Consider the following 115,343-nt stretch of genomic DNA (forward strand, 5'->3'; position numbering starts at 1 on the left):
ACAGGAGCAAGCCTCGTTCACCTGCCAGTTTTACAATTTTACCAACAGCAGCTTTATTTGGGGTTAGATCATTAGCCCCCATTACGATTTCCATTGCCCACATCGCGCCTAAGCCACGGACATCACCAATCTGCCCAAACCGCTTAGCAAGCCCAATCATGCTACTACGGATCCGCTCTCCCAAGACCAAAGCGCGTTCGTTTAATTTTTCTTCCTCAATAATATCAAGAACGGCTAAGGCAGCCCGACAACCAAGCGGACTTCCACAATACGTTCCACCGATTTCGCCGACATCCGCTGAATCCATTATTTCGGTCCGACCGATGACGCCGCTAATAGGCACGCCTGCTCCCATCGATTTTGAAACAGTAATCAAATCAGGCACGACGCCGAAATGGTCAATCGCAAAATATTTCCCTGTCCGGGCGAAGCCAGTTTGAATCTCGTCCGCGATAAACAAAATTCCATATTCATTACAAATCTCGCGGACTCTCTGAACAAATTCGACGCTCGGAACGATAAACCCTCCCTCACCTTGAATCGGTTCCATCACAACTGCCGCAATCGTTTCCGGTGCCACTTCGGAAAGAAGAAATTGTTCAAATTGGGCAATGACCAACTTGCTGTATTGTTGCTCCGTCAGCCGCTCTGGACGACGAAACATATACGGATAGGGCGCCTTGTAGATCTCCGGCGCGAACGGACCAAACCCTAATTTATACGGTTTGACCTTACTTGTCATCGTCATCGCCAACAACGTCCGACCGTGAAAGCCACGGCTAAAAGCAACGATGCCTTGGCGCTTCGTATATTTGCGAGCTAGCTTCACAGCATTTTCAACAGCTTCCGCACCACTGTTAAAAAATGCAGCCTGCTTTGGAAAATTACCAGGAGCTAGCTTGCACAATTTTTCAGCCAAATCGATATAGGATTCATACATCATCACATTAAAACCGGTATGAATAAAATCATTCACCTGCTCTTCTAGCGCCTTCACCACTCGAGGATGAGCATGCCCAACATTCAACGTACCAATCGCACCTGCAAAGTCAATGTACGTGTTTCCATCAACATCGCAAACGAGCGCCCCTTTGGCTTTTTTTACAAAAGCAGCACTATTATTGCTGATGCCTTTAGGAACGAATTGCTTCCGACGCGCTAATATTTCCAATGATTTGGGTCCTGGAACGGAGGTTTGCCGCTTAACAAATTTCTTTTCCAATTAAATCACCTCCAAGAAATTTACAGCTTTCATGCAAAAAAACCTATTTTTCTATGAAAAATAAACATTGATAGCTTATGAAAAACTTGGATTAACTGACCAATGACGAGAAAAATAACGATTGTGCCTGGACCCACTCCAACGGAACCGCCAATGATGAAGCTTAGGAGGACCGCACTTCCCTCCAATAGAGTTCGTGAAACGGTAAAGCTAATATTGTATTTTTGACTAATAGCGACCATTGTCCCGTCATACGGCATTTTTGGGAGATTGGAGGTTAAATATGTGCCAACTCCTGCACCAATCAACACCACACCAATTAAGAAAATGCTCCAGCGAAACATTGGTTCTGCAAATGATAAATCTAAATCTCTAAAAATAATTTCCATCCAAAAGTCGATGAGTAAGCCCCAAAGAGTGAGTGTCACAATCGCTGCAAATTCTGGTCGCTTTTTCAGTAGTGCAGCATTTACAAACAAAAAGAAGGCTTGAAACAAGGCCATCCAAATCCCGAGAGTTAATCCTAGCTTTTCAGTCAAACCAATATTCACAATATCCCATGGACCCGCCCCGACCTGCGAATGAATGATCAAACTCACTCCTAAGCAGGCAATTGTCAGTCCCAGCAAATAATAAACAATCCGTTTCAGCATCTAGTCCATTCCTTTATTTAATTGATAATACAATCTATGTTCCTGAAAACTAACTTCATGCTTGTTTTGTACTTATTTTAAAAATAGGAACATGATTGGTATAATGAACCAAAAACGGCTGGAGGATCACAAATGAACCAAACACACTTTCTTGGATACATTGGCACCTACACTAAGGGTGATAGTGAGGGCATATATTCATTTTCATTAGACACAAATTCCGGGAAAATCACGTCAGTAAAGCCGGCTGCCCAGCTTGAAAATCCAACCTATGTCAATTTGTCAGACGATGAGAAATTTTTATTTTCTGTAGCAAAAGAAGGCGGTTTAGGTGGTGTCGCATCCTTTTCAATTAATAAACAAACAGGTGGGCTAACTAAAATCAACCAACAGCTAACTGAAGGAGCTGCGCCATGTCATGTTAGCATTAACAAGGAAAATCAAACGGTACTCACTGCCAATTATCATAAAGGAACACTTGAGGCTTACACATTAAATCAAGAAACTGGTGTAATAAACGCCACAACCGCGGTTGCCCAGCACGAGGGGACAGGACCAGACCCACGCCAGGAGAAGGCTCACACCCACTTCGCCAGCTTTACACCTGATGAGAAGTTTATTGTTGCAGTTGAATTGGGGATTGATCAAATATTTACATACATGTTAACTCAAGAAGGCTTTACTAAAGTTGGAAGTTTAGCTGTTAAGCCTGGCAGCGGTCCGCGACATCTTGCTTTTCATCCTAATCAGCGCTTCGCTTATGTGATGACCGAGTTTAGTTCAGAGGTACTTGTTCTGCAATATGACGCCAATACTGGACAATTCATGCAAATTCAAGCCCTATCGACACTGCCAGCTGACTTTACCGAGAATAATCAGGGCAGTGCGATTCATGTCTCTAATGACGGAAAATTTGTTTATGCTGGAAATCGCGGTCATAACAGTATTGCTGTCTTTGAAATCGATGAGGAGACAAATTTGTTAAGCAGAGTTGAGCTTGTGTCAACTGAGGGCGATTGGCCGCGCGATTTTGCTCTTGATCCAAGTGAAAGCTTCATTGTTGCTGCTAATCAAGAATCCAGTAATCTTACCGTCTTTTCAAGAGATCACCAAACCGGAAAGCTAAGCTTACTGCAAGCAAACGTAAAAGTCCCACACCCTGTTTGCGTAAAATTTCTTAGGAAATAGTTGTGATGATGATTAAAGTGGAATCTTCACAACTTCCACATAAGTTCCACATAATATCTACACAGGTATTGAGTAATATAAAGACAAGGTAAGACAAGGAGTTGCAAACGCAGCTTCGACCCAATGAAAATAACGCAACTAACATATCGAAGGTTCGGAAAGCCTTCTTTCTAAAAATCGTAATAATAAGGACCCCGATTTTTAGGTAATGTACTGATGTAACAAATCTTTCTGTTTTAAAGTTATTTTGAAAACCTCTCTATTATGTTTAAGCTGACCCCGATGGTCAGCTTCTTTTTTTGTCATTTAAGATTAGCTCGTATACAACTAGTTTGGAAATTTGAAATAATTTCACACTAAAAACTATCATTATTTTTATATAATAAAGAAGTGATATATTTATGATGGGAATGATGATTATGACAAAATTACTTTATATTACTGCAAATCCCAAAGGCTTAAACAAATCTAAAGGCCTGCAAATTGGTGAGGCGTTTCTAGAAGCTTTCCTAGAAGCCAATCCTAATGCTGAAATAAAACGACTTGATCTGTTTGAGGCAAACATTCCAAAAATGGATGCCGATTTAGTATCAGCACGCGGAAAGGTCGGCGGCTATGGCTATAAAGTTGATGAGCTTCCGGAAATCGAACGTGAAAAATACATAGCGATGCATACTGTTGCTGATGAGTTTGTAGCTTATGATTATTATGTATTCGTCTCACCTGTTTGGAATTTGAGCTCTCCTCCCGTAATTAAGCAGTACTTAGATAATCTGTTTGTGTCAGGTAAGACCTTCAACTATACACCTGAAGGAGCGAAGGGGGCTTTGGTCGGCAAGAAGGCACTTCACATTCAAACCCGTGGAGGCCTGTATATTAATACACCAATGGCTGAGCTAGAATCCGGTGACCGCTACTTAAAAATTGCGTTGCGTTTCTTAGGCATCGACGTGATGGACACAGTTGTTGCAGAAGGATTCGATTATTTTCCGAAAAAGGTTAACGAAATCGTTGAGGCTGCGAAAGTTAACGCTAGATTAGCAGCAAAACAAATGGCTGCGGTAGAAAATTAATTGCTTAAGGGTCTCAAGCGTTGAGGCCCTTTCATAATGGCTTGTTTTTCTGATATAATGATATTTTACTAATATAACAATTTGTGATTTTGACAAACTCCTATTAAAAATTACTTACGGAGGAGAGTCATTTGGCTAAAGTAGGAAGACTCAGTATCGGGATGCTAATTATTGCAATAAGTGTTTATTTTAGTATCGGAACTTATCAGAGTGAGAACATATATTTTAATAAGCCCGATGAAAATACTGAATTTGAGGAAGAAACGAAGGTTGTTCAGGAAGCTATGCTGAATGTTCCTCTAGTGAATCAAATGGATCCGCCACAGCTTAAGAGTGGCTGTGAGGTAACGAGCTTAGCGATGATTCTCCAATATAAAGGGCTTGAGGTTAGCAAAAATCAATTGGCAGAGGAAATACCTAAGGTGCCGTTTCAGTATCCAACCGGACAATATGGTAATCCCAATTTTGGATTTGTCGGTGATATGGCAAATGGAGCTGGACTTGGAGTGTACCATCGCCCAATCGCAGAGCTGGCTAAGAAATACGTCGGCAATCGTGTAAGCAACTTAACTAATCAACCTTTTGTAGTGCTGCTAAATGAAGTCGCAGCTGGAAATCCCGTTTGGATTGTGACGACGAAATCGTTCGCACCCGTATCCGATTTCAAAGAGTGGGAAACTCCGCAAGGGATTGTGAATATTACCTATAGCATGCACAGCGTTGTGATTACAGGTTATGATCCAGAGAATGTTATCATCAATAATCCTTACGGTGAGAAAAATCAAAAATGGCCACGCGACAGCTTTATTCAAGCGTGGCAGCAAATGGGCAGCCAGGCGGTCGTCATTCGCTGATCGAAGAGTGTTGAGTTTGAACTTAACCGGACATAGATGACCTTAAATTGGTGAATTCACATTATCGATAGACATAAAAGGACACAGGAGACCCTATTTATAAAAAAAACACCGAATCAGGTCAGCAAACAGTCAAATAGCGCATCTGTTGTCCGTAAAACCTATTCAAACAACCTTTTTTATTAAAATAACGGAACCAATGTCCGTTAAAATAAAAAATGGCAGGGGTACCGCCCGTTTAATGGTACCCCCGAAACTACTATTTTATTGATAGCGCAACGCTTCGAGTGGGCTGAGATTGGCTGCTTTGTTAGCTGGGAAGATGCCAAAGGCGACTCCGATGAAGACAGAAAAGCTGACGGCGATGCCAACGGACCACCATGAAATTGCTACAGCGTAATCCATTGCTGCCGACAGTATTTGTGCCGTTCCGATTCCTATTAACACGCCCATAATCCCCCCAATTCCACTCAGAACGATTGCTTCAATCAAAAATTGACCAAGAATATCCTTCTTTTTCGCGCCAATCGCTTTGCGAATCCCGATTTCCCTCGTTCTTTCTGTTACAGACACTAACATAATATTCATGATGCCAATGCCGCCAACGATTAATGAAATCCCAGCAATTCCTGCTAATAGCATCGTCATCGTATCCGTCACAGATGTTAGTGCTTCGGCAATATCAGCTTGATTTCTAACGCTATAGCTTGAATCATCACCACCAAAGGCAATATTTAAATTCCGTTTTATGATTGCCATGCCACGATCAACGGTATCCTCAGAAGTCATCATCACCGTTGCCGATGTTACTACTGTTTGTCCTAAAAAGCGTTGGGCTGTTGTAAACGGAATAAGGACCTTATCATCCACAGAGCCCTGTAATTCGTCACCTACTTCAGTAAGGACGCCGATTACCTTAAATGTCGAACCATCAATTTTGACTTCCTTGTCAACTGGGTCAGTGAAGCCAAAAATTTCGGTAGCAATATTTGCGCCAAGCACGGCAACCTTACTGCGATTATCCTGATCAATCGGAAACACAAAACGTCCAGAACGGACAGCGGTGTCCTCAACCTTTTCGTATGATGGAGTCACCCCTTGGATTGTAACGCTATCCATACTGTTTGTGCCCTGCTTTATGGTTGCACTTCCTGAAACGGTTGGTGCAACTGCATCAACTTCAGACAGTTCTTCGAATGCCATGACATCATCATAGGTGACCATCTCCTCTTCGGAATTTCCCGACAGATTGATAGAAACCTTTGTCGTCCCTAAGCCAGAGATATCATCTGATACGGACTTCGATGCCCCTTGTCCAAGCGCTACGAGCGCAATTACCGCGGATATACCGATAATGATTCCGAGCATCGTTAATATCGAGCGGAGCTTATTAGCTAATATGTTATTAAAAGCAATTTTCAAGGCTTGGCCAAATTTCACAGAAACACAACCCCCTTCTCTGCTAAAATTTTACCGTCATGGATTCGGATAATCCGCTTTGCTTGTTTGGCAATGTCCATATCGTGAGTGATTAATATAATGGTGTGCCCCTGCTTATTTAGCTCCTTCATTAATTTCAATACCTCTTTACCGGTTTTGCTGTCCAGTGCTCCGGTTGGTTCATCGGCTAACAGGATTGGTGGGTTTCCAGCCAACGCACGAGCTATTGCGACACGCTGCTGTTGACCTCCCGATAATTCTGTCGGGCGATGATCTGCTCGATCAGCCAGACCCACTTTGTTCAATGCGCTCATTGCGATTTCCTTCCGCTCTGCAGCACTTAATCCCCGATAAATCAATGGTAATTCAACATTTTCATAAGCTGTTTGCTTAGGTAAAAGATTAAAGGATTGAAAAATGAACCCGATTTTCTGATTGCGAACATCTGCCAAATCATTATTTTTCAAGGAAAAAACGTCTTTACCATCAAGATGATATTCGCCTTGATCTGGTAAATCGAGACAACCAATCATATTCATTAGCGTTGATTTTCCGGAACCACTCGGTCCAATAATCGCTACGAAATCACCCTTTTTGACAGAGAAGCTAACATCATCAAGCGCTTTAAGCGTTTCTCCACCCATCTTGTAAAACTTAGACAAATTTTTGATCTCGACAATTGGACGTTCCTCGATCATTGTCCAAATCCTCCTTGATTTCGACCCGTGTTACGATCGCTTGGTGGCATACCGCCCTGCATCATGTTAGCGCCTGGGAAACCACTCTGCATCATTTTCCCATCTCTTTGATTATTACTAGAATTAGAGTTTAATGACGGCAGTACGACTTCTTCACCTTCAGCAATTCCACTCACAATCTCAACAGAAGTATCGTTTTGGAGTCCAATTTCGACGTTTTGCTGCTTTGTTTGGATGGTTTGCGTCGAACTATTGCTTGCAGATTCTTGTGTTTGTTCTTCTGCAACTACAGTTTGCTCCTCTGTTGGGATTAACACATAGTACATGTCATCCTGCTTTTGAATGGCCGCAACTGGAACGGTTAATACATTTTCCTTTTTCTCAATTGTAATTGTCGCTTCAGCTGTCATTCCTACTTTCATTTCGGTTGGTTCATTTATAGTAATCTTCACCTCATACTTAGCTACTGAACTGCTTGCATCGCTGTTTGCTTCCTTGGCGACGCTTGTAACGGTACCTGTGAATTCTTTATCCAATAGAGCACTCACCTCAATTTTGGCTGCTTGGCCAACCTGAACCTTGGCAATGTCTAATTCATCAACATTTACAATCATTTGTAAATTGCTATAGTCCGTTACTACGATAAGCTCTGTTCCCATTTGTACACTATCATCTGCAGTGACATTTAAAGCTGTGATTTCACCAGAAAACGGAGCAACAATTGGCTCTAAACGATCATCTTCAAATGTGATTAATTCCTGGCCTTCCGTCACACTATCTCCAACTGCCACATTTACTACATCAACAGTTCCGTTTCCAGTCGATGATATCGTTTGTTTATTAATTGCAGAAATATTTCCGGTTCCACTTACAGCTACTTCAACATCGCCCAATTCTGCTGCAACAGTTTGTGTTTGTGCTGTAGCAGTCGTTGTTGCTCCTTCCTTATTTAAGAATACTTGATAAACTGCTACGCCACCGCCGACCAAAATGATAACGAGTGCTGTACTAATAATCCACTTTTTCATTGTCAACTTCCTTTCATCTTCATTTGCTCATAACACCTAAACAACTGCATTTTTCTGACGCTTATACAGTTTGAGTTTTCCTAAATAATGAGTAATCATCACGAACACTGCCATAATACCGAAGTAAGTCGCAATGACACCTAATGCATTAGGACTTTGCCCTTTTCCGCTATACATGCCTCTCTGAAAACCATTAGGCATTTCAGCATTTGTTGGGAAGTCTCTGTTTTCACGGGAGAAATCACCATTATCCAAAGAATCTTCATCTCCAAATGATGTACCTGTATCGGGAGTTTGTCCTTTTGACACGTTATCATTACGCTCGAACCCTCCAGAACGACTTGATGGTATTTCACCATTCGCCGGGAAACCGCCATCTGGAGGAGCTGGCCGTTCACCATTTAGACCTCCTAGTATTTCACCACCATCGCTAAATTGACCTCTGACGAAACCCTTACCATCCATTTCTCCAAATGAGCCTTGTTCTGAGCCCGTGAAAATTGTCGCGAGTGAAACTAGTCTCATTCCGAATCCAGTCGCTACTATTTCATAGGTTCCGAACAAGAATAATCCCACAACTGCCATTTTTATGGCATAATCCATCCAGCTTGGTGTTCTCGAAATCTTAAAGATTTTTTTAGTAAGATTGATTGCCCATTGCCAATGGAGACCAACATGGACGGCAACTAACACTAGCGTGAAGTATGAAACAGATAAGTGAAGCATTTGCAGCCAGCGTTCATTTCCTAATGTTAGATTCGGAAACACAACTTTAGAAATAATGACACCAGTCAAAATAATGGTCATCATCATAATCAATAACAGCAAATTTAATAAATAAGAAAAACGGGTTTTACCTGGCAGACTTCGATCAAACAATTTTCGGGTAACCTTCTTAACCCAATTGATATTAAGGATTACATGAACAATAATGGCTGCCCCGAATCCTAATCCAACGATTTCATGGAAGGTTAACCCACCAAGAACACGATCATTGAAAAATAGCGCAAACGCCACGCCTAACAACAAATCTAAGCCAAATTTTATATAGGTTACCTTTTTCAAAAACATCATTCCTTATCTTTAATAGTTGATTACCCTACGGCAATTTCCCCACAAGCCTTACTAAATTTATAGTAGCCATAGAATATGTACAAACTATTACCAAGCTTTTAAGGGGAGATTAAAGTTATCGAACGATTCCGTAACCCCAACTCAAGGTCGCTGTATGTAATAAAAAAAGCCTTCATTCCAATAAAAAGAATGAAGGCTTTAAGTGATTAAATTTAATAATTAAAAATTATTGCCAGTGTGGTGATTTTCCAAGCTCTACTAACGCCCAAATAACATTAAACATAAAGACTCCAACACCAATTGGAATTGCAATTAACACCGTTCTGCCAATTTTGTGTTTAATCTCCGAAAGATAATACCCACAGTAGAATAATGTTACACAAGCAAGAACCAGCATGGCCACCAATACGATATACATTTTGCTTAAACTCTCCCCTTATAATACATAGATTTGTCATACTAATGCATAATCCCCAAACACAAAATCAATCTATACCCCTAATCCTATTATAATGCTATTATATGCAAAATTTAAAGAATTTTGTCTATTATTTTATATTTAATATTTTCCATTGTTGCTAACTTAGTTGATTATGCTTTTCTTCTTTTTATAAAAATCATTACCCCAGCTAGTAAGACAATCGCACCGGCAGCAATATAGATATTAGTGCTCATTCCTGAGTTCTTCTCTGCTTTCGTGTCCGTTGAGTCCTCCTCAGGCATTACGGTTTGAGCCGCCTCTTCTGAAGTTTTGCTCAAGGTGGTCGCTTGCTGGCCTTCGACAATCGTCACTTGGTCAACGCCAATAAGCTCCTTTATGTAGTTTGCATTTTCATCATTAAAGGGAGTAATCCCAATTTCGACCGATTGCTCCAATGGCGCTGTGTGGGTTACCATAATTCCTTTTTCAGCAAGTTCTTGAACATATTCTTCAAATAGGAATTGATCAATCTCAGCTTGCTTAGCAATAATTTCTTGACTTGGTTCTGAAGCACTAAACTCTGCAGCAGCAAAAGTCGTATACATTGTTACGAAGCACAAAGTTATGAAAATCATCATCCATGCCTTTTTATTTTTCATCATATTGATCTCCTTTTGTTAAGAAAAATTTAAGATTATTGAGATTCAATATATTAGACTGCCTATCGATTAATTCGTTACACTAAATAAGGACAAACTTTTAGTAAAAACAACACAGATTTCCCGGGCTAATTTCGTTAAATAAAAGGAGAAACTCACATAATGGAAAAACAACAGCGGACCAGTCTCAAACCGTTTATATCCTTAATTTTATCAACAAAAATCCCTAAGCTAGCACTCATCATCGGTTTATCAGCAAGTGTGCTGACCACCTTAGCTGGACTAATCGTCCCATTAATGACGAAAAATTTAATCGATGACTTTTCGATGGAATCATTGAGTGTTCCGCTTATTATCGGAATTGGGGCTGCTTTCCTTATTCAAGCGGTGATTAGCGGAATATCGATTTATTTGCTTAGCATGGTTGGCCAAAAGATTGTTGCTGGACTTCGTGAACGAATGTGGGTAAAGCTGATCCGTTTGCCGGTCAGTTATTTTGACCAACAATCTAGTGGAGCTACAGTCAGCCGGATTGTCAGTGATACGAGCGTTGTTAGAGATTTAATTTCCAACCACTTTCCGCAATTCATTACCGGAATTATTTCCATCATCGGTGCGATTGTTATTTTATTAATAATGGATTGGAAAATGACCCTCATGATGTTGATTTCGGTTCCTGTTACGATTGCGATTATGTTTCCGCTTGGTCGGAAAATGGCTAAAATCGCTCGGGGCCTTCAGGATGAAACGGCGACTTTCTCAGGGCATGTCCAACAAACCTTAAGCGAAATTCGCTTAATGAAATCATCTACTGCCGAGCAAAACGAAGAATTGAATGGCTTAAACGGCATCCAAAAGCTATTAAATTATGGCTTAAAGGAAGCACGTGTCACGGCCTTAATTGGGCCTATCATGTACCTTGTGATTATGGTTGTGATCGTAATGATTATTGGCTACGGCGGCATTCGGGTTGCCAATGGAACGATGTCAACAGGGTCATTAATCGCCTTTTTGCTATATCTATTTCAAATTATTATGCCGATTACCTCGTTTGCGATGTTTTTTACGCAGCTCCAAAAGGCTAAAGGAGCAACCGAGCGGATTATCGATATTCTTGAGCTATCTTTGGAGGATGGTCAAAGCGGAATCGAAATGGATATTACGAATCAACCACTCGTGGTCCAAAATGTGTCCTTTGCCTATACCGAAGATGAACCGTTAATTCAGCAAGTATCATTTGCAGCTCAGCCTGGACAAATGATTGCTTTCGCCGGACCGAGTGGCGGTGGGAAGACGACGATGTTCGGATTGCTTGAACGATTTTATGAACCGTCATCAGGGGAGATATTGATTGGCAATACTCCGATTAAGGAATTATCGCTCCGGTCGTGGCGCGGGCAGATTGGCTATGTTTCCCAGGAAAGTGCAATGATGGCTGGGACAATTCGAGAAAATCTTTGCTATGGATTAGAGAATGTGGAGCAGATTTCTGATGAACGTTTGTGGGAAGTGGCTCGTATGGCGTATGCGGAGGATTTCATTAAATCGTTCCCTGAAGGCTTGGATACGGAGGTTGGCGAACGTGGCGTAAGACTATCTGGCGGTCAACGGCAGCGAATTGCGATTGCACGGGCGTTTTTGCGTGATCCAAAAATCCTTATGATGGACGAGGCCACCGCAAGTTTAGATAGTCAATCAGAGGGCATTGTTCAACAAGCCCTAGCAAGACTAATGGAAGGGCGGACCACGTTTGTGATTGCCCACCGCTTATCGACGATTGTCGATGCTGACAAAATAATTTTTATTGAAAAAGGACGAGTCACCGGAATGGGAACGCATCAGGAGTTAATTCAAACGCATGCTCTGTATCGCGAATTTGCGGAGCAGCAATTAGCTTAAAGGGAAGATGGATTGCATTGAATTTGAAAACTGAAACATGGATGGAATGTTATAATTAACACAACATATAAAGTGAAACTTCCATCATTGGGGGTTTTCATCATCCCCCACTGATGGATAGTTGAACCAATCGGACCTATATGGGCAGTTGATTCCCCAACTATCATCCTTGTTAACTTATAAGCTAGATGGGGGATATTACTGCCGGTTAAGGCGGAATAGTAAGTCGTATTTGGGTTTACGGTTGTATTTGATATACGAGGAGGAAGGTACGATGTTAATCGTGACTACAGATTCAATTGCGAACAAAACAATTACTGATGTATTGGGTACCGTATCGGCTAGTGTCGTTCAGTCACGTCACGTTGGTAAAGATATTATGGCTGGATTAAAATCAATCGTTGGCGGTGAATTGACAAGCTATACTGAAATGCTTGAGGATTCAACGGATATGGTTAAAGAAAGACTAATTAAGGAAGCACGGGCACTTGGAGCAACAGCGATTGTCGGCGTCCGTTTTGCACTTACGGCAGGGCAAGGTACATCGGAATTAATCGGGTATGGGACAGCGGTCGTAGCAGAGTAGGGTGTTTGGGGGCATCTCGTAAATAAGGATGTCCCCAAATTTTTTCGGGAATATTAGTCATTAGTCATAGAAACGGCTCATAGGCCTATCAGCCGCGCCACACACAACGCATCATTAACTCTCCATCAGTCAGTTGTGCTGTAAGCTCTCCACCCATCTTCTGCATTAAACTCTTAGAAATCGCTAAACCTAATCCAGTCCCCTTCTTCGACCTCGTTTTATCTGCTTTATAAAATCGATTAAATAAATGAGCCAAATCCTGTTGATTCAGTTGGCCTGCCGGATTACTAATGAATAACATCACTTTTGAGTCTCGTCTTTCCAAGGAAATCGTGACAGCGCCACTCGAATGTCTAATCGCATTTAAGATTAAATTCTCTAACACCCGTTTAACTGCAGATGAATCTGCATGAATTCTTATTTCCTCAGTTGGAATCTCGATAATGGGTTCTATGTCACGTGTATTAAATTCCTCATAAAAGCCTACAAGTACCTCCTGAACTAATTGGTTCAACCTGATTTGTTCAAGCACAATCGGATAATCTGCAGACTCGATAATCGAAAGCTCGAAGAAATCGCCTAATAAATCCTTTAACCGCAAAGCGCCGCTCTTCACTACCTCCACGTATTCCTCGCGTTTTTCTACAGGTAAATCCTTCGACTCCAGCAATTGAACATAGCCTAATATCGAAGTCATTGGGGTGCGGATATCATGTGAAATATCAGCAATCGCCTGCTTCAACTCATTTTCCGTGCGCCGTTTTTCAGCATGAGCCCGCTTCGTTAAATCAATTTGCGCGTTGATTTCAACGGCAAGTGCTTCAATATCCTTATCATAAAAAGATAGATCGATTTTTTTCTCCGTTTCCTGATGGTTAACTTCACGAAGCTGCTGGGTCGCCCGTTTGATTTCTCTTTTTAAAAAATAGTTACGAGTGAGAGAAACTAATCCAATGACGACAGCCAATATCGTAAAATAAATCAATCTCTCTCACTCTCCCATCTGTTACTTTATTTCTTTTCGTTGAAAAATCATGCTGCCTAGGTAACCAAACGCTAGAATTGTGGTTAACGGGACAACAATCATTTTAAGTAAGACGGTATTTTCAAGATTCATTTGGCCGATTTCTAAAAATAACTTAAAGACCGAATGGTTAAACAAAAATTCTACGAAGGACAGTTTTTGGCTTAACATATATAAAATGCTGTCAAACAAAATAAAAAATAGAATGGAAAAACCGATCATCTTGCCACTGTCTGTTAAAACAATCGCGAAAAGAGACATGATTGAAGCAAACGCAGTCGCATATATGATTGTAAAGCCTAATGTGCGTACCAGATAATCTATTTCCGGCATTTCGTTAAAACCTGATAATAGGGAACTTATCACCATCATCACAACAGGAAATACTAAGGATATAATAATCGTTCCGATTGAAAATGCGAATAGTTTAGAAAAATATATTCGGCTTCTACTATTCCCAGAAGCACCAATACTCTTCATCGTCCCAATTGAGAACTCACTAGAAATAAAGAAGCCTGCTAAAATACATGGAACAAGCCGTACAATATAATTATTTCCACCGAGAGCTGTATTCACAAATAGGTCTTTAACTGAAATATCCTGTGAACCTACTGAGCCATCACCGAAAAGCATAAGCATGGGATAAATGATTGCAGCAACAGTTAATCCCAATACCAATGTCCAAAGCGACCGATCCTTTCGAAGCTTAAATAACTCTGCCTTGATTAGATTATCCATGCTGCACACCGCCAATCCGTTTCATAAAATATCCTTCAAGTTCTTCCCCCATTGGCATGAATTGTTCAAGGACTAAACCTTCGTTTACAAGAAGTGTTGATACTTTCCCTGGTTCATCAAGGAATTGGAACAACTGAATTGCACCATCTGGCTTTACTTCATAAGCCTCCGTACCCAGCTTATTTTCAAGAACTGTTGCTGCTTTATTTGGATTATCTACTTTAATGTGAAGATATTGCTGACATTTATGATTGATTTCATCTGCCGTTAGCTCCTCCAGCAATTCCCCCTTATGGATAATGCCATAGTGGGTTGCAAGAAGATGAAGCTCGCTCAAAATATGGCTGGAAATTAAAATCGTAATTCCATATTCACGATTCAACCTCATTAACAACTCACGAATCTCAACGACCCCCATCGGATCCAGACCGTTAATTGGCTCATCAAGAATCAGAAATTCTGGCTCACCTAACAGCGCAATCCCAATGCCAAGTCGCTGCTTCATGCCTAGTGAGAAGTTTTTGGCCTTCTTTTTACCTGTATCTTGGAGACCGACTAGCTTCAGGATTTTCCCGACAGAATCCTGTCCAGGAATTCCCTTTAGTAAGCGATTAGCCTCTAGATTTTCCATTGCCGTCATGTGCGGATAAAGAGCAGGGCCTTCAATGATTGTCCCGATTCTCTTTCTTGCTTGGATCAACTCCGCTGAATTACTTTTTCCAAATAACTCAATGTGTCCCGTTGTTGGATATGCAAGGCCTGTAACCAATTTGATTAGCGTGGATTTTCCCGCGCCATTTTGACCGATAAATCCATAAATAGAACCCTTTTTTATCGAAAGATTCACTTTGTTTAAAGCGAATTGTTTTTTATATTGCTTCGATAGTTGGTGGGTTCGGAGAATGTATTCACTCATTCTTTCTACCTCCCTCATGTATTACTTTTAATATAAAAATGAAAACATAAGAAAGGCTTAAATGATTTCTTAAGAAAACCTTAAGTTTTGAGGCGATAGCCCATTCCCCAAATTGTTTCTATGTATTCTTCATGTGGATTTGCTTTTGCAAGCTTACTGCGAAGATTGCTCAGATGGACGTTAATCGTATTATCATCATTATGATATTCTTCATTCCAAACGCTCTCAAACAAATTGGCTTTTGTAAAAACCTTCTTTGGCGAAGTCAATAGCAGGACCAAAATAGCATATTCCCTCGCAGTAACAGTGATTTCTGTTCCATTTACAAGGACTGTCTTCGCCTCGGTATCTATCATAATATCCTTATGGGCCAACTCTCGAATCCTTGGTGCTTCTGTAATCATTCTTGTTCTTCGTAAATGGGAATCAATTCGCGCTGAAACCTCCTCGATATCAAAGGGCTTTGTAATATAATCATCCGCCCCTGTCCGCAACGCTTCAACCTTGGTTTGCTGCTCCAGCTTGGCAGAAATGATGATGACCGGAACCTCCGGATTTTGTTCGCTCAGCTTAGCAAGTATTTCTTCTCCAGTTTTCCCAGGCAGCATTAAATCAAGCAACACCATGTCCCAAGCTTGTCCATTTAAATACAGCATCGCTTCAGTTCCGGAAAAGGCAGGTTGTGCGTGGTAGCCATTCCTATTTACAATGTTACATAATAACTGATTAATATCATTATCGTCTTCGACAACTAGAATTTTGATTTGTTTGTGCATAGGTACATTAACTCCTATTTCATTCATAATGATAAATCATTTCAATAAAAGTAAAGGTAGCCAAACATGTGGATGGCTACCTTCTTTGACACCTACATATTTACAATGGGATTGAAATCCTCAATTTTACCAATTAAGAATCTTGAGTATCACTTAATCCTTCGTTAATTCTTCTTCAAAGAAAAAGGTTTTAGGATATTCATTGACGATGTAAGAGTACCTTTTCATGTTTTTTACGTACTGAGATTTGCCAATGGTAACAGACTCACCGGACTCTCTAATCAAAACTTCTTCCCCGTCTGAAAAAAGATTTTTCTTCACCATCTCACCCTTTCTACTTCCTATATTGATTATAACAGTTGTTATGGTTGGCAACTGCACAAATTTTTATCCTGATAATATCTTGAAGTCAACGGCAACCTTTTCGAAACAAATAATACTCTGCTTTCAAGAAATTATTATTTTCTACATTGATAAAATCTATAGGTTGTTTTCCCTTCTGGTTTAGCGTCAATTAATTAACAAAAAAAACGCCAAACAATATCCCTTGTTGGGATATCGCTTGACACCTTGTTTTTTAAACATATATTTATTTTTCCATTTCATAATCGAGTTTTGTTAATCTTTCTTTATCGATTGGTCCGGTAAACTTTTGTTTAATTTTCCCATCCTTAGCTATTACATATGTTGTGGGAATGGTAATGGCTTGATAAATTTCTGCGACCTCCCCCTTTTCGTCTAATAGCACAGGGAATGTAATACCATATTTCTTTATAAATTGATTAATTTGATTTAGATTTTTTTCTGATGCAGTTAAATTTACTGCAAGGATTTCGACGTTTCCAGTCTTTTCCTCCTCATAAAAATCAACCATATGGGGCATTTCAGCTTTACATGGTGGGCACCAAGTAGCCCAGAAATTCACAATAACAGTCTTGCCTCTTAAGTCTGAAAGCTTTACTACTTCACCATTAACAGTAGATAGCTCAAAATCCGGAGCAAGCTCTCCAATTCCAATTCCGCCGTTGACTGCTTGGGTGCTATCATTGTTGTTGTTTATGAACAATAGAGTGATAAGTTGGTATGAAATGGTCAATATCAAAATAAACATGATGACAGTTTGAATCGCTAACTTTTTTGGAACACTTTGCAATTTTGCTTTTATAAAAAAGAATGTCAGCGCAAGTATAATGGCTAAAATAAGACCCTTCGTACCTCCGGTAAAATACAAAATGGATAGTGGGCTTTTCAATACGATGCTTGGCTCAAATACAATTAGACTAAGCTTCCAAGTGATAAAACCCCAGAATAGGCTGTCCGTAACTAAAGTAAAAATGTTGTTGTGGAGTTGTCTTGTTTGTGTTTTCTTAAGCCAAAGTTTTATTATCAGTAAACCTATAAGGAATGCTGCTGCAAGAAAAACCCACTTTTGTAAAATCGAAATCGAACCGATTTGAATATATTCCATTTTCGACTTCCTTTTAGTAATGACATTGCTGCTATCGATGTGAAAAAATAAGAGACTATTTCTAGTCCCTTTAGAAGATCTTTGATATTAAATACATGACCCCTACCAGAAGCCATACTTATCGGTTGTTATTTTCCCAGTGCCATCATGATGCTTTGTGGGTCATAACCCAATACCCACTTGCCGTTCACTTCAGATTGCGGAACACCCATTTGACCTGTTTGTCTGATTACATAATCCATCATTTCTGGTGATGTTTCCACATTAACCTCTTTGAACGAAATATTTTGATCCGCTAGGAAATTTTTTAACATTACACAATATGGGCAACGGTTAGTTGTATACACTGTTACTGAACTCATTTTCATTTCCCCTTTGTTCATTGTTTATCGCTTATTGCGAATAATTTACTTACATTATATACCCAATGGGGTATATAATCAACCGATTTGCTGAGAAAAATCAAGCCCTCTCCTTTGAAAAAAATGAGAGGGTTTCGAGAATTCATAGGTGTAATTATTTAAAATTTGGGTTTCTTTTTTCGATAATCGCATTTAATCCTTCTTGATAATCGGGATGTTCCGTCACGATTCCCATAAACGAGGAAACCATATCCAAGGAGGTTCGTAAATCTGTTTTTAAACCTTGATACACCGTTCTTTTAATGAGGCACATAGCCGTTTGCGGACCACGTGCAAGTTGATTTGCAAGCTTGTATGTTTCCTCCATTAATTTGTCATGCTGCACTTTCCGCGTAATCAAGCCAATTTGGCTCGCTTCTTCGACATCAATAATTCTTCCTGTCAGTAATAAATCGAGTGCTTTATCAATACCAATCAATCTTGGAAGCAGGTAACCACCACCGTCACCTGGTACGATTCCCACTTTTACATAACCTTCGCCAAATCTAGCTTTTTCTGAGGCAATTCTAAAGTCACATTGCAAAGCCATATCAAGCCCTGCACCAATTGCATCACCATTTACGGCAGCAATCGTTGGCTTATCAATTTCCTCCATTAATAATGGTATTCTTTGAACATACTTCCACAAGCTATTCTTTCTTGCCAGAGAAGTGCTTGAAATATCCTGGTCCTCATACCCCGTAAGATCTAGAAATCCCTTTCCTGCTTGCATTGATTTAATATCTCCTCCAGCACAGAAAGCTAGTCCATTTCCGGTTAATACCAAAACTCGGATATCATCATTATCTCTAACTTCCTCTAATGCCTTAATCCACGCCTCAATCATTTGCATGCTAAAGGCGTTTCTTGCTTCAGGACGATTCAACGTAATCGTCGCTATTCCTTCTTGCACTTCAAATAATAAATCTGCCATTCTCCCAGCCCCTTTCTACCTTTTTCAATTATAAGCTATATTTTCTAGGTCTCTATTAACGACAATTTTACTTTTTTAGCCATAAAATGAGCACTTTTGGCAAATTTAGAGGTTTATCGGAGAAATCTGATGTAAGTTAGGCTTTAATAAAATGCTATTTGTCCAATCATAATAACGTTTTACAGATAATAACAATAGTATGAAAGCCATGAATAAAAAGGAGGGATATTATGCAATATCATCCTCAACTCCCTGGCCACGTCAATATCGATCAATATAATCAGATGTTGGTCGCTCCCGAAACTTTCGCTGCAAAACCTGAGTCAATGACCGAGCAACTATTTGTTGAACGCTCGTTAACAGAAAATAAGTTTTGGTTAAGAATTATGAAGGAACATGCACTATTTTTAGGAGAAGGCTTCAATCGAAAGGATACTCATCTTATTCAACAAACAGATCGATTTTATCAATTTTTTGAACAACAAGAAAAGAAGGCATATCAAATTCCGAATAATGTAGGATTAGTGCGAAAATTTAACGAAGAAAGTATTGAATTGGTTTTTGGCTTTAGAAATTTTAAGCGGAACTTACTCATCTTAATCATAAATTGTAAAGTGAGTGGTTTCAATTTTCCATTATTGATTGATCATATTGCAAGAGAAGCTGAGTATTTTATGAGGACATTGAAGAAATTCAATCAAGGATTATTAGAGCCTATTCAGGATGCTATTATTAACGAAAACGTATTTTGGTTGAGAATCATGATGGAACACTCTCGATTCATCTCTGCATTGCTTGACCAATCTGAACGTAACTTGGTCAACACTGCCAGAAAATTTGGTGATGACTTTGAAGTACTTTTAAACCAAGCTAGAGATGTTGAGTCAATGCTAACTAAAAAACAGCCGACTTATCCCATTATCGGTAAAATGAATAAAGACAGTGAAACCGCTGCCGAAGAGATACTTGCTTTTAAGAAAACAGGGTTAGAGTTAATCAAGTCCTGTCAAATTCGTAATGTAATCAATCCATTATTAGCGGACCATGTTGTCCGAGAAGCTGAACATTTCCTTTATATGATTCATGTATTAGAAGGACGCTTAAAAGGGTAAAAAGATGACTGAAATGCAGTCTTAAAATTACTACCAGTCTAATATAGGTAATTGATAATACTGTCATAACAATATTTCAGGTTACTATATTTTATTGTATAAACTCGCGTAAATGCGCGAGTTTTGCTTTTTTATTTGATAATCCACTCAATATCACAATCTATCAAGACGGGAAAAATATATTTCTTAAAAAGTCCTCACAAAAACTAGAACATTTGTTCTATTTGTGGTACATTAGTCCTAAAGGAAGGTGACAGAGATGAAAAATGACGTTTCACTTGATGCACCTCAAGATTTAACAAAATTAACGAAACAAGATATCGGTGAATTTTTATACTTCACTCCCAAGGAAATTAAAAAAAAGCGGAAGGAATGCCTATTATGCGAGCTTTTAAAGCGGTTGAAGGGCAATGAGATTTTATTAAAAGGTCTTTATAAAAAACACGCTGAAAAGTTAGGAATGCATCCAAACCAGGTTGAAGAATACTTAAACATTACCAAAACCGAAAGATTGCGATGGACAAGCCAAAGGAAATTAACTGTTGTTAAATGGGTACCGTTTAAAAAATGGGGAAGAGAATTAGAATATCCACTTTACGATACTTATCAAATCAAAAGTATTACCACGAAAATGCTGAACAAATGGAGAGTTGATCATCAACTAGAAGTTAAAGAAAACAGAGTACAAGCAATAAAAAAGGCTCAGCAGACACGACATGAAAATATTAAATTACATAAAGATTTTTATGAAAATAAATGGAGAGCTATGCTGGCCGACTGGTACAAAACAGACGGAAAACTAGGAGCAAGTTTACAGCTTTCATTTTGGACGATGTGGATTAATCGCTGGGCAAAGGAATATCAACTCAAAGCAACAAAAGCCAAAAAGAATATAGAAAAATACTTTGATAAAAAAGATCTATTTTATGATATGAAGAATGAAGCGATGCAGCGCTTAATTCAATCTCCCTACTCATCCCTTTCATTTTATCAACCATCAAGCTCTGAAAAAATTACCTACCTCGAGTTTTGCTCTCATCACTTCGACCAATGGAAATTGGATAGACAAGAATACGGTTATCTATCCAAATTTGACTTTTACTATAATAACGAAGCAGACATTAATAATTGCAACTTATGTGAAGTCGAAATTGATGATGACTATTACTCTTTGTATTATTTAACGATACAACATCAAGACTATCACTTTTCTTTTCACACACCTTACCCCATTGGATCAGACTATCTACCCTCCAAAGAATCACTACCACAAATCTCACATGAAGCTCAAGAAGGCATATTCCGATTCGGACGATCACTATTTGAAGATGAAAAAATCATCTTTTGTGAAAAAGAGGTCATCAAACATTTTAATGAAGCAATCGTCAAGTATGATTTATATTTTGGACCTGCGGTTAATATTGGGTAATCAAGAATAATAGCATTTGAGGTGATTTTATTGGAACTTTGGGAAGCTGCGTACGTGGCTGGAATTATTGATGGTGAAGGTAGTATCACTTTGACAAGAATGCATGCAAATGAGTTTCGTAGACCTTGTATTACCATTGCTTCTACTGATTATGAATTACTTCACTACGTACAAGGTCTAAGCGGTGGCAGCATTAATAATAAAAAAAATTACAAACCTGATAAACATAAAAAATCATATACACTAAATATAAAGAAAAAGTCAGAAGTCATTAATACATTACAAGAAATAATTCCTTTCCTAAGAGTGCATAAGAAAAAAGACCGTGCTATCTGGGTTTTAGAGAAATACGATGCAGTTACATTAAGAAATGGAAAATATACAGAAATACAACGACAAGAGAAAAGAAACTTTGAAGTGGAGTTTTTTAAATTATAAAAAAGACTAGCTGGTTATCAGCTAGTCTTGTATTCCACCTATGTATGGTGGAGACGGTGGGACGTGCTCTTCCATGCTTTCGACATGGCACTGACTATATCTTGAACCTGATTGTATCAGGTCCCCTGGCGTCTTATGCGAAACATAATTTTTTACCTGTCAGGTAAGCATTTCGCATCCTAGTACTACCATGTTTTGTGGCAGCCTATAAGTCGATACACGGCTGTTGAATTACTTCACATACCGCTCGGCATTGCCTTATCGCTATTAAAGCGACTTAGGTTTCACCGATAAAGCCAGGTTTTCACTTGTGTGTTACCACACAAGGCGACTAATTACTAATCGAACCCACGTCCAGAAATATCGGCACTTAAGCTTCTACGAGTGTAGTCGGCATATTGGCGCTTCGCTGCATCTTTTGCCTACCGACAGGCGGCCGAGCAGCTAGTCTGGTTGTTCTCTTCCTTCTCCCTCAGACGGTGGGATCCGGCGTAGCCTACTAAGAGTGAGTCCGCTACCCTACCACATAGGCGATGGAGGGGCGAACAGCTATGCAGTTATTAAGCTGCGAAAGCTAGGTTTTGTTTAGATTCGCCAGTTATTGGCTTTGACGTTTTAACGAGGCCGATCCCCTCGACTCGCAACCTAAGCTCGAACTACCCCTGTCGAATCCGTAGCGTCCCCATGTAAGAAGGGTCAGTGTGTTATTCACAACACTTGACGTTAGGATTGCTCATTGATTGTCTCGAGCAAAAGTTATCTTGCCACCAACCCGGTGACATTTATTATTATATCATAGCGGGCAGGTTTTTCAATTGTTACTTCCTACCTATATTACCATGGCAGCTTTTACATATTAATCGACAAAATTCGGGTGGTGACAGGCACCTTTACATCTTTTGTTTTTCGCGGAAGACGCGTTCGATTTCGCGTTTAGCTTCTTTCTTTTTCAAGTCTTCGCGTTTGTCGTACTTTTTCTTACCTTTAGCTAAACCGATCAACACTTTAGCAAAACCATTTTTCAAGTACACCTTTAATGGAACAAGTGCATAGCCTGCTTCTTTTGTTTCACCAATTAATGTATTAATTTGTTTACGATGAAGCAATAGCTTACGAGTTCTTAGCGGATCATGATTATATCGGTTTCCTTGTTCGTATGGGCTTATATGAAAACTGTATAAATACATTTCTCCGTTGTGAATACGCGCATATGAATCCTTTAAATTACATTTACCAGCGCGGATTGATTTTATTTCTGTTCCTTGCAACACAATGCCCGCTTCATACGTTTCTTCAATAAAATAATCATGATAAGCTTTCTTATTTTGGGCAACAACTTTGCCTTCACCTTTTGGCATCAACTTCCCCCACTTTCTATCTCTCTATTTTAGCAAAAACTACCTAAAGGCTCAATTAAACCAAAAAGAGAGCCGCAATCTGTGCCGGCTCTCATCATAATCTATCGGCGTTTTTTCTTACCTTCTCGTTTTGCTTTAGATGAATTGTCATATGACTTCTTGTTTTTATTCTTTTTCTTTCCGCCTTGTTGTGACGATGTAGAAGACGATGAGGACGAAGAACCTGAACGACCGTTGCCACGACGAGGCTTCTTCTGATCACTGCCCGTTTTAAACACGCGTGGTTCTTCACTTCGTTCCCGACGTCTAGTGCCCTTCATACCAACGATTTCAAAATCAATCGAACGCTCATCCTTATTCACATTGATGACTCGAATTGTAATTTCGTCACCGATTCGGAACACATTACCAGTACGCTCACCAATCATCGCGAAATGACGTTCATCAAAGCGATAGTAATCATCGGTCATATAACTGACATGAACAAGCCCCTCAATTGTATTCGGTAGTTCAACGAAAATACCAAAATTGGTAACGGAACTGATGATACCATCATATTCTTGTCCAATTTTATCAGCCATAAATTCAGCTTTTTTAAGCTCATCTGTCTCACGTTCTGAATCGACAGCACGTCGCTCCATTTTTGAAGAATGCTCAGCAATCCCCGGCAGTCGTGCATCCCATTTCTCTCTTGTCGCCTGCTCTAGTTTACCTTCTATTAAATAGGTGCGAATCAAGCGGTGCACAATTAAATCTGGATAACGGCGTATCGGTGAAGTGAAATGAGTATAAAATTCAGTTGATAAACCGAAGTGACCCAAGCTCTCTGGATAATATTTTGCCTGCTGCATCGAGCGAAGCATAACGGTAGAAACGACCATTTCCTCCGGTTTCCCTTGCACTTCTTCAATTATTTCTTGAAGTGCTCTTGGGTGAACATCGTTCGCTGTTCCCTTTACGATATAGCCAAAATTCGTAATAAACTCAAAGAACCGTCTCAGTTTATCCTCTTTTGGATCCTCGTGAATCCGGTAAATAAACGGAACGTCCATCCAATGGAAATGCTCAGCAACTGTTTCATTGGCAGCAAGCATAAACTCTTCGATAAGTCGCTCAGCTACCGAACGTTCACGCACAACAACATCGGATGGCTTACCTTCATCATCAACGATTACTTTAGCTTCTTTAAAATCAAAATCAATCGCGCCACGCTGCATCCGTTTTTTTCGTAAAACTTCAGCCAACTCACCCATCATCTCAAACATTGGAATGAGCGGTTCATATCGTTTTAATAATTCTTCGTCACGGTCGACTAAGATTTTTTTGACATCAGAGTAGGTCATACGCTCAGTAGTCTTAATGACACTTTGGAAAATCTCATGGTTAACGACCTCACCATCAGGACTAATTTCCATGGTACAAGATAGTGTTAACCGATCAACCTTAGGATTTAAAGAGCAGATTCCATTTGAAAGACGATGCGGAATCATTGGAATCACGCGATCTACTAAATAAATACTTGTTCCGCGTTCCTCAGCTTCACGATCAATTGGGGAGCCCTCTGTAACATAATAACTAACGTCAGCAATGTGGACTCCGAGCATATAGTTTCCATTTTCGAGCTTCTTCACTTGTACTGCATCATCAAGGTCCTTGGCATCGGCCCCGTCAATTGTAACGATGACTTCATTGCGAAGGTCACGACGATTAGCAATTTCACTTTCATCAATTGAATCCGGTGTTTCATTTGCTTGATCGAGGACCTCCTCTTCAAAACCTAATGGCAGGCCATGCTTATGAATAACGGAAAGGATATCAACACCAGGGTCATTTTTATGACCAAGGATTGCGACAACTTCACCTTCCGCACTTTTTCTACCTTCCGGATAGGTCGTCAATTTCACTACGACTTTATGACCTTCTACCGCTCCACCAGAGGCTGCCTTCGGAATAAATATATCACTGGCAAACTTTTTATCATCCGGTATTACAAAACCGAAATGCTTACTTTCAGTGTAGGTACCAACAATTTGTTGAATGCCTCGTTCAATAATGCGGACAACTGTCCCTTCTCGGCGTTGCCCACTCGTAGCATTCGCGACCCGCACGAGCACGATATCCCCATGCATGGCATTGTTCGTTTCATTCGGTGGGATAAAGATATCATCCATGCCCGGTTCATCTGGAATGACAAAGGCAAATCCCTTTGCATGTCCGGTTAGTTTTCCCCGGACTAAATTCATTTTTTCAGGAAGACCATAGCGATTGCTGCGCGTCCGCACAACCATCCCTTTCTCTTCCATGACAACAAGCGCTTTAACAAATTCCTTAAATGATGATGAATCCTCAATCCCAAAAGCCTGTTCAAGCTCTTGGACAGTTAATGGCTTATAAGCCTCATCTTTCATATAGGTTAATAGCCTGTCGATGTGTTGCTGTATTTCATCCATTATATTCCCTCCTTAATGGAGAATTTTAGTTTATTCTTTCCAATCTAAATTCTCTAAAAATTGATAAATATCCTCATGTAAAACATCACGTTCCTTATCGAGCGTAATCACATGCCCTGATTGCTCGTACCATTTAATGTATTTAGTTGGTGACTCCACTTCATCATAAATGATATTAGCGCTATTAGGATTAATCATATGATCATGTCGGGCTTGGACAACAAAGGTCGGTGCATAAATCATATCGATATTGTTTCTAACCTCAGAAATAAGTTCCTGAAGAGCTTTGAGCGTTTTCATTGGCGTCTTCTGATAAGCACTCATTTCAGCTTCGACTAATTGGTTAGATTTTCCTTCACGTTGTTTATATTCGCGGGCATAATCAAGTATTCCTTCATACATGACCTCTCCGCTCTTTATGTACATCGGTGCGCACATCGGCACAATTCCCTTTATAGGTACAGTGTAACCCAATTTCAATGAAAATACGCCGCCCAAAGATAGTCCTGCCACAGCAATTTCCTCATGCCCAAGTGATTTTAAATGCTGATAGCCGCTTGTGACATCCTGCCACCAATCCTCGGGACCTGTTTCAACTAGTTGTTCTGGTGGTACCCCATGTCCTTTAAACAACGGGGCGTGACAAGTATACCCCTTTTTTTCAAGATAGCGTCCGAGCATGCGAACATCAGCAGTATTCCCTGTAAAACCATGCAGAAGCAGGACTGCTCTCTTTCCTGCCTGAAATGTAAAAGGCTTCGATGCGACCATTTTCATAATCCGATACTCCTTCAATCTATGTAAGTACTCATCTTATTTTTTAGCAAAGATTACAGATACATTCCATTAATATGACTTAGTCTCGTGAAAAATAAAAAAACCTGAGCCGCTGAGGTCAGGTTTTGATGTTTATGATTAAAGTTTAAAGTAAGAAACTAAAATCGTCAAAATAAAGAACAATACGGATAAAACAATCGTGATACGGTGGAGAACTAAATCAAGTCCCCGTGCTTTTTGCTTTCCAAATAATTGCTCCGCTCCTCCGGAAATCGCTCCAGAAAGACCCGCGCTTTTTCCTGATTGAAGAAGTACAACCGCAATTAGACCAACACAAACGATGACTAATAGGGTAACCAATAATGCATGCATGTAGTCCACCTCCTGAAAAACGTACGAATTACAGTAGTTTTAATGTACCACACTTTAAATCTAGAAACAATAGCCATTACTATTACGAAAGAGTGAACAATTGTAATGCTGAAAGGGTTTTATTTTTACAAAAGCGAATTGATATATTACAAAAATATAAAGGTGTGATGAGATGATTATTGGAAAACATAGGCAGGTCCCACGCAAGCTTTTATTTTACCAAGCAGTGAAGGCAAGACTCCCTATCAATCACCCACTCTTACCCATCATTGAAGAAGACATTCGTCGTTGTGAAGCTGGACTCGCTGGTGAAGAACGACTTGATCGCCTGTTGACCGCAAAATACCACCATGAAAAGGACTATCACCTCATCCAAGGACTCCAACTACCCTATGCTAAAGACTCCACCTTTCAAATTGACACACTCCTACTGAAACCTACCCATATTATCCCAATTGAAGTGAAAAATATGACGGGTGAATTGTGTATTGATAGACAGATAGGCCAAATGATTCAAACCGTTGGTGATAAGCGGTACGTTTACGAAGACCCGCTTACGCAAGTTCAAATCCAAGCTCAGCATTTTTATCACTGGATGATTGAGCGCGGCTTTCCAAGTGTTACAGTTGAGCCACTAGTAATGATGGGCAATTCAAATTGTATTTTGCGTATTGATAATAATGATGCAGAAGCTCAGTATCGTATTTGTCGGGGACGAAAGGTACTTTTTCGAATTGATGATCTTGACTATAAACATCGGACAGGGATCTTGACTCCAGATCAATTACACGAAATAAGTCGGCTGATTGTTCAGGAAGAGGTGGAGCAATGGTACGATTTTGAGAAAATTTATAAAACACCACGAACTGCGTTGCGGCCAGGGGTTCACTGTCCTGTTTGTGAAATATTAGGAATGAAATATTATCACGGCTTGTGGATTTGTTCACGCTGCGGATGCAAATCTCATGACGCTCACATTTTGGCGCTGCGGGACTATTACCTAATATGGGGACCAGAAATCACAAATGCGATGTTTCGGTGGTTTTTGGGGGTTGAATCCGTTCATGTCGCTTCAAAGTTATTAAAAAAGTTGAATCTTCCATCCAGAGGTCAGAATAGGTATCGAGTTTATACAATCTCCTTCGATATTTTTTAGTATGCTATTTTCTATTAGCCGATTTCCTGGGTCTATTAGCCGAATTTGAGGTTCTATTAGATAATTTCAATAGTCTATTAGATAATTTTCGGGTTCTATTAGCCAATTTCACACTTCTATTTGCCGATGCCATATTTCTGTCACAATCAAGCACCATTTTGATACCGTTTCACTAAGTTACCACCACAAAACTAACATAAAAAAACGCCGGCGAGCTCTTCCCGCCGGCGTTCCGTATTCAAGAAATTACTTCTTTAAGTTATAGAATGACTTCAAGCCATCATATACTGCTAAATCTCCTAGTTCGTCTTCGATACGTAGTAATTGGTTGTATTTTGCGATACGGTCAGTACGAGACATTGAACCAGTTTTGATTTGGCCAGCGTTAGTTGCTACTGCGATGTCAGCGATTGTTGCATCTTCAGTTTCACCAGAGCGGTGAGAAACAACTGCAGTGTAGCCAGCGCGTTTAGCCATTTCGATTGCTTCGAAAGTTTCAGTTAATGAACCGATTTGATTAACCTTAATCAAAATTGAGTTACCAACGCCTTTTTCGATACCTTCAGCAAGCTTTTTAGTGTTTGTAACGAATAGGTCGTCACCAACAAGCTGCACGCGGCCGCCAAGACGTTCAGTTAATGCTTTGTGACCGTCCCAGTCGTTTTCATCTAAACCGTCTTCGATAGAGATGATTGGGAATTCATTGCAAAGCTCTTCGTAGAATGCAACCATTTCTTCAGAAGTTAAGCCTGTGCGGCCTTCGCCTGCAAGGTCGTATTTGCCAGTTTCTTTGTTATAGAACTCAGAAGAAGCAACGTCCATACCAAGGTAGATGTCTTTACCAGCTTCGTAGCCAGCCGCTTTGATTGCTTCGATGATTACTTCTAAAGCTTCACGGTTTGAACCAAGGTTTGGTGCGAAACCACCTTCGTCACCTACAGCTGTGTTTAAGCCTTTAGCAGAAAGAACTTTCTTTAAGCTGTGGAATACTTCAGCACCCATACGGATTGCTTCTTTGAAGCTAGGAGCACCTACTGGTAAAATCATGAACTCTTGGAAGTCAACGTTGTTGTCAGCGTGAGAACCACCGTTGATGATGTTCATCATTGGAGTTGGTAATTGCTTTGCGTTGAAGCCGCCAAGGTAACGGTATAATGGAAGACCTACAAGATCAGCAGCAGCGTGAGCAACAGCCATAGAAACACCTAGGATTGCGTTTGCGCCTAATTTACCTTTGTTTTCAGTACCGTCAAGCTCGATCATTGTGCGGTCGATACCAACTTGATCAGTTACATCCATGCCTAAAATTGCATCAGCGATAATGTCGTTTACGTTTTTAACTGCTTTTAGTACACCTTTACCAAGGTAACGTGATTTGTCGCCATCACGAAGCTCAACTGCTTCGTATTCACCTGTTGAAGCACCTGATGGTACTAATGCGCGTCCAAATGCACCAGATTCAGTGAAAACTTCTACTTCAACAGTTGGGTTTCCGCGAGAGTCAAGGACTTCACGTGCGTATACGTCAGTAATAAATGGCATGAAAAATCTCTCCTTTTAATGTACAGTTTTATTTTTTCATAGAGCATTACATATTTATTTTTTAATCAATGAAGTTCCAGTCATTTCAACTGGCTTTTCGATTCCTAACAAATCAAGCATCGTTGGTGCTAAGTCGCCAAGGATTCCGCCTTCTCGAAGCTCCACGCCTGGTTTTGTAACGATAACAGGAACCGGATTTGTAGTATGGGCAGTCATTGGGTTGCCTTCAAGTGTAATAACCTCATCGGCATTTCCGTGGTCAGCCGTGATGATGGCTGCGCCGCCTTTTTCTAAAATTAAGTCAATGACGCGGCCTAAGCATTCGTCAACTGTCTCAACTGCTTTGATTGTTGGTTCAAGCATACCAGAGTGACCAACCATATCAGGGTTTGCGTAATTTAAAATGATTGCATCAAATTTATCTTCGTTAATTGCTGCGATAAGTGCGTCTGTTACTTCATACGCACTCATTTCCGGTTTCAAATCATAAGTTGCTACTTTTGGAGAAGCAATTAAGATTCTTTCCTCACCAGGGAATTCAGCTTCACGTCCACCACTCATAAAGAAGGTAACGTGTGGATATTTTTCAGTTTCGGCAATGCGAAGCTGCTTTAAGTTATTTTGCGCCAACACTTCACCAATTGTGTTATCAAGGTTTACTGGCTTGAATGCCACATATCCGTCAACTGTTTCACTGAAATGAGTCATACAAACAAAGAATAGATTGTCCGGATGCTTCTCACCACGATCGAAGGAACGAAAATCCTTGTTAGTGAATGTGTTAGAAATTTGAATCGCACGGTCAGGGCGGAAGTTATAGAAAATCACAGCATCATTATCGCCGATTGTTGCCACTGGCTCACCGTTTTCACGAGTGATGACAGATGGTAACACGAATTCGTCGTAAATGCCTTTTTCATATGAATCTTTAACAACTTCCATTGGGTCAGTATAGCTAGGGCCTTCACCGTACACCATTGCACGGTATGATTTTTCTACGCGTTCCCAACGCTTGTCGCGGTCCATTGAATAGTAACGACCAGAAATCGTCGCGAATTCACCAACACCAATTTTCTTCATTTCATCAATAGTTTCTTGGATAAATCCATCAGCTGTTTGTGGTCCAACATCACGACCATCTAAGAAGGCATGAACATAAACTTTTTCAACACCTTCAGCTGCAGCTAAACGCAACAGTGCAAACATATGTTGAATGTGGCTGTGCACCCCACCGTCAGATAACAAGCCAAATAAGTGGAGGCTTGTCCCTTCCTTTTTCACGTGGTTGATGGCGCCGACTAAGGTTTCATTTTTCTCAAATTCACCTTCACGGATTGCCACGTTCACACGTGTTAAGCTTTGGTATACAACGCGGCCTGCACCGATATTTAAGTGTCCAACCTCTGAGTTACCCATTTGACCATCTGGTAAACCTACTGCTTCACCGCTTGCCGTTAATTGATGATGCGGGAAAGTTTTCCAAAGTCGATCAAAGTTTGGTTTGTTTGCTTGTGCAACTGCATTTCCTTTTGTCTCATTACGGCACGCAAATCCATCAAGGATTATTAATGCCACGGGAGATTTACTCATTTTTTCCTGCCTCCAATAATTGTAGGTAAGATTCAGCCTCAAGGCTTGCTCCTCCTACTAACGCCCCATCGATATCAGGCTGTGACATATATTCCTTGATGTTTTCCGGTTTCACGCTGCCACCATACTGAATTCGAACTGCTTGGGCGGCTTCCTGTGAAAATTGTTCAGCTACCACTTGGCGAATATAGGCACAAACCTCGTTAGCGTCTAGTGCTGAAGAGGATTTACCTGTACCGATTGCCCAAATAGGCTCATACGCAATAACTGTTTGTTTTACTTGCTCTTCTGTTAATCCTTGAAGTCCATTTTTTATTTGACCACCAACGAAATCGTTCGTTTGACCTGCTTCACGTTGCTCTAATGTTTCTCCGCAGCAAACGATTGGCGTTAAGCCATGTGCAAATGCAGCATGAGCCTTCTTGTTCACGCCCTCGTCTGTTTCATTAAACATTTCACGACGCTCAGAATGGCCAATAATGACATATTTTACGCCAATATCGCTTAATGCAACAGGGCTAATTTCGCCGGTGAAAGCACCGCTGTTTTCAAAATGCATGTTTTGCGCGCCGATTTCAACATCAAAACCGTTAGAAATCGTCACTAATTGTTCAAGAAATAAAGCCGGAGCACAAACAACGGAATCAACATTGTCCTTAGAAGGTACTAATTTGTTCACATGCTCCATGAAGCTCTTTGCTTCTGAAAGAGTTTTATGCATTTTCCAGTTACCTGCAATAATAGGTTTTCGCATGATGTACTTCCTTTCTGTGGTTCCCTTATTTATCGTTTAATGCTACGACTCCTGGTAATGCTTTTCCTTCCATGAACTCTAGAGAAGCACCGCCTCCAGTTGAAATATGACTCATTTTCTCAGCTAAGTCAAATTTTTCAACTGCCGCTGCTGAATCTCCTCCACCGATCACAGAATATGTATCTGTACTCTCAGCTAATGCATCGGCAACAGCCTTTGTACCACCTGCAAATTTATCCATTTCAAACACACCCATTGGTCCATTCCAAATGACCAATTTGGAGGTTTTGATTACATCGCTGTATAGCTCTCCAGTTTTTGGACCAACATCAAGCGCCTGCCAGTCTGCTGGGATTTCTTCAACAGCAACAATTTTAGAGTTTGCAGTTTCTGAGAATTCATCCGCAACAACCGCATCGATTGGCATGTAGAATTTAACGCCTTTTTCTTCCGCTTTTTTAATAAAAGAAAGAGCTAAATCGATTTTGTCAGCTTCAAGAAGAGATTTACCGATTTCGTGACCTTGAGCTTTAATGAAAGTCCAAGCCAAGCCTCCACCGATGATTAAATTGTCAACCTTATCAAGTAGGTTATCAATTACGCCAATTTTGTCTTTTACTTTTGCACCACCAATAATCGCAGTAAATGGACGTTCTGGATTTGATAGTGCTTTGCCTAGAACATCAAGCTCCTTTTGCATTAGGAATCCTGATACAGCTGGAATATAATGAGCAATTCCCTCTGTGGAAGCATGGGCACGGTGTGCAGCACCAAATGCATCATTTACGTAAAGATCTGCTAACTCGGCAAAAGCCTTTGCTAACTCAGGATCATTCTTTTCCTCACCTGGGTAAAAACGAACGTTCTCTAATAATAGAACATCCCCTTCACCTAAAGTAGCGATTTCTGCTTTTACGGAATCACCGTATGCTTCATCTGTCTTTTTCACTTCTTTGCCAAGAAGCTCAGAAAGACGTTTTGCAACAGCGGTCAAACGCATTTCTTCTACTACTTGTCCTTTTGGACGGCCAAGATGAGATGCAAGAATAACTTTCGCGCCTTGCTCCATTAAATATTGAATCGTTGGCAATGCTGCACGGATTCTTGTATCATCCGTTACTTGTCCGTCTTTCATTGGAACATTGAAATCGACGCGGCAAAACACACGTTGACCTTTTACTGTTACGTCTTTTACAGATTTCTTGTTCATTCAGGATGGTCCTCCTCTTTTTTTAAAAATAAAGATAATTCTAAACGGTTCTCTTGTATCTTTGGCTTGTCAGACCAATATTTCATTCTCGAGATAAATAAAAGAGGGGAGGGGGAATCCTCCCCGCTCCCCTTTTATTCCATCCAATTGGTATAGAGCCCTGCTCAGCAGGGGACCGAACTTCCCGCTAATATATATTGGTTAACATAGGCCGCTGACACACACCCTATATCATTATAGTCGTTCGTGGAACATATATCCAATATTTTTAAAAGCCTTTTTTGCCCATGAAATCTGCTAAATCGACAACACGGTGCGAATAACCTGTTTCGTTATCATACCAAGAAAGAACTTTTACCATGTTTCCTTCCATTACCATTGTTGAAAGTGCATCGATTGTTGAAGACGCTGCGCTACCGTTAAAGTCAGTAGATACTAATGGAAGCTCAGTGTAATCTAGAATTCCTTTTAAATCACCTTCAGCAGCTGCTTTTAATGCGCCATTGATTTCATCTGCAGTAACTGACTTATCTAGCTCAACAACTAAGTCAACAACAGATACGTTTGGTGTTGGTACACGCATTGCCATACCATTTAGCTTTCCTTTTAACTCAGGAAGTACTAACGCAACTGCTTTTGCTGCACCAGTTGAAGTCGGAATCATGTTTTCAGCTGCAGCACGTGCACGGCGGTAATCCTTGTGCGGTAAATCTAAAATTTGTTGGTCGTTAGTATATGAGTGAACAGTTGTCATCATCCCGCGTTTGATGCCAAAATTATCATTAAGCACCTTTGCAAATGGAGCTAAACAGTTAGTTGTACAAGATGCATTGGATACGATGTGGTGGTTCGCTGCATCGTACTTATCTTCGTTAACACCCATAACGATTGTAATATCTTCATTGCTTGCCGGAGCAGAAATAATAACCTTTTTAGCCCCTGCTTCAAGATGCTTCGCAGCATTGTTTCTGTCTGTGAATCTACCTGTTGATTCAACTACTACTTCTACACCAAGTTCACCCCAGCCTAATTGTGCTGGATCGCGCTCTGCAAGTACCTTTACACGGTGGCTACCAACCACTAGGTAATCACCATCAACCGATACAGCCTGACCAAGCTTGCCATGAACTGTGTCAAATTGTAAAAGGTGTGCTAGCATATTTGCATCAGTTAAATCATTAACTGCAACGATTTCAACATTCGGATTATTTAAAGCAGCACGGAAAACATTACGTCCAATACGTCCAAACCCATTAATACCCATTTTTACTGCCATTTTCGTTTCCTCCTTAAGGTTGTGCATATATATAATTTTTTATTTAAAAGGGGAATCCCCAAATTAACCATTAGTGACTAATAGCGTATGCGATTCTAAATGAAAGGATATTACCCCATTAACATTTGTTTCGCGGCGCCTTCATCGGTAACTAATACCGTTGATGCTGGAGCTTGTTTTAAATATGCTTTGATAGCCTTTGCCTTTGATGCTCCTCCGGCAACAGCAATAACATTTTCAATACTTTGAATATCCTCAAGTTGAAGTCCTACCGTTAACACCTTATGAACAACTTCGCCTAATTCGTTGATATAATATCCAAATGCTTCTCCAACAGCTTGACCTGTTTTAATTTTTTCAAGAATGTCTTGAGGAGTGTTACGGCGCTCTGCCATTGTTATAGCGTCTCCAATTCCGTGTAAAACCATGCTCGCAGATCGAAGAAGTTCAAGTACTTCTTGGATATATGGTTCCTTAATAAAGGAATCATATATTTCTTGGCTGACTTGATCCGGAACATAGAGGACTCGGTGCTTTGCACCGGAATTTTCAGCCATAGTAGCGCAAATTGTATTAGCTTGATTTTTGACAATCTCGCCGACACCGCCACGTGCTGGCACAAATAACAATTCCTTTTCCTGAAAATCCGGGGTAAGCATTTCAGCAACGGATGCCATTGTCGTTCCACCTGTTACCGCAATGATATTTTTTCCTTGCAGGAGCTCTTTCATACAATTTGCAGTCGCACGTCCTAGCTCGCTTTTTACCCAAGGTGATTCATCACTATCACCGGATACAACGATGACTTTCTTGATGTTTAGTCGACGGCTCAATTCTGTTTCAATCTCAACAATACCTGTTACTTCCCTCATTACACCTTCAAGTTTTTTTAGAAGTTGTGTTCCTTCAGATGTTAAACTCATTCCCACACTTGAGATATCAATTAAATCTTGGTCTTTAAGAAATTCTACTTCACTTCGCAGTACTCTTTCCGTAAGGCTAAGACTTCCCGCTAAACTTCTTCTCCCCACAGGCTGCATTAACCGTATGTATTGAAGGATCGAATAGCGCTTTTGCATAACTTGTAAGAGGTCAGGTAATAATCTTTTTTGTAGCTCTAAAATTGAGTCCATGGAAATCTTCTCCTTATATGGACATTATACGTCCCGCATAGACATATTATGTCCCACTTGTTCAAAAAAAAATCACTCCTTAACCTAGACTCATTTTAACAGGAGTGAAATTAAAATTCAATTACTTTGCTAAGATAATTTTTCTTGCAAACGTTTACGTATGACATTTTTGTCAATTCGCCCATATTGGACCTCTTCGCCATCGATTAAAATAACGGGTATCATTAGTCCGTAAAGCTCTGTTAAACGATCATCTGTATCAATATCCACTACTTGCAAGCTGAAATCAAATTCAGATTGTAAACCGTTAACAGCTTCTTTAGCATCCTCGCATAAATGACATTTATTTCTAGAGTATAATGTAATGACCGGTGCGCTCACGATTCGTACCCTCCTAAATATTGCTACATAATTTATTATGTATTTTACAAGGACTTTTTGCAATGATCAGTTAGTCGTACCTTTTCCGCTTCGAGGATGACGGAATCCCTAGCTGCTCACGATATTTCGCTATCGTTCTACGTGATACAACGATTCCTTCCTTACTCTTTAGCAACTCGACCATTTCTAAATCAGAAAGCGGATTTTTCTTGTTTTCTTCTTTTACTAAATTACCAATCGCCAGTTTCACTTTGTTTGAAGATTGTGCCTCACTAGAAACGGAATCAATTGCACTTGTGAAAAAGGATTTTAATTCAACTGTTCCAAATGGAGTCTGTACGTATTTCTCCCGAACAGTCCTGCTTACCGTTGATTCATGAATTCCTAATTCCTCAGAAATCTCCTTCATTGTCATCGGCTTCAAATACTTTGGACCTTTTTGAAAATAATCCTGTTGCTTCGCTACGATTATCTCTGTAACATTTACAATTGTTCTTTGTCTTTGCTCTAAGCTTCGAACAATCCACTGATAATCCTGCTGCTTATCACGTAAGAAATTAGTGACACTTTTGTCATTGTGTGTTGATAAATTAGCGATATATTCCTTGTTTAATTGGATCCTTGGAAGCAAATTGTCAAAGAGCTGTACAACAAATTGATTGCCTTCCTGCAATACCATCACATCCGGTACAACATACGGTGCCTTCTCATAATGATATGCACTACCAGGTTTCGGATTGAGCGTTAATATAAAATCGAAAACGTGCTGGATTTCCTTCACATCTTTAGAAATCAACTTTGCAAGCGCTTTCCATTTCTTTTCCGCAAATAAAGAGAAATGCTGAGAAACGATTTCTTCTGCTAGTTGATATTGTTTAGGATGACGTTGTATTTGAATGAATAGACATTCCTGTAAGTTTCGTGCACCAATTCCTGATGGTTCTAGTTTCTGTAAAAGCTGCAAACACTCTTCTGCAGCCGGTAAAGATATTTGAAGTTGCTCGGAAATCTCCTGAAGATCACCTGTAAAATACCCATTATCATCTAAATGATAAATATAATGGGCAAGAATCTTGCGCTTCACCGTAGTGGTTTTCATATCAAGAATTTGCGGCATTAAATGATCGGTAAGCGTAAAGCGTTGGTCGCTGATTTGTTCAATCCAAGATTTATCATTGACCGTAGAACTGCCATTCCCCTTCTTTTTCCGCTGGTATACCTCCGTGGTGTTCTTGATTTGGAGTAGCGGATTTTCTAGTGCTTTATTTTCAAGAAAATCAACAAGCTCAATCGATGAATACTGTAACAGTGCAATCGCCTGTGATAATTCCTGTGTCATCGATAACTTTAACGTCTGCTGCTGCGATAACCCTGGCCTTAAATCCATCTACCACTCCCCCTAATCCCTATTTTACAATATTCACAATATTTTTTGTTCACAAAAGATTAAATTTTACCACTTTTATCTTATTCCTTAATATTTGAGAGTTGTGTGAAAAATTGATATTCAACAATTGCTATATGTACTTGCAAAGCTTTACTCAAAAAAACACCCTTGCTTTGTAAATAAAAAAGCAAGGGTAGCGTCATTTATATAGAAGTAATGATGACATTTGTTATTCCTGTTCATTCTCTACTGGATAAGCATATATAACAAACCGGTCTGGCGCATCTCCAATAAAATTAAACGGATAGCAAGTGGAAACGACGAGTACTTCTTCTCCCATTTTTCTAATGACTGTCGTATCGTCTGCATGAACAATATCAGTTGATCTTATTTCATACGTGTAGGTACCATATGGCATATTTATAATAAACTTATCCCCAATTTCTATTCGATCAAAATTGCGAAAAACGGTATCACGATGACCCGATATTAGGATTTGTTCATTTTGTCCTGGGAAGACAGTTGTGGAATAATGCCCAACCCCTTGGTCAAGAACATTTGCATCAGTACCTTCAATTAATGGAAGAGTTCGATTTAGTTTTGGTATTTCAACAGTTCCTAAAGGTTCATTATAAACTGCAGAAAAATCTATTATTTCTTGTTCAGTTGTATCAATTGTAGGTTCAGATAGTTTTTCAATTTCAATCTTTTTCTCTGCAGCTTCCAATGATTGAATCTGAGCACTTTCATGACTGTAATATTGAAGTCCAAAAACACTAAGATAATATAAACTGATAATCATCATGATGGCTCCAAGTATTTCTATCGAATTAACTTGTTGCCCTATTCTTGGTTTATATAATTGGGTGATAATCAACTCAAGGTTTTTCATATCTTCACCTTACTTCCCATCACAGGAGTTCATTCTAATCGAGAGGTTTTTGAATAAATATTATTTAAAAGAAGCAAATGCTAAATAGACGCATTTGCTTCTTTCATATTTGTCATTTGACTATTTTTTTCTTCTTCCAATGTAACGAGTACCAAGACCAGCCATCATTGTACTAATGCCAGTAAGACCATAAATCCACATGTCTGTAGATGTATTTGGCAACGTGTTTCCACCTGGAGTCGTAGGTGTTGTTGGTGTTGTAGTCGGTGGTGTTGTTGGTGGCGTAGTTGGTGTTTTCTCGTTAAATGTAATAGTATCGTAATCTACCAGGCTGCTTAACAACGCTAAATCAATTGTAGCGTTATTTAATACAGCACCATAAACTTTTACATCACCATTTAAACCTGATGGTTTTTTTATGGTAATATCGTTAAGTTCAACAGTAGTAGATCCTAAAACTTGTATTGCTACTAAACTATCTACAAGGTCTAGAATGTCTTCTAATAGAGTGCCTACTAATGGTTCAATTGTGTCTTTTAATAGAGCTTTAACTGGTCCTAAAATAAGGTTAGCATCAATTACCAATCCCTCAGTTAAATCATCAAGAATTTCTCCTATTGTTCCTACAGCTGGATCAAGAACAGGTAGTAAACCTTTAACGATTCCTAAAAGCGGAAGATCTAGAATATCACCTACTATACCATCTAAAACCGCCTCATCTAAACCTGAAAGATCAACAACTATGTTTAATGCATCTACTTGAGCTAATAGTTGACTTACTAACGGAAGAACTAAATCATTTACTACACCTTCAAGATGTTCACCTAAACCGTCTGAGAAAGTAATAGTAAATTCACCATTATCTCCTTGTACAACAGTAATGTCATCTTCATAAACAAGGACATCATCCAGAGCATCAATCAGAGCCTCATCAATATTATCCAGTGCGGCTAAAGTATCATTAAGCTCATCTAATCCATCAATTGTGATAACTCCGCCTGTTAAACCGTTATCATTAATGAGCGCATCAACATCGGTCACTAAGTCACCAACTATACCTGTTACATCTGTTACCAATCCGTCAACGGTACCTAAGACTGGTGCAAGTAATGGCGTTAAGTCATCCACGTCAATTGGCAGGAGTTCAGATTGGACATGTGCTGTTCCCTCTTTATCCCATTTATCGGACAGTTCTTTTGCATAAAAAACAACAGTTTGATCAGGGTTTATTAAATCAACGTTGGCTAAATCGGTGGCATTAAGATTTAAATCCAAGGTATATGGGCCAGTTCCAGCCACATCACCAAGGCTCGCTTCGACATCGACGTTTTTAAAAACACTTACCTCAGCCAAGCTTTTTGCACTAGCGTAGGAAGAAAGGCTTAACATAAGGATAGCTGCGATTGCGGTAAGCACTAAGCTCTTTTTCAAAAATCTTTTATATCTCTTTTTCACTATGCACACCCCTTTATCTTGATTGATGAAGATTGTTTCTTTCAGCTGATTCTAGTTGAGGAGAAACAAGTCCCAAAGACAAAGTAATTGCAGCACAAACTTTAGTGGGAATAAATTTCCCACTACCTCTATACCCTCATCTCCTTTTTTGGATTTTTGGAATGATAAAGGATCTCATCGTTTATGTACTATGCAAATCAAGATGTGTAATATTGAATTTGTTTGTGGAGTTCTTTACCACTCACTACGATACATTGGACTGGTAATATTATGTATCTATAATAGTTTTAACCCATAAAAAACAATCTTTCAACAAATAGCATGCATTATTCACCCTATTGTCAATATTTCTTATTTAATTTATATTCTGAATTTAAACTATTATTATCGTAAAAAATATTTCTAATATATCATCGGTGTTATTAAATGAAAAAAGCACTTGCAAACAGACTCATCATGCCATATAATATTTTAACGTACCGTAAATTCATATGCCCTCGTGGTGCAACGGATAGCACGTAAGATTCCGGTTCTTAAAATGGGGGTTCGATTCCCTCCGAGGGCGCTAAAAATGAAAGAAGCTGGACTACAAAAAAACGAACTATCATGTGAAATTCTTACTTAGAATTTCCTAATAGTTCGGTTTTTTTTATTCTTTTTTTCAATAGGCAAATAACTGTGCAAATTTTTTTGCACCTGAGTCTGTCAACCCGAATGTTGATTTACTTGTGTTTAAAAATAAGCGGAAGAATTCCTCTTATTTCGGGAAATACCCAATTTCCCTATAAATAACAGGAGTTTTTCCCCTTATTTCATAAAAATCACTGTATTTTGTCTTTTTGGGAGCGGTTAAGCGGAAATTCTCCTCTTATTTTCAGATCAATTAGCTCCCCAAACATACAATAACGGGAAATTCTCCGCTTATTTTTTCTCGCACCTTCATGAAAATCACCAATGAACTTTAATATTGTCTTCCATAAAATCAATTTATTTCTGTCCCAGCTTCTTTTTCGTTTTTTTGATTAAAAAAAGGCACATTGGCAAAGATGGAAATCAGGAACCTTTTATACATAAAGAATGTCGAACAAATCCCAATATAACGCAGTGCGATTTGTTTGACCTTAATTGACCATCAGTGTATGATAACAATACATAAGGTTTTTTCACATTAAGCAAACACAATAAGTACTTAAAGAACAACAGATTAAAGGAGGAACAGAAAATGAATTTGATTCCTACAGTAATTGAACAGACAAATCGCGGCGAGCGGGCATATGACATTTATTCCCGTCTACTTAAAGACCGTATTATCATGCTAGGAAGCGGTATTGATGATAATGTTGCCAATTCGATCGTTGCGCAATTATTATTTTTAGAAGCTGAAAATCCTGAAAAAGATATATCTATTTACATTAATAGCCCTGGTGGTAGTATTACAGCTGGTATGGCTATCTACGACACAATGCAATTCATTAAGCCAGACGTTCAAACGATTTGTATCGGTATGGCAGCATCAATGGGTGCTTTCCTACTTGCAGCAGGTACAAAAGGCAAACGTTATGCCTTACCTAATGCTGAAGTCATGATTCACCAACCACTTGGTGGAGCACAGGGCCAGGCTACTGAAATCGAAATTGCAGCAAAACGCATCCTGTTCTTGCGTGATAAGTTAAACGGCATCCTTGCTGAACGTACTGGTCAGCCGCTAGAAGTTATTGAGCGTGATACAGAACGCGATAACTTCATGACTGCAGCTAAAGCGAAAGAATACGGCTTAGTTGACCATATTATTGAACGCAGTACTGCTGTTGAGAAAAAATAAAGCAGAAGCAGCTTGCACGGGTAAATGCTGATGCTAAATAGAAATTAACATAAAAAAATCGCGCTCCTCTTGAGCGCGATTTTTTATGCTTCATCACAGATATATTTACAAAGTGCTTCGATAGCCTCATTTTCATCACTGCCATTTGCAATCAAAGCAACCTCTGAACCGGAGCTAATTGCTAAACTCATTAACCCCATTATGCTTTTTGCATTGACTTTTTTTCCATCCTTTTCAAGAAAAATATCGGATGAAAAACGATTTGCTTCTTGTACAAAAAGCGCAGCAGGACGCGCTTGTAAACCTGTTTTCAGTTTAACCTTAACCTGTTTTTCTAACATTTGATTTCTCCCCTTTAAATGTCTCTATTGTTAATCGGTTCGCTTGCACGTAATTTATCTGCAATTTCATCTATTTTTCTTAACCGATGATTGATTCCAGATTTACTTATCGTCCCACCTGATACCATTTCACCGAGTTCTTTAAGAGTAACATCTTGATAATTTACTCTTAATTCGGCTATTTCCCTGAGTTTCCCAGGTAATACTTGTAAACCAACCGTTTGCTCAATGTATCGAATATTTTCAACCTGTCTTAATGCTGCACCAATTGTCTTATTAAGATTAGCCGTTTCACAATTCACCAATCGATTAACTGAATTCCTCATATCTCGCACTATTCGAATATCTTCAAATCTTAATAGGGCATTATGGGCACCAATAATATTTAAAAACTCAGTAATTTTCTCTGCTTCTTTTAAGTAGACTATATATCCTTTTTTGCGTTCAAGCGTTTTACTATTAAGCATAAAGGTATTCATCAACTCACAAAGCGCGTCATTGTGTTCCTTATATAAAGAAGATATTTCTAAATGGTAAGAAGATGTTTCCGGATTATTAACTGAACCCCCTGCTAGGAAGGCTCCTCGCAAATAAGAACGCTTACAACATTTCTTTTTAATTAAATCCTTAGAAATATCATGGACAAAGGTAAATCCTTCCCCTAATATTTTTAAGTCCTCCAAAATTATTTTTGCTTGGTCAGCCAATCGAACAATGTAAACATTGTTCTTTTTCAGGCGCATCTTTTTCCGAACAAGCAATTCAACCTGAACATCATAATTCTTTTTAATTAAAGTATAAATTCTTCTTGCAATCGCAGCATTTTCTGTTTGAATATCGACAACGAGCTTGCGATTGGAAAATGACAAAGAACCATTCATGCGAATTAAAGCGGAGAGTTCGGATTTACTGCAGCAAGCTTTTACTTCTATATTTGTGAGTTCTTTTTTTGTTTCTGAAGCGAAAGACATCCTTAACCACCTCCATCCGCTAACAGCCTCATCATGATGTCATTTATTTAGTTTCCTTCATCAGTAAATCGTAAATTATTTGAGCAACCTTATTTGTATCATGACGAATCACATTATCCTGCAAGGATACAAATTCATCCTGAAGCAGCTCCATTCCCATGTCCCGCAAATTTTGAACATCATAATCGACTGGAGAAGCAAATTCCTTTTTGTACCGTTCCTGAATTTCTAATGGAATCGGTTTGTTGTTAACAAGAATCGTATCAATGAATTGTTTATTTAAATGATCATAAATCGCTTTCACGTGATCGCTCGCTGAATAGTCTAATGTTTCACCAGCCTGGGTCATTAAATTACATATATAAACCTTCTTGGCCTTAGCATTGCAAACTGCTTTACCTAGTTCAGGTACGAGTAGATTTGGTAATATACTTGTATAAAGACTACCTGGTCCAATGATGATTAAATCAGCTTGATTAATTGCATATAGCGATTCTGGTAATGGCTCAATTTTTTCCGGAGTCAAAAAGACTTTCTTGATTTTTTTCCCTGAAAAAGGGATTTTTGACTCTCCTGAAACAATGGTACCATCTTCAAGCTCAGCATGCAAAATAACTCCCTGATTTGCCGCAGGTAGTACCTTGCCATGGACGTTTAATACCCTGGACATTTCTTGAATTGCATGAACAAAATTCCCAGTAATCGAGGTCATTGCTGCTAAAATTAAATTACCAAGTGAATGACCAGAAAGCTCATTCTTCGTTTTAAAACGATGTTGAAACATCTCTTCAACTAAAGGTTCGACTTCTGATAATGCGGCTAGCACATTGCGAACGTCACCTGGTGGTGGAATTTGCAAGTCATCTCTCAGTCTACCCGAGCTACCACCATCATCAGCAACCGTCACAATGGCAGTTATATCAACAGGATATTTTTTTAAACCTCTCAATAGAACAGACAGACCTGTTCCCCCACCAATGATGACAATTCTAGGTTGGTCGATCTTCGTCATGTCACTTTTTCCTTCCTTTTATCGATATCGCGATGACTGATTCGGGTATGATAATCCTGTTCGAAGTAGTGACCAATATGTTCTGCTAAAGCGACAGAGCGATGCTGCCCACCTGTGCACCCAATCGCAATCACCAATTGTGCCTTTCCTTCTCGCTTATAATGCGGCAGCATAAACGCAAGAAGCTCGGTTACTTTTTCTAAGAACTTATGAGTTTCATTCCATTTTAATACATAGCTTGAAACTTCATCATCAAGTCCAGTTTTAGGTCGCATTGAATCGATGTAGTGCGGATTTGGCAAGAATCGAACGTCAAAGACGAGGTCTGCGTCTATCGGAAGGCCGTGTTTAAAACCAAAAGACATCACATTAACGGTAAATAGAGTTTGTTTGTTTACCGAAAATTCAGTTGCAATTTTCTCACGTAAGTCCTTCGGCTTCATTTGCGAAGTATTATAAACCAATTGCGCTCTGCCTTTTAACTCTTCTAATAGTTCCCTCTCCAGCTTAATTCCCTCTAGCGGGCGTCCAGACTGTGCCAACGGATGAAAACGTCTAGTTTCCTTATAGCGACGCACTAGTGTTGCATCATCGGCATCAAGAAAAAGAATTTGTGGAGTCATCCAATCTGTTTCACTAAGCTCATCCAAGGCTTTAAAAAGCGAGTCGAAAAAGTCCCTTCCTCTAAGGTCCATACCGAGTGCGACTTTATTCATTTTATTTCCTGATTCCTTCATCAGCTCGAGGAATTTAGGTAATAATGTAGGAGGTAAATTATCTACACAGAAAAAGCCCAGATCTTCAAAGCTTTGGATTGCAACTGTCTTTCCTGCACCTGACATACCTGTAATGATGACCATCTGGGTTTCATTTGTTGAACCAGTACTCATCTTCATCCCTCCATTACTGATTTAGCTCGGATCAAGCCGATAGGCTAATAACTTAAAATCCGGCGTATATGTAAATGTCCCATATATGATTCCATTTCCATGAATCATATATTCGATGATATGATGATCGCCTTCAGCCATAGGCAAGCTGCTAATTTGATCTAAGTCATGCCATGCAATTTTACCTTCATCTGATTCATGGAGTGTTGGACCTTCAGCTTCTGTAGCAATAAAAGTAAACATCATCCATTCAGAGATTACTTTGTCACCATCTACCATAATAAACGTGAATATACCTTTTATATTCGGGTTTTTAAGATAAATTCCTGTTTCTTCACGATACTCACGTATGCAAGAGTCCTTAACTGATTCGCCCGGTTCCATTTTCCCACCTGGTGCTACCCACCAGCCACGACGCGGCTTTTGTAACAACAGAACTTTATTTTCTTTTAGTAAAACACAATTTGTGACCCTTTGCATAAATGACACCTCTATTCAATCCACTCTTTGGTATTTATTTTTATGAAGCTTTACATACATAATTAATAATATCTTTTTTCAATTTATTATACTATTATTAGGATTCTCTAACAATGATGGGGGCTTGAGAATTGTTGTTCATTCAAATGTGTTAGCCTCTGTAAATTTCCGTCCAAGCTCTCAAACGAGAAAAAAATTGGCACAGGTTTCCCTGTGCCGAAAGTTTTATTAATAATAAAAGGGGGTCAATTACTTAATGCTATTGTACTTCAGTTTTATTTCAAAGCTGTTACAGTTGAATTAAAATATAATTAAAGAAACCACGCTGACTATTAACAGCGTGGTTATTTGTGTTAAGCGTTCGCTTTTAGTTCTTCGCGTAATTCTTCAACATAATGCTGGACCGCTTGTGCTGCGATGCTGCCATCACCAGTTGCAGTTACGATTTGACGCAACGTTTTATCACGAATGTCCCCTGCTGCAAAAATCCCAGGGACGCTAGTTTCCATTTGATCGTTTGTCACGATATAACCATTTTCATTCGTAATGCCAAGGCTCTCAAATGGCTTTGAAAGAGGAATCATGCCGACGTAGATAAATACTCCGTCTGCTGGAAGCTCCTGTTCTTCCCCTGTTTTAGTCGAAACTAAAGTAATGCTGCCCACTTTACCATTGTTTTCATTAATTTGTTTTACCGTATGGCTCCAAACAAATTCAACCTTTTCATTATCGAATGCACGTTGCTGAAGGATCTTTTGAGCTCGAAGCTCGTCACGTCGGTGTACGATTGTTACCTTCGATGCAAAACGGGTTAAGTATACGCCCTCTTCTACAGCAGAATCTCCTCCACCAATAACGAATAATTCTTTATTTTTAAAGAAAGCTCCGTCACATACCGCACAATAAGAAACACCGCGGCCACCTAATTCTTTTTCACCAGGCGCTCCAAGCTTTTTGTATTCTGCCCCTGTTGCAATAATAATCGCGCGTGCTTTATATTCCTTAGAACCTGCAATAATGGTTTTGTATTCTTTCCCATCAATGATTTCTTTAATATCGCCATAGGCATATTCTGCACCAAATTTTTTGGCATGCTCGAACATTTTTGTAGAAAGCTCAGGGCCTAAAATGGAATCAAATCCAGGATAGTTTTCAACTTCCTCTGTATTTGCCATTTGCCCACCAGGAACACCGCGTTCAAGCATTAATGTTGATAAATTTGCTCGTGAAGTATATACAGCAGCTGTCATCCCCGCAGGGCCTGCACCAGCAATAATGACATCATAAATTTTTCCTTCTGACACTTTTAATTCTCCTCCTTCAAATCCACTATACAATGAGTTCATCCTTAGTTAGTATCTACACTAATCCTATAAAAACATCCTTGCATAGTCCAAAAATCTGCTCAATCCAGTATTTTTTTCACTGCTTTTACATATTTTTGAATAGTAGAAGTAGAGATTCCATATTTGTTTGCAAGTGCGGACTGGGTGATTTTTTCTTCACGAAGCTGATACCAGCTATACTCGACCGCCGCGGCCCAGCCTTGCTTGTTTTTTAAAGTAAAATCATCCTGGTTCATTTTTAAACAAATCGTGAACCACAATAAATACATACCTGATTCAACAGAGCCAATTGGATGATGATATTTATATAGAACCTCAGCTGTTTCATGAGCTGGGAAATCTACAACATCATCATTGGAACTCTTGATAAAGGAAAGATACTCACGTTCTAAGCTTGAAAACTTCTTGTTGTTTTTTTGTAGAACAGTGGCTAGTATCTCATCCCTTTGCTGCGATACTGAGATTAGGAAGATGGCAAAAAGCCTCTCTTCAACATACTCACTATCAAGCTTTTTCATTATGGACGGAATATGTTCCTCAAAGCCTGTATACTTCTCCTTATCCTCGCTCCAAGGCTCAAAGCCTTCTTTTTCCGGATTAATCTCAAGAACTTTATTCCAAACTTGATGCGCAATTTGCTCATGACCAGTAAAATAGGCTGAATAGGCCAACCAATAGTAATACGCCCCTTCTCCTTCATAGCCTTGCTTTTGAAGTTTACGCAGCCAAGTATAGGCGAGGTCATATTCTTTAACGAGCGCGAAGGTTGTTCCTAGTTTATATTGATGGTCAATTGATAGCGGTTTGATTTTTTCCAAAACAGCCTTGAGTTTGTTTACCTCATCACTGTCTTGTTGATAGTAGGCAAACACGAGTCGATTACACATTGCGTGCAAGTTACCAGGGTTCTTTTCTTGTACATCATTAAGAATCTCGAACGCCTTTATTGGTTCGCCTAAGTAAAAATAAGCCAATGCCAGGTTATTATAAGCCGACCAATACTCAGGGTAATTTTCGATAATTGAGTTTAATACCTCTATCGCTTTTGGAAAATGCCCTGACTCAAGCAAACTTCGCGCGTGCTCCTGTTGGACAATTAAATCATCATGCTCATAAAAATCATCGTCCTCGATTTCATCAGCCTCAAGTGTCAGAAGTTGAAGGAGATCCTCGGTATCTTCGGTAAACTCACCATATGGCTCAAGTTCAAGATACAATTTCGCATGATGATGTGCATCCTTAAATAAACCTAAATGAGCATAATTATTTGCTAAGAAATAATGGCATTCAAATAGCTCTTCATCTAAATCGTCTAAGATTGAGTGAAGCAAACGATTTGATTGTTGATATTCGCCGATTTCGGTGTATAAAACTGCTAGTTGGCAGGTAATCATCGGTTCACCAGGTTCAAGCTGCAGCGCACGGAGGAAGTATTTTTTTGCTTTATGGAAATCCCGACGATTGTAGGCTTTAACACCTTTTGTAAAATAGTACTCAGCCGTTGGGACAAATGATAGGATTTTTGCTTGCTGTTTCTGTTTCGTCGCTTTAGAGTCTTTACTCATGAAAGCCTCCTGTTATATTGATTTTTAACTAATGTAGTATACCATAGGTTTATGGTACTAGAGAAGTAGAACCGAGGAGAAAGAAATCGACAGGGCTGGATTTTTAATGGAAGCGGATGGTTTAAGCGTGGATTGGGGTTGTGTTGGTTGGTTGTTTTGTTGAGGTGTGGTGTGCATATATTTAGGTTCACTCTAAAAAATTGTGCATATATTTGAAAAGTCGTGCATATATCAAAAAAGTTGTATCATATATTTTTTGAAATGAAGCATATCCACAATTTCCTGTGCATATGACCACTTTCGTGTGCAAATAAATATCCCCAATTAACTCGATTTAATAAAAAACGTACAGAATTCCCCAAAATTGCCCCTCTTCACAAGGAAAATGTGCCCAAATCGAAGCACGAAGCCATAAAACGGGCACGTATACGGGCTCTATGTGACCAAACCGAAGTGCCAAACCATAAAACGGGCACGTATACGGACTCTATGTGACCAAACCGATGCACAAAACCCAAAAACGGGCACGTATACGGGCTCTATGTGACCAAACCGATACTCAAAACCCAAAAACGGGCACGTATACGAGCTCTTTGTGACCAAACCGATACGCAAAACCCAAAAACGGGCACGTATACGGGCTCTATGTGACCAAACCTATGCGCAAAACCAAAAAACGGGCACGTATTCGAGCTCTATGTGACCAAATCGAAGCGCAAAACCAAAAAACGGGCACGTATTCGAGCTCTATGTGCCCAAATCGAAGCACGAAACCCAAAAACGGGCACGTATACGGGCTCTATGTGACCAAACCGATGCGCAAAACCAAAAAACAGGCACGTATTCGAGCTCTATGTGACCAAATCGAAGCGCCCTACCAAAAAACGGGCACATAAACGAGTAAAGGCCGGCAAATTAAACTGCCGGCCTCATTTCATACGATTCTATTATTTATGACGTGATTCTAATACGTTTAATATTTCCGCAAATGGTAAATCCTGTTCGCGCAATAATACTAGTAAGTGGTATAGCAAATCGGATGCTTCCCATTTAAGCTCTTCGTGACTGCGGTTTTTGGCAGCGATAATAACCTCTGCTGCTTCCTCGCCGACCTTTTTAAGGATTTTATCCACGCCTTTTTCAAATAAATATGTAGTATAGGCGCCTTCTGGACGATTTAATTCACGATCCTTAATCACTTTTTCAAGGGTCAATAAGATTTGATAATCAGATAATGTTGGTGTTGGAGCAGCTTCGCTAGAATAAATACTTTCTACAAAACAGCTTACTGTGCCGTTGTGGCAAGCAGGACCAGCTGGCTCAACTAGTACTAATAATGCGTCTTTATCACAATCATATTTGATTTCGTGGATTTTTTGGGTGTTCCCGCTTGTTTCACCTTTGTGCCAAAGCTCTTGACGGGAACGACTGTAAAACCAAGTTTCACCAGTTTCTAAAGATTTTTCTAATGATTCTTTATTCATATATGCTAGCGTGAGGACTTCTTTTGTCGCGATATCTTGAACGATGGCGGCAACTAACCCCTTCTCATCAAACTTAATGTTTTCAATACTCATCGCACAACCACTCCTCTTTCTCTTAAAAAGCCTTTTACCTCTGCAACAGAGGTTTCTTTGTAGTGGAAAATTGACGCTGCCAAAGCCGCATCTGCCTTCCCTTGTTTAAATGCCTCTTCAAAGTGCTCTGCATTTCCAGCACCACCTGACGCAATAACTGGTACTTGAACCGCTTCACTGACTGCCTTAGTTAAAGCTAAATCGAAGCCGGATTTTTCACCGTCGCAATCCATACTGGTTAACAATATTTCACCAGCGCCTCTACTTACTGCTTCCTTAGCCCAAGCAATCACTTCCCACCCGGTCGCGTTTCGGCCACCGTGGGTAAAGACGCGCCAAGAACCTAGTTCAGCATCGTATTTTGCATCGATCGCCACGACGATACATTGCGTTCCGAAAAAGCTAGCCCCTTCGTTAATGATATCAGGATTTAATAAAGCTGCTGTGTTCAATGATACCTTATCAGCACCAGCACGTAAAATTCGCTTCATATCTTCTAATGAATTGATGCCACCACCAACCGTAAATGGAATGGCCAATTCTGAAGCTACTGCTTTAACAACTTCAGTCATCGTTTTGCGACCTTCATGGGATGCAGAAATATCAAGAAATACAAGTTCATCTGCGCCTTGCTCATCGTAAAATCGAGCTAGTTCGACCGGGTCACCAGCATCGCGAAGCTGAACAAACTGAATTCCTTTTACTACACGTCCTTCTTTTACATCAAGGCATGGAATGATTCTCTTTGTAAGCATTATCCCATCACCTCTTCTAGTGCCTCACGAACGGTAAATCTACCTTCATAAATTGCCTTACCGACAATTGCACCTGACACACCTTTATCAAACTGTGATTTCAATACAGTTAAATCCTCTAAAGAACTTACGCCGCCTGAAGCGATAACGCTTTTACCAGTCTCGATTGCCATTTGCACAACTGCATCGACGTTAGGACCGGATAACATTCCGTCGGTTGCAATATCAGTAAATATAAATGTTTCTGCGCCAGCATCTGCAAACCGCTTACCAAGCTCAACAGCTTTCATTTCTGAAGTATTTAACCAGCCGTGTGTTGCAACATAGCCATTCTTCGCATCAATTCCAACAGCGATATGACGACCATACTTACGAATCATTTCAATCGCAAAGTCAGGGTTAGAAACGGCGATGCTTCCAATAATCACACGCTCAACGCCACGCTCTAAATAATGGGCAATATCAGCTTCAGTTCTAATTCCACCACCAATTTGAACATTAGCAGTTAATTTTTGTGCCGCTTCAATTACAAACGTATCATTAACGCGTTTGCCATCCTTAGCTCCATCAAGGTCCACCATGTGAATCCATTTAGCACCAGCATTTGCGAATGCTTGAGCCATTTCAAACGGTGAATCTCCATAAACGGTTTCTTTTCCATAATCACCTTGAAGGAGACGAACGCATTTTCCGCCTCTCATATCAATTGCGGGATAAATTGTAAAGCTCATTACATCTGACTCCTTTCAACAGCCATCTCCGTAAAATTCCGCAACAGCTCCATGCCAAGCTTGCTGCTTTTTTCTGGATGAAACTGCATTCCATATACATTCTGACGACCAACTATTGCCGGAACTTTAACATCGTACTCGGCCTCTGCAATCACAACATCCTTATCTTCAGTCACAACATGATAAGAATGAACAAAATAAACGTGGTTTTCATCGAGACCATTTAATATCGGTGATGGATGTAAATAGGTAAGCTTATTCCAACCCATATGCGGAACCTTGTATAGCTCTCCGCCCTTAGTGTGACCGGCAAAGCGGACAACTCGTCCAGGTAGAATGCCTAGTCCCTTTGTTAAACCGTTCTCTTCACTTTCCTCGAAAAGCAGCTGCATACCTAGGCATATTCCCAATAGTGGTTTGCCACTGTTTACATAGCTCGCAATCATTTCAGAAAGACCGGTTTCATTGAGGCGTTCCATCGCATCCCGAAACGCACCAACTCCTGGTAACAGTAGCGCATCTGCTGTTAACAATTCTTCTTTATTTTCCGAGATAAAATAAGGAACGTTTAGGCGTTCAAGTGCCTTAGAGACACTGAATAAATTGCCCATTCCATAATCAATAATACCAATCATTTACAACATTCCTTTCGTTGATGGAAGAACCCCAATTCGTCTAGGGTCAATTGATGTCGCTTCATCTAAAGCGCGTCCAAGCGCCTTAAAAATCGCTTCGATAATATGATGTGTATTGTGACCGTAATGGACAATGACATGTAGATTCATACGTGCTTCTAACGCCAATTTCCATAGGAACTCATGGACCAACTCCGTATCAAAGGTTCCAACCTTTTGGCTCGGAAGCTCAGCTCGCATTTCAAGATGCGGTCGATTGCTTAAATCGATAACGACTTGCGCTAATGCTTCATCCATTGGAACAAACGCATTACCGTAGCGTTTAATGCCGCGTTTATCACCTAATGCTTCACGAATAGCTTGACCTAAGCAAATTCCAACGTCTTCAGATGTATGGTGATCGTCGATTTCAATATCGCCTTTAGCGTCGACGGTTAAGTTAAAATTACCGTGCTTTGTAAAAAGGTCAAGCATATGGTTAAGAAACGGTACGCTCGTTTCAATATCCGATTGTGCTTCACCATCAATTGACAATTGTAATTTAATGTCTGTTTCATTTGTTTTCCGAACTACTGCTGCCGTTCTTTCCATTTTTGACCCTCCAATATGGATATTAATAATTGTTTTTCGCTTTGCTAATTTCCGTTCCAATTAACAATAAAACAACATCATTCTATTTTTTAAACCGTGCTTCGATGGCTCTGGCGTGGGCTTCTAGTCCTTCAATCCGAGCAAACTCGGCAATTTTCGCCGCGTTTTCATGGAAAGCTGCTTCACTGTACACGATCACACTTGATTTCTTTTGGAAATCTTCAACATTTAACGGGCTTGAAAAACGAGCTGTTCCGTTTGTTGGAAGAACATGGTTTGGACCAGCGAAATAATCTCCTACTGGCTCAGAACTATAGCGTCCGATAAATATTGCCCCAGCATGTCTGATTTTACCCAATAATTCCATTGCATTTTCTGTCATGACCTCTAAATGCTCTGGTGCTAGTTTATTGATTGTTTCCACAGCTTCGTCCATATTTTCTGTCACATAAATGGTTCCATAATGATCAATTGACGCTTGGGCGATTTCACGACGTGGTAAATCCTCTAGCTGCTTTTCAACCTCTGCCGAAACTGCTTCTGCAAGCTTCATTGATGGTGTTACGAGCACACTGCAAGCACGCATGTCATGCTCAGCTTGTGAAAGTAAATCTGCCGCCACTTCGTTCGCACGTGCTGTATCATCAGCTAATACAGCAATTTCGCTCGGCCCAGCTATCATATCTATATCAACATCACCGAATACTTCGCGTTTTGCTAATGCAACAAAAATATTTCCGGGACCGGTGATTTTATCAACTGGTTTGATGGTTTCCGTTCCATAAGCTAAAGCTGCAATTGCTTGAGCTCCACCAACCTTATAGATTTCTTTAGCACCAGCAACATTTGCCGCAACTAATACCGCTGCAGGAATCGCACCGTCTTTCCCTGGAGGAGAGACAACTACAATTCGTTCCACTCCTGCTGTTTGCGCAGGAATAACGTTCATTAGCACTGATGACGGATAAGCCGCTGTGCCTCCTGGAACATATAAGCCAACCGAATCAAGCGGTGTTACTTTTTGACCAAGGATGGTACCATTTTTCTCCGTTGTCATCCAAGATGGGCGAAGCTGCTTTTCGTGAAAAGCACGAATATTGGCAGCCGCTTCCTTGATGATTGCTAATTGATTTTCAGAAATTTGCTCATATGCCGCTTGAATTTCAGCTTCTGATACTAAGAAGGTAGATAATGAGATGCCATCAAATTTTTCGGTGTATTGTTTGAGGGCATAATCACCATTATCGCGGACATCTTTGATGATTGCCTTAACGGTATTTCGCTGTTCTTCCGTTCCAGCTTCAACGGATCTTTTTATCGATATATCTTCGCTAACTTGTAAAATTTTCACTAACTATCATCCTTTCTCTGACACATTAGTCATATCGAGAAACTATTCAATTACCTCACTTAATCGTTCAACTAATTCACCGATTCGGTGATCTTTTATTTGATAGCTGACAGGATTCACAATGAGTCTTGAAGTGATGCCAACGATTTGTTCGTACTCGACTAATCCATTTTCAACTAATGTACGACCTGTAGAAACGATATCCACAATACGGTCCGCTAATCCGATGATTGGAGCTAGTTCGATTGAACCATTAAGCTTAATTACTTCCACTTGTTCACCTTGCTGGCGGAAATAAGCTGCCGCGACCTTCGGATATTTCGTCGCAATTTTCGGTGCCACATTACTCATCGAAGTATTTGGCAATCCCGCAACGGCTAAATAGCATTTACTAATCTTTAAATCTAATAATTCGTAAACATCTCGGTCTTCTTCTAGCATGACATCTTTACCCGCGATTCCTAAATCAGCCACCCCATGCTCGACATAGGTCGGCACATCCATTGGTTTTGCCAGAATAAACCGAAAATTCTCTTCAGGGACATCTATAATCAGCTTTCGTGAATCCTCAAATTCAGGAGGAAGCGCAAAACCCGCTTTTCGAAGCAAATCAGATGCTTCTTCAAAAATACGTCCCTTTGGCATCGCAATTGTTAGCATCGTTTTATTCATTCTACAGACCCCCTATCTTGATTTCCGAGTAAAAAGATGGTGTCTGCAAATTTATTTGTTAATGAATCAATATTTTTTACTCCACTAATATCCTGTAAGACTACCTTTTCACCATTATCCCGCTTTTGATTGGCTAATAGGAATGCCTCCTTGCGGCGTTCCTCACTATAAACAATACACGAAATCGGATCAAGTTGTTCTAACTGCCCAAGCGCTTCAAGAAGACGATCGACACGAACTGCAAAGCCAGTGGCGCCTGTTTCTTTACCGAATTTTTCTAACAAATGATCATAGCGACCGCCGCTCCCTAATGGAAAACCAACATTGCCCGCATATAATTCAAATAAAATTCCGGTGTAATAACTCATATGATTGATGAGCGTGAAGTCGAATTTTACATGCTCTTCCACACCATAATCTGAAATGATTTCCCATAGTTGACGGAGTTGATTAATCGCCTCGCGACCTGCCTCGTTTTCAATTAATTGGTATGCCTTGTCAATCACATCTGTGCCACCGCGTAATTGTAATAAATCATATAAACGTTGCTTATCAATTGAAGATAGTGGCAGTGATTTAACATGCTCGCGATAGCCAACATAGTTCTTCTCATATAAAAACTTCGTTAATGTTTTGACGCGCTCTTCTGTTCCTAAAATCTGTAAGAATAACTCATGAACATAGCCGATATGACCAACTGAAATTTTGAAATCCGCGAGTCCCGCAGCCTTGATGGAAGATGCCATTAAAGCGATTACTTCAGCATCAGCACTTAACGTATTATCAGCGATTAATTCAATCCCGATTTGTTCAAATTCCGCGGGTCTTCCTCCTTCGCGCTGCTGTGCCCGAAATAGATTAGCCGTACTAGCTAAACGTAATGGCAGATCCTTTAACAGCTTTGAAACAGCTACACGAGCAATTGGCGCTGTCATGTCCGGACGAAGTACAAGAGTATGACCTTGCTGATCCAAAAGCTTAAACAGCATTTGGTCTAAAGTAGCTGACGCTGAACCGACCGTATCAAAATATTCAAGTGTTGGCGTTTCAATAAACTGATAGCCCCAGCGTTTCATTTCTTCTTCTAATTTCCGCTTTACCCGTTGCTTTGTTTCATACAAATCTGGTAACGTATCTCTCATTCCAAGCGGCTTTTCAAACATAAATAAACTCATAAGCTCACCCTTTTATATCGACTTTATCTTAGGCTGAAAATAGCCTTAATTACCATCACATTCATAAATTTCTGAAATCCTTTAGTTCGCTAATGTATTACCATGATGAAGTTATATGTAGTGTACCCCTCTTGACAAAAATCGTCAAGCCTTGAAAATTGAAAAAATGCCTATCCCACTAAAACAATTCACCGCGCCACAGCACTGGGGGACAGTCCCCCAGTGCTGTGGCGCGGTGATGTATCAGGGGACAAGCACCCTATTTTATTCTTTGCATCGGGTTTCCTCCGACGAATGCTCCTGGAGGTACGTCCTTGTGGACAAGTGAGCCTGCTGCAACAATTGCACCATCTCCAATTGTGACACCCGGTAAGATGAGTGAGTTGGCTCCAATCATCACTTCATTACCTATCACAACCGGGCCGAGACGATATTCTTTAATTAAGTATTCATGAGCTAGTATTGTTGTATTAAAGCCGATGATTGTATTATTTCCAACGCTAATCAGCTCTGGAAACATTACATCTGGAAAAACCATTAGCGCAAACGAAGTTTTTTCTCCAATCTTCATCCTTAAGAACGTTCGATAAAGCCAATTCTTTACGCTTAGGAACGGTGTATAGCGCGCAATTTGAATCACAATAAAGTTTTTAGCCACCTTCCAAAACGAGACAGTCTTATAAATCTGCCACAAGGAATTAGCCCCTTCTACAGGATAACGCTTCGTATTTCTCATTTATTGCACCTCAAGAATTTGCAAAAGGTCCGTCATTTTTTCTAGCATATAATCTGGCTTGTACTGTTCAAGGATTTCTCTACCTTTTAATGACCAAGCTACCCCAACGGTTTTTGTACCCGCATTTTGTCCGCCGAGAATATCATGGTAGTTATCGCCCACCATGATTGCTTCCTCTGGCTTAGCATCGAGAAGCTCCAACGCCTTCAAAATCGGCTCCGGGTCAGGCTTTATTTTACTAACATGATCAATCGCAATAACGACTTCAAAGAATGGCTCTAATTTTGATAGTTGCAACCCCTTTAATGCCACATCAAGTTTTTTAGTCGTGACAACTCCGAGCTTATAGCCTTTCTCCTTCAATGTCTTCACCGTATCATAAACACCTTCGAATTCCTTAACCAGCAAGTCATGGTGAGCTAGATTATAGGTTCGGTATGCATGAATCATTTCATCGGTTTTCTCTGGATTTAGTTTTTCAAAAACCTCCTTTAATGAAGGTCCCATAAACGGAAGGACGTCCTCACGTGTAAATTGGCTTGGAAAATATTGATCCAAAGTGTGTAAATAGGAAGAGATAATTAAATCATTTGTATCTATTAAAGTTCCATCAAGATCGAATAGAACGGTATTGATGCTATTGTTCATATACGACTGCTTCCTTTCCTTTTGCAAGTTCTAACCGTTTCCAAATCGTCGAAACAACAAGCGTTAATATAATTGCTGAACCTAACCGAATCAACAATAAAGGTAATACCGGTATTCCAAGCGGGATAAAGATAAGCGTATCTTCTATTACAGCGTGGCATGCCATCAAAAATACAAAGGCAAGCGTAATATCCTTCTTGCTCACACCGTCCTCCTTCACCGCTTGAACGACGACCCCCGCCCCATAGGCGAGTCCTAATAACAAGCCTGCTGCTAGTGTGGTAGAAGTATTTTCTTTCATACCAAGGCTCCTTGTTACTGGAGCAAACCATTTGGAAAAGACATCTAACCATTTCAAGTCTTTAAAAATCTGGATGACCACCATGAGCGGTATGACGATGAGTGCAAGTTGAACAATTCCCATTCCGGCTGTTTGGAACCCGTCAAGCAAGACTTCACCAATACCGTTCACTTCAGCATCTCCCTTGACAGAAACTAGTCCATAAACCGCTAGCTCATTTCCACCATGCCAAAGAAGATTAATCAAAAAGGCAGACAGTAACGCAAGTCCAAACCGTACAACTAGTACAAGCCACAGTCTCACACCTACGGCTAACGCAACACCCGTTTCAATCAACATATTATGGGAAAAAGAAAGCATGATAGCTATAGTGAACACTTCTTTAACCGTTAAGTCTAAGGATAAAATCGCACCAATTGACGCATATAAATTTAAAAAATTCCCAATAACGAGTGGTATTGCAGCATCTCCTGACAACCCAAGAACTCCCATCAACGGCGCAATCAAATCAATTACCCATGGAAGAATGGGCGTATGCTTTAAGATAGAAACAATTAAGGTAACTGGAAAAATAATTTTCCCAAACTTCCATGTCGTCTTAAGTCCAACGAAGAAGCCCTTCTTCATCGATGCTAGCATCACTTTAAGTCTCCTCCGTTCATTCATTCCCTTTATCTAAATATCGAACATTGGCTAATCCGCTTTTTCGTCTGTATACAAACAAAGCAGCTGCCAGCAATATTAATCCCATTGAGATGGTTTGTGCCATCCGCAAATTCTCGGTTAACATCAAACTATCCGTTCTCAGCCCTTCAATAAAGAAGCGACCAATTGAGTACCATATCATATAAGAAAGGAAGATTTCCCCTCTCTGCAAATTCACTCTTCGAAGCGCAATCAACAAGATCACTCCTGCGAAATCCCAAAGTGATTCATATAGAAAAGTAGGATGATAATAAGTCCCATTAATATACATTTGATCAATAATAAATGTAGGTAAGTGCAGATTTTCTAAGAATGCTCGTGTTACCTCGCCACCATGTGCCTCTTGGTTCATAAAATTGCCCCAGCGGCCAATTGCTTGTCCAAGAATAATACTTGGTGCAGCAATATCGGCAACCTTCCAGAACGAAATTTGTTTGCTTTTTGTAAAAAAATAAGCAGTTAACACTGAACCAATCAAGGCACCGTGTATGGCAATACCACCATTCCAAATTTTAATAATTTCCCCAGGATGGTTTTGATAAAAATCCCACTGAAACATTACATAATAAATTCTTGCACTAATAATCGCAATCGGTATTGCCCAAACCATTAAATCTGGAAAGGTATCTTTTGGCAAACCACGACGGTCTGCTTCGCGAATCGCTAACCATAGGGCAAGTGCTAATCCCGTACCAATTATCACTCCGTACCAATGCACATCAAATGGTCCGAGTGAAAACGCAATCGGGTTTAGCGGTTGAATATTTTCATTCATGTTCATTTCTCCTTCGTCCACAGTTAGTCCTATTATTTTTAATAATCCTCGTGATCGCCATCTTCTATCGCATCGGTCAGTCGATGGGTAAATTGTTCCGCAGCATTGACACCCATTCGCTTGAGACGGAAATTCATAGCAGCAACTTCAATAATAACGGCAAGATTTCGACCTGGTCGAACTGGAATAGTCAGCTTAGTTATATCTGTATCGATAATTCTCATTTTTTCTTCATCTAAACCAAGGCGGTCATATTGTTTGTTCTGATCCCACAGCTCAAGATTAATAACAAGTGTGATTCGTTTATGACTGCGCACTGAGCCTGCACCGAAAAGCGTCATAACATTGATAATACCGAGACCACGTATCTCGAGTAAATGCTCAATCAACTCGGGGGCATGACCGACTAAAGTATCCTGGTCCTCCTGACGGATTTCCACACAATCATCGGCAACAAGACGATGACCGCGCTTTACCAGTTCAAGAGCCGTTTCACTTTTACCAACACCGCTCTTTCCTGTAATGAGCACGCCGATACCATATATATCAACCAAAACTCCATGTACCGCTGTCGTTGGGGCAAGTTTACTCTCCAGGAAGTTTGTCAAACGACTTGAGAATCTAGTTGTTTTCATCGACGTTCTCAAAACTGGCACGGATTCACGTTCCGATGCCTCGAGCAACTCTTTCGGAATCGGTAAGCCTCGAGTGATAATGATAGCGGGAGTAATATCTGTGCATAGTTGATCCATACGATATGCTTGCTCAGGCTCATTTAGTTTATCAAAAAAAGATAGTTCAGTTTTACCTAATAATTGAATTCGTTCTGCTGGATAATGCTCAAAATAACCAGCTATCTCAATTCCGGGACGGGATATGTCACTAGTTGTAATCGGGCGGTTTATGCCTTCTTCTCCACTGAGCAGTTCCAAGTTAAACTTCTCAATGATATCTTTGGTGCGAACATTTGGCAAAAAAGCCTCCTCCTTTATTTAAGAATCAGGATAAATTATATAGTTTTTATTTTAGCACTTTTTTGTAAAGAACCAAATGAAGTCGTACTTTTGATTTTTATTAACAATTTTTAGTTTTTAAAAGTCTTCCATATCCATTTCGGGTCTCTAAACATATATTAATCACGAAGAAGTATTTCCCGAATACTTTAAACTCAGGAAAGGAGTGGTATGATGAAAATCATGTTAGACGCAGGGCATGGATACGACACACCTGGAAAACGTAGTCCCGATGGTATGCGCGAGTATGAGTTTAACCGCGCAGTCGCTGCATACGCAAAGGGGTTGTTAGATGGCTATCAGAACGTAACTGTTTATTTTGCCCACTCTGACCAAACCGATATCCCTTTACAACAAAGAACAAACAACGCGAATAATTTGCGAGTAGATATTTTTGTTTCCATCCATGCAAATGCTGCTGGAGGTTCATGGAGTAGTGCTGAGGGAATAGAAACTTTCGTATATCCAACAAGACCACAAGGTGCGTTGTCCCTCGCCACCAAAATTCAAAACCAATTGATCAGCAGAACTGGTCTAAGAAACCGTGGGGTAAAAACTGCTGATTTCCATGTCCTAAGAGAAACGAATATGGATGCCGTGCTGATTGAATGTGGATTTATGACAAATCCTAATGAAATTAAGCTCCTCCGTTCAGAAAACTATCGCCGCACTTGTGCAGAAGCAATTGTTGCTGCTCTTGCCGACCATTTTAATCTTGTGAAAAAACCTACGGCGCAACCGGCACCATCACCTTCGCCAACACCAACACCACAAACAGGCTTGTACAAGGTTCAAGTTGGAGCATTTAAACAGAGAAATAATGCAGAAAACCTATCTGCTCGCCTAACCAATGATGGTTTTAATAATTTCATTGTGACTGATAGCGGCTTATTCAAGGTTCAAACAGGAGCATTCCGAAATAAACAAAATGCCGATGATTTAGCGCAAAAACTTAGAAATATTGGGTACCAGCCCTATGTATTCCGCGCATAAACTTCTCGTTTAGCATGTTAGATATTAATAATGCAGAAAAAGCCGACATCCCTAGCTGCCGGCTTTTTCTACGTCTTATATGTCTACTATTCAATTACATTCTTTCTTACTGAAATAGATCCCGTTTTTGTTTCTGCTTCCAGTTTAAACAGATGCGTTGATGGTACCACTGGCTTAAAGTGGAGACTTTTTTGAACGACATCACTTTTCTCAGATACAATTTGGATACCATCCAATTCGACTGCGAAGCTTCCCAAATTCGTTTTTAATTCCCCAGTTACAGCTAATCCGCTAGGAATCGCAAGGTCAATACCGCCAGAGATAGTCTTCGCCTCAATTTCCTCGCAGCGGTCTCCCTTAAGCTTGCAGCCTATATTGCCATTGAAGGATTGTAATTCTAAGCGGGCATAATCGCCCTCCAATTGAATGGCTCCATTTAAAGTTTCTGCTTCTAATTCAGTGATTTTACTTTCACGGATTTTTATTTTTCCGTTTGCCGTTTCTACTTCCATTTTTTCACCGACTAAACCAGTACCACCAATTCTTCCATTCGCTGTTTTAGCCTTTAAGGATTTCACATTTAAGTTTTCAAATCGAATTGGTCCATTAAAAAGACGGATTCTAGCGTTTTCATAATCAGCCTTAGGTAAATAAATCGTTGCCTCAACCTTCATCCACTTAGGTTGCGCGGAAAATCTTAATGTCCCGATATCGACATTAAAAAGAATGTCCCGTAAAAAGCTGGCTCGTGCTTCATCCTGAGATTCCCCACGATAAACCTTCGCCTTACATTCGATTCTTACATCATTTTGATCCCAAGGAATAAATTGAACCGAGCCATTTGCAATGTCTACGTCGATGTTTCTTAGCTCAACGTCGCTTTGCTGGAAAATATGGGAAAGCTCATAACCTTGACCAAAATTAAAATCGAGATCAAAATCTTTAATTTTTTTAAAGGCAGAGTCAACAAAATCAACAATGACATCTTTTAAGGATTGGAATTTATTTTGAAAAGAATCAGTATCCTCCTGCTTACTATCTCCCTGCTTTCCTTCGTCAAATTTGACTACAGTAGAAAGTTCATTCACAAGTTCTTCTTGCTTTTGTTCAACGATTTGCTGTGACTGTTCGAGTTCGTTTAATAGCGACAGTGCTTCATCTGCGGACAGTTTTCCTTCCTCGACCATCTTTAAAATCCGAATTCTTTCCTCTTGCATCCTAATCCCTCCACCTTGGTTCAAATTTATTTTTTCACCATTCTTCATTCTTTAATATGTACGCAAAAAGAAAGGTGAAGTTTCAAAAATGTTGTTGCTGTAGAAAAATTAAAGGATCTAACAGAGCAATTGCATCGCTGTCAGATCCTTAGTAGTAATATATATTATTGGATAAGTTTGTTGATTTCCGCTACAGGCACTACGCTATGATGGATTGCCGAGGGCTTCTTTTTCGGCGATTACATTTGTCATGCGAGCGCGGTCTCGTTCTAAAACTGGTTTTAAATATTTGCCTGTATAGGAATTCGGTACTTTAACAACCTCTTCTGGTGTTCCTGAGGCAACAATGGTTCCACCTTTATCTCCACCTTCAGGTCCTAAGTCAATTATATAATCTGCCGTTTTAATTACGTCAAGATTATGTTCAATTACTAGGACAGTATCACCGTTTTCAACTAGACGTTCAAGTACGACGAGAAGGCGGGAAATATCATCCACATGCAAGCCGGTAGTTGGTTCGTCCAAAATATATAAAGATTTTCCAGTTGAACGACGGTGAAGCTCTGAAGCAAGCTTGACCCGCTGCGCTTCCCCTCCAGACAATGTTGTGGCCGGTTGGCCTAAGGTAATATAACCTAGCCCTACATCAGCAATTGTCTGTAACTTACGACTGATTTTAGGATGATTTTCAAAATAGACAACAGCATCCTCAACCGTCATTTTTAGTATATCAGAAATATTCTTTCCTTTGTATTTTACTTCCAACGTTTCACGATTATATCGCTTGCCGTTGCAGACTTCACAAGGGACATAGACATCAGGGAGAAAGTGCATTTCAATTTTAATAATGCCATCGCCTTTACATGCCTCACAACGGCCACCCTTAACATTGAAACTAAAGCGTCCCTTCTTATAACCACGTACCTTCGCTTCATTTGTTGACGCAAAAACATCACGAACATCATCAAACACGCCGGTATAAGTTGCCGGATTCGACCTTGGTGTCCGTCCAATTGGTGATTGATCAATATCAATGACCTTATCTAATTGTTCAATCCCCTTGATTTCTTTGTGCTCACCAGGTTTAATTTTAGCTCGATTAAGCTTTTGCGCTAATGATTTATGAAGAATCTCATTGATTAATGTACTTTTACCAGAGCCAGATACACCCGTTACAGCAATAAACATTCCTAGTGGGATTTTTACATTAATATTTTTTAAGTTGTTTTCTTTAGCACCTTTAATTTCAATGTAACGACCATCCTGGTTGCGGCGCTCGATTGGAAGTGGAATAAACTTCTTCCCGGCTAAATATTGGCCGGTTAATGAGTTGGCATCAGCCATCACTTCCTCTGGTGTCCCTTGTGAAATAATCGAGCCACCGTGTACACCAGCCCCTGGTCCGACATCAATTAAGTAATCCGCGGCTAACATCGTGTCTTCGTCATGCTCGACAACAATCAAAGTGTTACCAATATCGCGCATATTTTTTAGCGAACTGATGAGTCTGTCATTATCGCGTTGATGAAGACCAATTGATGGTTCATCTAGGATATACAAGACTCCGGTTAAGCGTGAACCGATTTGCGTGGCGAGACGAATTCTTTGTGCTTCTCCGCCTGAAAGTGTCCCAGCTGCACGGCTAAGGGTTAAATAATCAAGTCCTACATTTATTAGGAAGCCTATGCGTTCTTTAATTTCCTTAAATATTTGATGGGCAATTTGCATCTCTTTCTCAGTCAGTTCAATATTCTCAAAGAAGCGATAAGCATCCCCAACTGAAAGTGAAGTAATTTCGCCGACATGTTTACCGGTAATCAATACTGCCATTGCTTCCTTCTTGAGGCGGTAGCCTTTGCAGGTTGGGCAGTAATGGTGCGCCATATATTTCTCCATTTGCTCACGGATAAAGTCTGAGCTTGTTTCCTTGTGGCGCCGTTCGACGTTACGAATGACTCCTTCGAATTCGATATAGCCTTCGCGCATTTGACCAAAGTCATTTTCGTAATGGAAAAAGATTTTTTCTCCGTTTGAGCCATAAAGAATTTTTTCTAGTAAATGCTCTGGAATATCCTTTACTGGAGTGTTCATATCGACACCGAAGTGGTCACATGCCGCTTTAAGAAGTTGTGGGTAATATTGCGAGCTGATTGATTCCCACGGTGCAATGGCATTTTCATTTAAGGTTAACTCACGGTTCGGAATGATTAAATCCATATCGACCTCTAGCTTGGCACCAAGTCCATCACAATCAGGACAAGCTCCGAATGGACTGTTGAACGAAAACATGCGCGGCTCTAATTCACCGATTGAAAAACCACAATGTGGGCATGAATGGTTTTCGCTAAACAAAAGCTCCTCTTCACCAATTACATCAATAAAAACATTACCTCCGCCTAGTGACAGAGCAGCTTCTAATGAATCTGCAAGGCGTGTCGCAATACCTTCTTTAATGACAATCCGGTCGACTACTACTTCAATCGAATGCTTTTTGTTCTTATCCAATTCAATTTCATCGCCGAGGTCATACATTTCACCATCGATGCGGACGCGGACATAACCTTGTTTTTTAATATCTTCAAGTGTTTTGACATGAGCACCTTTTCTACCTGAAACAATCGGACCAAGAATTTGCATTTTTGTTCGTTCAGGATACTCTAAGATACGATCGACCATTTGCTCAATCGTCTGCGAAGTGATTTCGATTTTATGAATCGGACATGTCGGCCGACCTACTCTAGCAAATAATAAACGTAAATAATCATATATTTCGGTAACAGTCCCCACCGTTGAACGTGGATTCCTGCTGGTTGTTTTTTGGTCAATTGAAATGGCAGGAGAAAGGCCTTCAATCGAATCGACATCCGGTTTATCCATTTGCCCTAGGAATTGCCGTGCATATGCCGATAACGATTCCACATAGCGCCGCTGACCTTCAGCATAGATCGTATCAAAAGCCAAAGAGGACTTCCCAGAACCAGAAAGTCCTGTTAATACAACAAGCTTATCTCTCGGAATGGTGACATCAATATTTTTTAAATTATGAGCCCTGGCTCCTTTAACGATGATTTTATCCATTGCCATGTTATTACGTCATCCTTCCGCTTTTAACTCAAATATTAAATCACGAAGCTCGGAGGCCTTCTCAAAATTGAGAACCTTGGCTGCTTCCTTCATTTCTTTTTCTAAATCAGCAATAACCTTGTCGCGCTCTTTTTTGGTCAGCTTGCCAAGCGCTGTTGCCGGTTTATTATCTTCTTGATCTTCTGCAGCATGGGTAGCTCTAATTGACTCACGAATATCCTTTTGAATCGTTTGCGGCGTAATTCCATGATTGCGATTGTACTCTTCCTGAATCTCACGGCGTCGCTTCGTTTCATTTAAAGCGATTTCCATCGACTTAGTGATTTTATCAGCATACATAATCACGTGTCCGTTTGCATTTCGGGCTGCACGGCCAATCGTTTGAATTAAGGAGCGCTCAGAACGGAGGAAGCCTTCCTTATCAGCATCGAGAATCGCAACAAGTGATACTTCAGGTATATCTAGCCCTTCCCTGAGCAAATTGATACCGACAAGCACATCATATTTTCCAAGACGCAACTCACGGATGATTTCAATCCGCTCCAGTGTTTTAACTTCAGAATGGAGGTACTGAACCTTAATACCAATCTCTTTAAGATAATCAGTTAAATCCTCTGACATTTTCTTCGTTAAGGTGGTAACAAGCACCCGTTCATTCTTTTTCACTCGTTCGTGAATTTCAGCGATTAAATCATCAATTTGCCCTTCAATTGGACGGACATCAATTGTCGGATCAAGCAGTCCCGTTGGGCGAATAATTTGTTCAATAACATCCGGTGCATGCTCCATTTCATATGGACCAGGTGTTGCTGATACGTAAACGATTTGATTCACATGCTTTTCAAATTCTTGGAAAGTAAGTGGCCGGTTATCAAGCGCTGATGGTAGACGGAAGCCGTAATCGACTAACACTTGCTTTCTCGCTCTATCCCCGTTAAACATTCCGCGAATTTGCGGCAAGGTAACATGGGATTCATCAATAACTAGTAAAAAATCCTTTGGAAAATAATCAAGTAACGTGTAAGGAGTCGACCCCGACGGCCGTAATGTTAAGTGACGGGAATAGTTCTCAATCCCTGAACAGAACCCCATTTCTCTCATCATTTCCAAATCATATCGAGTCCGCTGTTCAAGACGTTGTGCTTCCAACAGCTTATTATCTTCCCGGAGCTCCTTTAAACGTTCTTCAAGCTCAGCTTCGATATTTTTAATCGCGATTTGCATTTTCTCTTCGCGGGTAACGAAGTGGGATGCTGGAAAAATCGCGACATGTTCTCGTTCAGCCATAATTTCTCCGGTTAACGCATCTACTTCACGAATCCGGTCTATTTCATCGCCGAAAAACTCGACCCTGATGCAATGTTCATCTCGTGATGCTGGAAAAATTTCTACTACGTCGCCGCGAACCCGAAATCTTCCGCGTTGGAAATCAATATCGTTTCGGTCGTATTGGATATCAACCAGTTTACGAAGCAGTTGATTCCGATCGATTTCCATTCCAGTCCGTAGCGATAAAACTAATTCACGATATTCTTCTGGAGACCCCAATCCATAAATACATGATACGCTTGCAATGATGACAACATCTTTTCGTTCAAACAACGAGGAGGTTGCCGAGTGACGCAACTTATCAATTTCATCATTAATACTGGCATCTTTTTCAATAAAAGTATCAGTCGATGGCACGTAAGCTTCAGGTTGGAAATAATCATAGTAGCTAACAAAATATTCAACTGCATTATTAGGAAAAAACTCCTTAAATTCACTGTAGAGCTGTCCTGCTAATGTTTTATTGTGAGCAATAATTAAGGTTGGTTTATTTACCTCTTTTATGACGTTGGAAATCGTGAATGTTTTACCGGTACCTGTTGCACCAAGTAATGTTTGGTGACGTTTATTTTCGTGAATACCTTGGACAATTTTCTTGATTGCTGCCGGCTGGTCGCCTTGCGGGGTGTATTTTGATACAAGTTCAAACTGGTCCTTCACTATTAAAACCTCCCTTGAGTGAAATGACAGTATATAATTCTTTTATTGAAAAATCTGCATCATAAAGATAGCGGATCTTGGTTTATTTTTCATAAAAATAACTCACTTACCATTCTACCACAATTACAGGAAAACAAACCAATAATACACGAACAAATATTCGTAAAAAAACCCCGCAGCCGGAATAATAGCTGTGGAGTCCTTATCGTGCTTTTGTTCTCTTTTTTTGTAGCATTTGCGTACTGTACCAAAATCCGACTGTTAACGAAAAGGCATCAACAATGATTAACCACCATGTATCTGTATAGCCTTTGTATACAGAAGCTGCAATTAACGCAACAGACAGGATTAAACCAATCACATGGTTATAGGTAACCCGTGAAAACAATATGACGACCATTCCTGGCAATATGAGTGCAGACAAATACTTAATCACCATTGCACACCTTCTTTCAAACGCACATCTCTAGTATTACTAGAATAACCCCAAAATCTAGTAATTGCAAAGGCTTTGAGCAGTTATTTATCGTTAATTCCAAGTTAACTTATAAGAATTATAAATTTAGTGTTGTTTTTCTCCCGATTTCCTTTTATAATTAAAAACAAGAAAATTCGAACTATCATTGAGAAAAGCTCAATTATTTATAGAAAGTGGTGTAAATATGAACATGACACAAGAGGCGGTTATTACGGGCGCAGAGTCCTTCTTTCTTAAAGGCAACAATATTGGAATCCTTTTATCACATGGATTCGTCGGAACTCCACAGAGCGTGCGAGAGGTTGGTGAGCTCTTGAATCATTATGGCTACACTGTTTTAGCACCGCGCTTAACAGGTCACGGAACATCCATTTACGATTTTGAAACTGCAAAGCATACTGACTGGCTTCGTGATCTTGAAAATGCCTATTTAACATTGCGAGAAACATGCGAGGAAATCTTTATTGTTGGGCAATCAATGGGGGGAGCGCTTTGCCTTCAGCTTGCGGCAATGTATCCTGAAATCAAGGGTGTTATCACGATTAACGCCGCGCTTCACGTCCCAGCCTATGATGAATACCGCAACGAAATTGGACCACGATTTATTCCAGAAGGTGCACCAGATATTAAGGACGCTAGCGCAGTTGAGATAACGTATGAATCTGTACCACTAACAGCAATTCATGAGTTGCAAAAGGTGCTTGATAAAACGATAAACTCTCTTGGACTTGTAAAAAACCCTGTGTTAGCGCTCGTTTCGGAGGAGGACCACGTCGTTCCACCGTCGGACTCTGACCAAATCATAGCGGGGGTTTCTTCTAAAAATAAAGCACAAGTGGTATTGAAAAATTCCTACCATGTCGCGTCTTTGGATTTTGATAAAAATCTAATAACCTATTATTCTCACATTTTTATCACAAAAATGATAAATAATTAGTCCGTTGTGCTAATAAACATGTAACGTTCGGAAAATTTCTGAAGTTTCGTTGATGTTCCGTTTTATGAAAATTAAAATGGAATATCCGTCGTATTCTTTGTAAAGGAGATTGAAGGCAGAGTGAAACTGTTACGAGAACGATTTTACGTGTTTATTAGCTTATTGGTCACAGCATTGGTGTTTGCGTTTATTATTAGTAATTTTCCGTTTAGTGAGGAGGTTCCGAAGCCTGCCCCAGTTGCAGATGCAAGCTTACATAACGGTGGGGAGTAGTTGGAGGGGTAAGAGTGAGTGTGCACCCATTTAGCAAAGTGAGGCTGGGACATAATTATTTCAACTAAACAAAAAAAGCGAACTATCGTGAAAATTCTAACTTAGAATTTCGTAATAGTTCGTTTTTTTATTCCTTTTTACAATCGGCATACCCTGAAAAGACTGTTGATAACATTTATATTGATGTGTGTTATCCCGAATCTTGATTTCCCTGTGTTTGAAAATAAGCGGAAGAATTCCGCTTATTTTGGGAATTATGGGTTTTTTGCTAAGAATAAAGGGAGTTTTTCCGCTTATTTCATAAAAATCACTGGAATTTGTCTGTTTGGGAGTAGTTAAGCGGAAATTTTCCTCTTATTTCAGCTCAATTTGCCCCCCTGACATACAATAACGGGAAATTCTCCTCTTATTTATTCTCATACCTACATAAAAATCAACATAGAACTTTAATATATTCTTCAATAAAAATCATTCAGTTTTAATACGGATGATTTAGTTCTGTCCCAGCTTCATAATGTTTATAATGACCTTGTTATGCTTCTCGTTTGACTGGACTCAACACCGAGATATAAACTTCACCATCTTGTATTACTGATTCGAAGGTATCCAATGGTCGCGGTGGTGGACCACTAACATTTTTTCCAAATTCATCGTATTCTCCTCCATGACATTTGCAAAAGTAACGAACGCCTTTTTCTTGACTCGAAACTTCTGCATCCCCTGCGGTACAGCCAAGGTGTGTACAGGTTGGCGACATAATGATTAAGGAACCATCTTCCTGTTTATTGACATAAACAAAGCCATCGAGATCTTGCGTGGTCCAGGCATCTTTAATCTTGACGTTATATTGTACCTTTTTTGGAAATTCTCCACTTTCTAACTTAGCCAACGGACCTAAGCTTGCCATCGTGCTAGTGTCCATTGTTTTTTCCTTACTACCACATGCAGCCAATCCGAGCGGCAACACTGATACAGCAAATAGACCAGCAGTGCTTTTTAATGATTTACTGATAAATTCTCGCCTTTGCATCATTGTCCCTCCTTCATTTAACCATGCTTTTTGATACATTCATTATATAACAAATTTGGTATTTTTAGGAAAAAATAGGTCTATTTTTACAAAAAAAGGCATATCGGGTTTGACCAATGATCAGCTGGTCTTACCCGAATGCCTTTACTACTTATCCTTGTTCTTCTTGTTTCATATCCATTTGCTGTTCATTTGGTTCAACTGTTGAGCTATAGATGCCGTAACCGACCACCACTAAAAGTAAATAAGCCACTGCGGCCAATACCCATTTTTTGATCAAGACATGTCACTCCATTCCACTTGAGGTATTTTTCTTAATAACCTTTTATTACAGCTTCACTTTTTGCAATCGCAACGCATTTAACACGACTGAGACGGAGCTGAATGCCATCGCTGCACCTGCTAGCCATGGTGCCAAGAATCCTAAAGCTGCAATTGGAATGCCGAGAGTGTTATAGCCAAAGGCCCAAAATAGATTTTGCTTTATGTTTTGAATCGTTTTTTTACTCATGTAAATGGCTTCGGCAATGCTATTTAGGTCACCGCGAATTAACGTGATATCGGCGGCTTCCATTGCTACATCTGTTCCAGTACCGATGGCCATTCCAATATCGGCGACCGCTAAGGCTGGTGCATCATTGATTCCATCACCGACCATTGCTACCCTTTTACCTTGAGCCTGGAGCTTCTTCACTTCATCAGCCTTGCCTTCTGGTAAAACCTCAGCAATGACGTGATTGATCCCAACTTGAGCTGCTATCGATTTAGCTGTTTGCAGATTATCGCCGGTAATCATAATTACCTCAAGTCCCATATCGTTTAAGCGACGGATCGCTTCCTTCGAGGTTTCTTTAATCGTGTCAGCTACGGCAACAATTCCAGCGTAGTGACCGTCGATAGCTGCCAGCATCGCCGTTTTCCCCTCTTTTTCTAACCTATTCATCTGGGGTAAAGCTTCACCAATTTCAATATTTTTCATAAGCATTAATTTGCGGGTACCAACGAGAACATTTTTTCCAGCAACGGTTGCACGAATACCATAGCCTGGGATTGCTTCAAATCCGAATACATCTTGTATAGTGATTCCTTTATCCTTAATACCTTGAACAATTGCCTGTGCCAATGGATGCTCTGATTGCTTTTCAGCCGAACCAACGAAAGTTAAGAACTCAGCCTCTGTAAATCGATTGCCGGCCAGAATGACATCGGTTAATACAGGTGTTCCGTTCGTAACCGTTCCGGTTTTGTCTAAAATAACACTTGAGATGCGGTGCGTCATTTCGAGGTGCTCGCCACCCTTAAACAAAATCCCGAACTCGGCCGCCCGACCGGAGCCTGCCATAATCGACGTCGGTGTCGCAAGTCCCAACGCACAAGGACATGCGATGACCAGAACAGCAATTAGTTTTTCCAAAGCCTCAGCAAAGTCACCAGGAGCTGCCCAGAAATACCAAACCAAAAAGGTTACAACAGCGATACCGACTACAATTGGCACAAATACACCAGAAATTTGATCAGCAAGGCGTTGGATTGGTGCCTTTGAGCCTTGAGCCTCTTCCACCACTTTAATGATTTGGGCAAGAGCAGTATCTTTGCCAACCTTGGTTGCTTCTATCTTCAAAAATCCATTTTTATTAATCGTAGCGCCAATAACACTATCGCCAATGGTTTTGTCAACCGGAACACTCTCACCTGTTAACATGGATTCGTCGATAGCCGACTGTCCGGCAGTAATTTTTCCATCAACCGGAATCTTTTCACCAGGTTTAACGTGCAGGATATCACCAACGACGACTTCCTCGAGCGGAATTTCAGTCTCAACGCCATCCCGCTCAACAACCGCATTCTTTGCTTGGAGCCCCATTAGCTTCTTAATCGCTTCAGACGAACGGCCCTTCGCCTTTGCTTCAAACAGCTTTCCTAAAATAATCAACGTAATCAGCACTGCACTTGTTTCGTAATAAAGTTCTACAGTGTGCGTTGTTTCATTTAATGAGAGCAATGACAAATACAAACTATAGAAATAGGCTGCCGATGTGCCAAGGGCGACGAGTACATCCATATTGGCACTCCCGTTTTTTAACGCCTTATAAGCACCGACATAAAACTGTTTTCCGATGATAAATTGGACTGGAGTAGCCAGGGCTAGTTGGACCCAAGGATTCATAAACATGTCTGGCACATACATCCAGGAGGTAAATTCAAAGTGGCCAACCATCGCCCATAACAGTGGCAGTGACAAAATCGCTGAAAATAAAAACTTTCCGGTTTGATTATCGATTTCACGTTGACGATGGTCGGCAGCGTCCTGACTCTTCACTTCTTCTTTAATTGCTGCGCCATAACCCAGTGCTTGAACTTTTTTGATGATATCCGACTTTGATAAAGCGGCAGGATTATATTCAACACTGGCTTTTTCTAAGGCAAGATTGACATTTGCTTTAACGACGCCTTCGAGTTTATTTAAGCCTTTTTCGATGCGGGCAGAACAAGCAGCACACGTCATGCCAGTAATCTCAAATTCTGATTTTTCGGTTACAACATCGTAGCCTAGATTTCGAACTTTAGCTTGAATATTTTCTATATTTGTTTTTGTAGGGTCGTATTTAATGGCTGATTTTTCTAAAGCAAGATTGACCGTGGCCTCTTCTACACCTTCGAGCTTGTTTAGACCTTTCTCGATGCGAACAGCACATGCTGCACAAGTCATTCCTGAAATTTGCAAGCTAGTTTCCTTGAGGTCTTGGCTCATGTTTCACAACTCCCCTTCATACCCGGTGTGGGTATATATAATTCCGAGAAAAGCGCGCTATTGCTAGCACGCTAGTATCAATTATTCTACATCATAGCCTTGATCATCGATCGTTTCTTTAATGGTAGCAAGTGTAACAGCTTCAGGGTTAAATTCGATATTGACTGTCCCTGCTTTTAAATCAACCTTCACAGTTTGAACGCCATTTAATTCTCCAACGCTTCCCTCAACTGCTTTTACGCAATGATCGCAAGACATTCCTGCTACTTTTAATGTAATGTTTTCCATGTTGTCATACCCCTCACTATTTTTTCATTAGTCTTTGGATGGTAGTAAGCAGCTCATCAATTATTTCAGGATCTCCCTCTTGAATCCGTTCGACAACGCAGCTTCGCAAATGCCCTTCAAGCAATAGCTTAGCGACACTGTTCAAGGCTGCTTGGGTTGCGGCAATTTGGGTGATCACATCATCACAATAAGTATCCTTCTCGATAAGCCCCTTTATTCCACGAATTTGTCCCTCAACCCGATTTAACCTGGTGATGAGGTTTTTCTTCGATTGTTCTGAATGGTGGCTTTTACGCTCAGAGCCTGAATGACAAGTTGAACATGCAGCATCCTCAGCTTCATGATCATCGACCTGGGTCGACTCACCCATCATTTGAATGATGTCATCTATGATGCTTGCTTCTTGAGATTTGTTTTTCTTTGGGTTTGATTGATCCACAACTTACCTACCTCCCTTATACTTAAGGTACCATACCCCCCTGTAGTATGTAAAGTGGTTGTTAGCCTATTTTTTAAAAATTTATATTTGTTGAAGCTGTTTAAGTCGGTCTCCGCTTGCGCCACAAGCTTTCAGGCACCCAATTATTAAACGGATGGGATGGATGCTGAACGGGAGCATGCCTCACTTTTGGAGCATGCTTTGGTCCATTTGGTTTTTCCGCTGCTGCCTGTAAAAGTTGATTGAGCGGTTGCCATCTCCTTAAAAACAGGATAACAATCAGGCTCAAAACTATCCCACTGCTAAAATAAACGAGCCACGGTAGGTACCCCAGTGTGGTACCGACGTCAAGGAGACGACCGCCGGCGAATTTCCCACCAGCTTCTCCTAACCCAGAGACAACATTAGCCATTGCAAAGAAAATCCCGATTAAATCTGCCCGTGACAGCTGAGACACAGTACTATCAATCGTTGGTAATATCAGCATTTCACCAAAAATAAAAATTGCTGCACTTAGCATTAAATGAATAAAAGCGCTCGCAAAATAAAGCGAACCAACTCCAATACCAATGATGAAAACACCAAGTCCAAGCGCGGTAAAAGGGTGAAGCCGCTTAATAATCCAATTTGTTACAAGACCTTGAGAGAAAATAACAATAATACTGTTAATGGTCCAAATAAGAGCAACATCCTCCGGATCCGGTAAAATGACTGCAGCGCGTAACGGAAGTGCAAATGACAATTGAGCATACAAGGCCCATATAAAAATACTAACGCCGCCGAAAACTAAAAATGGTTTATTTTTAAAAACCTCAAAGTAAGAGCCCTTAGGAAGTTCAGGACATGGTTGGTTGCCACAATTATTTGGAACAAATAACCAGCTTTGTACTGCAAGAATTGCAAAAATTGCCCCAGCTATCCAAAAAATGAGCTTAGACGATGTGCCAGAGATAAAGAAAAACACCATAAGACCCGATGCAGCAATTCCTACATTTGCCGCAATCCCTCTAAGCGAAAATGCTGTCGTTTGATTTTCCTTTGATGCCAAGGCTGCTATTGCTGCTTTTGTTGAAGGTGCGTACAAACCATTACCTATCCCTATTACGATAGCCATTAATACTAAGAAAACGAATGAACTAAAGAGTCCAAATCCAATATATCCTAATGCAACGAGCAGTGAGCCTAAGCTAATAATCGCTCTTCTACCAATCCGGTCGGCCAAAAAGCCTCCAAAAATACTGCCAAACTGGAACGAAATCGCAAGTGCCGCAAGCACAGTGCCGATTTGGATAAACGAAAGCCCCGCTTGAGCCTGCAAGATAATCGGCAAGATGGGGGTAACCATATAGGTCCCAAAATGAAACAATAAAACACCAACCATTAGAATCAACATTGGCCGGTCTAGTTTTAGCAATTCGTTCATGTACTCTCCCCCCATGATGCATTCTGTAATTTTATTGTTATCTAACGGGTGGCAATTACACTGGAAAAAGTAAGAAAAGCACAAGGACGTTTAAAAAGGAGCCCTTTACAACGGATGACTCCCTTTTTTGGGACGATTTGTTTTTTTAAATAACGTGAATAATAAAAATCCTGCCAAAATCGTAATGATGATTTTACCCTGCCAAGACCATTGAATCAGTTCGTTCGCAGAATATGCTTCAATCAATAAAGCAGGCAACTTACCCAAAGTACTTGATAGAACAAAAACGATAAGGGACATTCGACCAATTGCTGCTAAAAACGTTATGACACCGGATGGGACAAACGGAAGTAAACGCAATGAAAATACTAATATAAAGGCATGTCCACCCTCCACCTCTAAAAGCTTTCTAACTATTGGTCGTTGTAAAGCCTTTGAATCAGCAATACCTGCCAAGCCCTTTCGGTAAACTAGGAACGAAACTACTGCACCTATCACTTCTCCTACAAAGGACACAAGCGTTCCTTCCCAAAATCCAAACATGACAATATTCGCTGCTGTTAGAAACAAGCTTGGTATAAATCCGATAAGACTTATAATTACATTTAATATGATACTAATGAACAATGCATATGAATCATATTGTTGCAGTAATTGAACTACTTGTTCTTTCATTTAGGTTCCCCCCATGCATCATGAGCAAATTACTGCTATTGCCAGTTCACATACAGTCCCACTTACGAATGATTAATATTTTACTTAATGAATTTAGCTATAAAAAATCCAGTTTCCTGCCTAAATGACCATTTAATTTTTATTAAAGATAAACAAAAGTCACTGTAATGACATTTTTAAAACATTAATCTTCATATCATCTTCAAATCTTACTGGTATGCTAACTTATGTTTCAGCGTAAACAGCCTGGCCATTATGTCATGAATCCGTACCATTTTACACAGTATCTATTATCGTTATGTTGTTATAATGAAATAGCAAACTAGAGATTGGAGGATGCACACTTATGAAGAAATACCTTTTCACAGTCCTATTAGGCGCCATTGCAATGATCCTATTATCTGGCTGTGGTTCTAAAGAAGAATTAGCATTAGACTCAAAACACTTGGAACTGCCTGATTATGTAACAAGCGCTAAGGCAGAAGTCAAAGAGGCATATATTATGGCAGCTCAATATCCACAAGCACTAGCTTCTGTACCATGCTATTGTGGCTGTTATGAACAGGATGGACACATCAGCAACCTTGACTGTTTCGTTGATGGAATGGACAAGAATAATGCCGTTACTGGCTGGGACACAATGGGGATAGCCTGAGACATTTGCGTAGTGATCGCCCGTGAGGCGACTGAAATGTATCAAGACGGTAAAGACCTTAAGGAAATCAATAAAACCATTACGAAAAAATACGAATCATACGGTACACCAACCCCAACTCCAATTCCTGAGTAATTGGTAGAAGGATTTGTACCTGAAATCATCACCGATTTTTAGTTTTTAGATGAAATACTTTATATGAAGAGGATGGATTGCTGACATGCATTGCGCTGTCAAAAATCTGTCCTTTTTTTGAAAGTTCATATCATCAACATATCATCCAAGTATAATCGATTGGGTAAACTAGCTAGACGGAGGAACCTATATGTATGGAATTCTTTCAGATATTAGCAGGATGCTAAGCAGTCCGTTCATTAATATTGTCAACGAGCTGAACCAAATTCCGATTTTGGCCAGTCTCGTGTTAGGGCTGATTGGGGCACTTGCACCTTGTCAGTTGACCGGAAACATTGGCGCAATCACCTTTTACGGCAATCGTAGCCTGCAATCTAGGAGCCAATGGGTCGAAATTGGTTTTTTTGTGCTCGGAAAAATCGTTGTATTCTCAGGGTTGGGACTCGCTGTATGGCTGCTCGGCCGAGAGTTTCAAGATGTTTTACCAAACTATTTCTCTGTTTTCCGAAAGCTGATGGGTCCGCTCTTTATTCTGATTGGACTTGTCTTGATTGGATTTGTGAAAATGAGATGGCTGGATTCAGTTTCTAGGCTGATCCCGCTACGTAAAAAAGAGGGTAAGCTTGGTTCGTTTTTAATGGGCGTAAGCTTTTCGATTGCGTTTTGTCCAACAATGTTTACACTTTTTTTCTTTTCGTTAATGCCGATTGTGCTGACTTCTCCCTACGGAGCTGTGCTGCCATCTTTGTTTGCGGTCGGGACATCGCTTCCAGTACTAATCTTTGCCGGAATCATCACCTTTATCGGTCTTGACGGGGCGCTGATGAAAAAAAGCCGCAAAATCGGAAACACAATCCAAAAAGCAGCAGCTTTTCTATTTATCGTAATCGGAGTACTAGACACAATAACATACTGGTTTTAGAGGTGCCTGTCACCACCCGAATTTTGTCGAAAAAGGTGACAGGCACCACCCGAATTTTGTCGAGGTGATTTAGTTTGAAGAATATTTTGGTTGTGGAAGATGAAGTGAATGTTGCGACGGTTTTGAAGGGTTATTTGGAGAAGGAGGGCTATGTGGTTTATACGGCTACTTCTGGTTTGGCGGGCCTTGATTTGTTTAAGGCTCACGATTTTCAACTAATTCTTCTCGATTTAATGCTACCCGATATTAGCGGTGAAGAGGTTTGTAAAATCATTCGGCAAAGCTCTAATGTCCATATCTTTATGCTTACTGCCAAGGGGGCATTAGAAAATCGAATCGAGGGCTTGAACATTGGTGCCGATGAATATTTAATCAAACCCTTTAGTCCACGTGAACTTACCGCCAGAGTAAATGCACTTTTCCGCAGACTCAATAACGGCGATGGCTCCTCTCAATACCTTTTCAACGATGGTAATTTAATTATCGATTACGAGAAAAGAATCGTGAAGGTGCAAAACGAAGTGGTTCTATTAACACCTAATGAATTCGATATCCTTTATACACTCGTTGCCAATAAAGGGAAAGTCCTGTCGCGCGAGCAATTGATTAATAAAATCTTTGGTGCTGATTTCGAAGGCTACGACCGTACAATTGATGTTCACATCAAAAATATCCGCAAAAAAATCGAAACAGATACAAAAAACCCTAAATATGTTGTGACGGTAATGAAGGTTGGCTATAAATTTGGCGGTGAGCAATAATGCAAACCATTCGCAAACGACTCAGTCTGATGTTTGTCAGCTGTTCAATCGTATCGATTTTGCTCGTCACATTGTTTGTGAACATAACAGTTAACAAAAAATTCGATCATTATATGGAGGATCTTCAGGACAAGCGCTATCAACGAATAGTGAACTATATCAATGAGGACTACAAACGTGATGGTAAGTGGCTCGAAAGCACTGGTAAAGAATTGATGCACGAGGCATATATGGGTAATTATTGCCTAACCGTTAAGGATGTAAATCAAAATGTTATTTGGGGTATGGATTCTCACGATTTACAAAATCGCGACCATTTAAAATCGATGTTTACGCAGGATAACGGAGTTTACACCACAAAGACGTTCGAAATCACCGACGGTGGAGATGTCGTCGGATATGTAGAGATTGGCCAGTACTCCTCTGTGCTTTTATCAAAAGAGGATATTGACTTTAAAGCTTCAATTAATAAAAGCATTATTGCCGGTGGTTTGCTCACTCTCGTATTAACAATACTTTTAAGTCTTTATTTTTCCAAACAATTCTCAAATCCAATTAAGGATGTCGCAAATATGTCTGTCACCCTCTCAAAGGGTAACTTCGATATTAAATCTAGTTCGGAAAGTAATATTGAAGAATTAGAGAATCTCAGGAATAGTATTAACATCCTAGCTGAAAAACTAAAGGTACAGGATACTTTACGTAAGAAATTAGTTTCTGATATTTCGCATGAAATTAGAACGCCGTTAAACGTCTTGCAGAACAATTTAGAGGCGATGATTGATGGAGTCTTTCCCGTCACGACCGAGCGCTTGACCAATTTAAATGAAGAAGTAATAAGATTCGGACGATTAATCAATAATCTGAATGTCTTAAAAGAATTTGAGTCTGAAAGTATTAAGATTCATTTGGAAAAAATAAAACTAGATGAGTTTCTTAGCGATATTTGTAAGGACTTCTATCTTGCAGCTGAAGCGAAGAATATTACTATTGAGTACTACATCGCACCAGGCATGAGCTATATGATTAACGGTGATCGCGACAAGCTGAAACAGGTATTTATTAATCTATTATCAAATGGACTGAAGTTCACAAACCAAAACGGTTCTATTACGATTAAGCTATACGGTGATGCCCAGCATTTTATCGTCGAAGTGAAGGATAATGGAATCGGGATCAGCAGTGAGGATTTGCCGTTCATTTTCGAGCGTTTATACCGCGGGGATAAAAGCCGAAATCAAATAGACGGAACTGGTATTGGACTGACAATCGTCAAAAACATCATCGACCTTCACAAGGCCACCATCGACGTTGATAGCATTGAAGGACAAGGCACAACCGTAAAAGTTAAATTTGAAAAATAAAGCATAAGTCGCTCTCATGCTTTATTTTTTTTTGCCTTTTAATGCAATTTTGTTTTTCAACTGTGGCTAAAATTTGAATTTAATCCGTTCTTCATATTGTCTACATAAGAATTCATTACTCTAATGAAGTAATCATAACAGATTCTAAAGGAGCACGATTAACATGAAGAAAATATTAGCAACAGCGCTTATTTCAACTGCATTATTAGTTGCCTTTACCGGCTGCAGTCGCCCAGTAACAGGAGATAAAGATGCAGACAAAGCACTAGATTCCTTTAATAAAATCGTCAAGGCTTATCCGGATAAAAAAGGCTTCCACGACGCTCTAAAGCACTGGGGCTTCGAGCTTCCTAGCGGGGAAAAATTTGAGTGGAGCAAGGATATGTCAGCAAACAAAGCTGATTTTGCCATGGTCATGCTCGCTGATCCATTAATTGAGGCTGGACTTGACGTAGAAAAGCTTGATAAAAACGAGTGGTTATTTGAACCAGCTGGCAAGGATGACAAAGGTAAAGAGCTTCCAAACCGCTTAATTAAGCCTTACAATGTCTCTGACAAAAAGCAAGCATCGAATGGCTCTGAGGACTCCATGCGCCGCTTATTAAAAACAGACACAGAAATGGTTGCCTACCACAAAGACCAACAACACTATGCATTAACGATTGGTGAGGGCTATCAAGTTCAGTGGACTGAAGAGCTTGGAATCAATGATGCGGACATGGTTTTCGTCTTAAAAGCAGAACCACTAGTTAAAGCCGGATTAGACGTGGACAAGCTCGAAGGCAGCGGCTGGACCTACCAAGAAGCAACGGACGACGACATGGGCATGGGAGCAAGCCCTGATCGAATCGTTAAAATCTACGATATAAAAAGTTAATCAGAAAAGCGGAAGCGGCTCGCTCGTGGCGACAGATACAAGACGAGCCGGCCGAAAGGTTGTTCTTTAACCTTTTGGACGGATTGACTTGTGACCTCGAGGGGCTTGCCGCTAAAGCTAGATACCATACCCCCTTTATTAACCACCTCTTAAAAGGGGTGGTTATCTCTACAAATGGCAGAAACACAATAACTGGTTTATTTTTATAAAAAAACAACCAGACTGAGGTGACAGACAGTGGAAAAAAGTTTAAAAATTGGCGGTATGACTTGCGCTGCTTGTGCGAAACGAATCGAAAAGGTAACGTGCAAGCTCGATGGCGTAATCGAATCAAGCGTCAACTATGCAACTGAAAAACTTCTCATTCAATTTGATGAAACAAAGGTTACACTAGCCGACATTCAAGCAAAAATCGAAAAAGCTGGCTATGAAGCTATGATTGAAGCAAATTCGAAATCTCTTAAAATTGAAGGAATGACTTGTGCAGCTTGCGCAAAGCGGATTGAAAAAGTAACTGGAAAGCTTGATGGGGTTGTACAAGCCAATGTCAATTACGCAACTGAGAAACTAACAATCAGCTTTGAACCATCCAAGGTGAGAGTTTCCGATATTAAAAAAGCAATTGAAAAGGCTGGCTATAAAGCACTTGAAGAAGAAGCTGCAGTCGATAATGACAAAGAGCGAAAAGAACACGAAATTAAAGTGCTATGGCAAAAGTTCATTATATCCGCTATCTTTACAGTTCCATTACTCTACATTTCAATGGGACACATGGTGAAAGAACAATTTGGGTTGGAATACGAGATTCCTGAGCTAATTGACCCAATGATTAATCCTTTATACTTTGGGCTTGTTCAATTGTTATTAGTAATTCCAGTACTGATAGCTGGATATAAATTTTTCACCGTCGGTTATTCTTCACTTTTTCAAAGAAGTCCAAATATGGACTCGTTGATAGCCATTGGTACTTCAGCGGCCTTCCTATACGGACTTTTTGCCATTTATCAAATCAATAGTGGCAATATTGATTACGCCTACGATCTTTATTTTGAAGCTGCAGGCGTGATTATCACCTTGATTATGCTCGGGAAATATTTAGAAGCAGTAACGAAGGGTAAGACTTCTGAGGCGATTAAGAAGCTGATGGGGTTGGCGCCAAAAACAGCCATTATTTTACGAGATGATAAAGAAATTGAAATCTCGATTGATGAAGTAGAAGTTGGCGACATCATCATCGTTAAACCAGGCGAAAAAATGCCAGTCGATGGTGTTGTGATCGAAGGAATCACTTCTGTTGACGAATCGATGCTGACTGGAGAAAGTATTCCGGTTGAAAAAAATATTGGTGATAAAATTATCGGTGCTAGTATTAATAAAAATGGTTCTATAAAATATAAAGCCACACGTGTAGGTAAGGATACCGCTTTAGCTCAAATTATTAAACTTGTAGAAGATGCGCAAGGCTCTAAAGCACCAATTGCCAAAATGGCGGATGTCATCTCAGGCTACTTCGTTCCGGTGGTAATCGGGATTGCCATTTTAGCCGCAGCAGCTTGGTACTTCTTTGCTGGAGAAACTGGCGTGTTCTCACTAACAATCTTTATTTCAGTCCTTGTTATTGCTTGTCCTTGCGCGCTAGGCTTAGCAACACCGACAGCCATCATGGTTGGTACTGGTAAGGGCGCTGAGCATGGTGTATTGATTAAGAGCGGAGTTGCTTTAGAGACTGCGCATAAAATTAATACAATTGTATTTGATAAAACAGGAACAATTACAGAAGGTAAACCAAAGGTTACTGATGTAGTCGTAGTCAATAACAGCATTACCGAGGATTATTTATTAGCCATTTCCGCTTCTGCCGAAAAAGGTTCAGAGCATCCGCTTGGTGAAGCAATTGTAAAAGGCGCTGAAGACCGCGGCTTAGAGTTTAAGAAGCTTGACTTATTTAAGGCGATACCTGGTCATGGTATTGAAGTTTCGATTGATGGAAAGTTAGTTCTATTAGGAAATCGAAAGCTCATGGTAGACAGAGACATCTCTTTGGTAGAACTTGAACCTGTTTCGGACCGCTTAGCAAGCGAAGGCAAAACACCAATGTATGTGGCATTTGATGGTGAGATGGCGGGTATTATCGCCGTAGCCGATACAGTGAAGGAAAATAGTAAAAAGGCGATTGAACAGCTTCATAAAATGGGAATTGAAGTGGCGATGCTCACAGGTGACAATCGCCGCACTGCCGAAGCAATTGCTCGCCAGGTTGGGATTGATCGCGTGCTTGCTGAAGTGCTCCCACAGGATAAAGCAAATGAAGTGAAGAAAATTCAAAGTGAAGGTCGTAAAGTGGCAATGGTTGGAGACGGTATTAATGACGCTCCTGCATTGGCCCAAGCTGAAATCGGAATTGCGATTGGATCAGGTACGGATGTTGCCATGGAATCTGCGGATATCGTGCTAATGCGCAGCGACTTGATGGATGTTCCAACAGCGATTCAATTAAGTAAAAAAACGATATCAAATATTAAGCAAAACCTGTTCTGGGCGTTTGGATACAATACTTTAGGTATTCCAGTGGCGATGGGCGTGTTGTACTTGTTCGGCGGACCATTGTTAAATCCAATTATTGCGGCTGCAGCGATGAGCTTTAGTTCAGTTTCCGTGTTGCTGAACGCATTGCGATTGAAAGGGTTTAGACCTGCGCGTTAAATTAGTGATTTTGTCTCATAGAATGCTTCTATGAGACTTTTTTTGTTGTTTTTTTCGGGAGGGAGGGTGGTTTCTTGGTTCTCTGTGCTTGAGTTTTGTTCCTTGGGGACCTGCAATGAGACACTTATTTGGTTTGGGGCTTGAGTTTTGTTCCATTGAGACCCTCTATGACACACTTCTTTGGTTTAGGGCTTGTGTTTTGTTCTATTGAGACTCTCTATGAGACACTTATTTGATTTTGGGCTTGTGTTTTGTTCCTTTGAGACCTTCTATGACACACTTCCACGATATTTCACATGAGTTTTGAACTCATAAACCCTCCATGAGTTCATTTCCACGATATTTCACATGAGTTTTGAACTCATAAACCCTCCATGAGTTCATTTCTAAGAAATTTCGCATGAGTTTTGAACTCATAAACCCTCCATGAGTTCATTTCTAAGAAATTTCGCATGAGTTTTGAACTCATAAACCCTCCATGAGTTCATTTCCACGATATTTCACATGAGTTTTGAACTCATAAACCCTCGATGAGTTCATTTCCACGATATTTCGCATGAGTTTTGAACTCATAAACCCTCCATGAGTTCATTTCCACGATATTTCACATGAGTTTTGAACTCATAAACCCTCCATGAGTTCATTTCTAAGAAATTTCGCATGAGTTTTGAACTCATAAACCCTCCATGAGTTCATTTCCACGATATTTCACATGAGTTTTGAACTCATAAACCCTCGATGAGTTCATTTCCACGATATTTCGCATGAGTTTTGAACTCATAAACCCTCCATGAGTTCATTTCCACGATATTTCACATGAGTTTTGAACTCATAAACCCTCCATGAGTTCATTTCTAAGAAATTTCGCATGAGTTTTGAACTCATAAACCCTCCATGAGTTCATTTCCACGATATTTCACATGAATTTTGAACTCATAAAACCTCCACGAGTTCATTTTGGCGGCAACTATTTCTATTCTTGAACTTATGAATGACCAAAAGCAAAATGTTATCTCCCACGAACCAACCCACACCACCAAAAACAACAAATTAAAAAGCGCCAGCGATGATGCTTACAAGCATCACCACTGCCGCCAACTTACTAATATATTATCCTAGATACTTACTACGCATTTCCTCTGGATCCTCGCTATTCAAATCCTCAACTGTCTCAAACACGCCTAGCAACTGCTCGTCTTTATAGATTCCGTAAGTACGTGAACTTTCACTTGTAAACTCGACATTCACCACACCACTTTGCCCCGTAAACTTCTGGATAATTTGTTTATTTTCCATATCTACAAACATAAATTCACTATCTGGTTTATCAAATTCTGTCAAATCAAACGAGAACTTCGTTAAAACTCCCGTCTGGGACACAATGATTAATGGCTCAAATTCAAAGCCAATCCCTTTTACGAGAACAGTTTGCTCATTTCCGGCTCCAACCAATTCTGCTTTTTTCACTAAGCGCTCTGTTGGAACTTTCGATAAATCATCTCCATAAATACTTGGGTTTGTTTCTGTTGTTGCTCCACCATTTGATGTACCAGTTGATGCATCATCAGACGAAGCTGTACTTTCAGACGCTGAGACCTTCTCAAGATTGTCAACAACCTTTATTGTGCCACGAATCATTCCCATCCAGCAGCTGAAGGCAAGATCCTTATCTTCTGGTGTAAATTCAATAGTATTTAAGCCACTTTGAAGCTTTTGTTGAATATTTAAATCCGGAATGACAATTGCATTATTACAGCCTGAAAGCTCTTTGCCGTCAACTACCCATTTAACTGGAAGGTCTTTTTGAACATAAATCGTATTAGGATTATAGCCACTATATGAAGCTGTCATATTAACATATTGAACGCCATCTTTAATCGTAGCTTTTACTGCATTGGCTGATGCAACATTTTCTGTGCCAAATCCACCAATTTTCTCGACCAATGACATCGGGCTCATATTCATACCAGCTAGCGCTAAACCACGATTCCCCATGATGATTCCAAGTACGATGATCAAAATCCCACCAAACTTAAGCAATTGCTTTGTATAGCCCTTGCTTAACAAACCTGTTACAGCACCAAATGCCAGCATCAACGGCACTGTTCCTAAGGAAAACATGAACATAGATAAAGCACCTGCCACTGCCGAACCTGTTCCTAATGCAAAAATCTGCATTGTTTGCAGCGGGCCACATGGCATTAAGCCATTGAAAAATCCAACCATGAACGGCGCCTTTGGGCGCGCCTGCATTTTACAAACTGCAGCAGGTAATTTAATTTGAAACTTACGGAACCAACTAAAGCCTGCCATATTAAAGCCCATCATAATCATGAACACACCGGCAAAGATTTGTAGTCCAGCTTGTGCGGATAATGATAGAGAAAAGACCGAACCGATTGCACCGATAATGCCACCAAGAATGGTATAAGAAACAACCCTACCCATGTTATAAAAAATGGCCGGCTTCATCGCTTCAAATTTGCTTGTTTTGGTCGCCTTGTTCAAGCTTTGTGAAAGCATAATACCACCGCACATGCCAACGCAGTGAATTGAAGTTAGCACCCCTACCATAAATAAAACGGCATACGAAGCGTTGGTCAATTTCGCATCCATATCAAAGCCACTTGTATTCATTCCGAGCAATGCGATTGCAGCGACTACAACCAAAATTCCAATGAATTTGTAATCCTTCCTACCGTCGGTTGTATAACCCGCTTTTTGGATTGCATCCTTAATTTCACTAACGCTTACAACTTTATCATCGTATTCGAGTTCAGCAAATTGACCGCTGAAGTTTGCTTTCACTTTTTTTATTCCGGGTAATTTATTTATTGACCGTTCAACCCGTTTTTCGCAAGACGTACAGGTCATATCGTAAACATTAATCTTTTCCCGTCTCATACTCATCGAGTTCACTACCTTTTCGTGTATTAAGAATAGAAAAAGTATATGAAATAGTTATGTTGATGATGTGAAGAAAACCTCAGGGAAAGTGAACATTGTTTAACAAAAATTCGGCATTAATTTGTCGTCTATAGAAGCCGGCTAGAATGCAGAAAATATTACTTCTTTTAAAATAAAAACAGGAACAGCCCCTACCGACTGTTCCTACTTTTATTACAATTAATTACATGTCCCATGCGGGCTAGCGCAACCTTGGGCTGTTTGTTCCACTTGGATTGTACTATGGTCAATTCCAAATTGGTCATGGAGCAGTGATTGAGCGTTAGTTAGGACGGTGTCGTGACTTGTCGCATCCCCAATCGAGATGTGGCAAGTTAGCATCGGCATTCCTGAGGTAATTGACCAAACATGCAAGTCGTGGACATCATTCACACATGGAATCTTCATTAACGCCTGCTTTACTTTTTCGCACTCAATATTTGATGGCGTTCCCTCCATCAAGATGTGAAGTGATTCCTTCGTGACATTCCAACCGCTAAACAAAATTAAGATAGCAACAATGATACTAGCGATTGGATCGGCGAATCCCCAGCCGAAGAAATAAATGAGGAGTGCTGCACAAATTGCCCCAACAGACCCTAGCATATCACCAATGACGTGTAGAAAAGCGCTGCGGACATTTAAATTCCCATCCTTATCTCCGCTCATAAGGATAAACGCGGCTGCAATATTTACTAAAAGTCCAATAAGTGATATGGTCAACATCCCAAGGCTTTGAATTTCCGGCGGGTCCTGAAAGCGTTGATAGGCCTCAATAAAAATATATAAGGAAATAACGATTAAGGTAATGCCATTCAAGCCAGCAGCAATAATCTCAAAACGCTTATAGCCATAAGACTTACTAATAGTTGCCTTACGCTGCCCTATTTTAATTGCAAAGAAGCTTAAGCCGAGGGCAACCGCATCACTAAGCATATGTCCTGCATCAGATAGTAAAGCCAAGCTATTAGTTAGTATCCCTCCAATTACCTCGACAACCATAAATATGGCGATGAGAATGAAAGCCCAAAAAAGTGCTTTTTGGTTGCTTGAGTGATGGTGATGACCATGCTCATGGGAATGACCGTGGTGATGATGATGCCCCATAGTCTGTTCCTCCTTTTATCAATCCTTAATGAAATATCTCTATGTTTATGTTATTCAAACAACCGTTTGATTGTCAATCACCTTTTAACGAAATTATCGAATAGTTTTTGTATTTAAAAAAAACCGGGTTTCACTCAAATACATCGAGCAAAATCCGGCAGTCATTTATTTCTTATTTAGCAACCTGTTCTGCAGCAAAGGAAATAATTCCTTCTGCTTCATTTCCGAATGGATCGACGACTTCGGAACTTAGTACATTACCAGCTTTATCAAGGACTGCAAAGCCACGCAATGATTTTGGTGCACTCTTATCCACCATTTCCGCTTTTCTAATTAAATCTAAATCTTCATCAGATACGAGCGGATAATCGAGTCCAAGCTCTTCCTTTAATTTTTTATGATCCTTTACGGATGAAACACTGACAGCGTAAATATTTCCAGGGAATTCTTTGAAAAGTTCCTTTTTATTTTGCAGCTCGACCAGCTGCGATTTACAGTAGTCTCAGGTGTTTCCAGTAAAGAAGAAAACTAACGCCGGCTCGTCCATGTTTTCGAATGTGACATCTTTGCCTTGGTCATCTTGAAGTGTGATTGGGCCATCATTACCACAACCAGTTATGAATAAACCAATCATAATTAAAAGCACAATCATTATGTATTTACGCATTTTCTTCCTCCTTATATATACTCCTATTTAGTATAGGGTTTGCGTACAGGGTATTTTTATGTAATTTCCGAAAGTTATGTTGCAATATAATTCCCTTCATTATTTTGTAATAAATAATTTGGGTGTCAAGCATGTTTTTTCACTTATAATTAACCTACGGAGGTTGATTATAAGTGAAAAAAATCATTATTTCGATATTATTTGTCTCGACCTTATTTGGATTGGGTGGAGCAGTTTTGGCAAATACAATAGATTTAGAAAAAAGAGTACAAATTGAAACAAATGTTGCTCAAATGGTCGAAAGTTGCAAGGCACTTATGGGATTTGAAACTAAAAATGGGGAAGCTTCCAGAAAAACCTGTAATATGGATATGGCAGAAACAAATCAGCAAATTTTAAATCAAATAGATCCATGTCTGACTGAGAGTCAAGAAAATGTCATTGATTAATTCTCTATAACCGCTAATTGTTAGCGGTTTTTTTATTTTAATAAAAAAGGGAATACTAACGAAAATTCTTTTTGGAGGATTAACAACGTGGAACATACAACACAACAAGATAATTTTTTCACCCTTGTAAAGCGAGGAAATAAATCATCCGCAGTAGCAATGGCTGGGAATGCTGTTATCGCAGCAACAAAAGGTGTTGCAGCTGCAATGAGTGGCAGTGGAACAATGTTTGCTTCCGCCATGCATTCATTGGCCGATGCGGTCAATCAAGGCTTTGTGTTTATTGGTAGTATTTTATCAGAAAAAAAGCCAACTGCCCGGTTCCCGACAGGGTTCGGTCGGGTCATAAATCTCTTTTGTATGGTAGCGGTCATTGTCGTAACCATTATGGCCTACGAAACTGTAAAGGAAGGTTGGCATCTCATTCAACACCCTGCTGTCGTTCATGGCGGGCTATGGTTAAATATCGCTGTCCTCGTCGTCAATTTAGCGATTGATGGAGCAATCCTAATCAAAGCAATGAAGGAAATAAATGTAGAAACGAACTCGCTCGCTAAGGGTAGTGGAATCTTCTTCGGTGCCTTCAAAAATGTTCGCCGTGCCGCACCGGCCACAAGATTGGTGTTTTATGAGGATTTAGTTGCCGTCTCAGGTGCTCTTCTTGCCCTAACTGCTGTGGTGGTGACTGCTATTACCAACTTTGCTGCTTTGGATGGTCTCACAACGATATTAATCGGCCTGCTTATGTTCGTGGTGGGATTTCGGGTTGGTTTCGATAATATGGTTGGATTAATTGGTGTAGCTGCACCTAAAGACATTGAGGAAAAGGTAATAAAAATGATTTTTAGCGACACTGCCGTCACTGATATTAATAAAATTAGGATTACACAGGAAGGACGATACTATCATGTTGAAAGCTATGTAGAGCTTTGTCCCGGCCTTTCATTAGCGGATGCTGATGATATTAAATTCCGAATCCGCGACCATTTGATGACTGACCCAGACATTGCCGATGTTACGATAGGAATAATCGAAGACAATGGTATCAAGGACTGGCCACCATTATATCGCGAAGAAGTGGTGAAATAATATATTTCGTATCCCTAAACTTTTTATTAATCACTGCATAAAAAAATACACAAAAACAAATAGTAAGAAATGTGATAGAGATTTTTTAAACGAAAGGAAGGGAAAATTACAATGGTCAGTTTTCTGCGGGAAAATTTAATTGCCTCAATTATTTTAGCAGTGATACGCATATACATGGGCTACAATTGGTTAACTGCTGGTTGGGGCAAGTTAACTGGAGGCTTTGATGCATCTGGATATTTAAAAAATGCTGTGGCCAACCCAGTAAAAGGCCCTGATGGCGGAATGGTTTATGGGTGGTATGTTGCATTTTTAGAAAATTTCGCGCTTCCTAATGTAGGCATCTTTAATACCGTCGTTCCAATTGGAGAGTTCTTAGTAGGTCTCGGATTATTGCTTGGTTGCTTAACAACTGCTGCTGCATTTTTCGGGTTGTTGATGAACTTCTCATTCTTCCTAGCTGGAACGGTTTCTCATAACCCAACCGATATTTTCTTCGGAACGTTAATTTTATTTGCTGGTTATAACGCTGGTCGCTTTGGACTAGACCGATGGGTCATTCCATTTCTGCGAAGAACCCTTTTCCGTAAAGGCGACAATGTCGCACCAAAAACGACCTAATAATCTCTCCTCCAAATCCGTTTTTGATTGGATTTGGAGGTTTTAATTTCATTCTACTTTCATTGCGAAAAAATAAAAGAACAACGAGAAGTCGAGCTTCCCATTGTTCTTTGGTAGTGAGTAGTTTAATGTATGCACCTTAGTCTATTTCCGTGTCGAAAAATGCGATTAATTTTTCAAAAGGATTAATTTCCCATTGCAGTTTGAAACTCATCCTGTTTATCTTCTTGAACAAAGAGAATCCCTAGTTTATGATGATCGCCTTCGTATAACGCTCTTTGCACAAATCGAATCTCGTTGTTAACATCAAGCACCTCAAGCTTACAAAGCGCGCGATTTCGCTGCAGCGCCTCGTAAAACGACTCCTCATCCGCCACTGTTTGTCCATTTACCTTCGTGATCACTTCTCCCACCTTTAGCCCCATTTTACTGGCAGGTGTATCAAGGAGTATGCCAAGAATCCTCATACCTTGATTTTTTTTGGAAAAATAAAACGGTAAATTGCGTTCATTCATGATTTGCTTCCAAGTAAGAGTTTCACGCGTAATCATCGCAACTCCAATCACTCCAAGTGCTGCGAGTGGAAGGAAAAAGCTTGCCAAACCAAGTAGTGTGACGATTGCTCCGAGGTTAATGACTTGCTTTCCTAGAGCCTGGATAGCCACTTGTGGAACCCTGCCTTGAACCTGCTGGTGAACACCAATCGCGAACGGCACAAGCAGCAACGAATAGGTTTCTCCACCTGCTGAAAAGGTTGGCCACCAATCAAGTGGAATCTTGAGAAGCTCCCCGGGAATGACCAAGAAAGCTGGGAGCATCCAAACTCGTCTTAGCTCGTGAGCACCTACCTTTGCACCACGTTTTCCGTTAATCAACATCGGCGAAGTACCTTTTTTTCCATTCCAATTAATGAGGATACCCTCACCCATAATCAATAATCCTAATAAAATAGCGATTGCAGAATATGTAAGCTCCTCTAATTGGATTTCACCAAAAAATGGCAATGAAATGTTTTGCCAATCAAGGATAATCATGATGATTGCTGCTATTCCAATTGTATAAGCTGGCGACAAGAAACGAACCTTTGTCGTAAGCATGATAATGACAGATATCGAAGCCATTATCACAACAAATTCTGTAGGGATCACTATTCCAATAGCCACAAGGAATACTGACAGACAAAGGCCGATTAACGAGCCTATTGGTAAAAGCTGACGCAATTCGAAATAAGCATTTTCAACACGTACATGGAAATTCCGTCGCTCCCGCTTGACCCGACTAACTCCAAGCCATGCAGCTAAGAAAAATAATAAATAAAAGACCGGATTCAAAAACAGCTTTCCCGTCCCAAACAGTAACTCAATTAGCCAATCCTTTGCCACTAATGCCACCTGCCCTGCTAGTTTCCGAAATCTATTACTATATATTCTAGCAAAAATCAAGCATAAAACCTATTACTAGTTTCTTGGAAATAGCGACAGATTTGAGGACAATGCTTGTTGGATTAGGGGATGGTGGCATATTTAGAAAATTTCTCGACGGATTTCTCATGTGCTGTCGACAAATTTGTGTTTTTTTACCAAAATGATAGTGTGATAAGAATTTGATTGGTGATATAACCGATTCCATAAAGAAATGGGAGCTCGCATGAAACCCGAGCTCCTTCAAAGCTGAATTATTTGCTTACATACTTTAACGCTGTTTTCAACTGTAAGTCATTTTTCTCTTTGCCGAGCTCGTCACGAATCGCCTCCACAAGGCTGTATGCTGTCTTTTCATCAATAATTCCAGTTGGTTTTAGTTCTTTTACCTGTTGAAATGCCTTTACCGCCGTCGCGGTTTCTTCGCTAAAATAACCATCAGAACGGCCTGGTGAAAAACCAAGTCCTTCTAATATTTCCTGGGCATTTTTAACCTGCTCATCGTTCATATCCAATTTTAGTGGCTTCTCAAGGTTCAGAGGATGAGTACGATACATCGCCGGCTGACTAACCTCCACGGTTGGTGCAATTCCCTTTTTATGAATCCAATTGCCATCTGGGGTCAACCATTTAAATAGCGTTAGCTTGATGTTACTACCATCCCCCATCGGTACAGCTTGTTGGACGGTACCTTTCCCAAAGGTTTTTTCACCAATTAGCGCATAGCCCTCTGCTTCATTCAAAGCACCTGCTAGAATCTCAGAAGCAGATGCACTGCCCTTATCAATCAAAATAGCAATCTCGTACGTTTTTTTCTTTTTGAGGTCAGAAAAATAACGAAGCTTTTCGCCGTTACGCTGTTCGATTTGCACATATGGCTTTTTGTCTGTTATAAATTCACGTAGAATTTGTTCAACGCTTGTCAGCAAGCCGCCTGGATTTCCACGGACATCCAAAATCAGGCCATCAATACCTTCCTTTTCAAAAGCTATCAGCTTCTTCTTAAAATCCTGTGCGGTATTTTCTGAGAAAGTGGTGATTTCAATATAACCTATTTGTTTGCCATCCTCTTTCTTTATTTCACCATGAACGGTTTCTAACGGAATTTCATCACGTTTTATTTCCACCTTTAACGGTTTACTTAAGCCTTCACGTTGAATTTCTAGCTTTACCTTAGTCCCTTTTTCACCACGGATTTTCAGTGTAGCTTCGTATAAATCCAGGCCGAGAACACTTTCATTATCAACTTTAAGAATTTGATCATTTGGCTTTAAGCCCGCTTTTTCGGCTGGTGAACCTTTGAATGGAGACACAATAACAATTTTACCTTCAATGCTGCTCACCTCAGCACCGATTCCTTCGAATGAGGATTCAAGTGTTTGACTGAATTGCTTGGCTGTTTCTTCATTCATATAAACGGAATACGGATCCTCTAGCTTGGAAAGCATACCCTGAATCGCTCCTTCAACAAGTGTCTCCTCCTCCACTTTCTCAACATAGCGATTTTTAATAAGATCATAGGCTTGCGATACCTTTTGCAACTCATCGGCAGCAGTTGATTTTTCATCTTGGCTGTTTTTGCTTGCTACTGTAGTCTTGTCCCCCTCTGAACGACTTTCCCACCACGACAAGCCAGCATAAGTCCCTCCTGCTCCCGTTAGCAGCGAACATGCTAATATAAGTGCTGTCCACTTTCGGTTCATTCTCATCCTCCTATTCTCTTTTAGAAAAAGCCACTTTAATCTGCTGCTTCGACTTCGATTAAACTTCCATCCAGCCTCCAAAAAGACACCACACGAATAGTGCGATGTCCATGTCCATACATTTATATGAAACCTAAGGACAAGTTATGCTTACCCAACCTCGGTTTTAGCGCACTAACGCAGTGGGGGACAGTCCCTCATCGCGGTGAAGCGATGAGGGACTGTCCCCCACTGCGTTAAAGACCAAAAGCAGAGCTAGATGAAAAAAAGAGGAGACGCTTTTATTAGCGTCTCCTCAATGGGGAGAATCAAGATTCATATTTACATAGGTATATAGTTTAATGGGTTTACAGCATTTGACTTCGCTGCATTCCACTCACCGACATGCAGCTCAAAGTGTAAATGTTGCCCAAAGGAATATCCAGTATTCCCCATATAACCAATTACATCACCTTTTCGTACTGTGGCACCGTTCCCAGCGACCCGACTGCTCATATGTGCATAGACGGTTGTGTAAACTTGTCCATTGTAATAATGTGAAACAAAAATACAGTTTCCGTAACTTGTAGAATAATAGGATTTAATAACAACACCGTCTGCCGCTGCAACGATTGGAACAGAAACTTTATTTGCGATATCTATACCTTTGTGATTTTCTCCACCGCGATAGCCAAAGCCCGATGAAAGGGTTCCAACTGCCGGCTTCGTCCAATAACCGTTTGAAACAACTGGTCCAGAACCTCCACCTGTTCCACCGTTGTTACCGCCATTATTCCCTTGCGACGGTTGAGTAGCTTTGGCAGCTTCTTCGTCCCTTAGGCGTTGCTCCTCGAGCTTAATTGCCTGCTGAATGGCCGCTTGTTGAGAAGCTAATATGGCCGCTTGCTCTTCCAAAGCAAGTACTTCTTCATGAATTTGTTCTTCCTTTTCTTGTAGCGAAGCGAGAACTTGATCTTTTTCAGTTTTTTGCGCAGATAATTGACGATTCATTGCTTCTAAGTCTTTATACATCTTTTCAACTGCTGCTAAATCTGTTTCCACTTGCTTTTGCTTTTCTTCTAAAAGCTGCTTATCTTCTTTATGATGGCGCAAAATATTTTGATCGGCCTCTAAAATAGTAGCTAAAGCTCCAACACGATCAATAAAGTCACCAAAGGTCTGGGCTCCAACCAACACATCTATATAAGTAACACGGCCACCGTTTTCTTGAAAAGAGCGGGCGCGATCCTTTAACAATTCATTACGTTTTGTGATTCGGTCGGTAATTTGTTGAACCTCAGTTTGAAGCTGCTGAATTTCACCCTTTTTTGTTTCAATTTCCTGTGATTTTTCATTCATTTTGAGATTTGTATCACCGATCGCTAAATCGATTCGTTTCATTTCACTAGTAAGTGCTTCTTTTTCAGTTTTAATAGTGTTCATTTCTTGTGTGGATTCATTTAACTCAGAATTCACACCCGATTTTTCCTTGTTTAATTGTTCTTTTTGCTTATTTAAATCGCTTAATTTAGAGGCTGTTGCAGTGTCTGCGGTTATCCCCGGAATAGCGTTCCCAAGTAGTAATGCTGTAACGACTGATAGTGTAAAGACTGTTCGTTTCATGCTCTGATTCCCCCTACTCTCTCTCTGTATAAAAAAACATCATGCTTAAACCGAAAGGAAACTTAGCCGAAACCAATCAGGACTCTGCTAAGCTTCCATTTTTTATTTACAACGTGACATCATGCACAAACAACTAGAGTTGTATCGCATATAACGATATTTTCCTTTACTTTATACCTTTAGGAATTTGCGAACAGACATTAAGCTTCCCCAAACACCGATTAAGGCACCCATTAAAATAAGTAAGCCTGACACTTGGAAAATAAACGGTGAGAAATCAAGTAATTGAATGAAATGGTTCTGTAGCTTTGGCTTTAAATAGTCAAGAATATAGAAATAACCAATTCCAATTACAATAATTGGTGCAACCGCACCTAGAATGCCTAACCATAAACCTTCTAAGAAAAATGGCCAACGAATAAAGGCATTTGTTGCTCCAACAAGCCTCATGATCTCAATTTCTCTTCTGCGTGCAACAATCGTAATTTTGATGGTATTGGAAATTAAGAAGATCGCCGTAAACAACAACCCTGCAATTAATGCTAGTCCGACATTACGACTTATTTTTGTAAAACCAAATAACTTTTCAACTTCACCTTGTCCATATTTTACTTTTGCTGCGTATTCAAGCTTTTCAATTTTCTTGGCCGTTTTCATCGTATCAACTGGATTTTTCGTTTTTACGATATAGACATCGTTTAACGGATTGTCCTGTTCGAACAGTTTAAAAGCTTCTCCCTCTTCTCCAAGGCTATCAATAATCCCTTCCAATTCATCTTCCTTGGATGAGAACTTTACCGTTTTGACCTCGGGAATCTGCTCGATTTGTGTCCGTAAAATTTGTTGATCTTCTTTATTGGCAGCCACATCAATGTGGACTCGAATTTCAACATCCTCTTCAATTGTTGTTGCAACATTGTTGAGGTTCATCATAATCACGAAAAATACACCGACAAGTAAGAGTGTAACTGTGACAGCACCAACAGATGCAAACGTCATCCAACCATTACGAGCTATACTCCGCAAACTTTCTCTAATATGACGGCGAATTGTCCTAATTTTCATAGCCATATTCACCTTTCTGTTCATCTCGGACAATTTTACCAGATTCAATGGCAATAACACGTTTTTTAATCGTATTTACGATTTCGCGGTTATGGGTCGCCATAACAACGGTTGTGCCTCTGGTGTTAATTTCCTCAAAGATGTTCATGATCTCCCAAGACGTATCAGGATCAAGATTTCCAGTTGGTTCATCAGCGATGACAACCTTTGGCGCATTTACAATTGAGCGAGCAATCGAGACACGCTGCTGCTCTCCGCCTGAAAGCTCAGATGGAAGCATTCTCGCCTTATGCCTTAAACCAACAAGCTCTAATGTTTCCATAACCTGTTTCTTAATATATTTGGGCTGCTCTTCAATAACTTCTAACGCAAAGGCTACATTTTCATAAACTGTTAAGCCTTGTAAAAGTTTAAAGTCCTGGAATACAACACCAATATTTCGACGTAATAGCGGAACTTTGCTATTTTTAATTCTTGATAAGTTAACACCATTAATCATGATGTCACCTTTCGTTGGTTTTTCCTCACGGTACATCATTTTAATAAAAGTAGATTTCCCTGCACCACTTGGACCAACGACATATACAAATTCACCTTGTTTAATTTGAACACTAATTCCATTAACAGCTGTAACACCGTTTGGATATTTTTTGTACACATCCTGCATTTCTATCATTAATATCACCTTTAGTCTAAGTATGTCATAGGAGCCTTCTTTTCTCTTTCTATATAAAAAAGCTTTTTCGACAATTTTTTTATTTTTCCCCAAGCAATTAACGCTGAAATATTATCGAACAAATTACTGCAAAATAATATTTCGTTCGACACCATAAACAATTATAACATTATCAAATGATTAATTGAGAAAAAAAAATATTACAGTTTCGTATCATAAATGCTATTGATGTCATAATTTGTGTAAATTGGTTCTTTTGTCACAGATGAAATCTTGCGTATTTTTTCCAATAAATTGCAATATATACAGTTTTCTTTCGACCATATTCGACTAATATCTACATTTGTAATATTTATAAAAAATCACATCGAAATTCCTAATAAAAAAACGCCTTGGGCGAAAATGCCCAAGACGCTTTATGTAATTATTTCTTTTCAGCTAACCATTCAGCAACTGCAGTTGCATCTCCACCAGTTAACTGGCCTTTTGGCATTGAACCTTTACCTTCAAGAATTACAGTTTCGATTTCTTCTTTAGAAAGTCTTGAACCAACAGCTGTTAAATCAGGGAAGGCACCGCCGCCGCCGCCTTTAAGGTCTGCACCATGACAGCTTGAGCATTTTTGTGAAAATAATTTTTCTGGATCTGCTGCGCCACCTGCAGTATCCTTTGTTTCTTCACCGCCACCGCCACAGGCAGCAAGTAAGATAGATGTTCCGATTAAAAGACCAAAAAGTTTCTTTTTCATTTCCAGAAATCCCCCTTGAATGTCAATGTAACTTATCACACATATTATAACAATTTTATGTCCTTTTGAAACCCTCACCTAATACCTCTGATGCCTCCATAACGATGACAAATGCAGTCGGGTCAATGCTTTTCACTAATTGTTTCAACTTTGTGAACTCTGTGTGATTAAATACACACATTAAAATAGGGCGTTCAGAGTCGGTATATCCACCATGCGCAACTAGTTTTGTCACACCTCTGTCCATTACTTTTAGAATAGCTTGACGAACTTCTCCTTCATTATTGGTGATAATCATCGCCATTTTTGATAAACCGAGCCCGACCTGAACAAGGTCGATTGTTTTACTAGTAGCATACAAGCTTAATAAGGCATATAAACCGCTTTCAATATTAAATACAAGCGCAGCGGATAGCACGATTAGTCCATCAATGACAGCAACACAGGTGCCAAGTGATAACCCGCTGTATTTGTGAATGATTTGGGCAGCCAAGTCCGTACCACCAGTCGAAGCTCTTCCCTTGAACACGATGCCAATTCCCAGTCCCACGACAACCCCGCCAAATATTGAGGCAAGGAGTGGATCCGTTGTCCAGGGCTTCCAATCCTTTGTTACAAAAACAACTAACGGAAGGAAAACCGTTCCAACAAGCGTCTTTACCCCAAATTGCTTACCTAGCAATAATACACCTGCAATAAAAAGTGGAATGTTTAATGACCACTGGACATATGCGGGCTCCCACCCCATTACTTCGTATAAAATCGTACTAATTCCGCTCACTCCTCCTGAAGCTACGCGGTTTGGCAAGAGTAACACATTAAACGAAATCGCTACAAATGCCGCTCCAACTAACACTAAGAAGTATTCAAAGATTTTCGTACTAAGCTTGTTTTCCCCAAAACGATCAAGTTGTCTTTTCATATTGTGCTCCTCAGAGGTTTAGTTATATAGTAAGTTGCGGAAAAAGGTATTTTGATTTTTTCCGTTAGATTTGTATATTAATCGCCGAAATTCTGATTTAATCGCCGATTTTTCGATTTAATCGCCAAAATTCTAATTTAATCGCCAATTTTTCAATTTAATCGCCAAAATTCTAATTTAATCGCCAAAATTTCTATTTAATCGCCGTTCTCTAAAAACAGCTAACTTTAATCTAGCTTATGGAAATTTGTTCGAGAATATTAATATCGCGACATAAAAAAACCTATGCAATTTGCGCAGATTGCATAGGTACAAATATCCTTATTATTTAAGTTTCCAGCGTAGGTAAGCATCAATAAATTGGTTAATATCACCGTCCATTACTGCTTGGACGTTTCCACTTTCGGTGTTGGTCCGATGATCCTTAACCATTGAGTACGGGTGGAATACATAAGAACGGATTTGACTTCCCCAACCAATGTCCTTTTGCTCACCACGGATTTCGGCTAACTGCTGCTCCTGCTTCTCAATTTCCTTTTGATAAAGCTTAGCCTTTAACATTTTCATCGCAGCTTCACGGTTTTTAATTTGCGAACGTTCCGATTGGCAAGTAACAACAACTCCGGATGGTATATGCGTTATCCGCACGGCAGAATCGGTTGTATTGATATGCTGACCACCGGCACCAGTTGAACGATACGTATCAATTTTTAAATCCTCAGTACGAACTTCAACTTCAATTTCTTCATTGAATTCCGGCATGACTTCACACGATACAAAGGAAGTGTGGCGACGACCTGAAGCATCAAATGGTGATATACGCACTAGGCGATGAACACCCTTTTCGGCCTTCAAATATCCATATGCATTGTGGCCTTTAATCGCCAGTGTAACACTTTTTATCCCCGCTTCATCACCAGGTAAATAATCTAGCGTTTCAACCTTAAAGCCTTTTTTCTCAGCCCAGCGCGTGTACATGCGCAACAGCATCGAACCCCAGTCTTGAGATTCAGTTCCACCCGCACCTGGGTGAAGCTCTAAAATCGCATTATTTTTATCATAAGGTTCACTTAGTAAAAGTTCGAGCTCAAATTTACTCAAACGTTCAGTCAGTTCGTTTAATTCTGTTTCCAATTCAGCCTGAAGTTCCGCGTCTGCTTCTTCCTTCACAAGCTCGTAAGTGACTTCAAGATTTTCATAGGATTCATTCAGTTCATAAAAAACGTGAACCTGATCCTTTAGGGCATTCGATTCGCTGATAATAACTTGTGCAGCCTGTTGATCGTCCCAAAAGCTTGGCTGCAACATAATATCTTCAAGCTCAGCAATTCGCGCCTCTTTATTTTCTAGGTCAAAGAGACCCCCTAAATCCCGCTAATTTCTTAGCTATTTTCTCCAATTCATTGCGAATATCCGCTAATTCCATGAAACTTCACCTCAAATAAAAGTTATATTATATTATACTGTTTTAAACCGACGCAGGTAAAGGTATCTGGTTTAGTTAACAAGCACCTTGTAAAAATAATGCAAAAGGCAGCTCTAAACCTAATGATTTAGAACTGCCATAAAGTCAATTATGCTTTTTTCTTCACTTCTAAAAATAATATATGATGGCCGTCTATCTCTTTTACTTTAAAAATATAGCCTTCGTCTTCCATTTCATCGCCGAGTTTGGCATCAATGTTACGGGTTAAGAACCAACCACCAATCGTGTCGACATCTTCCTCTGAAAGATTTGTCCCTAGTGTGTCATTCACTTCATCCACTAAAACCCTTGCACTAAAGATAAAGTGATTTGGTCCAATTTTACGAATTTCAGCAACTTCATCAGCGTCAAACTCATCGCGAATTTCACCCACGATTTCCTCGAGGATATCCTCAACAGTCACTAATCCCGAGGTTCCACCATACTCGTCCAGTAAAATCGCCATATGAATTCGTTCCTTTTGCATTTTCACTAACAGATCATGAATCGGGATTGTTTCAATAACTCGAATAACCGGCTTTACTAAAGAGCTTAAGTCCATTTCATTTTGAAGGTCCTCGCGTCGCAAATTAGCTGTCAGCAACTCTTTAATATTGATCATGCCGAGAATATTGTCCTTGTCACCCTCAACTACTGGGTAACGCGTGTATTTCTCTTTTTGGATAATCGTCTTAATTGTCTCAATGTCATCTTCTATATCAAAGCTAACAATCTCGGTTCGCGGCACCATAATTTCCTTGGCCAAACGCTCATCGAATTCAAAGATGTTATTAACGTATTTGTACTCGCTTTGATTGATTTCTCCACCTTCTAAGCTTTCAGAAAGCAAGATTCTTAGTTCTTCCTCAGAGTGGGCCAACTCGTGCTCAGAGGTTGGCTTGAGGCCAAATAAACCTGTGACAGCACGTGCAGAATGATTCAAAATCCAAATAAATGGAAACATCAATTTATAAAACAATCTAATTGGCTTTGCAACTGCTAATGTGACTGATTCAGCTTTTTGGATAGCCAATGTTTTCGGTGCCAATTCCCCAACCACGACGTGAAGGAAAGTTACACCACCAAAGGCGATCACAAACGATAAGACGCTTGAGATAGATGTGTCTATCTGCAACTTTTCAAATAGCGGGTGCAATAGACGTTCAACCGTCGGCTCACCTAACCAACCAAGGCCTAGTGAAGTAACGGTAATCCCCAACTGACAGGCAGACAAATAATCATCAAGATGTGATGTTACGTCTTTGGCGGCAAGTGCACCTTTTTTTCCTTCATCAACTAATTGATCGAGCCTAGAGCCCCTAACCTTTACAATCGCAAACTCTGTTGCGACGAAAAAGCCTGAAAAAGCAATTAATACTGCAAATAAAACAAGGTTTATTATTATCAAAATAATGCCCTACAATGTAAGGCTTACACCTCCATGATGTAAAAAGTATATTAATCGTCGTCTCCCTGTGTAAAAATCATGACATATTTTAGCAATTCAAGCAAGGAAATTAGTGCTGCAGCAACATAGGTTAAGGCTGCTGCTCCTAATACTTTTTTAACACCATGCTCTTCGTCATTATATAGGAAGCCTTCTGCAAGCATCAGATTTCGCGCGCGTGAGCTAGCATTAAACTCAACCGGTAATGTTATTAACTGGAACGCCACCGCCACTGAGAAAAAGATAATGCCTATACCGATTAATGATAGGGCCTTAAATAGGAATCCACCAATAAGTAAGAACGGCGCAATTCCAGAAGCAATGTTTACGACAGGAAACATTTTGTGACGTAGTGTTAATGCTGTATAGCCTTCTTTATGCTGAATAGCATGTCCAATTTCGTGAGCAGCAACTGAGATAGACGAAATTGATTTTCCATAATACACAGCTTCTGAGAGTCTTACAACCTTATGGATTGGATCATAGTGGTCTGATAGTGTACCACGGACAACTTCAATTGGAATGTGTGACAGGCCGTTTCGATCGAGGAGTGCCCGTGCTACTTCTGCTCCAGATGCTCCTGTTCTTGTTGGCACTTCGACCCATTTATTGAAAGTTCCTTTTACGCGAAATTGTGCCCAAAGTGAAATACCAAATGCAATAATGATTAAAAAGTCCATTGGGTGAAAAAACAAGTTGAATACCTCCATTTTATTTTGTAGTTCTTTGTTAAAATTGGGAAGGGGACGCCTCGCCCCCGTAAATAATTGGCTTCTATTACATTCATACGAACAAGAATACAAAAAGTTTCAATTTTCTATATAGCACTTGTTTCGTTATCAGATGATGCTGTAGCTTCTGGTTGTGGTGTTTCTTTTGAGAAGACCCAACCGCCAAGTGCGATTCCAACTAGGACAACATAGAAGGTTACTTTCCACAGCATTGAATGTGAGAAAGATTCACTTAATACGCCAAGCGCTGGATGTGAAAGCGTATAAACAGCAAGCTTTACACCAACCCAGCCAACAATCATAAATGCGGCAATTTCCAAACCTGGACGCTTGTGCAATAAATCAACAAACAGGTTGGCTGCAAAACGCATGATGATTAATCCAATCATACCACCTGCGAATATAACCAAGAATTTTCCGCCATCTAATCCACCAATGTTCGGTAGTGGTGTTTCAGGAAGCATGACAGCTAAGGCAACCGCAGCAAGTATAGAATCCACTGCAAACGCGATATCTGCAACTTCAACTTTTAAAACTGTAGTCCAGAAACCTGAACCTTTTTTCTTCGCCTTTTGCTTTTGTTCTTCTGCTTCATCCACTTTTCCTTTAACAAGCTTTCGAAAAATATGATTCCCTGCCATGAATAAAAGATACAATGCACCAATTGCTTGCAGCTGCCATACATCTACAAGGAACGAAATAACAAATAAGGAAACAAAGCGAAAAACAAATGCTCCTGCCAAGCCATAAAATAAGGCTTTCTTCCGTTTTTCAAGCGGTAAGTGCTTTACCATAATCGCCAGCACCAATGCATTATCCGCAGCTAAAAGTCCCTCTAGAACGATTAGGACAAGTAATACCCAGCCGTACTCTAATAATAATGATAATTCCATTAAAGAAATCCTCCTTTTAAAAGTTAGTTTAATAAGTCACATCCCGTTCAAGCGGCAACAAAAAAGACCCATACCAGAGATGTTGGTAAAGGTCTCATGAATACAAAAAAGACCTTTACTCTTACAAGTAAAGGTCTCGCTAACAACGTCACGTTGCCAATAAAGCCGGAGAAACAAGTTTCTCGGAATGACGACTTTACTGTCCAGCTACTCCCCTTTAAAAGGAAATATGATATTACTATTAATGTACGGGAATTTCCCGCTGATGTCAATAAAAAAATGTGAATAACACTTAGGATTAGCTATACTAAAATAAAAAAGCTGATCCAACAGTACGTTGAATCAGCTTTAATTTTATTAATTATGGCTGTTCTGGAGTTCCCAGCTTCACAGGTGCGTGTGCTGCACTTTGACGCTGTTCTTTTTCTCTCAAAACTGGATCGGCATTTGTAGAAGTACCATGACAGGTTGAACATGAAATATTATCATTTGTTCCGTCTTGCAAATGACCAACTTGTTCTGGAGAAGGAATCGTTCCCATTTTACCATACATATCAGTTGTTCCGTTATGACACTTCAAACAGAAAGCTCGTTCATTTAATGGCGACCAATCACTAACACCGGTTAGCTTGTCAGCTCTGCTTACATGTCCAAGATTCTCTTTTAATGAAGCATAATTGTCAGAACCGTGAGTTTCATGGCAATCAGCACATGGCATTTGTCCGCCAGCTGAATAGCCTTCAATTCCAGCAAAATTGTGACCTGATGCCGCTAGAATATCAGCATCTTCATAGTATTTATTGATGTTCGTAACATTTGAATTAGTACCATCATGGCACTTCAAGCACATTGTGAATTGAGATGCAAGTCCTGTTGATTTACCATAAGTGTTATTCATATGGTTTTTAATCTTACTTGGATTTGCCTCATTTACATCTGGTGTGCTCAGATCATCTCCGATCCATGAAGTATGAGGGTTATGACAGCTCGCACAGGTATAACCTTCTTCCTTCGAAAGTTCATGAACCTGGAAATGTCCGCTATCTTTATCATAATTAGCCATTTTTACTGCAATCGTGCCATCATGACAAGCCATACATAATGTTTCTGTTGGATCCTGTGAACCTAGTGTTCCACCTAGTAATTTTTCGTTTTGTCCAGTATGGGTGCTATGACAGTTAGCACATGAATTAGTGTTATTGCCATAATTCCCGTGAATATCTACAGAATGCTTAAATGAGCGAGTTGTAAACTCAAGCGTTTTTGTAATGATACCTAAACCGTCAGCATCTTTAACTGCAGGATTCACAAAGAGATAGTAAGTTTTGTTTGCTGCTAATGCTTGTACTGGTGTTAAGGTCACCTCAGTGTAGTTTGCTTGCTCTGCAAAAGTCAATGCTATTGGTTCTGAACCATCTTCTGGATAAACAAATACTGGTGGATTATTTTTATCAAATACAACTGGTTCGCTAAAAGAAAGATAAATCTTCGAGTTTAACCGAACTTGAGTCATATCCTCTGCTGGTTGATAGTCAGCTACATTCGGTGCTCTATCTGCTTCTGGTAAAAGTTGTTCGAAGCCAGCATCCAATTTTTCCTTAACCGTTCCTTTTTCAGGAGTACGTAAATCTAATACTTTGCTGTCTGGAGTATTTACTTCCGGAGCATTTTCGTAAGCCATTAGCTTGATGCTAGTGACAAACGGTCTTGGGCCGGAATCCACTGAGGATAATGTTAAGTCATTTTCTACTGCGGCTTCCAAACTACTTTTAGTAAGAGTTGCTGCAGCAGCCTCATTAGGGGTCGGCTTTCCTTCAGTTGTTTTGTCTGTCGTTGCGCTATCATCAATAGCTACCCCTGAACCATCAGTAGGTACTGTTGGCGCATTGACCTCTTCATTTACTAATTCAACCTTTGAGTCTTCAGTGCTCGATCCATTTCCGGGTGATTGAACTGTATCATTCGGATCACTCGGTGCTGAAAGAGCAATGTTCGCAGGAGAATAGATAAGGAAGGAACTAAAGAAAACGCTCCATATTACGATGTAAGTAAATAGCCTTCGTTTATAGTTCATCCTTTTCACGATATTCATCCTCTTCAGTGAAATTATCAAGCATTGACTGAGATTTTGATCTCGAATTTATTATATCAACATATTGAATGTTGTTTATGTTCGATAAGTCAATATTTTTGACAATTTGCCGACATGTCTAATAGAAAAGTGCAAGCGCCTTGCTCAGGGGCGACAGGCACAAGGAGAGACCTGCAGGAAATCCTGATTTCCGGAAGGGCTTGACTTGTGACCCGAGCCCCTAGGCGCTTGCGCTAGACTAAAATAATAAAACAAGGTAGTAACAAGCATTACTACCTTGTTTATGCTAAATTGTACGATAAACCTTACTAGAACAAATAGTTGTGCTATTTATTAGCGTGTTGGTTTACCTGAATAGTTACCGCCTGCTACAGGAGGTGTATCAATTTTATGAGTAGTTTGGTGACATGCCCAACATACTGTCATGTTAGTGTATTTCTTAATAGCAGAACCACCAGCACTAACATCCTTCATGTATGCTTCAGCTTTTTCTTGTGTCCAACCAGTTCTCACATAATCAGCAACTGTTTTACCAGCCGTGTCTTTTAGAAGCGTAATATCTGTACCGTGAGCATAGTGACAGCTTGCACAGTTACGTCCAGCTTTGTAACTGTCTGTTGTATGAGTGTAATGGCCATCTGCACGTTGGTCTCCACTTGACTTCAAGTAGTCATCATGACATGTTGCACAGAAGTCAGAATATACGCGTTGTGGTACATCTTCGCGGTTTTCGTTTACAAATTTAGGGCCTTTAGATTGATAAATTTTTAGACCTGTAGGACCTGTGCTAGCATTGAAATCAGCAAAAGCAGGGTCTTCAACTAGTTCAAGATCAATCGCAACTGTTGAATAAGTTTTACCATTTACAGTTGTTTTTAATAAACGGTCATTTGTAGATCCGTGTGGATTGTGACAGCTAGAACATTGTAGTTCTTCTTCGTTTGCAGTTAAAGCACCAGGAGCTGAGCCAATTGCTACAGTACCTACATTGTGCATTGAAGCACTGTCATGAGTGCTGTTGAATACACCTGCTCCAGAGTTCTTTTCTACGTTGTAGAAGCCTAGAGTACCATCATGACATGTTAAGCATAAATCTGCTTCTGTTTCTTCAAACTTTAATAGTGTTGCACTGTCACCATTGTGAGTGCTGTGACAGTTACCACAAGAGTTTGTATTGTTTTGGAAGTTACCGTGTGTTCTGTGTGTAGCTACATTGCCATTGTTATCAACTGTACCTACATTAATCCCAGGCGCTGGGTTGCTTGGAGTTGGAACGAATGGTTCCTCAGCAGAAGCCATTGCTGCAAAAAAGCTTACAAGAATAAGCGTTAGTAGTGCAGTAAAGCTAATTTTTAACTTGCTCATTAAAAAAACCTCCCTATGTTTCTCTCTTTTTTCTCTGTCTCTTTTTTAAAAATCTAAGTAACTCTTAGTTTTTAGCATCACCTCCTTTAAGGAAGGACTATCTTCAAGGACATGCGGGGCCTCTTGGGCGTGAAAAAACGTCCTATATAATCCCTGTTTTCTTTACAAAATCTCAATTTTATTTAGGTATCCTATTATATTAAGATAACTAAATAAAATTATGATTTTCGTGAATAAAGCGCAATAAAAGCTTTATTAATCAACAATCAAATCCTATCAAACTCTCTTTTATTATATCAGCATAACCCAACTTCTTTTTGCCTCTAGTTGCATAGAATATTACAATTTGTAGGCAATTCATTGAATAGGATAGAAAGCAAGGTAATAAATTGTATTACTACCTTGCTTCTTTCTTACATTTAGGAGTTGAAAAATAGGAAACTATTTGTCGGCTCCTATCGGATGTTTGCCTTTTCGTTGAATGTAGGAACATATGTGTTATATCTTGAGCTCCATACATAGTTCCAATATTCACCAGTACCAGCTAATGAATCTCCACTTTGTGCTGGCATTGGAGTATCAAGCGGATGACTTGAAGTGTGGCAAGTCCAACATACAGACATGTTAGTGTATTTCTTAAGTGCAGAACCACCGGCACTTACATCTTTCATGTAATTAGTTGCCGCTTCTTCTGTCCAACCTTTTCCGCCGTCTGCAACTGGTTTCATATAATCCGCAATAGTTTTACCTGCTGCATCCTTTAGAAGCGTAATATCAGTACCATGAGCATAGTGACAGCTTGCGCAGTTACGTCCAGCTGAAGAGCTGTTTGTAGTATGCGAATAATGACCTAGCGCAGTTTCCTTTCCGCTACCAGTATCATACGTGTCATGACAAGTAGCACAGAAGTTAGCGTAGTTTACTTTATCAGTGCTACCTGCAGGTCCAACTGATTTTGTAATCTTTAAGCCAGAATTTGTTGAGCTGCTGTTGATAGCTTCAAAAGCAGGATCTTCAGTTAATTGTAATTTGATTGGTGTAGTTGTATAAGTTACACCTGCAACAGTTGTTTTTAATAGACGATCGTTTGTAGATCCGTGAGGATTGTGACAGCTAGAGCACTGTAACTCCTCTGTTGATTTGTTGTCTAATGCACCAGGAGCTGAACCAATTTCTACTGTTCCAACATTGTGCATAGAAGCACTTTCATGAGTTGTGTTGAAAGTACCTGCGCCTGAACCTTGACCTAATACGTTATAGAAACCTAAAGTACCGTCATGGCATGTTAAACACATATCAGCTTCAGTTTCTTCAAACTTTAATAGTGTTGCACTATCTCCGTTGTGGGTGCTGTGACAGTTACCACAAGAGTTTGTATTGTTTTGGAAATTACCGNCAATTTCTACTGTTCCAACATTGTGCATAGAAGCACTTTCATGAGTTGTGTTGAAAGTACCTGCGCCTGAACCTTGACCTAATACGTTATAGAAACCTAAAGTACCGTCATGGCATGTTAAACACATATCAGCTTCAGTTTCTTCAAACTTTAATAGTGTTGCACTATCTCCGTTGTGGGTGCTGTGACAGTTACCACAAGAGTTTGTATTGTTTTGGAAATTACCGTGTGTTTTGTGTTGGTTAACTTGACCGTTGTTATCGATCGTTCCAACATTTATTCCAGGAGCCGGGTTACTTGGTGTTGGTGTAAACTCCTCAGCAGAAGCCATTAATGCAAAGAAGCTTACAAGGATAAGCGTCATAAGTGCAGTAAAGCTAAGTTTTAACTTACTCATTTCATAAAAACCTCCCTAAAATTCTCTCTGTTTTCTCTCTTTAATCTCTCTTTATTCTCTAAATTTTAGATAGCACTTGTTTTCGGCATCACCACCTTTAAGGAAAGAGTTTGAATTACTATCCGTGCAAGGAAAAAGCAGGATTACACTAGGGAGTTATGCAACGCTCTACTTGATCCATACTTTTTGGTCATATTAGCTTTATTTAGTTATCTAATTATTTTAGGTAATTAAATAAAGCTATTATTAGAAAAATCATCATAGCTAGAAAACAAGGTAGTAATGTTATTACTACCTTGTTTCATTTAAAGAGCTAACAAATAGTTAAACTATTTATTATTTAATATTAGATTTTTCGTTAAATGTTGGAGTCCAGCCGTGTCTTGAACTCCATACCCAGTTCCAAAGTTCACCAGTTCCTGCAACAGGATCTCCTACTTGTTCTGGCATTGGAACTAACACATCGTAAAGTTTCTCTTTTTCAGCTTGTGGAACTTCAATATGGCCAACAAGACCTTCATTGTGGCTAGATGTGTGGCATGTATAACATACAGCCATGTTAGTGTACTTCTTAAGTGAAGAACCACCAACACTGATGTCTTTCATGTATTCTTTAGCAACAGCTTCAGTCCAGCCTTCGCCGCCTTCTTCAACTGGCTTCATGTAATCTGCAATTGTTTTACCGGCAACATCTTTAAGAAGTCTAATGTCAGTACCGTGAGCGTAGTGACAGCTAGCACAGCTACGTCCAGCCGAAGAGCTGTTTGTAGTATGTGAGTAATGGCCAAGCGCAGTTTGCGATCCACTTCCAGTATCATAAGTGTCATGACAAGTAGCACAGAAATTAGCATATGTTACTTTATCAGTACTTCCTAAAGGACCTTTTGAAGTTGTAATCTTTAATCCAGAATTTGTAGAGCTGCTGTTGATATCTTCAAAAGCAGGATCTGGAGTTAAATCCAATTTAATTGGTGTTGTTGAATATGTAACACCAGCAACAGTTGTTTTTAATAAACGGTCATTTGTAGAACCGTGTGGATTGTGACAGCTAGAGCATTGTAATTCGTCTGTATTAGTTGCGGCATCAAGCGCACCAGGTGCTGAACCAATTGCTACTGTACCAACATCGTGCATGGAAGCACTTTCATGAGTTTCATTGAATGTACCTGCACCTGAACCAGTACCTAATACGTTATAGAAACCTAAAGTACCATCATGGCATGTTAAACACATATCGGCTTCAGTTTCTTCAAACTTTAATAGTGTTGCACTGTCACCATTGTGAGTGCTGTGACAGTTACCACAAGAGTTTGTATTGTTTTGGAAGTTACCGTGTGTTTTGTGTTGATTCACTTCACCATTGTTATCGATTGTACCAACATTAATCCCTGGTGCTGGATTGCTTGGAGTTGGAACGAATTCCTCAGCTGAAGCCATCATTGCAAAGAAGCTTACAAGGATCAACGTCATTAGTGCTGTAAAGCTAAGTTTTAACTTGCTCATTTCAAAATACCTCCCTATAATTCTCTCTTTTTCTCTCTTTTTCTCTCTTTTTTCTTTAAAAATCCTGGTAGCGCAAGTTTTCTGCATCACCTCCTTAAAGGAAAAATAAGCGTTATGTCTAGTAGTAGTTACACGGGAGGAATATAACGCCACACATAATCCTTTTATTAAAAAAATCTTATTTCCATTTAGGCATCCAATTATATTAAGATAACTAAATCGAAGTAAGATTTCTGGAGAAATACTATATTATCCAACAAACATATTTCGACTATTTCACCCTTTAAATATATCAATATAATCAAGTTTCGGTTTGTCTTTTTTTGCGAAAAATTTTACAATTTGTTGGCAAAGCAACATTTATACGATGTAAAACAAGGTAGTAATATATATTACTACCTTGTTCCATCCCAACATTGTTAAGAGCTAACAAATAGTAACCTATTTGTTGTCTAATTATCTAATGTTAGCCTTCTCATTGAATGTTGGGATATATTTGTTATATCTTGAGCTCCATACATAGTTCCAAAGTTCGCCAGTACCAGCATTTGGATCTCCAACTTGAGCTGGCATTGGAGTATCAAGCGGATGGCTTGAAGTGTGGCAAGTCCAGCATACAGACATGTTAGTGTATTTCTTAAGCGCAGAACCACCAGCACTTACGTCTTTCATGTAATTAATTGCTGTTTCTTCAGTCCAACCTTCTCCGCCGTCTGCAACTGATTTTGTGTAATCTGCAATTGTTTTACCTGCAGCATCTTTTAGAAGTGTAATATCAGTACCATGAGCATAGTGACAGCTTGCACAGTTACGTCCAGCTGAAGAGCTGTTTGTAGTATGCGAATAATGACCTAGTGCAGTTTCTTTTCCGCTGCCAGTATCATATGTGTCATGACAAGTAGAACAGAAGTTAGCGTAGTTTACTTTATCAGTGCTACCTGCAGGTCCAACTGATTTTGTAATCTTTAAGCCAGAATTTGTTGAGCTGCTGTTGATAGCTGCAAAAGCAGGATCTTCAGTTAACTGTAATTTGATTGGTGTTGTTGTATAAGTTACACCTGCAACAGTTGTTTTTAATAGACGATCGTTTGTAGATCCGTGAGGATTGTGACAGCTAGAGCACTGTAACTCCTCTGTTGATGTGTTGTCTAATGCACCAGGAGCCGAACCGATTTCTACTGTTCCAACATTGTGCATAGAAGCACTTTCATGAGTTGTGTTGAAAGTACCTGCGCCTGAACCTTGACCTAATACGTTATAGAAACCTAAAGTACCGTCATGGCATGTTAAACACATATCAGCTTCAGTTTCTTCAAACTTTAATAGTGTTGCACTATCTCCGTTGTGGGTGCTGTGACAGTTACCACAAGAGTTTGTATTGTTTTGGAAATTACCGTGTGTTTTGTGTTGGTTAACTTGACCGTTGTTATCGATCGTTCCAACATTTATTCCAGGAGCCGGGTTACTTGGTGTTGGTGTAAATTCTTCAGCTGAAGCCATTGCTGCAAAAATGCTCATCATAATAAGCATTACTAGCGCAGAAAAGCCAATCTTGACCTTACTCATTGATGAAACCTCCCTAATTATCTCTTCTTTTCTCTTTTAACTGGTCCTTTATTGTCTATATCAACCATATATACTACTTTTCTAACATCACCTCCTTAAAGGAAGGAAATCTATTAATAAAAGACAGAGACTCTTTGATTAATAGTGTCTGTTACAAAGATGGTTCCTCTTTCATCTACATAAAGGCCGTTTGGAAGATACAACTGATCATTATTTGATCCCATTCCACCTAGGACATTTTCTTGATTCCCGTCTTTGTCATATACATAAATATTGTGAGAAAGATTGTTTACGATATAAACGTTGCCTCTACCATCAACACCGATACCTCTTGGATTAACAAAGCTAGATTGCCCTTTGCCATCCTTCGAACCATTGATAATTTTTTCAAACTTTCCATCTTTATTGAAGACTTGTACACGGTTATTTCCGGAATCACTTACGTATACGTTTTGATCTTCATCGACTGCTACACTGTTTGGAGCAATAAATTGACCCTCACCTGTACCAGCTCCACCGATTTCAGCTACTTTTTCTCCATCAAGTCCAAACACAAAAACTTTATGTTTCTCAATATCTGTTACGTATATTTTGTTATCAACAATTCTTAATCCACCTGGTGCTTTAATTAGCGTTTCTTTACCTGTTTCTTTGAAATAGTGCTGGAATTCACCTTTAGAGTTAAAAACAGAGATTTTTCCATTATACATATCCGCTACATATACATTTCCTTGTTCATCGCCATCTATTCCATAAGGAAATTGAAACTCCCCTTCTTTTGTTCCTTTTTTACCAAACTTAGTTATTGGAGTTCCAGATTGGTCGAAAACTTGAATTTGCTTGTTACCAGTATCAGACACATAAATGTATTCGCCGACTTTCGCTACATCCATAGGTTTTTTAAGCGGTTCTTCAAATGTACCGAAAATCGTTGATCTGAATTCAACTTCTCCAGTCGGATTTGCAGATGCAACAATTGGCTTAACCTTAGCTTGTAGATCCAAGAAATAGATACCTGCATAAAGCGCTACTGTTAGTCCAACCACTGTGCTCATCCATATATATACTGTTTTCTTTTTCAATGGTGGTCATCTCCCTTTTTAAGCTATCCCATTCATTATTTTTTCGCCAATTTTTCTAATGCTTCTGCTGCTGGCTTGTACATAGGATCATAGCTCAATGCTTCCTTATAGAGCTTTTCAGCATCCTTGGATTTTCCTTGGTCTTCAGCTACCTTACCAATTTCAAAAATAATGTCAGTATTCGCTGGCATGATTTTATTTGCTTCCTCTAGGGCAACTAATGATTCGTCATATTTCTTTAATTGACGTAAAACCATACCTTTTAAAAGGAAACCTTTATAATCTCTTGGAGCCAGATCTGATGCTTTTTTCGCTTGCTTTAGAGCGTCGTTGTAGCGTTCTTGATCTGCGTAAACAAGGCCTAAGTTAAAATATGCTGAAACGTTTTCCTTGTCTAAATCAACCGCTAATAACAACTGTTTAACTGCTTCTTCATTTTTATCATTCAAGTGATAAGTATATCCAAGGTTGACCCGATTCATAGAATCATTTGGTTTCTTACTAACTTCGTTTTTATAGTATTCAAGCTGTTGAGCTAATCTTGTATCTTCTTGTTTCCATAGATATTTATCACTGATCAAATATCCCGCAACCAAGCTAATGATTAGCGTGGCAATTATCATCGAAATCCCTGTTAATTTTGAAAAGTGATTATTTTTCGATGGTGTTCCTTCATTTTTTTCCTGGTTATCTATTTTCGGGAGTTCTTGTGCTTGCATAAGTATCCTCCTCATATTCATGAGTTATTTTGTTATGAATCTGCCATAACTGAGCATTATGACAGATTCAATCTTTATTTTTATCCGCCAGTATATTTCAAACTACTTATGGCACCTCGTACACGATTTCTGAATATGACATTGGTAGCATGTTTTATCTGGCTTCTTTTGTGTTGCAGGTACTTTCACAGGATGCGATGTACGCCAAGTTTCTAAGTGGTCTTTTGAGTGACAAGTTGCGCAAACTACCTTGTTTTGCGACGTGCTTACCGTATTATCATTATCATGACAAACGGAACAGGTTTCTTTGTTTTTGGTAGCATAACTTCCATGATTACTTATTAAATCAGGTGTATGGCTGGCTGGCCGCTTGTTATGGCAGTCAACACAGAATGAATTTTCTTTTGAATAACTGATATGGCTCTTTTTCGAAGTTTGATTATCTTGACCTAGAAATTGATCAATTACAGATGGCTCTTCAAAGCCTTCCAACTTGTTTGTAGACATATCTTTGTGACACTTATGACACTGGGAAAGCTCAGTTTTTGCTAATTCGCCGTGTTTCCCATTCACAAACGATGCTTCCTTATGGCTTTCTGGTACCATTCCAGTTGAGTGACAGGCACTACATTCAATGGTTACATCTTTTGCTTTATGACACTCGATACAAGTATCCATGTTTGGCTTTACATACTTCATATCGCTCATTGCATTTGCGCCAATTGTCGAATTCCATTTTTCATAATCAGCTTTGAAAGTCATTTTTCGATCATCGATATTACCGTGTGCTGTACCAGCGTGACATTCCACACACTTAACATCATTCTCTTTGTGATTTACGTGATCAACAATGATATCCCCTGAAACTGAAAACTCACGTTTGAAAACATTGTGACATTTCTCACATGACTCATCAGGGACCTGATCGGGCATACGGATTGGAGCGATGTATTTGCCTGTTTGCTTTTTATAGACCTCAACTAAGCCATTCGCCTTCGCTTTTGCGTATTCTTCCACACCGGACTGAATGTGACATTGAACGCAATCCACTTCACTATGACTGGATGCTTCCCATGTATAAAACTCCGGTTTCATCTCGTGACAGGAGGAGCAGAACTCTGAACTTGATGTAGTTTCTACTCCAACGGCCCCGATTGAGAAGAAGACGACAATGAAAAACAGAGCTACTGTTAGATACTTATACAATTTGTAGCGATTCCTAGCAGGAGAGGTCTGTTTCATTTGTTCTTCTTCCATCTTTGAATCCTCCTGTTTTCATACATCGTTATTTAAAGCTACTTCTCACCTTTAAATCCAGTTCTGTGGCAGAATTCGCAATAAACATCGGTTGGGGCATCAGTAACTTCGCCTTCGTTAACCTTTGTTCGATCGTGACACACTAAGCAGTTTTCTTTATCTTGATTGGTTTGTGCCTTGCCGGCATGCTGTGTTAACCACGCATCGCTATCTCCATGACTTGTCGGACGTTCAGCGTGACATGCACTACAGAATTGATTTTTGCGAGAATCAGTTTTTACTACATTAATATTTTTTGTGTATTTCTCTTTCCCAGTACCGTTTAATAGTTCATTAATATCTTGTTTCGCAAACACTTTAATCCATTTTGAATCAGTATGACAGTTGATGCACTTATCAAACTCTTCTACTGCATTGCTACCATGATTTTGATTCCAATCTGCAGTTTGGTGAGTCTTAGGTGTATCAATTTCTGTATGACATGTTTTACATTCCATTGAAAGCTTAACTTCATCATTTGCTTGCTTACCAACTGCTTGAAGGATGATATCTTGAGTCTTTTTATGAGATTCCTTCACTTCGGCAGCTTCTGCCTTATGCTCTTCTTTCTTACCATGGTTGCTTTCTGGTAAGCTATAAGCGATATCCTCCCAAGGCTTTTTACCTTGATTTACTTGGTTGTGACAGTCAATACATGTTCCCATGTTTGGTGCCATGTACTCTTTGCCCATTAGCTTTTCAGCAACTTCAGGAGTCCATTTGTCTAAGTTTTCCTGTGTATTTAATCCGCGTTCAACCACTTTAGCATGTGCTACACCGCTGTGGCAGGTAATACAAGGAATTCCTTCATCAATATGTTCTTTGTGGTTTACCTTCAAATCTCCCGTTGCCGTTACTAGACGATTTTCCGAGTGACACTGTACACAGTTCACATTTTCAACTGCATCCGTTTGTGCAATTGGATCTGGTGGTCCTACAATATGGTAGTAAACTTCTTTTAAAGCATAGACTTTATGCACCATAGTATTTACCATACCTGGATTGACGTGACACTGAACGCAAGAAATTTCACTGTGAGCACTCGCTTCAAACGTGATATGCTCTGGCCCCATCTCATGACAAGCTTTACAAAACGATGGAGTCGATGTCGCTTCAATAGCTCCATACACTGTTCCTAACATCGCAATGAATACAAATAATGACGCAAATAGTAATTTCCAACGGTTAACTGGATTTTTCCAATCAGTTTCTTTGATCTTTCCTATTAACCTTTTAATCGCTCCAGGCTTTTTTTCGGCTGGATTACCTTCTGGGTTCTTTTTCTTTCTCCAAAAAGCCACTGATGTTCACCCTTTCTGCTGTTTATCTAGTTATTTTATCTATGGTTTTTACCTCTCTAATGGTAGTATCCATTATGTAAGCGATTTTTCCAAATGGACAATTTGTGAAAAAAACTGTTATTTAAATCGCTTTTAATTGACACTGCCGCCGCAGTAAAAAACATTAGGGTGATGAAAAACTATTAAATCAACATTCAGCAACTTTAGGAGATGATTAACAACT

The 115,343-nt window shown here is 39.8% G+C and carries 105 protein-coding genes, 1 tRNA gene, 1 other RNA gene and 2 pseudogenes (1 of these 109 only partly in view); 23 read left to right on the forward strand and 86 right to left on the reverse strand.

All coding sequences use genetic code 11. The features are described 5' to 3' along the window. Positions 1-1,222 carry the 5' portion of a 4-aminobutyrate--2-oxoglutarate transaminase gene (gene gabT / locus FXW34_RS10855; RefSeq protein WP_147534016.1) on the reverse strand. It extends 137 nt beyond the left edge of the window, so only the first 1,222 of its 1,359 coding nucleotides appear in the window; its start codon is at positions 1,220-1,222; its stop codon lies off the left edge, out of view. A 29-nt stretch (positions 1,223-1,251) separates the two neighbouring features. Continuing rightward, positions 1,252-1,875: a YczE/YyaS/YitT family protein gene (locus FXW34_RS10860; RefSeq protein ID WP_147534017.1), complete on the reverse strand. Its 624-nt coding sequence runs from the start codon at positions 1,873-1,875 to the stop codon at positions 1,252-1,254. Positions 1,876-2,007: 132 nt separating this feature from the next. Between FXW34_RS10860 and FXW34_RS10865 the strand changes: the two genes are divergently transcribed. The 3 genes from FXW34_RS10865 to FXW34_RS10875 all read left to right on the forward strand — a co-directional run bounded on the left by FXW34_RS10865 (position 2,008) and on the right by FXW34_RS10875 (position 4,990). After that, a complete protein-coding gene (locus FXW34_RS10865; RefSeq protein ID WP_147534018.1) occupies positions 2,008-3,063 on the forward strand; it encodes a lactonase family protein in 1,056 nt (351 codons plus the stop codon). A 419-nt stretch (positions 3,064-3,482) separates the two neighbouring features. After that, the gene (locus FXW34_RS10870) at positions 3,483-4,136 is read left to right on the forward strand and encodes an NAD(P)H-dependent oxidoreductase (protein ID WP_147534019.1); all 654 of its coding nucleotides are present in this window, start codon (positions 3,483-3,485) and stop codon (positions 4,134-4,136) included. A 161-nt stretch (positions 4,137-4,297) separates the two neighbouring features. After that, complete coding sequence (locus FXW34_RS10875; protein WP_147534182.1) at positions 4,298-4,990, forward strand: C39 family peptidase; 693 nt, start codon at positions 4,298-4,300, stop codon at positions 4,988-4,990. Between the two features lie 264 nt (positions 4,991-5,254). On the opposite strand, the gene FXW34_RS10880 is transcribed toward FXW34_RS10875, so the two are convergent. From FXW34_RS10880 to FXW34_RS10905, 6 genes are all read right to left on the reverse strand, one after another. Next, a complete protein-coding gene (locus FXW34_RS10880; protein ID WP_246140985.1) occupies positions 5,255-6,430 on the reverse strand; it encodes an ABC transporter permease in 1,176 nt (391 codons plus the stop codon). Further along, positions 6,427-7,128 carry an ABC transporter ATP-binding protein gene (locus FXW34_RS10885; RefSeq protein ID WP_147534020.1) on the reverse strand — a complete coding sequence of 234 codons (702 nt, stop codon included), beginning with the start codon at positions 7,126-7,128 and terminating at the stop codon, positions 6,427-6,429. The genes FXW34_RS10880 and FXW34_RS10885 overlap by 4 nt, the downstream gene beginning before the upstream one ends. Next, positions 7,125-8,156: an efflux RND transporter periplasmic adaptor subunit gene (locus FXW34_RS10890; RefSeq protein ID WP_147534021.1), complete on the reverse strand. Its 1,032-nt coding sequence runs from the start codon at positions 8,154-8,156 to the stop codon at positions 7,125-7,127. The genes FXW34_RS10885 and FXW34_RS10890 overlap by 4 nt, the downstream gene beginning before the upstream one ends. Before the next feature lie 36 nt (positions 8,157-8,192). Then, positions 8,193-9,221: a DUF4405 domain-containing protein gene (locus FXW34_RS10895; protein ID WP_187118912.1), complete on the reverse strand. Its 1,029-nt coding sequence runs from the start codon at positions 9,219-9,221 to the stop codon at positions 8,193-8,195. A gap of 235 nt (positions 9,222-9,456) precedes the next feature. Then, entirely contained in the window at positions 9,457-9,648 is a 192-nt protein-coding gene (locus tag FXW34_RS10900) for a hypothetical protein (protein ID WP_147534023.1), read from the reverse strand. Positions 9,649-9,821: 173 nt separating this feature from the next. Next, the gene (locus FXW34_RS10905; RefSeq protein ID WP_187118913.1) at positions 9,822-10,310 is read right to left on the reverse strand and encodes an LPXTG cell wall anchor domain-containing protein; all 489 of its coding nucleotides are present in this window, start codon (positions 10,308-10,310) and stop codon (positions 9,822-9,824) included. 162 nt (positions 10,311-10,472) lie between these two features. Here FXW34_RS10905 and FXW34_RS10910 point away from each other — a divergent pair, with 162 nt between their 5' ends. After that, positions 10,473-12,209, forward strand: coding sequence for an ABC transporter ATP-binding protein (locus tag FXW34_RS10910; protein ID WP_147534025.1), 1,737 nt, complete (start codon positions 10,473-10,475; stop codon positions 12,207-12,209). Positions 12,210-12,483: 274 nt separating this feature from the next. After that, complete coding sequence (locus tag FXW34_RS10915; RefSeq protein WP_147534026.1) at positions 12,484-12,795, forward strand: YbjQ family protein; 312 nt, start codon at positions 12,484-12,486, stop codon at positions 12,793-12,795. 88 nt (positions 12,796-12,883) lie between these two features. Here the strand turns inward: FXW34_RS10915 and FXW34_RS10920 are convergent, their stop codons facing one another. From FXW34_RS10920 to FXW34_RS10950, 8 genes are all read right to left on the reverse strand, one after another. After that, positions 12,884-13,780, reverse strand: a complete 897-nt coding sequence (locus FXW34_RS10920; RefSeq protein ID WP_147534027.1) for a sensor histidine kinase — start codon at positions 13,778-13,780, stop codon at positions 12,884-12,886. A 21-nt stretch (positions 13,781-13,801) separates the two neighbouring features. Beyond that, positions 13,802-14,557 (reverse strand): ABC transporter permease, encoded by a 756-nt coding sequence (locus tag FXW34_RS10925; protein WP_147534028.1) that lies wholly within the window; start codon positions 14,555-14,557, stop codon positions 13,802-13,804. After that, the gene (locus FXW34_RS10930; RefSeq protein WP_147534029.1) at positions 14,550-15,473 is read right to left on the reverse strand and encodes an ABC transporter ATP-binding protein; all 924 of its coding nucleotides are present in this window, start codon (positions 15,471-15,473) and stop codon (positions 14,550-14,552) included. Before FXW34_RS10930 ends, FXW34_RS10925 begins: the two co-directional genes overlap by 8 nt. 80 nt (positions 15,474-15,553) lie before the next feature. Further along, positions 15,554-16,249, reverse strand: a complete 696-nt coding sequence (locus FXW34_RS10935; RefSeq protein ID WP_147534030.1) for a response regulator transcription factor — start codon at positions 16,247-16,249, stop codon at positions 15,554-15,556. A 153-nt stretch (positions 16,250-16,402) separates the two neighbouring features. Next, complete coding sequence (locus FXW34_RS22905; protein WP_187118914.1) at positions 16,403-16,570, reverse strand: hypothetical protein; 168 nt, start codon at positions 16,568-16,570, stop codon at positions 16,403-16,405. A gap of 268 nt (positions 16,571-16,838) precedes the next feature. Continuing rightward, entirely contained in the window at positions 16,839-17,717 is an 879-nt protein-coding gene (locus FXW34_RS10940; RefSeq protein WP_147534031.1) for a peroxiredoxin family protein, read from the reverse strand. A 128-nt stretch (positions 17,718-17,845) separates the two neighbouring features. Beyond that, positions 17,846-18,079, reverse strand: a complete 234-nt coding sequence (locus FXW34_RS10945) for a glutaredoxin family protein (protein ID WP_147534032.1) — start codon at positions 18,077-18,079, stop codon at positions 17,846-17,848. Between the two features lie 154 nt (positions 18,080-18,233). Beyond that, on the reverse strand, positions 18,234-19,052 hold the full coding sequence (locus FXW34_RS10950) for an enoyl-CoA hydratase/isomerase family protein (protein WP_147534033.1): 819 nt from the start codon (positions 19,050-19,052) through the stop codon (positions 18,234-18,236). A 230-nt stretch (positions 19,053-19,282) separates the two neighbouring features. On the opposite strand from FXW34_RS10950, the gene FXW34_RS10955 reads away from it, so the two are divergent. From FXW34_RS10955 to FXW34_RS10965, 3 genes are all read left to right on the forward strand, one after another. After that, positions 19,283-20,164, forward strand: a complete 882-nt coding sequence (locus FXW34_RS10955) for a DUF2935 domain-containing protein (RefSeq protein WP_147534034.1) — start codon at positions 19,283-19,285, stop codon at positions 20,162-20,164. Between the two features lie 259 nt (positions 20,165-20,423). Continuing rightward, positions 20,424-21,593 carry a hypothetical protein gene (locus FXW34_RS10960; RefSeq protein WP_147534035.1) on the forward strand — a complete coding sequence of 390 codons (1,170 nt, stop codon included), beginning with the start codon at positions 20,424-20,426 and terminating at the stop codon, positions 21,591-21,593. A 21-nt stretch (positions 21,594-21,614) separates the two neighbouring features. Continuing rightward, a complete protein-coding gene (locus FXW34_RS10965) occupies positions 21,615-22,031 on the forward strand; it encodes an LAGLIDADG family homing endonuclease (protein WP_281292934.1) in 417 nt (138 codons plus the stop codon). Between the two features lie 339 nt (positions 22,032-22,370). On the opposite strand, the gene ssrA is transcribed toward FXW34_RS10965, so the two are convergent. The 5 genes from ssrA to secG all read right to left on the reverse strand — a co-directional run bounded on the left by ssrA (position 22,371) and on the right by secG (position 26,988). Beyond that, positions 22,371-22,707, reverse strand: a transfer-messenger RNA (tmRNA) gene (gene ssrA, locus FXW34_RS10970). Positions 22,708-22,921: 214 nt separating this feature from the next. Continuing rightward, positions 22,922-23,389, reverse strand: a complete 468-nt coding sequence (smpB, locus tag FXW34_RS10975) for an SsrA-binding protein SmpB (protein WP_147534037.1) — start codon at positions 23,387-23,389, stop codon at positions 22,922-22,924. Positions 23,390-23,490: 101 nt separating this feature from the next. Beyond that, entirely contained in the window at positions 23,491-25,839 is a 2,349-nt protein-coding gene (rnr, locus tag FXW34_RS10980) for a ribonuclease R (protein ID WP_425457424.1), read from the reverse strand. A gap of 30 nt (positions 25,840-25,869) precedes the next feature. Then, positions 25,870-26,616 carry an alpha/beta hydrolase gene (locus FXW34_RS10985; RefSeq protein ID WP_147534039.1) on the reverse strand — a complete coding sequence of 249 codons (747 nt, stop codon included), beginning with the start codon at positions 26,614-26,616 and terminating at the stop codon, positions 25,870-25,872. Positions 26,617-26,754: 138 nt separating this feature from the next. Beyond that, positions 26,755-26,988 (reverse strand): preprotein translocase subunit SecG, encoded by a 234-nt coding sequence (gene secG, locus FXW34_RS10990; protein ID WP_147534040.1) that lies wholly within the window; start codon positions 26,986-26,988, stop codon positions 26,755-26,757. A gap of 172 nt (positions 26,989-27,160) precedes the next feature. On the opposite strand from secG, the gene FXW34_RS10995 reads away from it, so the two are divergent. Further along, positions 27,161-28,144 (forward strand): nuclease-related domain-containing protein, encoded by a 984-nt coding sequence (locus FXW34_RS10995; protein WP_147534041.1) that lies wholly within the window; start codon positions 27,161-27,163, stop codon positions 28,142-28,144. 246 nt (positions 28,145-28,390) lie between these two features. On the opposite strand, the gene eno is transcribed toward FXW34_RS10995, so the two are convergent. The 10 genes from eno to FXW34_RS11045 all read right to left on the reverse strand — a co-directional run bounded on the left by eno (position 28,391) and on the right by FXW34_RS11045 (position 39,725). After that, positions 28,391-29,686 (reverse strand): phosphopyruvate hydratase, encoded by a 1,296-nt coding sequence (gene eno / locus FXW34_RS11000; protein WP_147534042.1) that lies wholly within the window; start codon positions 29,684-29,686, stop codon positions 28,391-28,393. Positions 29,687-29,740: 54 nt separating this feature from the next. After that, positions 29,741-31,276: a 2,3-bisphosphoglycerate-independent phosphoglycerate mutase gene (gene gpmI, locus FXW34_RS11005; protein WP_147534043.1), complete on the reverse strand. Its 1,536-nt coding sequence runs from the start codon at positions 31,274-31,276 to the stop codon at positions 29,741-29,743. Continuing rightward, positions 31,269-32,030, reverse strand: a complete 762-nt coding sequence (gene tpiA, locus FXW34_RS11010) for a triose-phosphate isomerase (protein WP_147534044.1) — start codon at positions 32,028-32,030, stop codon at positions 31,269-31,271. The genes gpmI and tpiA overlap by 8 nt, the downstream gene beginning before the upstream one ends. Before the next feature lie 25 nt (positions 32,031-32,055). Further along, entirely contained in the window at positions 32,056-33,240 is a 1,185-nt protein-coding gene (locus FXW34_RS11015) for a phosphoglycerate kinase (RefSeq protein WP_147534045.1), read from the reverse strand. Between the two features lie 268 nt (positions 33,241-33,508). Then, positions 33,509-34,516 (reverse strand): type I glyceraldehyde-3-phosphate dehydrogenase, encoded by a 1,008-nt coding sequence (gap, locus tag FXW34_RS11020; RefSeq protein WP_147534046.1) that lies wholly within the window; start codon positions 34,514-34,516, stop codon positions 33,509-33,511. Between the two features lie 110 nt (positions 34,517-34,626). Beyond that, complete coding sequence (locus tag FXW34_RS11025) at positions 34,627-35,649, reverse strand: sugar-binding transcriptional regulator (RefSeq protein WP_147534047.1); 1,023 nt, start codon at positions 35,647-35,649, stop codon at positions 34,627-34,629. A gap of 129 nt (positions 35,650-35,778) precedes the next feature. Next, positions 35,779-36,030: a glutaredoxin family protein gene (locus FXW34_RS11030; protein WP_147534048.1), complete on the reverse strand. Its 252-nt coding sequence runs from the start codon at positions 36,028-36,030 to the stop codon at positions 35,779-35,781. A 70-nt stretch (positions 36,031-36,100) separates the two neighbouring features. Then, positions 36,101-37,417, reverse strand: coding sequence for an RNA polymerase factor sigma-54 (gene rpoN, locus FXW34_RS11035; protein WP_147534049.1), 1,317 nt, complete (start codon positions 37,415-37,417; stop codon positions 36,101-36,103). A gap of 229 nt (positions 37,418-37,646) precedes the next feature. Continuing rightward, positions 37,647-38,309, reverse strand: coding sequence for a class D sortase (locus FXW34_RS11040; protein WP_342780708.1), 663 nt, complete (start codon positions 38,307-38,309; stop codon positions 37,647-37,649). Between the two features lie 120 nt (positions 38,310-38,429). Next, on the reverse strand, positions 38,430-39,725 hold the full coding sequence (locus FXW34_RS11045; RefSeq protein ID WP_147534050.1) for an adhesive domain-containing protein: 1,296 nt from the start codon (positions 39,723-39,725) through the stop codon (positions 38,430-38,432). A gap of 532 nt (positions 39,726-40,257) precedes the next feature. On the opposite strand from FXW34_RS11045, the gene FXW34_RS11050 reads away from it, so the two are divergent. Then, positions 40,258-40,329 (forward strand) — tRNA-Arg (locus FXW34_RS11050). Between the two features lie 648 nt (positions 40,330-40,977). Then, positions 40,978-41,586 (forward strand): annotated as a pseudogene (gene clpP, locus FXW34_RS11055) (ATP-dependent Clp endopeptidase proteolytic subunit ClpP); the annotation flags it as partial. Between the two features lie 83 nt (positions 41,587-41,669). Here clpP and FXW34_RS11060 read toward each other — a convergent pair. From FXW34_RS11060 to hprK, 20 genes are all read right to left on the reverse strand, one after another. Further along, positions 41,670-41,927, reverse strand: a complete 258-nt coding sequence (locus tag FXW34_RS11060; RefSeq protein ID WP_147534052.1) for an HPr family phosphocarrier protein — start codon at positions 41,925-41,927, stop codon at positions 41,670-41,672. Between the two features lie 14 nt (positions 41,928-41,941). Then, the gene (whiA, locus tag FXW34_RS11065; protein ID WP_147534053.1) at positions 41,942-42,898 is read right to left on the reverse strand and encodes a DNA-binding protein WhiA; all 957 of its coding nucleotides are present in this window, start codon (positions 42,896-42,898) and stop codon (positions 41,942-41,944) included. Between the two features lie 43 nt (positions 42,899-42,941). Further along, positions 42,942-43,910, reverse strand: coding sequence for a gluconeogenesis factor YvcK family protein (locus FXW34_RS11070; RefSeq protein ID WP_147534054.1), 969 nt, complete (start codon positions 43,908-43,910; stop codon positions 42,942-42,944). Then, entirely contained in the window at positions 43,907-44,800 is an 894-nt protein-coding gene (gene rapZ / locus FXW34_RS11075) for an RNase adapter RapZ (protein ID WP_147534055.1), read from the reverse strand. Before rapZ ends, FXW34_RS11070 begins: the two co-directional genes overlap by 4 nt. 21 nt (positions 44,801-44,821) lie before the next feature. Beyond that, positions 44,822-45,280, reverse strand: coding sequence for an 8-oxo-dGTP diphosphatase (locus FXW34_RS11080; RefSeq protein ID WP_147534056.1), 459 nt, complete (start codon positions 45,278-45,280; stop codon positions 44,822-44,824). Between the two features lie 353 nt (positions 45,281-45,633). Then, positions 45,634-46,584 carry a thioredoxin-disulfide reductase gene (trxB, locus tag FXW34_RS11085; RefSeq protein WP_147534057.1) on the reverse strand — a complete coding sequence of 317 codons (951 nt, stop codon included), beginning with the start codon at positions 46,582-46,584 and terminating at the stop codon, positions 45,634-45,636. Positions 46,585-46,685: 101 nt separating this feature from the next. After that, complete coding sequence (locus FXW34_RS11090) at positions 46,686-48,191, reverse strand: tetratricopeptide repeat protein (protein ID WP_147534058.1); 1,506 nt, start codon at positions 48,189-48,191, stop codon at positions 46,686-46,688. Between the two features lie 947 nt (positions 48,192-49,138). Beyond that, the gene (hisIE, locus tag FXW34_RS11095; RefSeq protein WP_147534059.1) at positions 49,139-49,768 is read right to left on the reverse strand and encodes a bifunctional phosphoribosyl-AMP cyclohydrolase/phosphoribosyl-ATP diphosphatase HisIE; all 630 of its coding nucleotides are present in this window, start codon (positions 49,766-49,768) and stop codon (positions 49,139-49,141) included. Next, on the reverse strand, positions 49,765-50,523 hold the full coding sequence (gene hisF, locus FXW34_RS11100) for an imidazole glycerol phosphate synthase subunit HisF (protein ID WP_147534060.1): 759 nt from the start codon (positions 50,521-50,523) through the stop codon (positions 49,765-49,767). Before hisF ends, hisIE begins: the two co-directional genes overlap by 4 nt. Continuing rightward, complete coding sequence (gene hisA, locus FXW34_RS11105; RefSeq protein WP_147534061.1) at positions 50,523-51,254, reverse strand: 1-(5-phosphoribosyl)-5-[(5-phosphoribosylamino)methylideneamino]imidazole-4-carboxamide isomerase; 732 nt, start codon at positions 51,252-51,254, stop codon at positions 50,523-50,525. Before hisA ends, hisF begins: the two co-directional genes overlap by 1 nt. Next, positions 51,254-51,889, reverse strand: coding sequence for an imidazole glycerol phosphate synthase subunit HisH (gene hisH, locus FXW34_RS11110; protein ID WP_147534062.1), 636 nt, complete (start codon positions 51,887-51,889; stop codon positions 51,254-51,256). Before hisH ends, hisA begins: the two co-directional genes overlap by 1 nt. Continuing rightward, entirely contained in the window at positions 51,890-52,480 is a 591-nt protein-coding gene (gene hisB, locus FXW34_RS11115) for an imidazoleglycerol-phosphate dehydratase HisB (RefSeq protein WP_147534063.1), read from the reverse strand. It abuts the gene before it with no gap. An 82-nt stretch (positions 52,481-52,562) separates the two neighbouring features. Then, a complete protein-coding gene (gene hisD, locus FXW34_RS11120) occupies positions 52,563-53,831 on the reverse strand; it encodes a histidinol dehydrogenase (protein ID WP_147534064.1) in 1,269 nt (422 codons plus the stop codon). Between the two features lie 42 nt (positions 53,832-53,873). Beyond that, positions 53,874-54,503, reverse strand: a complete 630-nt coding sequence (hisG, locus tag FXW34_RS11125; RefSeq protein WP_147534065.1) for an ATP phosphoribosyltransferase — start codon at positions 54,501-54,503, stop codon at positions 53,874-53,876. Continuing rightward, positions 54,500-55,678: an ATP phosphoribosyltransferase regulatory subunit gene (locus tag FXW34_RS11130; RefSeq protein WP_147534066.1), complete on the reverse strand. Its 1,179-nt coding sequence runs from the start codon at positions 55,676-55,678 to the stop codon at positions 54,500-54,502. The genes hisG and FXW34_RS11130 overlap by 4 nt, the downstream gene beginning before the upstream one ends. A gap of 259 nt (positions 55,679-55,937) precedes the next feature. Then, on the reverse strand, positions 55,938-56,414 hold the full coding sequence (locus FXW34_RS11135; protein ID WP_147534067.1) for an acyltransferase: 477 nt from the start codon (positions 56,412-56,414) through the stop codon (positions 55,938-55,940). After that, positions 56,415-57,062, reverse strand: a complete 648-nt coding sequence (ppaX, locus tag FXW34_RS11140) for a pyrophosphatase PpaX (protein WP_147534068.1) — start codon at positions 57,060-57,062, stop codon at positions 56,415-56,417. Further along, positions 57,052-58,002, reverse strand: coding sequence for a nucleoside recognition domain-containing protein (locus FXW34_RS11145; protein WP_425457429.1), 951 nt, complete (start codon positions 58,000-58,002; stop codon positions 57,052-57,054). Before FXW34_RS11145 ends, ppaX begins: the two co-directional genes overlap by 11 nt. A gap of 19 nt (positions 58,003-58,021) precedes the next feature. Continuing rightward, positions 58,022-58,843, reverse strand: a complete 822-nt coding sequence (gene lgt / locus FXW34_RS11150; protein WP_147534070.1) for a prolipoprotein diacylglyceryl transferase — start codon at positions 58,841-58,843, stop codon at positions 58,022-58,024. 38 nt (positions 58,844-58,881) lie between these two features. Beyond that, positions 58,882-59,817 carry an HPr(Ser) kinase/phosphatase gene (gene hprK / locus FXW34_RS11155; protein WP_147534071.1) on the reverse strand — a complete coding sequence of 312 codons (936 nt, stop codon included), beginning with the start codon at positions 59,815-59,817 and terminating at the stop codon, positions 58,882-58,884. Between the two features lie 213 nt (positions 59,818-60,030). Between hprK and FXW34_RS11160 the strand changes: the two genes are divergently transcribed. Further along, the gene (locus FXW34_RS11160) at positions 60,031-60,849 is read left to right on the forward strand and encodes an N-acetylmuramoyl-L-alanine amidase (RefSeq protein ID WP_147534072.1); all 819 of its coding nucleotides are present in this window, start codon (positions 60,031-60,033) and stop codon (positions 60,847-60,849) included. 86 nt (positions 60,850-60,935) lie between these two features. Here FXW34_RS11160 and FXW34_RS11165 read toward each other — a convergent pair whose 3' ends face one another. The 4 genes from FXW34_RS11165 to FXW34_RS11180 all read right to left on the reverse strand — a co-directional run bounded on the left by FXW34_RS11165 (position 60,936) and on the right by FXW34_RS11180 (position 67,578). Further along, a complete protein-coding gene (locus FXW34_RS11165; RefSeq protein WP_147534073.1) occupies positions 60,936-62,066 on the reverse strand; it encodes a DUF4097 family beta strand repeat-containing protein in 1,131 nt (376 codons plus the stop codon). Positions 62,067-62,270: 204 nt separating this feature from the next. Next, positions 62,271-65,150, reverse strand: coding sequence for an excinuclease ABC subunit UvrA (gene uvrA, locus FXW34_RS11170; RefSeq protein ID WP_147534074.1), 2,880 nt, complete (start codon positions 65,148-65,150; stop codon positions 62,271-62,273). Positions 65,151-65,159: 9 nt separating this feature from the next. Then, the gene (gene uvrB / locus FXW34_RS11175; RefSeq protein WP_147534075.1) at positions 65,160-67,139 is read right to left on the reverse strand and encodes an excinuclease ABC subunit UvrB; all 1,980 of its coding nucleotides are present in this window, start codon (positions 67,137-67,139) and stop codon (positions 65,160-65,162) included. A 202-nt stretch (positions 67,140-67,341) separates the two neighbouring features. Then, positions 67,342-67,578 carry a CsbA family protein gene (locus FXW34_RS11180; RefSeq protein ID WP_147534076.1) on the reverse strand — a complete coding sequence of 79 codons (237 nt, stop codon included), beginning with the start codon at positions 67,576-67,578 and terminating at the stop codon, positions 67,342-67,344. 223 nt (positions 67,579-67,801) lie between these two features. Between FXW34_RS11180 and FXW34_RS11185 the strand changes: the two genes are divergently transcribed. Together FXW34_RS11185 and FXW34_RS22910 are read left to right on the forward strand one after the other, a co-directional pair. Next, on the forward strand, positions 67,802-68,554 hold the full coding sequence (locus FXW34_RS11185) for an alpha/beta hydrolase (RefSeq protein ID WP_246140989.1): 753 nt from the start codon (positions 67,802-67,804) through the stop codon (positions 68,552-68,554). Positions 68,555-68,674: 120 nt separating this feature from the next. Further along, entirely contained in the window at positions 68,675-68,827 is a 153-nt protein-coding gene (locus FXW34_RS22910) for a hypothetical protein (protein WP_187118915.1), read from the forward strand. Between the two features lie 532 nt (positions 68,828-69,359). Here the strand turns inward: FXW34_RS22910 and FXW34_RS11190 are convergent. From FXW34_RS11190 to FXW34_RS11215, 7 genes are all read right to left on the reverse strand, one after another. Further along, entirely contained in the window at positions 69,360-69,857 is a 498-nt protein-coding gene (locus FXW34_RS11190; protein WP_246140991.1) for a QcrA and Rieske domain-containing protein, read from the reverse strand. 151 nt (positions 69,858-70,008) lie between these two features. Continuing rightward, positions 70,009-70,137 (reverse strand): hypothetical protein, encoded by a 129-nt coding sequence (locus FXW34_RS23560; RefSeq protein WP_281292935.1) that lies wholly within the window; start codon positions 70,135-70,137, stop codon positions 70,009-70,011. Positions 70,138-70,185: 48 nt separating this feature from the next. Next, positions 70,186-72,609: a heavy metal translocating P-type ATPase gene (locus FXW34_RS11195; RefSeq protein ID WP_147534078.1), complete on the reverse strand. Its 2,424-nt coding sequence runs from the start codon at positions 72,607-72,609 to the stop codon at positions 70,186-70,188. A gap of 81 nt (positions 72,610-72,690) precedes the next feature. Further along, positions 72,691-72,897, reverse strand: a complete 207-nt coding sequence (copZ, locus tag FXW34_RS11200; protein ID WP_147534079.1) for a copper chaperone CopZ — start codon at positions 72,895-72,897, stop codon at positions 72,691-72,693. A 16-nt stretch (positions 72,898-72,913) separates the two neighbouring features. Beyond that, positions 72,914-73,267, reverse strand: a complete 354-nt coding sequence (locus FXW34_RS23345; protein ID WP_425457430.1) for a metal-sensitive transcriptional regulator — start codon at positions 73,265-73,267, stop codon at positions 72,914-72,916. A 169-nt stretch (positions 73,268-73,436) separates the two neighbouring features. Then, complete coding sequence (locus tag FXW34_RS11210; protein WP_147534080.1) at positions 73,437-74,759, reverse strand: MFS transporter; 1,323 nt, start codon at positions 74,757-74,759, stop codon at positions 73,437-73,439. Positions 74,760-74,864: 105 nt separating this feature from the next. After that, entirely contained in the window at positions 74,865-75,434 is a 570-nt protein-coding gene (locus FXW34_RS11215) for a TVP38/TMEM64 family protein (protein ID WP_147534081.1), read from the reverse strand. A gap of 346 nt (positions 75,435-75,780) precedes the next feature. On the opposite strand from FXW34_RS11215, the gene FXW34_RS23350 reads away from it, so the two are divergent. From FXW34_RS23350 to FXW34_RS11250, 6 genes are all read left to right on the forward strand, one after another. Next, entirely contained in the window at positions 75,781-76,224 is a 444-nt protein-coding gene (locus FXW34_RS23350) for a PCYCGC motif-containing (lipo)protein (RefSeq protein WP_342780710.1), read from the forward strand. 190 nt (positions 76,225-76,414) lie between these two features. After that, positions 76,415-77,146 (forward strand): urease accessory protein UreH domain-containing protein, encoded by a 732-nt coding sequence (locus FXW34_RS11230; RefSeq protein WP_147534084.1) that lies wholly within the window; start codon positions 76,415-76,417, stop codon positions 77,144-77,146. A gap of 74 nt (positions 77,147-77,220) precedes the next feature. Then, entirely contained in the window at positions 77,221-77,907 is a 687-nt protein-coding gene (locus FXW34_RS11235) for a response regulator transcription factor (RefSeq protein ID WP_147534085.1), read from the forward strand. Further along, positions 77,907-79,271, forward strand: a complete 1,365-nt coding sequence (locus FXW34_RS11240; RefSeq protein WP_147534086.1) for a sensor histidine kinase — start codon at positions 77,907-77,909, stop codon at positions 79,269-79,271. Before FXW34_RS11235 ends, FXW34_RS11240 begins: the two co-directional genes overlap by 1 nt. A 163-nt stretch (positions 79,272-79,434) precedes the next feature. Further along, complete coding sequence (locus FXW34_RS11245; protein ID WP_147534087.1) at positions 79,435-80,148, forward strand: hypothetical protein; 714 nt, start codon at positions 79,435-79,437, stop codon at positions 80,146-80,148. A gap of 237 nt (positions 80,149-80,385) precedes the next feature. Continuing rightward, entirely contained in the window at positions 80,386-82,851 is a 2,466-nt protein-coding gene (locus FXW34_RS11250) for a heavy metal translocating P-type ATPase (RefSeq protein WP_147534088.1), read from the forward strand. 1,110 nt (positions 82,852-83,961) lie between these two features. On the opposite strand, the gene FXW34_RS11255 is transcribed toward FXW34_RS11250, so the two are convergent. From FXW34_RS11255 to FXW34_RS22915, 4 genes and pseudogenes are all read right to left on the reverse strand, one after another. Next, positions 83,962-85,761, reverse strand: coding sequence for an urease accessory protein UreH domain-containing protein (locus FXW34_RS11255; RefSeq protein WP_147534089.1), 1,800 nt, complete (start codon positions 85,759-85,761; stop codon positions 83,962-83,964). A 216-nt stretch (positions 85,762-85,977) separates the two neighbouring features. Next, positions 85,978-86,904: a cation diffusion facilitator family transporter gene (locus FXW34_RS11260; protein ID WP_147534090.1), complete on the reverse strand. Its 927-nt coding sequence runs from the start codon at positions 86,902-86,904 to the stop codon at positions 85,978-85,980. A gap of 172 nt (positions 86,905-87,076) precedes the next feature. Beyond that, positions 87,077-87,391: pseudogene (locus FXW34_RS11265) on the reverse strand (redoxin domain-containing protein); the annotation flags it as partial. A gap of 15 nt (positions 87,392-87,406) precedes the next feature. Then, positions 87,407-87,571 carry a lipoprotein gene (locus FXW34_RS22915; RefSeq protein ID WP_187118916.1) on the reverse strand — a complete coding sequence of 55 codons (165 nt, stop codon included), beginning with the start codon at positions 87,569-87,571 and terminating at the stop codon, positions 87,407-87,409. Positions 87,572-87,744: 173 nt separating this feature from the next. Between FXW34_RS22915 and FXW34_RS11270 the strand changes: the two genes are divergently transcribed. From FXW34_RS11270 to FXW34_RS11280, 3 genes are all read left to right on the forward strand, one after another. Next, positions 87,745-88,020 (forward strand): hypothetical protein, encoded by a 276-nt coding sequence (locus tag FXW34_RS11270; RefSeq protein WP_147534092.1) that lies wholly within the window; start codon positions 87,745-87,747, stop codon positions 88,018-88,020. Positions 88,021-88,107: 87 nt separating this feature from the next. After that, entirely contained in the window at positions 88,108-89,109 is a 1,002-nt protein-coding gene (locus FXW34_RS11275) for a cation diffusion facilitator family transporter (RefSeq protein ID WP_147534093.1), read from the forward strand. Positions 89,110-89,220: 111 nt separating this feature from the next. Further along, positions 89,221-89,730, forward strand: coding sequence for a DoxX family membrane protein (locus FXW34_RS11280; protein ID WP_147534094.1), 510 nt, complete (start codon positions 89,221-89,223; stop codon positions 89,728-89,730). A 185-nt stretch (positions 89,731-89,915) separates the two neighbouring features. Here FXW34_RS11280 and FXW34_RS11285 read toward each other — a convergent pair whose 3' ends face one another. The 20 genes from FXW34_RS11285 to FXW34_RS11380 all read right to left on the reverse strand — a co-directional run bounded on the left by FXW34_RS11285 (position 89,916) and on the right by FXW34_RS11380 (position 115,120). Further along, positions 89,916-91,112: a PDZ domain-containing protein gene (locus FXW34_RS11285; RefSeq protein ID WP_147534095.1), complete on the reverse strand. Its 1,197-nt coding sequence runs from the start codon at positions 91,110-91,112 to the stop codon at positions 89,916-89,918. Between the two features lie 293 nt (positions 91,113-91,405). Next, the gene (locus FXW34_RS11290; RefSeq protein ID WP_147534096.1) at positions 91,406-92,854 is read right to left on the reverse strand and encodes a S41 family peptidase; all 1,449 of its coding nucleotides are present in this window, start codon (positions 92,852-92,854) and stop codon (positions 91,406-91,408) included. 321 nt (positions 92,855-93,175) lie between these two features. Next, positions 93,176-94,456, reverse strand: coding sequence for a murein hydrolase activator EnvC family protein (locus tag FXW34_RS11295; RefSeq protein WP_147534097.1), 1,281 nt, complete (start codon positions 94,454-94,456; stop codon positions 93,176-93,178). Between the two features lie 171 nt (positions 94,457-94,627). Next, positions 94,628-95,521, reverse strand: a complete 894-nt coding sequence (gene ftsX, locus FXW34_RS11300) for a permease-like cell division protein FtsX (RefSeq protein WP_147534098.1) — start codon at positions 95,519-95,521, stop codon at positions 94,628-94,630. Beyond that, positions 95,511-96,197, reverse strand: coding sequence for a cell division ATP-binding protein FtsE (gene ftsE, locus FXW34_RS11305; protein ID WP_147534099.1), 687 nt, complete (start codon positions 96,195-96,197; stop codon positions 95,511-95,513). The genes ftsX and ftsE overlap by 11 nt, the downstream gene beginning before the upstream one ends. A 424-nt stretch (positions 96,198-96,621) precedes the next feature. Beyond that, complete coding sequence (cccB, locus tag FXW34_RS11310) at positions 96,622-96,945, reverse strand: cytochrome c551 (protein ID WP_147534100.1); 324 nt, start codon at positions 96,943-96,945, stop codon at positions 96,622-96,624. Between the two features lie 55 nt (positions 96,946-97,000). After that, positions 97,001-97,867 carry a YitT family protein gene (locus tag FXW34_RS11315; protein ID WP_147534101.1) on the reverse strand — a complete coding sequence of 289 codons (867 nt, stop codon included), beginning with the start codon at positions 97,865-97,867 and terminating at the stop codon, positions 97,001-97,003. Positions 97,868-98,191: 324 nt separating this feature from the next. Next, positions 98,192-99,293, reverse strand: a protein-coding gene (gene prfB / locus FXW34_RS11320; protein ID WP_147534102.1) for a peptide chain release factor 2 whose coding sequence is annotated in 2 segments (ribosomal slippage) — positions 98,192-99,220 and positions 99,222-99,293 — 1,101 coding nt in all. Because the reading frame shifts where the segments join, the coding sequence is not laid out codon by codon here. Positions 99,294-99,441: 148 nt separating this feature from the next. Further along, positions 99,442-100,740 (reverse strand): hemolysin family protein, encoded by a 1,299-nt coding sequence (locus tag FXW34_RS11325; protein WP_147534103.1) that lies wholly within the window; start codon positions 100,738-100,740, stop codon positions 99,442-99,444. 50 nt (positions 100,741-100,790) lie between these two features. Then, positions 100,791-101,474 (reverse strand): zinc metallopeptidase, encoded by a 684-nt coding sequence (locus tag FXW34_RS11330; RefSeq protein WP_147534104.1) that lies wholly within the window; start codon positions 101,472-101,474, stop codon positions 100,791-100,793. A gap of 122 nt (positions 101,475-101,596) precedes the next feature. Next, positions 101,597-102,403 (reverse strand): TerC family protein, encoded by an 807-nt coding sequence (locus tag FXW34_RS11335; protein ID WP_147534105.1) that lies wholly within the window; start codon positions 102,401-102,403, stop codon positions 101,597-101,599. Positions 102,404-102,764: 361 nt separating this feature from the next. Next, on the reverse strand, positions 102,765-104,477 hold the full coding sequence (locus FXW34_RS11340) for a cytochrome c3 family protein (RefSeq protein WP_246141009.1): 1,713 nt from the start codon (positions 104,475-104,477) through the stop codon (positions 102,765-102,767). Positions 104,478-104,828: 351 nt separating this feature from the next. After that, positions 104,829-105,860 carry a cytochrome c3 family protein gene (locus FXW34_RS11345; RefSeq protein WP_147534107.1) on the reverse strand — a complete coding sequence of 344 codons (1,032 nt, stop codon included), beginning with the start codon at positions 105,858-105,860 and terminating at the stop codon, positions 104,829-104,831. A gap of 455 nt (positions 105,861-106,315) precedes the next feature. Continuing rightward, positions 106,316-107,653 carry a cytochrome c3 family protein gene (locus FXW34_RS11350; RefSeq protein WP_147534108.1) on the reverse strand — a complete coding sequence of 446 codons (1,338 nt, stop codon included), beginning with the start codon at positions 107,651-107,653 and terminating at the stop codon, positions 106,316-106,318. Between the two features lie 336 nt (positions 107,654-107,989). After that, the gene (locus tag FXW34_RS11355; protein WP_187118918.1) at positions 107,990-109,156 is read right to left on the reverse strand and encodes a cytochrome c3 family protein; all 1,167 of its coding nucleotides are present in this window, start codon (positions 109,154-109,156) and stop codon (positions 107,990-107,992) included. Positions 109,157-109,612: 456 nt separating this feature from the next. Continuing rightward, positions 109,613-110,722 (reverse strand): cytochrome c3 family protein, encoded by a 1,110-nt coding sequence (locus FXW34_RS11360; protein WP_147534110.1) that lies wholly within the window; start codon positions 110,720-110,722, stop codon positions 109,613-109,615. 113 nt (positions 110,723-110,835) lie between these two features. Then, positions 110,836-111,804 (reverse strand): 6-bladed beta-propeller, encoded by a 969-nt coding sequence (locus FXW34_RS11365; RefSeq protein WP_147534111.1) that lies wholly within the window; start codon positions 111,802-111,804, stop codon positions 110,836-110,838. Positions 111,805-111,839: 35 nt separating this feature from the next. Then, entirely contained in the window at positions 111,840-112,523 is a 684-nt protein-coding gene (locus FXW34_RS11370) for a tetratricopeptide repeat protein (RefSeq protein WP_147534112.1), read from the reverse strand. 102 nt (positions 112,524-112,625) lie between these two features. Continuing rightward, positions 112,626-113,780, reverse strand: coding sequence for a cytochrome c3 family protein (locus tag FXW34_RS11375; RefSeq protein ID WP_147534113.1), 1,155 nt, complete (start codon positions 113,778-113,780; stop codon positions 112,626-112,628). Positions 113,781-113,818: 38 nt separating this feature from the next. Then, positions 113,819-115,120, reverse strand: a complete 1,302-nt coding sequence (locus FXW34_RS11380; RefSeq protein WP_147534114.1) for a cytochrome c3 family protein — start codon at positions 115,118-115,120, stop codon at positions 113,819-113,821. Positions 115,121-115,343 lie beyond the last annotated feature (223 nt).

The sequence above is a fragment of the Bacillus marasmi genome (assembly GCF_902168435.1).
Classification (GTDB): domain Bacteria; phylum Bacillota; class Bacilli; order Bacillales; family Cytobacillaceae; genus Bacillus_BU; species Bacillus_BU marasmi.

Bases quoted from the DNA above. Each gene is read 5' to 3' on its own strand.
- ftsX (WP_147534098.1), bottom strand. From the start codon at position 95,521: ATGAAAATTAGGACAATTCGCCGTCATATTAGAGAAAGTTTGCGGAGT.
- FXW34_RS11295 (WP_147534097.1), bottom strand. From the start codon at position 94,456: ATGAAACGAACAGTCTTTACACTATCAGTCGTTACAGCATTACTACTT.
- smpB (WP_147534037.1), bottom strand. From the start codon at position 23,389: ATGCCAAAAGGTGAAGGCAAAGTTGTTGCCCAAAATAAGAAAGCTTAT.
- FXW34_RS11015 (WP_147534045.1), bottom strand. From the start codon at position 33,240: ATGAACAAGAAATCTGTAAAAGACGTAACAGTAAAAGGTCAACGTGTG.
- FXW34_RS11375 (WP_147534113.1), bottom strand. From the start codon at position 113,780: ATGGAAGAAGAACAAATGAAACAGACCTCTCCTGCTAGGAATCGCTAC.
- ppaX (WP_147534068.1), bottom strand. From the start codon at position 57,062: ATGAACAATAGCATCAATACCGTTCTATTCGATCTTGATGGAACTTTA.
- gpmI (WP_147534043.1), bottom strand. From the start codon at position 31,276: ATGAGTAAATCTCCCGTGGCATTAATAATCCTTGATGGATTTGCGTGC.
- FXW34_RS11210 (WP_147534080.1), bottom strand. From the start codon at position 74,759: ATGAACGAATTGCTAAAACTAGACCGGCCAATGTTGATTCTAATGGTT.
- FXW34_RS11070 (WP_147534054.1), bottom strand. From the start codon at position 43,910: ATGACGAAGATCGACCAACCTAGAATTGTCATCATTGGTGGGGGAACA.
- FXW34_RS11165 (WP_147534073.1), bottom strand. From the start codon at position 62,066: ATGCAAGAGGAAAGAATTCGGATTTTAAAGATGGTCGAGGAAGGAAAA.
- hisIE (WP_147534059.1), bottom strand. From the start codon at position 49,768: ATGAGTATTGAAAACATTAAGTTTGATGAGAAGGGGTTAGTTGCCGCC.
- FXW34_RS11315 (WP_147534101.1), bottom strand. From the start codon at position 97,867: ATGAAAAGACAACTTGATCGTTTTGGGGAAAACAAGCTTAGTACGAAA.
- eno (WP_147534042.1), bottom strand. From the start codon at position 29,686: ATGCCATTTATTACTGACGTATACGCACGTGAAGTCCTTGACTCTCGC.
- FXW34_RS11290 (WP_147534096.1), bottom strand. From the start codon at position 92,854: ATGAACCGAAAGTGGACAGCACTTATATTAGCATGTTCGCTGCTAACG.
- cccB (WP_147534100.1), bottom strand. From the start codon at position 96,945: ATGAAAAAGAAACTTTTTGGTCTTTTAATCGGAACATCTATCTTACTT.
- FXW34_RS11190 (WP_246140991.1), bottom strand. From the start codon at position 69,857: ATGCAAAGGCGAGAATTTATCAGTAAATCATTAAAAAGCACTGCTGGT.
- FXW34_RS10860 (WP_147534017.1), bottom strand. From the start codon at position 1,875: ATGCTGAAACGGATTGTTTATTATTTGCTGGGACTGACAATTGCCTGC.
- FXW34_RS11335 (WP_147534105.1), bottom strand. From the start codon at position 102,403: ATGGAATTATCATTATTATTAGAGTACGGCTGGGTATTACTTGTCCTA.
- FXW34_RS10885 (WP_147534020.1), bottom strand. From the start codon at position 7,128: ATGATCGAGGAACGTCCAATTGTCGAGATCAAAAATTTGTCTAAGTTT.
- FXW34_RS11280 (WP_147534094.1), top strand. From the start codon at position 89,221: ATGGTCAGTTTTCTGCGGGAAAATTTAATTGCCTCAATTATTTTAGCA.
- FXW34_RS23345 (WP_425457430.1), bottom strand. From the start codon at position 73,267: ATGGGTGAGTCGACCCAGGTCGATGATCATGAAGCTGAGGATGCTGCA.
- FXW34_RS11215 (WP_147534081.1), bottom strand. From the start codon at position 75,434: ATGAAAGAACAAGTAGTTCAATTACTGCAACAATATGATTCATATGCA.
- FXW34_RS10890 (WP_147534021.1), bottom strand. From the start codon at position 8,156: ATGAAAAAGTGGATTATTAGTACAGCACTCGTTATCATTTTGGTCGGC.
- FXW34_RS11360 (WP_147534110.1), bottom strand. From the start codon at position 110,722: ATGAGTAAGGTCAAGATTGGCTTTTCTGCGCTAGTAATGCTTATTATG.
- FXW34_RS11060 (WP_147534052.1), bottom strand. From the start codon at position 41,927: ATGTTAGAAAAACAGGTTAAGGTTAAACTGAAAACAGGTTTACAAGCG.
- rpoN (WP_147534049.1), bottom strand. From the start codon at position 37,417: ATGGATTTAAGGCCAGGGTTATCGCAGCAGCAGACGTTAAAGTTATCG.
- FXW34_RS11185 (WP_246140989.1), top strand. From the start codon at position 67,802: ATGAACATGACACAAGAGGCGGTTATTACGGGCGCAGAGTCCTTCTTT.
- FXW34_RS11080 (WP_147534056.1), bottom strand. From the start codon at position 45,280: ATGCAAAGGGTCACAAATTGTGTTTTACTAAAAGAAAATAAAGTTCTG.
- FXW34_RS11180 (WP_147534076.1), bottom strand. From the start codon at position 67,578: ATGGTGATTAAGTATTTGTCTGCACTCATATTGCCAGGAATGGTCGTC.
- whiA (WP_147534053.1), bottom strand. From the start codon at position 42,898: ATGTCTTTCGCTTCAGAAACAAAAAAAGAACTCACAAATATAGAAGTA.
- FXW34_RS22915 (WP_187118916.1), bottom strand. From the start codon at position 87,571: ATGCGTAAATACATAATGATTGTGCTTTTAATTATGATTGGTTTATTC.
- FXW34_RS10955 (WP_147534034.1), top strand. From the start codon at position 19,283: ATGCAATATCATCCTCAACTCCCTGGCCACGTCAATATCGATCAATAT.
- hisG (WP_147534065.1), bottom strand. From the start codon at position 54,503: ATGAATAAAACGATGCTAACAATTGCGATGCCAAAGGGACGTATTTTT.
- FXW34_RS11255 (WP_147534089.1), bottom strand. From the start codon at position 85,761: ATGAGTATGAGACGGGAAAAGATTAATGTTTACGATATGACCTGTACG.
- FXW34_RS10925 (WP_147534028.1), bottom strand. From the start codon at position 14,557: ATGGATAATCTAATCAAGGCAGAGTTATTTAAGCTTCGAAAGGATCGG.
- hisB (WP_147534063.1), bottom strand. From the start codon at position 52,480: ATGGAAAGAACGGCAGCAGTAGTTCGGAAAACAAATGAAACAGACATT.
- rapZ (WP_147534055.1), bottom strand. From the start codon at position 44,800: ATGAGTACTGGTTCAACAAATGAAACCCAGATGGTCATCATTACAGGT.
- FXW34_RS10995 (WP_147534041.1), top strand. From the start codon at position 27,161: ATGATTATTGGAAAACATAGGCAGGTCCCACGCAAGCTTTTATTTTAC.
- FXW34_RS11135 (WP_147534067.1), bottom strand. From the start codon at position 56,414: ATGAGAAATACGAAGCGTTATCCTGTAGAAGGGGCTAATTCCTTGTGG.
- FXW34_RS11340 (WP_246141009.1), bottom strand. From the start codon at position 104,477: ATGAACTATAAACGAAGGCTATTTACTTACATCGTAATATGGAGCGTT.
- FXW34_RS10905 (WP_187118913.1), bottom strand. From the start codon at position 10,310: ATGAAAAATAAAAAGGCATGGATGATGATTTTCATAACTTTGTGCTTC.
- FXW34_RS10950 (WP_147534033.1), bottom strand. From the start codon at position 19,052: ATGGCAGATTTATTATTTGAAGTGCAAGAAGGAATAGCGACGATTACG.
- FXW34_RS10930 (WP_147534029.1), bottom strand. From the start codon at position 15,473: ATGAGTGAATACATTCTCCGAACCCACCAACTATCGAAGCAATATAAA.
- FXW34_RS11025 (WP_147534047.1), bottom strand. From the start codon at position 35,649: ATGGACTCAATTTTAGAGCTACAAAAAAGATTATTACCTGACCTCTTA.
- FXW34_RS10910 (WP_147534025.1), top strand. From the start codon at position 10,473: ATGGAAAAACAACAGCGGACCAGTCTCAAACCGTTTATATCCTTAATT.
- FXW34_RS11370 (WP_147534112.1), bottom strand. From the start codon at position 112,523: ATGCAAGCACAAGAACTCCCGAAAATAGATAACCAGGAAAAAAATGAA.
- FXW34_RS10870 (WP_147534019.1), top strand. From the start codon at position 3,483: ATGACAAAATTACTTTATATTACTGCAAATCCCAAAGGCTTAAACAAA.
- FXW34_RS11345 (WP_147534107.1), bottom strand. From the start codon at position 105,860: ATGAGCAAGTTAAAAATTAGCTTTACTGCACTACTAACGCTTATTCTT.
- lgt (WP_147534070.1), bottom strand. From the start codon at position 58,843: ATGAATGAAAATATTCAACCGCTAAACCCGATTGCGTTTTCACTCGGA.
- uvrA (WP_147534074.1), bottom strand. From the start codon at position 65,150: ATGGCAATGGATAAAATCATCGTTAAAGGAGCCAGGGCTCATAATTTA.
- FXW34_RS10875 (WP_147534182.1), top strand. From the start codon at position 4,298: ATGCTAATTATTGCAATAAGTGTTTATTTTAGTATCGGAACTTATCAG.
- FXW34_RS10935 (WP_147534030.1), bottom strand. From the start codon at position 16,249: ATGCACAAACAAATCAAAATTCTAGTTGTCGAAGACGATAATGATATT.
- FXW34_RS11240 (WP_147534086.1), top strand. From the start codon at position 77,907: ATGCAAACCATTCGCAAACGACTCAGTCTGATGTTTGTCAGCTGTTCA.
- FXW34_RS11355 (WP_187118918.1), bottom strand. From the start codon at position 109,156: ATGAGCAAGTTAAAACTTAGCTTTACAGCACTAATGACGTTGATCCTT.
- FXW34_RS10865 (WP_147534018.1), top strand. From the start codon at position 2,008: ATGAACCAAACACACTTTCTTGGATACATTGGCACCTACACTAAGGGT.
- FXW34_RS11040 (WP_342780708.1), bottom strand. From the start codon at position 38,309: ATGAAAAACCTTGAGTTGATTATCACCCAATTATATAAACCAAGAATA.
- tpiA (WP_147534044.1), bottom strand. From the start codon at position 32,030: ATGCGAAAACCTATTATTGCAGGTAACTGGAAAATGCATAAAACTCTT.
- FXW34_RS11145 (WP_425457429.1), bottom strand. From the start codon at position 58,002: ATGCTAGCATCGATGAAGAAGGGCTTCTTCGTTGGACTTAAGACGACA.
- ftsE (WP_147534099.1), bottom strand. From the start codon at position 96,197: ATGATAGAAATGCAGGATGTGTACAAAAAATATCCAAACGGTGTTACA.
- FXW34_RS11160 (WP_147534072.1), top strand. From the start codon at position 60,031: ATGAAAATCATGTTAGACGCAGGGCATGGATACGACACACCTGGAAAA.
- rnr (WP_425457424.1), bottom strand. From the start codon at position 25,839: ATGGATGAAATACAGCAACACATCGACAGGCTATTAACCTATATGAAA.
- FXW34_RS11260 (WP_147534090.1), bottom strand. From the start codon at position 86,904: ATGGGGCATCATCATCACCACGGTCATTCCCATGAGCATGGTCATCAC.
- FXW34_RS11230 (WP_147534084.1), top strand. From the start codon at position 76,415: ATGTATGGAATTCTTTCAGATATTAGCAGGATGCTAAGCAGTCCGTTC.
- FXW34_RS11130 (WP_147534066.1), bottom strand. From the start codon at position 55,678: ATGAGTTTATTTATGTTTGAAAAGCCGCTTGGAATGAGAGATACGTTA.
- FXW34_RS10915 (WP_147534026.1), top strand. From the start codon at position 12,484: ATGTTAATCGTGACTACAGATTCAATTGCGAACAAAACAATTACTGAT.
- FXW34_RS11245 (WP_147534087.1), top strand. From the start codon at position 79,435: ATGAAGAAAATATTAGCAACAGCGCTTATTTCAACTGCATTATTAGTT.
- FXW34_RS11090 (WP_147534058.1), bottom strand. From the start codon at position 48,191: ATGAGTAAAGACTCTAAAGCGACGAAACAGAAACAGCAAGCAAAAATC.
- hisF (WP_147534060.1), bottom strand. From the start codon at position 50,523: ATGCTTACAAAGAGAATCATTCCATGCCTTGATGTAAAAGAAGGACGT.
- FXW34_RS10900 (WP_147534023.1), bottom strand. From the start codon at position 9,648: ATGTATATCGTATTGGTGGCCATGCTGGTTCTTGCTTGTGTAACATTA.
- copZ (WP_147534079.1), bottom strand. From the start codon at position 72,897: ATGGAAAACATTACATTAAAAGTAGCAGGAATGTCTTGCGATCATTGC.
- secG (WP_147534040.1), bottom strand. From the start codon at position 26,988: ATGCATGCATTATTGGTTACCCTATTAGTCATCGTTTGTGTTGGTCTA.
- hisA (WP_147534061.1), bottom strand. From the start codon at position 51,254: ATGAGCTTTACAATTTATCCCGCAATTGATATGAGAGGCGGAAAATGC.
- FXW34_RS10945 (WP_147534032.1), bottom strand. From the start codon at position 18,079: ATGAGTTCAGTAACAGTGTATACAACTAACCGTTGCCCATATTGTGTA.
- FXW34_RS10985 (WP_147534039.1), bottom strand. From the start codon at position 26,616: ATGAAAATGGTCGCATCGAAGCCTTTTACATTTCAGGCAGGAAAGAGA.
- gap (WP_147534046.1), bottom strand. From the start codon at position 34,516: ATGGCAGTAAAAATGGGTATTAATGGGTTTGGACGTATTGGACGTAAT.
- hisH (WP_147534062.1), bottom strand. From the start codon at position 51,889: ATGATTGGTATTATTGATTATGGAATGGGCAATTTATTCAGTGTCTCT.
- FXW34_RS10940 (WP_147534031.1), bottom strand. From the start codon at position 17,717: ATGGAATATATTCAAATCGGTTCGATTTCGATTTTACAAAAGTGGGTT.
- FXW34_RS11195 (WP_147534078.1), bottom strand. From the start codon at position 72,609: ATGAGCCAAGACCTCAAGGAAACTAGCTTGCAAATTTCAGGAATGACT.
- FXW34_RS10960 (WP_147534035.1), top strand. From the start codon at position 20,424: ATGAAAAATGACGTTTCACTTGATGCACCTCAAGATTTAACAAAATTA.